This is a genomic window from Streptomyces sp. NPDC014727, from assembly GCF_043083485.1.
GTDB lineage: Bacteria > Actinomycetota > Actinomycetes > Streptomycetales > Streptomycetaceae > Streptomyces.
In genome coordinates this window covers 111,997-226,263 of sequence record NZ_JBIBYR010000010.1, presented here as the reverse complement: position 1 = coordinate 226,263, position 114,267 = coordinate 111,997, and the positions used below count along the sequence as shown (strand labels likewise).

The window sequence follows — 114,267 nt, the reverse complement described above, 5'->3', positions numbered from 1 at the left end:
CGGACCGCGCCCCGGGCGACGAGCTCTTCGCCCTTGCCCGGGGAACGGTTCCAGACGGTGGTGCGGTGACCGGCGTCCAGGAAGGCGCCGGCGAGGGCCCGGCCCATGGCGCCGAGGCCGATGACGGTGACGGTGACGGGTGTGGACGGGGTGTTCGTATGCGTAGTCATACGCGCCATGGTCATCGCGGTGGATGCACCCGCCAAGAACCCACTTGTTTCTCAGATACCCACCAAAAGGAAAGCATCCAGGTCAGGCCGCCGGGCTCGGGAATCGGGGCTTTCAGGGTAACGGCCTGGTGCGGAGGCTCCGTGCAGACGCAGACCTGACGTCGAGCCGATGTGATGTGATCGATGGCGTCTCCCGGACGTGCCGCTCCTCCACCCGAGATCCGGGCTTCGAGGGTCGAGGGGCGAGCTCCGGGACCGGCTGATTCACTCTTTCGTGGGCATGAAGGGGAAGCTGGGCCCGACGCTTGAGCTTCGGGATCCGGGCGTCGGGATCCGGGCTCCGGGATTCGAGCGCCTTTGGTCAACCGGTGGGTGAGAGATGGGGGTTGAGGAAACCTCCCCGCCCCCTCCGACCCGTCACGGCCAGCAAGTACGACTAATCCTGACCGGCTTGCGGCGCGCGATCGCGGCTGCTTACGGTGCCCCCAACGAAACGACCCCGACACGGTGTGAGAAGCACCGGGCCGGGGTCTCACCCCAAGATCGAATCGAGCGATCTCGTGGCTACCGAGAACCTTAGCCCTGCCCCATGTGCGCCCGCACCCTCCCGACCGTACGCGAAGGCCGGCCCCGGCTACGGCAAGCGGTCCGCACCGGACCAACGCCCGGCGCGCGCCGACGACTTCATGCTGCTCCCCGAGCGGGAGCGCTACATCGCCGGATACGTCGACCATCTGCCCGACGGCGCGGCCATGGACATCAAGTCGCTGGCCAAGAGCATCCCCCTGTACGGACAGATGGCCGTCGGCAGCGCCCTCAGAGCCCTGGCAGTGGCGGGTCACCTGCGGCACGCCCAGTGCCGGGTCGAGGAGCGCGGCCAAGTCCGCTGGGTCACCCGGACCTTCTGGTCACGGACCGCTCGCGACAACGCATGGTGGAACGCCTTCCTGGACAGCGAGAACGACCGGGCCGCCCAAGAGGCGATCCCTCCCCGAGCCGGGACGGAATCTCAGGCCCCGGCCCCCGTGACTCCGGCCGAGCCCGCAGCACAGCCCGCCGCGCCCGTACCCGTGCCCGCGCCCCTCGTACCGCAGCAGCGAACCCCCGAACCCGCCCCGGCGCACCCCTCGCCCGCGTACCTCGCCCTGGCTCGACTGGGCCGAATCGAACCGCGCCTGGCCCTGTCCGCCGCCGACTGCACCGTCCTGGAACCCCTGGCCGCCCGGTGGTTCACCCGAGGCGTGGACACCGACTACCTCACCCACGCCCTCACCTCCGGCCTCCCCGCCCGGGTCGGCTCCCCCATCGGCTTCGTACGCCGCCGCCTCACCGACAAGATCCCACCCCACCTCCCCACCACGCCGGCACCGCCCACACCGGGCACTCCCGTCCGCCGCCTGATGGTGGAATGCGCCGAATGCGCCACGCCCGGCCCTCCCGAAGCACTCCCCGACGGCCTCTGCCGCTCCTGCCGCACACCCGACCCGGACACCACGAGCGAGCAGGCCGTGGGAGCCCACGCGGAAGAGGACGTCCACGGTCTTGTCGCCGAACTGCGGGGCCTGCTCAAACGCCCCTGACACGTGCCCGAGCCCGGGCATCGGCCTACGATGCCCAGCACCGCGGAGACCCCTCGATCAAGGATCACGACAATGACACTTCTGCGTGCGAGCAGCAGCGGCGACACCGAATCAGTGCGGAAACTCGTTCAGACCCAGTCCGACGTCGAGGTGCGTGACCGGGGAACGGGGAGAACTCCCCTTCTTGAGGCGGTCATAAGCGGTCACCTCGATACGGTCGCTGTCCTCTTGGCAGCGTCTGCAGATATCGAGGCACGTGACACCGCCGTCGGTTTCACGCCATTGGGCTGGGCCGCAGCACGAGGGAACACGCACCTCGTGCGGGTGCTCCTTGCGCACGGCGGCGATGTTGACAGCGCCAATGGCGACTTCGATCGCACTCCTCTCATGCTCGCGTCCCAACAGGGCCACGCGGACGCCGTGCGAATCCTGCTTGAGCACACCGCGCGTGTCGCCCTGACGGACAGCTCCGGCGAGAATGCGCTCTCCCTGAGCTGTGAATCGAGCGGCACCGAGGGGGGAGCCCACGTCCATCGGTTGCTCAGCGAAGCCGGCGCCGTTCTCCCGCCACCCGTCGCAGAGCCGCCCGCTCTCTCCTGGCCGTCTGTGGACCCCGCCCGAGTGGACTACGACGACCCTGTCGCAGTCGTACGCGGCTTCATCCTCCGGATGGCGAAGTGGGAACGGGACGCCCTCGCCGATCGGGCCCGGGACCGGAACCGGGACCTCAGCGCACAGTGTGCGGAGCGAGACGTACTCGCGTCGGCCTATCTCAGCGTCCGCCCGCGCACCTACCGTCCGCACAGCATCGGGACACCGACAGAAGTGGATGAACGCGAAACACTCCACTCCGTCCACCGTCCCAAGCCCAACAGATGCGAACTCCTCGTCCGTGATCCACTCGGCCACCCGTTTCGTTCCGAACGGCTCTACACCGCAGTCAAGAAGCACGGCGAGTGGCGCCTCGACACGCTGAAGACCCGCAGGCTGGGCACCGCCGACTGGAGCCGGGCGCTGCTCTGATCCCCGGTTGAGGTCCGCCGTTCCCGACAGGGCCCGAGTGGAGGGGCTCGGACGTGTGCCCCGTCTCACGCCGTCGCGAACACGTCCTCCAACTCCTGGAGCAGCTTGCGCTTGGGCCGGGCGCCCACCATCGACTTCACGGGTTCGCCGGAGCGGAACACCATCAGGGTCGGCGTCGCCAGCACCGCGTACCTGCTCGCGATCCCGGGGCTGGTGTCGACGTCGATCTGGACGATCTTGATGCGACCGGCCTCCTCGGCGGCGACGGCACCGAGGACGGGGGCGAGCTGGCGGCACGGGCCGCACCAGTCGGCGGTGAATTGGACCAGGACGGGGAGGTCGGCCCCGAGCACCTCCGCGTCGAAGGTCGCGTCGGTGACCTCGGCCACACCCTCTGCCGCATGAATCATCTGTCATCCTCCCAGTTCACAACGTGGTTCCGGGCCGCCCGGAAGTTCTGCCGCGGCCTCCAGCTCGGCTCTCGCGAGCTGTGCGCCCACCTGGGCGCGTACCGCCCGGAGCTGCTCGATGAGCGAGTCGAGCTCGCCGAGCTTGCGCCGGTAGACGGCGAGCGAGGCGGGGCAGGCGTCGCCGGCCGGGTGGCCGGCACGCAGGCACTCGACGAACGGCCGGGTCTCCTCCAGTTCGAACCCGAAGTCCTGCAGGGTCCGGATCTGCTGGACGAGGCGCAGATCGTCCTCGTCGTACGCGCGGTACCCGTTGTCGGCCCGCCGCGCGGGCAGCAGTCCACGTGACTCGTAGTACCGCAAGGTCCGCGTCGTCGTCCCGGCCCGTTCGGCCAGCTCCCCGATTCGCATGTCTTCGACCGTAGACCTTGACGCTGACGTCAAGGCAAGGAGGAAGCGCGGCAGAAGACGGCACAGGGCCGTCGCGAAGGATTCCGCGACGGCCCTGTGTCCGTGTGGTGGTCGGGGCCCGGTGTCTAGCCCTTCGCCGCGGCCGGCTCCCGGTCGCCGTCGCGCGGCTCGGGAACGCTGTCCGTGCCGTCGCCGTGCCCGGCGTCCTGGTTGAGCATCTCGTCGTTCCACGGGAGCGCACCGGAGAGGACCCGGTCCACCCGCTCCTTGTCGATCTCCTTGGTCCAGGTACCGACGAGGACGGTGGCCACCGCGTTGCCCGCGAAGTTCGTCATGGCGCGGGCCTCGCTCATGAAGCGGTCGATGCCGACGATCAGGCCGACGCCGTCGACCAGGCCGGGGCGGTGCGACTGGAGGCCGCCCGCGAGGGTGGCGAGGCCCGCGCCGGTGACTCCGGCCGCGCCCTTCGAGGCGACGATCATGAAGAGCAGCAGCGAGATCTGCTCACTCGCGCTCAGCGGGTCACCCATCGCGTTGGCGATGAAGAGCGAGGACATCGTGAGGTAGATCGCGGTGCCGTCGAGGTTGAAGGAGTAGCCGGTCGGCACGGTGATGCCGACGACGGGCCTGCTGACCCCGAGGTGCTCCATCTTCGCGATGAGTCGCGGCAGGGCGGACTCCGACGAGGAGGTGGAGAGGATCAGCAGGAACTCGCGGCCCAGGTACTTCAGCAGAGAGATCAGGTTGACCCCGGCGACCAGCCGCAGGATGGTGCCGAGCACCACGAAGACGAAGATCGCGCAGGTGACGTAGAAGCCGACCATGATGATCGCGAGGGACTTCAGCGCGTCGACGCCGGTTTCACCCACCACTGCCGCCATCGCGCCGAACGCGCCGACCGGAGCCGCCCACATGATCATGGCGAGAATCCGGAACACCAGGCGCTGGATGTGGCCGATGCCGCGCAGGACCGGCTCGCCCGCCGACCCCATGGCCTGGAGCGCGAAGCCCGCGAGGAGGGCGATGAGCAGGGTCTGCAGCACCTCGCCCCCGGTGAAGGCGGAGACCATCGTCGTCGGGATGATGCCGAGCAGGAAGTCGACGGTGGACTCGCTCGCACCCGCCGCCTGCTTCTCACCGGCGGCGCGCACCGCTTCGGTGAGGTGGAGGCCCTGGCCGGGCTCCAGGAGGTTGCCGACGAGCAGACCGATGGCGAGTGCGACGGTCGACATCACCAGGAAGTAGCCCAGGGCGAGGCCGCCGACCGCGCCGACCTTGGCGGCCTTGCGCACCGAACCGACGCCCAGCACGATCGTGCAGAAGATGATGGGCGAGATCATCATCTTGATCAGGTTCACGAAGCCGGTGCCGATCGGCTTGAGTTCGACGGCGACGTCCGGGGCCGCGAAGCCCACGAGGATGCCGAGGCCCACAGCCGCGATCACGGCGAGATACAGATAATGCGTACGGTCCCGCTTGGCGGCTGCCACTCCCACGGGGTTCTCCTCGGCTCGTCAGGGTCGCTCCCCCGTCCCTGGGGGGCTTGGCGACTATCCCGCCTCGCTGTGACGCCGGTCACGGTTACGTACATTTCGTTCATATGTTTTCGGCCAGGCACACTGTGGCCATGCGCTTCCCCCGTCCCCGTACCCGCCCGCGCAGCCTGGCCGGTCAGCTCTTCGCCATGCAGGTGGTGCTGCTCACCGCCGTGGTGGTCGGGTGTGCGTTCTTCACCTACGTCTCCGGCCGTGAGCAGGCGAAGCAGACCGCGACCCGGCAGGTCAGGGCCGCCGCCCTGGCGATCGCCGACTCGCCGTCCGTACGGGAGGCCATCCGCACCCCGGACCCGTCCGCCGTGCTGCAGCCGTACGCGGAGAAGGTGCGCGCGGACACCGGGATCGCCTTCGTCACGATCATGTCCCCGGACCGGGTCCGCTGGACGCATCCGGACGCCGACCGGATCGGGGAGAGGTTCCTCGGGCACACCGCGCGGGCGCTGCGCGGCGAGACGTTCTCGGAGACGTACACCGGCACGCTCGGCCCCTCGATCCGGGTCGTCACCCCGATCCGGGACGGCGGCCGGATCACCGGCCTGGTGAGCGCGGGCATCACGGTCGACCGGGTCTCCTCGCAGGTGCGGGCGCAGCTCGGGGCGCTGGGGATGGCGGCGGGCGGGGCGCTCGCGCTCGGCGGCCTCGGGACGTATGTGATCAACGCCCGGCTCCGGCGGCACACGCACGGGATGAACGCGTCCGAGCTGAGCCGGATGCACGACTACCACCAGGCCACGCTGCACGCGGTGCGCGAGGGGCTGTTGATGCTCGACGGGCGGCGCCGGATCGCGTTGATCAACGACGCGGGCCGGGAGCTGCTCGGACTCGGACCGGAGGCGGTCGGGCACAGGATCACTGAGCTGAATCTGCCGGCCTCGCTGACCGGTGCGCTGCTCGCCTCCGAGAAGCGGGTCGACGAGCTGCATCTGACGGCGGACCGGGTGATCGTGGTCAACACCCGCCCGGTGGTGGGCGGGGAGCAGCGCGGCACGGTGGTGACGCTGCGCGATCACACGGAACTCCAGGCACTGTCCGGCGAGTTGGACTCCGAGCGGGGGTTCACCCAGGCGCTGCGCTCGCAGGCGCACGAGGCGGCGAACCGGCTGCACACCGTCGTCTCGCTGATCGAACTGGGGCGGGCCGAGGAGGCGGTGGGTTTCGCCACCGCGGAACTGGAGCTGGCCCAGGCCCTCACCGACCGGGTGGTGGACGCGGTCGCCGAGCCGGTGCTGGCGGCGCTGCTGCTCGGCAAGGCGGCGCAGGCGAACGAGCGGGGGGTGGAGCTGGTGCTGGCGGACGACAGCCTGATCGACGACGGCGCCCTGCCCGCGACGCTGCCGCACCGGGATCTGGTGACGGTCCTCGGCAATCTGATCGACAACGCGGTGGACGCGGCGTCGGAGGCGGTGGCCGGTGCGCCCGGTCCGGAATCCGTGCCTGCCCCGCGGGCGGCCGGGCCGGGCCGGGCCGCCCGTGCGCGGGTCACCGTCACCGCGCTCGCGGACGAGGGCGAGCTGCTGCTGCGGGTCGCCGACTCCGGGGCCGGGATCGATCCGGACGACGCCGCCGAGGTGTTCGACCGGGGCTGGTCGACGCACGGCGCGGGCCGGGGCATCGGCCTGGCCCTCGTCCGGCAGGCGGTGCACCGCAACGGCGGGACGGTGACGCTGGGCCGCGGCCCCGACGGCGGTGCGGAGTTCACGGTGCGATTGCCGCTGGCCGGCGGCGACCGCACGACCCACACCACGAAGGAGGCCCATGCATGATCCAGGTGCTGGTCGTCGAGGACGATCCCGTCGCGGCGGACGCCCATCGGCTGTACGTGGGCCGGGTGCCCGGATTCACGGTGGCCGCGGTCGCGCACTCGCGCGCCGAGGCGGTGCGGGCGCTGGACCGCGTGCCGGTCGATCTGCTGCTGCTGGATCTCTATCTGCCCGACGGACACGGTCTGCAGTTGCTGCGCTCGCTGCGCGCGGCCGGGCACTCGGCCGATGTCATCGCGGTGACGTCGGCACGCGATCTCGCGGTGGTCCGGGAAGGGGTGTCGCTCGGTGTCGTCCAGTACGTGCTGAAGCCGTTCACCTTCGCGACCCTGCGCGACCGGCTGGTCCGCTACGCCGAGTTCCGCGCGGCGGCCGGTGAGGCGAGCGGCCAGGACGAGGTGGACCGGGCGCTCGGCGCGCTGCGCGCTCCGCAGCCGTCCCGGCTGCCGAAGGGGCTGAGCGGCCCGACGCTGGAGGCCGTCACCCGCGTCCTGCGGGCCGCTCCGGACGGCGTGACCTCGGGTGCGGCCGGGGCGGAGCTGGGCATCTCGCGGATCACCGCGCGACGATATCTGGAGCACCTGGTGACGGTGGGGCGCGCGGTGCGCAGCCCGCAGTACGGCCAGATCGGGCGTCCGGAGCTGTACTACCGGTGGGTGGCCCAGGGGCGCTGAGCCGGTGCGGCGCCGGACACCTGTCGGCTCCACATCCGCCGGCCGCGAGCTCTCACCGAGCCGGGCCGTGTGGCGGGGCGGGGAGCGAGCCCGCGAACTGCCCGAAGCGACGTCCGACCTCGATGCCATGAAGATCTCCACGCCCGGCGGGGGCACGCTCGAACTGCCGAACTGTCCGCCGCCGCCCGGACGGACGCGTTCGTGGTGATGCACCGCGGCTCCCTCGTCCACGAGCGATACCTCCACGGCTTTGAGCCGCACACCCCGCACGGGCCGTCGTCCGGCCGGCTAGGACGTTCCTACGAGCCGTGATCTCGGTGGAACACACCGTAGTCAGGCCACCTGCTGACTCCTACGGTGGGGCCGTGCACCCCTCCCCGCCCTTCAACGCTCCCGCCGCGCGCCGACTCCGCGAGGCCCTGGGGATGCTTCCCGGCCATGTCGCGTACGGCCTCGGGGCCCAGTACGGACTCCGGGTCAGCACGCAGACGGTGGTCGCCTGGGAGCGGGGGCTCACCGTCCCGAGCGAGTACGAACTCACGGCCCTGGCCGGGGTGCTGTGGTGCTCGCCGGGCGAGCTGCTCACCGCCGCGCGCACTCTGCGGGAGCACCGGGTGGCCCGGGAGCTGGCCGCGGAGGAACTGGCGCGTCTGCTGGGGCTGAGCACCTCCGCGTATCTGCGGATGGAGGAGTCGGGCCGCTGGCGCGGCAATGAACGCCAGTCCGCGGTGCTCAGCGAGGTGCTGGGGCTGACGGCCGCCGGGTTCGTGGCCGTGTCCGGCCGGGAGGAGGATCTGGCGGAGCTGTTGCGCGGCGCGGTGACGACGCGCTGGCAGGCGCATGTCCGGTCGGTGGCCAGGCTGGTTCCGCTGGAGCGCGGATTTCTGCAGGACGTGATGGAGCAGCTGCACACCGACTACCAGGCGCTGATGGTGTCGACGCTCAGCTGGAGCAGCACCGGCACGGAACGCGCCGGGGCGACGGGCGACGCGGGGCGGGAGTTCCTGGCGCAGATCGTGGAACGGTTCTGGCGGACGGCGGGGGTGGAGGGGGCGAGCGCCTGAGCCGTGCGGCTCCCGGTGACCGTGCCGTTCTCAGCCGTCGGCCACGTGCGGGCCTCTTGGTCGCAGCCCATCCGCACCGCCTCGGTGGCCGCGGGCCGCAGGACGGCGAGCGGCCCCGACCGTCCACGGGAGGGACAGTCGGGGTTGTCGGCCGCCGTCTGCGACGCCGCCTCGGGCGTACGGGGTCAGAAGACCGATTCGGCCTCGTCCATCCGGTCCGCGGGCACCGTCTTGAGCCGGGTGATGGCGTCGGCGAGCGGAACCATCTCGATGTCGTTGCCGCGCAGGGCCGTCATCCGGCCGAAGTCGCCCCGGTGCGCGGCCTCCACCGCGTGCCAGCCGAAGCGGGTGGCGAGCACCCGGTCGTACGCGGTCGGCGTGCCGCCGCGCTGCACATGGCCGAGAATGACGGGCCGGGCCTCCTTGCCGAGCCGGGTCTCCAGCTCGATGGCCAGGCGGTTGCCGATGCCCTGGAAGCGCTCGTGACCGTACTGGTCGATCTCGCCCTTGGCGTACGGCATGGAACCCTCGGCCGGGTGCGCGCCCTCGGCGACGCAGATGACCGCGAACTTCTTGCCGCGCGCGAAGCGCTCCTCGACCATCTTGACCAGGTCCTCGACCTGGAAGCGGCGCTCGGGGAGGCAGATGCCGTGCGCACCGCCCGCCATTCCGGACTCCAGCGCGATCCAGCCGGCGTGCCGGCCCATCACCTCGACGACCATGACCCGCTGGTGCGATTCGGCGGTGGTCTTGAGGCGGTCTATGGCGTCGGTGGCGACGCCCACCGCTGTGTCGAAGCCGAACGTGCGGTCGGTGGCGGAGATGTCGTTGTCGATGGTCTTGGGAACACCGACGACGGGCATTCCGGCGTCCGACAGCATCCGCGCCGCGGTCAGCGTGCCTTCGCCGCCGATCGGGATCAGCGCGTCCATGCCGTAACGGCGGCTCAGCTCGGCGCAGTTCTCCGCGGCCTCGCGCAGCCGGTCGCGCTCCAGCCGGGCCGAACCGAGGATGGTCCCGCCACGGGCCAGGATGCCGCTGACCGCGTTGAGGTCGAGGGGGCGGAAGTGACCGTCGAGGAGTCCCTTGAACCCGTCCTCGAAACCGATGACTTCATCGCCGTGACCCACCACGGCTCGGTGCACGACCGACCGGATCACTGCGTTCAGGCCTGGGCAGTCGCCACCTGCGGTGAGAACTCCGATGCGCATCGTGCTGTATCTCCTGCTCGCTAGTGTCGTGCATTTCGGGGGCGACTACAGAATCCCCCGTACCGTGAGCCACCACGATTGTCCCACGTCAGGTCTGGACCTCGCGCTCCCGGCCGACGCGGGGTGCCCCGCCGGACACGGCAGTGGATCCGACGGCGGTCCGACCGGACGGACGGAGGGGGCCCGCACCCCCGCGCTCACGGCCTCTCGCCCGGCGGGCGGCGCCTCGGGCCCCACAGGTATCGTCAACATGGCAATACCATCCCAAACCACAGAATTGGACGGGAGAGCACGCGTGACGCGCAGCGTGTACGTGACCGGTATCGACCGGGGAGACGGCCGTCAGGTCGTCGATCTGGGAGTCATGGAGCTCCTGACGCGTCAGGTGGACCGGGTCGGGGTGTTCCGGCCGCTCGTCCACGACGGACCCGACCGGCTGTTCGAACTGCTGCGGGCCCGCTACCGGCTCCCCCAGGACCCCGCTTCGGCCTACGGTCTGGACTATCACGAGGCATCCGCGCTCCAGGCGGAACAGGGTACGGACGAGCTGGTCTCCCAGCTCGTCGAACGCTTCCACCAGGTGGCCCGGAAGTACGAGGTGGTGCTGGTCCTCGGCACGGACTTCGCCGCCACCCAGCTGCCCGACGAACTGGCGCTCAACGCCCGTCTCGCCAATGAGTTCGGTGCCTCCGTGATCACGGTGGTCGGCGGGAAGGACCAGACCGCGGAGTCCGTACGGGCCGAGGCCCGCAACGCCTACCGCGCGTACGCAGGTCTGGGCTGCGACGTCCTCGCGATGGTCGTGAACCGGGTGGCGGCCAAGGACCGCGATGCCATCGCCGAGCGGCTGGCGGCCCAGCTCCCCGTCCTCTGTTCCGTACTGCCGGACGATGCCGCGCTCTCCGCGCCGACCGTCGCCCAGATCACCGCGGCGCTCGGCGGCACGGTGCTGCTCGGCGACGACTCCGGGCTGGCCAGGGACGCGCTGGACTTCGTCTTCGGCGGCGCGATGCTGCCGAACATGCTGAACGCGCTGACCCCGGGCTGTCTGGTGGTCACGCCCGGGGACCGGGCGGACCTGGTGATCGGCTCACTGGCCGCGCACAGCGCCGGGACCCCGCCGATCGCGGGTGTGCTGCTGACCCTGGACGAGCGCCCCGGCGAGGAGATACTCAAGCTGGCCGCGCGACTCGCACCGGGCACCCCGGTCGTCTCGGTGGCCGGCGGCTCCTTCCCCACCGCGGGGCAACTCTTCGCGATGGAAGGCAAGTTGAACGCGGCGACGCCCCGAAAGGCGGAGACCGCGCTCGGCCTCTTCGAGCGCCATGTGGACACCGGCGCCCTGCTGGACCGGATCTCGGTGGCCCGCAGCGGCCGTGTCACCCCGATGATGTTCGAGCACGAACTGCTGGAACAGGCCCGCGCCGACCGGCGCCGGGTCGTCCTGCCGGAAGGCACCGAGGAACGGGTGCTGCGCGCCGCCGACGTGCTGATGCGCCGCGACGTCTGCGACCTCACGCTCCTCGGTGACCCCGACGTCATCCGCAAGAAGGCCGCCGACCTCGGCATCGACCTCGCCGCCACCCAGCTCATCGACCCGCACTCCTCCGAACTGCGCCAGGCGTTCGCCGAGCGGTACGCACAACTGCGCGCGCATCGCGGGGTCACCCTGGAGCTGGCGTACGACGTCGTCGCGGACGTCAACTACTTCGGCACGCTGATGGTCCGGGAGGGGCTCGCGGACGGCATGGTCTCCGGGGCCGTGCACTCCACCGCGGCGACGATCCGCCCCGCTTTCGAGATCATCAGGACCAAGGGGGCCGCGCGGAGCGCGTCGGGCGGGGCGGCGGGAGACGGGAAGGCCCCGGCGGACGCCTCGATCGTCTCCTCCGTCTTCTTCATGTGCCTCGCCGACAAGGTCCTGGTGTACGGCGACTGCGCGGTCAACCCCGACCCGGACGCGGCACAGCTCGCGGACATCGCGATCCAGTCGGCCGCCACCGCCGCGCGCTTCGGTGTGGAGCCGCGGATCGCCATGCTGTCGTACTCGACGGGCACCTCGGGATCGGGCGCCGACGTCGACAAGGTGCGCGAGGCGACGAACCGGGTCCGCGAGAGCCGGCCGGACCTCAGGATCGAGGGCCCCATCCAGTACGACGCCGCGGTGGAGCCGAGCGTGGCCGCGACGAAGCTGCCGGGCTCCGAGGTGGCGGGCCAGGCGACGGTGCTGATCTTCCCGGACCTGAACACCGGCAACAACACCTACAAGGCCGTGCAGCGCTCGGCGGGCGCGGTGGCCGTGGGTCCGGTGCTCCAGGGCCTCCGCAAGCCCGTCAACGATCTGTCCCGGGGCGCCCTGGTCCAGGACATCGTCAATACCGTGGCCATCACGGCGATCCAGGCGCAGAGCGAGGAGCGAACCGCATGACCACCCCGACCGCAGACGGTCCTTCCACCGCGGCCGCGCGTCGCGTCCTCGTTCTCAACTCCGGTTCGTCGTCGGTGAAGTACCAGCTCCTGGACATGAGCGACCACTCCCGCCTCGCGGCCGGACTGGTCGAGCGGATCGGCGAGGAGACCTCCCGGCTGGTGCACACCCCGCTGGTCGGCAAAGGCGCCGAGCCGCGTGAGCGGATCGGCCCGATCGCCGACCACGAGTCCGCGCTGAAGGCCGCGGCCGAGGAGCTGGCCGCCGACGGGCTGGGCCTGGACTCCCCCGCACTGGCGGCGATCGGGCACCGGGTGGTGCACGGCGGGCTGCGCTTCACCGAGCCGGTGGTCGTCGACGACGAGGTGCTGAAGGAGATCGAGCGCCTGATCCCGGTGGCCCCGCTGCACAATCCGGCGAACATCGTCGGCATCCGTACCGCGCGGGCCCTGCGCCCGGACCTTCCACAGTTGGCGGTCTTCGACACGGCGTTCCACACCACGATGCCGGAGTACGCGGCGCGGTACGCGATCGACACCGAGACCGCCGACGCGCACCGGATCCGGCGCTACGGATTCCACGGCACCTCGCACGCGTATGTCTCCCGCAAGGCCGCCGAGCTCCTGGGGCGTACCCCCGAGGAGGTCAATGTCATCGTGCTGCACCTGGGCAACGGCGCCTCGGCCTCGGCGGTGGCGGGCGGCCGTTGCGTGGAGACCTCGATGGGGCTGACCCCGCTGGAGGGGCTGGTGATGGGGACGCGTTCCGGCGACATCGATCCGGCCGTCACCTTCCATCTCAAGCGGGTGGCGGGGATGTCGACGGACGAGATCGACGAACTGCTCAACAAGAGGAGCGGCCTGATCGGGCTCTGCGGTGACAACGACATGCGGGAGATCCGGCGCCGGATCGACGCGGGCGACGAGCGCGCGGCGCTGGCGTTCGACATCTACGTGCACCGGCTGAAGAAGTACATCGGCGCCTATTCGGCGGTCCTCGGGCGGGTGGATGCCGTGGTGTTCACGGCGGGGGTCGGGGAGAACTCGGCACCGGTACGGGAGGCTGCGATCGCCGGTCTCGAGGAGCTCGGTCTGGCGGTGGACGCGGATCTGAACGCCGTACGGTCCGGCGCATCGCGGCTGATCTCGCCGGACCACGCACGGGTCGCGGTCGCCGTGGTACCGACGGACGAGGAGCTGGAGATCGCCGTCCAGACCTTCGCGCTCGTCGGACAGGACCACAACTGAGCACCCCCGCGCCCCTTTGTACCTTCCACCAGACGGAATATTCCGCAGCGAAACAAACCGATAGGATCCGCCTCATGCGCCGTTCCAAAATCGTCTGCACACTCGGTCCCGCCGTCGACTCCCATGAGCAGCTCGTCGCTCTGATCGAGGCCGGCATGAGCGTGGCACGCTTCAACTTCAGTCACGGCAGCCACGAGGAGCACCAGGGTCGTTACGACCGGGTCCGCAAGGCCGCCGCCGAGACCGGCCGTGCGGTCGGTGTCCTCGCCGACCTCCAGGGTCCGAAGATCCGCCTGGCCAAGTTCGCCGAGGGCCCCGTCGAGCTGGTCCGCGGGGACGAGTTCACCATCACCTCGGAGGACGTCCCCGGCGACAAGTCGATCTGCGGCACGACCTACAAGGGCCTGCCCGGCGACGTCGCCAAGGGCGACCCGATCCTGATCAACGACGGCAACGTCGAGCTGAAGGTCGTCGCGGTCGACGGTCCCCGGGTCAGGACCATCGTCATCGAGGGCGGCGTCGTCTCCGACCACAAGGGAATCAACCTGCCCGGCGCGGCGGTCAATGTCCCGGCCCTGTCCGAGAAGGACGTCGAGGACCTGCGGTTCGCCCTGCGGATGGGCTGCGACCTGGTGGCGCTCTCCTTCGTACGGGACGCCAACGACGTCAAGGACGTCCACAAGGTGATGGACGAGGAGGGCCGCCGGGTCCCCGTCATCGCCAAGGTCGAGAAGCCGCAGGCCGTCGAGCACATGGAGGGCGTCGTCATGGCGTTCGACGGTGTGATGGTCGCCCGTGGCGACCTGGCCGTCGAGTACCCGCTGGAGAAGGTCCCGATGGTGCAGAAGCGCCTGGTGGAGCTCTGCCGGCGGAACGCCAAGCCGGTGATCGTGGCGACCCAGATGATGGAGTCGATGATCACCAACTCGCGGCCGACCCGCGCCGAGGCGTCCGACGTCGCCAACGCGATCCTGGACGGCGCGGACGCGGTCATGCTCTCGGCCGAGTCCAGCGTGGGCGCGTACCCGATCGAGACGGTCAAGACGATGTCGAAGATCGTCGTCGCCGCCGAGCAGGAGCTGCTCTCCAAGGGCCTCCAGCCGCTGGTGCCGGGCAAGAAGCCCCGCACCCAGGGCGGTTCGGTGGCCCGTGCCGCCTGCGAGATCGCGGACTTCCTGAACGGCAAGGCGCTGGTCGCCTTCACCAAGTCCGGCGACACGGCCCGCCGGCTCTCCCGCTACCGCGCCGCGCAGCCCATCCTCGCCTTCACCACGGACGAGTCCACCCGCAACCAGCTCGCCCTGAGCTGGGGCGTCGAGGCCCACGTCGTCCCGCACGTGGACAACACGGACGCGATGGTCGACCTGGTCGACGCGGAACTCCTCAAGCTGGACCGCTACAACGAGGGCGACACGATGGTCATCACGGCCGGCTCGCCCCCCGGCATCCCGGGCACGACGAACATGGTGCGGGTGCACCACGTGGGAGGCGGGGCGCGCGACTGACGCGACCTGTACCCCTGCGGAAAGGCCTGTGGGCCGCGCTCCTTCCGGAGTGCGGCCCACAGGCCTTTTCGTGCGGCTCCCGAACGGGTCGGTGCCGGCCAGGGCCTCTCGTTCGGATCATGCAAGGCTCGCGTGCCCCGCTCGCCGATCCGGCCTGATCCGGACGGACCCCCCTAGCTGTTGCCGCCGGTGAAGTAGTTGTGCAGTCCGGGCACCGTGAGCGAGCCGCCGAACTGGCCTGCCTGGGTCACCTTGACCTTGGTGAAGAAGGCGAAGGGCACGTTCAGCGGCGGCGGTGTCTGCGGGCTGAACGTGACCGGGATGAGGCCGAAGAGATTGCCCTTCAGCTCCTCCGTGTACATCGTCACGGTGCCGTTGCGGATGGTGGACGTGGAGCCCTTACGTGCCTGGACGTGGGCCGTGGTCCCGTTCGGACCGACCGTCAGCTGGTGGAGGTCCTTGATGTCGATGGAGCTCGCGGTGAACTTCAGCACCTTCTTGATGGCGCCGTCCTGCGTCTTCACCTCGACGATGCCCTTGTAGTCGAGCCCGTTGAGAGTGAGCAGCGAGCTGTCCAGGATCCACGGGTCGGTCGGGAGCAGCGGGACGCCGGTCTCCAGGTCGGCGGCGGCCAGCGCCTCGGGGTCGGCCGTCGGACACGGGAAGCGCTCCTTGGCGCCGTCCGGGATGTCCTCGTCCTTCTTGGCGTCGAGTCCCTTGACGCTGTCGTCGAGCTCCTTGACCGGCTTGCCGGCCTTGTCCGCGGCGTCACGGATGGCGGCGGCGGTCTTGTCGGCGGTCTCCTTCGCGGCGCCCGCGGCCTTCTCCGTGGCCTTCTCCGCCGGCTTGGCGGTGTCGCTCTGCGACGGCTTCGGGGACGCGGTGCTCGCGCTCGGGGACGGGCTCGCCGTGGCCTTGTCCGGTCCGTCGAAGAGGTCCTTCAGCGCGTCGCCGACGCCCAGCGGGTCGAGCGGGTTCGTCGACTTCGTGGGGGTGGGCGAGGCGCTCGGCGCAGCGGCGGCGGGCGCGTCGGCGGCCTTCGCCTCCGGCTTCGCCGCGTCGCTCGCCGACGCGGTCGCCGAGGGGGTCGCCGAGGGCTTCGGCGTCGCCGTGTCGCGCTTGCCGACGGAATCGGTGGCGGACGGGGACGGCGACTTCGTCTCCGACGCGGACGGGGACGGGGACGGGGACTCGCTCGGCTCGTCGGAGCGGGTCACGCAGGGGCCGGGCGCGAAGGGAATGTCCGTGCTGTCGTCGGCCAGCGCGAGCTTGGGGGTGAGCCCCATGCCCACGAAGACGGCCGTGGGCATCGCGGCGAGCGCGAAGGCCTTGCCCGCAGGTATGTGCAGCTTCGTCAGCAACGACTTCCGGGGGGCCGCGTGGCGCGGCCCGCTTCTCGTCCGGAGGTCCTCCCCGGTCGAGTTCAGCTGCGTCTCGTCACCCCGCACGATGCCTCCCGCCGTCGACCTCAACTGTCGTGTCGTGCTGCTCCGGCTGCTGCTGGGGCACCGCCGCCGTGCTGTGGAACTCGGGTTCGGGCTCCTGTGTCCCGGGACCGGCGTCCTCGGTCGTCGGCCCCTGGGCACCGGCGTCCATGGGGTCGGGCTTCGGTTCGCCCGGGGCCCAGGAGACGGAGAGCGCTCCACCGAGCAGGGCGAACAGGAAGCCGACCAGGAACCCGCCGATGTTGGCGACCGGTATGGAGATCAGCGCCAGCAGGATCGCGGCGACTCCGGCGAACACTCTGACGATGTGGTGGAACCACATCGTCAGGCCCAGCGTGATCAGCAGGACCCCGATGATCAGCGATCCGGCACCGGCGGTCGTGGACATCGCCAGCGTGACGTTGCCGAGGTGCATGTTGGCGTACGGGAAGTACGCGATGGGTAGACCACCCACCATGGTGAACAGGCCCGCCCAGAACGGCCGGTTACCCCGCCAGGTGCGGAATCTCCGCCGGAGGACGCGGAGGTAGTGCTCGTTCTGCCCTGTGGACTCGGGGCTCATGGAAAACAGCTCCCTGGAACCGGTACTGCTGTGAGAAGAGAATGGGTGGGCAGCCGGAGGCCCGTTGCGGGCACCCCGGCCGCCCGGGCGAGCGCTTAGTAGCACTCCTTGACGCCCGACTTCAGCCGCAGGCTCAGGTTGCTGAGCTTGAAGGTGCCTGCGGTGGTCGCCCACGCCGTCTGCTTCACGCCGGTCAGCTTCGCCACCTCGGCGCGCTGCGCGAAGCCGTTCGGGTTGACGGCCTTCTCGGTTCCGGACTGGATGCCGGGCTTGCCGACGGAGCCGGCAGCCACACCGATGTCGATGTTCGTGAACTCGGCGTCCGCGTCGAGCTCGGCGACGTCCAGGTACAGATTGGTCGCCTCGACCGGCTTCTTCGGGTTCGTACCCGCGTGCAGCTGCAGCGTGACGTTACCGAGGCCGAACGGAAGGTTCGGAGTGACCACCGACTGGCACATGTTGGTGATCGTGGCGTCGCTGAAGCCGGACACGGCCACGGCGTGAGCCTCGTCCTTGCCCTCAAGGCTCTTGCCCGTGGCCACGGAGCCGTACTGCACGAAGTTGTGGCCGACGAGACTGTCCGCGCGCACCTTGAAGCTCTGGCCGGACACGCTGAAGGACGCCGCGAGGGCGCCCTGTGCGAGACCGACACCCACTGCGGCGGTCGCGACGACGCTCGGCACCATGACCAGAGCGAAACGCTTCCATCTGGTGCCGCCACGAACCTGGGAACTCATAAATTTTCCTCCTTCTCGGACGTACATCTCCGGTCCGGGCCTCGGCCCGTCCTGGGATGGGAGAAGTGCTACGTCCTCGGAAAGAGAGCGCCGCGCACGGAGGCAGGAACCGCGTCCGAATCACCGGCGATCACCCCCGAGCGACAACCACTGGCCGCGCGAACGCGCAACCTGTTCGGACAGGCCCTGCCGGACGGCAGGAACCCCCCTGTCCGGAGTCGGCGCCACTGCCGCCGACCCACTCGGTGGGGACCCAACAGGGCCGCCGCGCCGACTGGCAGCCGGGCTGGCGTTATTGGACCGAGCGTGGCCGATCGTGGTGCATTCCCGCCCGTGGCACAAGGGGGTTCGTTACTCGCTAGTAACGGCCCGATAACCGATGCGCGACCGGGTGGCATCGCCCGGCCACACAGGGTGGCGCCGAGCGGAAGGACGAAAGGGAGGATCGAACCCCTAATGCGGACAGATCCCGAGGGGTGATTTACTGCGAGTAACAGGCCGTACTTTTATCAAGATTTGGTAAAGCAGCGGCGTCTCTTATCGCCCGCTCGCGAAAACGGCCGTGACACCCAGGGGGTGCCACGGCCTCGTTGTCACATCAGAACAAGACCCGCGCCAGCGCCGTGCGCGCGGCGCCGACCCGCGGATCGTCGGGGCCGATCACCTCGAACAGCTCCAGCAGCCGCAGCCGCGCCGTGTCCCGGTCGTCGCCGAAGTGACGGCGCACCGTCTCGACGAGCCGGCCGAAGGCGTCCTCGACGTGCCCGCCGACGAGGTCCAGGTCGGCGGCCGCGAGCTGTGCCGCGACATCGGCGGGGTTGTCCGCGGCGTCCTTGCGGACCTGCTGCGGGTCCATGTCCTTGACCCGGGCGAGGAGTTCGGCCTGGGCGAGACCGAGCTTGGCCTCCGTGTTGGCCGGGTCGTCGGACAGGATGTTCCGGTACGCCTGGATGGCACCGGCGAAGTCACTGGCGTCCAGGGCCTGTACGGCCGCTTCGAGCAGGGCGTCGTACGGCCCCGCGGGCGCCTCGGCCGGAGCCTGGTCGGCTCCCTCGGCGGCGGCGTCCTGGTCGACCACGATCCCGGTGAGCCCGAACCGCTCCTCGCCGACCTGGATCAACTGGTCGAGCGTCTGCCGGATCTGGGCCTCGGGGGCCGCGCCCTGGAAGAGCGGGAGGGCCTGCCCGGCGACGACGGCGAAGACCGCCGGGATGCCCTGGATGCCGAACTGCTGCATCAGCATCTGGTTGGCGTCGACATCGACCTTGGCCAGCACGAAGCGGCCGCTGTACTCACGGGCCAGACGCTCCAGGAGCGGACCCAGCTGCTTGCACGGTTCGCACCACTCGGCCCAGAAGTCGATGACGACCGGGACCTCGGCGGAGCGCTGCAGGACATCGCTCTCGAAGCCCGCTTCATCGACGTCGATCACCAGGGCGGACGGCGACACCGCACCGCCACCCCCCTGCCGGGCGGCCTCGGCACGGGCCTGCTCCGCCTTCACCTTGGCCTCGCCGGCCGCCTTCACCGCGGCGAGGTCGACGACGCCGCTCATGGACATGTTCCTAGGCTGCATACGTACATCCTCCCCCCTCGGCGCACCGATACGGAAAGCGATCCGGGAACCGCACCCGTCCGCGGGTCCCCACCGGAGTGCGGGGCGCACGGACAGACACGGCCCGAGGGCCCCTGAATGGCCCGTTCCGGCGCCGGGTCCCCACCCGGTGCCTGTGGCTGTCGTTCGGTCGTGGCGTCACGACGGCACGACCGTCGTCCTTACGCTACGACCCGTAGCGTAACTGCCGGGCACCCCTCGCGCACAAGTGTGTTCGGTGATCTGTCTCACGGTGAACGAGGCCGGTCGGTTCTCCTTACTGACCGGTATGGTCGCGGCATGCTGAGCCACAGCCACCCCAAACCCGTTCGAACGGGGCGTCCGCGCAGCGCCGCGGCCGATGAAGCGATCCTGGAGGCGACCAGAGCCTCCCTGGTGGACCTCGGCTGGTCGAAGCTGACGATGGGCGACGTGGCGACGCGGGCCGGAGTCGCCAAGACGACTCTGTACCGGCGGTGGGCAGGCAAGAACGAGCTGGTCGTGGACGCCGTCGCGGTCCTTTTCGACGAGTTGGAGCTGCCCGACCTGGGCAGCCTGTCGGCCGACGTGCAGGCGGTGGTTCTGCAGTTCGCCGCGCTGCTGGACCGGCCGGAGACCCGGACGGCGCTGATGGCGGTGGTCGCGGAGTCGACCCGTGACGAGGCCCTGCGGGCCCGGATCCGCGACTCGATCGTGGACCGGCAGAAGCGGCTGGTGCTTCAGGGGCGCCAACGGGCCCAGGAACGCGGGGAGTTGCCCGTCGAACAGGACGAGGCCGTGGCGGCGACGACCGCCGATCTGATCTTCGATGTGATCGCCGGCGCGGTCGTGCACCGGACCCTGGTGAGCGCCGAGCCCGTCGACGCGGACTGGGCCCGGCGCTTCACCGTGCTGCTGCTCGCGGGGCTGGGCGCGGCGGCCTCGGCGTGAACCGGGCGCGCCGCGACGGCCGGGCACGGTGACGCTCCCGGTGCGCCTTTGGAGGCGGTACGGGCCTCGCGACCGCACTCGCCCGCCCGAAGGCGACACCGATCGCCGCCGCCCGCCCGTCAGAAGCCGGGCGGCTCCGTGTAGGTGCCCCACTCCTCGCGCAGGACCCCGCAGATCTCACCGAGCGTCGCCTCGGCCCGTACCGCGTCGAGCATCGGCGCGATCATGTTGGAGCCGTCACGGGCGGCGGCCAGCATCGCGTCCAGCGCCGACTTGACCCGGGCGTCGTCGCGGGCGTCCTTTCGGCCGCCGAGCACCCGGACCTGCTCGCGCTCGACCTCGTGGCTGACCCGCAGGATCTCCAGGTCTCCGGTGACCGAGCCGTGATGGACGTTGACGCCGACGACGCGCTTGTCGCCCTTCTCCAGCGACTGCTGGTACCGGAAGGCGGACTCGGCGATCTCGCCGGTGAACCAGCCGTCCTCGATGCCGCGCAGGATGCCGGAGGTGATGGGCCCGATGGGGTGCTGCCCGTCCGGGTGGGCCCGGGTGCCGCGCTCCTTGATCTGGTCGAAGATCTTCTCGGCGTCGGCCTCGATCCGGTCGGTGAGCTGCTCCACGTACCAGGAACCGCCCAGCGGGTCGGCCACGTTGGCGACGCCGGTCTCCTCCATCAGCACCTGCTGGGTGCGCAGCGCGATCTCGGCGGCCTGCTCGGAGGGGAGCGCGAGCGTCTCGTCGAGGGCGTTGGTGTGCAGCGAGTTGGTACCGCCCAGGACCGCGGAGAGCGCCTCGACCGCCGTCCGCACGACGTTGTTGTACGGCTGCTGGGCGGTGAGCGAGACACCGGCGGTCTGGGTGTGGAAGCGGAGCCACTGCGCCTTGTCGGTCTCGGCGCCGTACGTCTCCTTCATCCAGCGGGCCCAGATCCGGCGGGCCGCGCGGAACTTGGCGATCTCCTCGAAGAAGTCGAGGTGCGCGTCGAAGAAGAAGGAGAGACCGGGCGCGAAGGTGTCGACGTCCAGCCCGCGGGAAAGGCCGAGCTCCACGTAACCGAAGCCGTCGGCGAGGGTGTACGCGAGCTCCTGCGCGGCCGTCGCCCCGGCCTCCCGGATGTGGTAGCCGGAGACGGAGAGCGGCTTGTAGGCGGGGATGTCGCGGGCGCAGTGCTCCATCAGGTCGCCGATGAGGCGCAGATGGGGCTCGGGCTGGAAGAGCCACTCCTTCTGCGCGATGTACTCCTTGAAGATGTCCGTCTGGAGCGTGCCGTTGAGGACGCCCGGGTCGACGCCCTGGCGCTCGGCGGCGACCAGATACATGCAGAAGACGGGGACGGCGGGCCCGCTGATCGTCATGGACGTCGTGACGTCGCCGAGCGGGATGTCCTTGAAGAGGATCTCCATGTCGGCGGCGGAGTCGATGGCCACGCCGCAGTGCCCGACCTCGCCGAGCGAGCGGGGGTCGTCGGAGTCGCGGCCCATCAGGGTCGGCATGTCGAAGGCGACACTGAGCCCGCCGCCGCCCGCGGCGAGGATCATCTTGTAGCGCTCGTTGGTCTGCTCGGCGTTGCCGAAGCCGGCGAACTGGCGGATGGTCCAGGTCCGGCCCCGGTAGCCGGTCGGGTGGAGCCCCCGGGTGAAGGGGTACTCGCCGGGCCAGCCGATCCGCTCGAAGCCCTCGTACGCGTCCCCCGGACGGGGGCCGTACACGGGCTCCACGGGGTCTCCGGAGAGCGTGGTGAAGTCCGCGTCACGCTTGCGGGCCTTGTCGTAACGGGCCTGCCAGCGGCGGCGGCCCTCCTCGATCGCGTCAGCGTCCATACCATCGAATTTACTAGGACGTCCTAGTAAATGTCGATGGCAAACCGCCCGGTGCTTCGCACGGGGCGGTTCGGGTGGTGCGGGTGGTGCGGTGCGGCCGGGAGCCCGGCCCGCGGTTCAGGCCTTGACGGTCACGGGGGAAGCGTCGGCGACCAGCGGCTCGATCTCGCGGACGACCTTGCGCTCGACGAAGAACGCGGCCGTCGGGATGGTGCCGGAGATCAGCACCCAGAGCAGCTTGCCCACCGGCATCTTCGCCTTGGAGCCCAGATCGAAGGCGAAGATCAGGTAGATGATGTAGAGCACGCCATGGATCTGGGAGACGACGAGCGTCAGATCCTTGCCCATGTCGAAGCCGTACTTGAAGACCATGCAGGTGCAGAGCACCAGCAACATGACTGCGGTGACGTAGGCCATCACCCGGTACCGGGTCAGCACACTGCGTTTCATGGAATCGAGCGTAACCGGACGCCCTGGGCGATCTTGCAGCGGGCCGGGCCTCGAAATGTTGTCCTACGGCTCCTTGAAATCCTGGGCCGCGATCCGCAGCGGCCGCAGCATGGCGAAGATCTCCGCGCACTCCTCGGCGTCGTACACCCCGAGGCCGAACTCCATGCCGACCAGGTCCTTGGTCGCCGCCTCGACGACCTCGCGGCCCTTGTCGGTGATGGAGGCGAGGGTTCCGCGGCCGTCGTTCGGGTTGGGGCGCTTGGCGACCAGGCCGGAGCGCACCAGCCGGTCCACGGTGTTCGTGACGGAGGTGGGGTGGACCATGAGCCGCTCACCGATCTTGGACATCGGCAGCTCGCCCGCCTTGGAGAAGGTGAGCAGCACCAGCGCCTCGTACCGCGCGAAAGTCAGTCCGTACGGCTTGACGACCGCGTCGACCTCGGCGAGCAGGATCTGCTGCGCGCGCATGATCGAGGTGATGGCCCCCATCGAGGGCACCGGGCCCCAACGCTGCTGCCAGAGTTCGTCGGCGCGGGCGATGGGATCGAAGGGGAGACTGAGCGGCTTCGGCACGGCATCGACCTTACCCACTGGTCATATGCTGGTCAGCCCCGTCTCGAACTTCGGTCCGAGGACCGTGCACGGGCTCCGTGCTCCTGACCTCGCGGACGAGGACGAGCGTGCACACCGTACCGATCACAGCGGCCCCGGCGACCACCTGATGTACGGGGACGAATTCGGCGGCAAGCCCGGCGAGTGCCATGCCGATGCCCTGGACCGTCATGAGCCCGGCGGTGAGCAGGGTCATGGCCCGGCCCCGCAGTTCCTCCGGAACGGCGTCGACGAACCACTGGTCGAGACCGATGATGTACGCCGCCCCCACCCCGGCCAGCGCGAGCGCGACGACACTCAGGACCACGCCGGGACGGAACCCGTACAGCACGAGGGGCAGCAGCCCGGTGGCGGCGACCGGCAGCACGATTCTGGAGCGCAGGCGCGGGGCGAGCACGGTGCCCGCGTACAGCTCGGCGCCGATGTGGCCGACCGGCATCGCGCACATGAGGAGTCCGAGCGCAACCGGACCGACACCGATCTCGTCCGCGTACGGCGCGGCAAGCGCCTCCGGTGCCACGACGAACATCGCCGGCAGCCAGAAGAGCAGCATCAGGGCGCGGATCCTGCGGTCGGCGAGGACGGTACGGGCTCCGGCGAGCGAGTCCTTGAGCAGGGCACCACCTCCGTCGCCGCTGCGCGCAGGCCGGTCCCGGGTCCCGAAGCGGAGCAGCGCCGCCGAGCAGAGGAAGGTCCCGACGGTGATCATGATCGCCCCGCGCGCGGACACCGCGGCGAGCAGCACACCGCCCACGCCGAAGCCGATCAGCAGGGCGCTCTGCGAGACGATCCGCAGCAGCGAGCGGCCCAGTACATAGAGGTCACCCTCGCCGAGGATGTCGGTGAGCGCGGCCGTACGCGTCCCGGTGAAGACGGGCGACACGGAGGCGACGACACAGCGCAGCGCGAGAAGTCCGCCGACGGGGGTTCCGGGCAGCGCCATCACGGCGACACAGCCCGCGCAGATCAGATCGCAGGTGACCAGGACCCGGCGGGCGGGGTAGCGGTCGGCGACCCCGGCGAAGAGGGTGCCGCCGACGAGGTACGGGAGGAAGCCGAGCGCGAAGGTGAGAGCGCTGAGCAGGGGCGAGCCGGTGAGGTCGTAGACGAGGACGGTGAGCGCGAGCTCGCTGACGACGACGCCGAGGAGGGAGAGCAGGTGTGCGGCGAAGACGGCACGGAACTCCCGTACGCCGAAGACGGCGCGGTAGCCGCGGGGTGTGCCGGTGTCCGGGACGGAAGCCGGAGCCCGGAGCGCGGGCGACGGGCTCGGGTCGATGGCGTCGGCGCGCTCCGGGGACGGGGCCGGGGACGGCGCCGCTCCCGTGGGGTCGGCCTTCGCTGTGCGGCATGCGGCTGACGATGCCTGGGGTGATGGGCCCGTCGGGCCGCTCGGGGGGTCCACCGCATCGAGGGGGCCGCCCGCAGGGGCGGGGCTGTTGCTCGGCATGGACGCAGCGTGGAGGAGCACGGTCGCACTCCATAAACTTTCGGCTGACACCGAATCTTCGCGAGGTGCGCCGATGCCGTTCCATCTGCATTTCGACGAGAGCGATCTGCTGCGCTGCAGATTCGCCCTCTCCCCGCTCTGGGAGACGCAACAGGCGGTCCGCACCCTCCTGCGCCCCGGGAACCACGGCTACCACGAGCCGTGGCTGCGGCGCATCCGGAGCGCCGCAGCCGGGCTCGACCTCGGACCGCTGTGGTCGCTGATGCCGGAGAGCGGACACAATCCGGACTTTCTCTGCCCGCCGCCGATCGGGCCCTACGCGTCGTTCGAGGAGGAGATCGCCGGTGTACGCGCCATCGATCCGCTGCTCATCCATGAGGATCTGGCGCTGACGCTCGCCGACCAGCCAGGGGCGCTGGACTCCCCCGCCGGACGGGCGATGCTCGACGATCCCGCCCGCGCGCAGCGGGAGCTGTCCGCGCTTCTGGAACAGGCGTGGCGGGTCCTGGTCGAGCCGGACTGGCCGCGGCTGCGCGCGTTGCTGGAGGCGGACATCGCGTACCACTCGCGTCGGCTCGCCGCAGTCGGCTTCGCGCGGCTGCTCGGTGAGTTGAGTCCCCAGCTGAGCTGGGCGGACTCGACGCTCACGCTCGTCGGCATGCGGGGCCGGCACTCCCGGGTGCTCGGCGGGCAGGGTCTCGTCCTGATGCCGAGCGTCTTCGCCTGGCCGGATGTGGTCAGCGGGTACGAGCCGCCCTACCAGCCCGCGGTGATCTATCCGGCCCGCGGGATCGGTGGTCTGTGGACGGAACCCGCCGACCGTACGCCTCAGACGCTCGCGCGGCTGCTCGGGCGGGCGCGGGCCGACGTCCTGTGCATGCTCGACGAACCGGCGGGGACGAGCGCCCTCGCCCACCGGCTCGGCCTCGCGCCGTCCTCCGTGTCGGAGCATCTGTCCGTGCTGCGGGCGGCCGGGCTGCTGACCTCGCGGCGGTACGGGCACCAGGTGCTGTACGAGCGGACGCCGCTCGGGATCGCGCTGGCGGTGAAGCCCGAAAAAACGCACCCCGGATGACGAAGCCCCCCTCGCCGTGCGGCGAGAGGGGTCTCCGGGGTGCGCAGGTGCGTCAGTCCGCGAGGTACCGCTCGACGGTCTCGACCTTGGACGTCAGGCCGTCGGTGACACCGGGCCTGATGTCGGCCTTCAGTACGAGGGAGACGCGTCCGGCACGGGCCTCGACGGCGGCGACGGCCCGCTTGACGACGTCCATGACCTCGTCCCACTCGTACATGTGATTGCCCCCGGCCTACGGGGCGCGCCTCACGTCACCCGGGGGCACCAGCCACTCAGCGCCCCCGCCCACGGGCCACAGGAACGCCGTAGGGCGCTTACGGCGCAGCCCCGGTGACTCGGCCGGATCTTCGAAATCCGGGATCACGTCCCGCAGGATGCCGACACGGCCCGCAGCGTCCTCCACCCGAGCGCCGATATCCGCCCGCGCGATCACCCGTGACCCTCCGGGTGCCGCTTCATGTAGACGTTGCAGTCGGACACCGTGGTCATGTCTCCGCCGGTACGCGCACGGTCCCGCACGTTCGCGAGTTCGACACAGCCCGGACACCCCTCCATCGGGGTCGGCTCCAACTCCATACGCAACGGCAGTTCCAACGGGTCCGTCTGATACCTCGTGGGTTCGCTCATTGCGCAATCGTGGCGCGCCCTCATGGACGTATCCACTCCGAACGAACGACAGTTGGGCCGTTCTTCGCTACGGTCACGGAAAGGCCCAAACGTCTACGGGGGACCTCTTGAACTCTGCCCTACGATCGGCTATGGCGGATGCCGGTGTCAGCACGCGTCAGCTTGCCGGGCATATTGGTGTGACTGGCAAGACGATCGAGCGATGGCTAGCGGATGCCGAGCTGACGCCCCACGCACGGAACCGCGATGACGCCTCTCGGGCGTTGGGAGTGGACGAGGAAATGATCTGGCCGCAAGTAGTCAAGGACCGCATCAAGAGCGGCCACGACCGCGAACTAGTCCACAGCTACCCGTACCGTTCCGCGTGCCCGTCAACGGTGTGGAGCGAGTTGATCAGCGATGCCACCACAGACCTGTTCTTCGCCGGATACACCAACTACTTCCTGTGGACCCAGGTTCCCGCGTTCCCTGACACGCTGCGCCGGAAGGTCGCTTCTGGGTGTCGCGTCCGCTTCCTGCTGGGCGACCCCGACGGCGACGTGACCCGTCAGCGGGAAAGCATCGAGGACGTGGCCTTGACTGTCTCCACACGCATCCGCATCACTCTGGAGCACCTTGACCGTCTCGGCCCCCTGGAGGGTCTTGAGACACGCTTCAGCACCCCAGAAGACGCGATCAACCATGTGAGCCTGTCGGTGTTCCGCTTCGATGCCGACGCGCTCGTGACTCCCCACCTCGCCCGACTGGTCGGCCACGATTCCCCGCTCCTCCACCTCCACAAGCGGGGCGACGGTGGCATGTTCGACCGGTTCACCGAGCATGGCGAGGAACTCTGGAACGGTGCGGCACCCAAGCGTCCGTAACGTCAGCGCCCGGACACGAGAGAGACCGCCCACCCATCGGTGAACGGTCTCTCGGGTCGGTGTCGGATCACTCCGTGTCGGCAAGCGCCCGGTACAACGTCGCCCGGGACACACCCACTGCCTTAGCAACCGCTGTAACGCTCTCCCCCTTCGCCCGGCGCGCCTTGGCAGCAGCGAGCTTGTCAGCGTTCATGACCGCCGGACGTCCACCCGTGCGCCCCTGCGCCTTGGCAGCGTCGAGACCCGCGCGCGTCCGCTCCCGAATCAACGACCGCTCGAACTCCGCCATCGCGCCCACGACTTGGAGCATGAGGCGACCGTCCGGGGTGTTCGGGTCGATGCTCGCCAGCGCCCCCGTGAGCACCTTGAACCCGACGCCCCGCGCGGCAAGAGCGTCCACCATGTTCACCAGGTCGATCAGCGAGCGCGCGAACCGGTCCAGCTTCCACACGCACAGGATGTCCCCGGGGCGGACGTAGTCGAGAACGGCCGTCAGCTCCGGGCGCTCCGTGTTCTTTCCGCTCGCCTTGTCGGTGAAGACCCGGGAGCAACCCGCTTCCTTGAGCGCGTCAAGCTGCAACTGCGCCTCCTGGTCGTCGCCTGAGGCTCGCGCGTACCCGATGAGGTGTCCCGTGTTCGTGTCCATGGCGAGACAGTCTCATAACTCATCTCAGAACAACAGAGGCTTGCGGCAGGTTTTGAGACGGGTTTTGAGCGCCCATCCGGCCCCCTGGCAGCGTTCGGCGGACCGTCTCGCAAACCATCGTTTGATAGACGCTTCACTGGTCGTCACGCTGCGCCACAACCGCGCACGCGCCCTCTCGAGCGCCAGACCCGTACCGGCCGAGAGGAGCAGACACCTAACAGTCACTCGGGTCGCCTCAACGGGGTCACCCGCCTCCCCCTCTCGCCCGCACGTGTGCAAACTGACAAACTAACCCCCCGTTTCCCTTTCTTCTAACGCGCGTTAGAGAGAGATGGGAATTTAGAGAGAGATGGGAATAGGGGGTCAGTTTGGCATTTTGGACCGTCACGGTTACGCACGGTGACGGATTGGGAGGGTTCGCTACCCGACGTAGCGACTACTCCTCCCCCGCAAAAAGCCCCCAGTTGCCATGCGAGAGTTTTCCCTCCCTGCCGGTCAGGATTGGGGCGGGGCAGGGGTCCCCGCCTGGGTACACCCCGGCCGGTCGACCGTCCCATCGTCGCCGCAACCACCCATCCGAGGGTGACAGTGAGGCCGTCACGATGACGAGATGACGGAACAGACCCACAATCTGTTTTTCTCTAAGTTTTCTATGCGCAACCAAAAAAGGAGGGCGAACTGTCATTCTGTCATCGCTCCGCCGCTGAAGGACAGCGAGCCAGCAACGCCCCCAGGAAGCACGAACGGCCCGCCACTGGAGGGAATCCAGCAACGGGCCGCGAACGGCGCTCAGGCAGGCTTACAAGCCTTCCTGTGCAGCGATGTCGTCCAAGAGGTCCTGCCGAATCTCCTCAGGATCGGCCGGACCCCACGTGATTTCAAGGCGCTCTGCCCATTGCTTCGGGTACAGCGTCACCGTGAGGTGCATTGCTTCAAGCAGCCGGCTCTTACCTGCATCATCCAGCACTGCCCATGCTTCGCCCATGGTGCGACCAGTCGGTGTGGCCACTTCGCGAACTTCGGGGTCATGTGCGGCCACGAGTGCGGCATAGGCGGCTTCGAGCTTGGCGCCCATCTCTTCGTACGTGCCCATCATCAGCGGTCCGGCCGTCGCCATCTGGGCACCGATGCGCGCCGCTTGCTCCTGGGCTTCGATCATCTCCGCCGAAAGGTCATTGCCGCCTTCAAGGTGAACGTTGACTTCATTGAAGCGTCCCCACACCTTGAGAAATTCGGCCTCAACCCGTTGGTCAAGGGTCTCTGCGTAGATGGTGACGTGACCAGCCTTGCATCTGTAGAGCCGCACCCCCTTGTCGCTGGTGCCTCCGTTCAACCGACCGTCACAGCGGTGACAGAACGCCATTCCAGCGCATAGGGGCGCTGCCTGACGAGGAGCACGGTCAGCCCCGGTCGCAAGGTCGAGCATCCGTTGGCGGACAGCCATCAGTTCAGCGGCAGACAGGATCGGTTCGGCGAACGCGACCGGAGTCACCCCGTCAGCGGCCACGACCAACTTTCCCTTATGGGCGCGCTGTCCCCGGAACGTCGGCGCCTTGAGCATCCGTCGCCACTGGGGTTCACTCAAGCCAGTCGTGCGCGCTGTCCCGGCGACGGTGCCCCCGTCGATCAATTCCCTCACCGCTGTGCGAACTTGAGCAGCTTGGGCGTCGTCGATCTCAAGGTATGCGGCACCGTCCCGGCGGACCGTCTTGTACCCGAACGGTGCACGTCCGGCCCCCCAGCGCCCCAAGCTGCGCCGGGTTTCGTGCCCTTCGCTGATTCGGGCGGAGATCATCCCCCGTTCCCACTCAGCGAGCGAAGCAAGAACGGTGGCGACCATGCGACCGGTCGGCGTCAGCGTGTTCACCGTGTTGTCTGTCGTGGCAAGCCGTATGCCCGCCGCCTCAGCCCACGCCACGAGCCGAAGGAACTCCGCGACCGACCGGGCGAAGCGATCCAGCTTCCACGTGATCACCACGTCAGGGCGGGCCGCCATGAGCGCACGGAGCCCGGGGCGTTCTTCAATGGGCTTCGCGCCGCTGACGTTGTTGTCCACGTACTCGACGGCGTCAGCGGGGTCATGATCGTTGGCGGTCAGCCATCGGTGGCAGGCAGCGCGCTGGGTGTCGAGTGAGGCGCTGTCGTCGGCCTCACGGGACAACCGTAGGTAGATCGCTACTGAGGTCATGTACTCAAAGGTACGCGCGATCGCCCTCGACGGAGGTGAACATGGCGTCCGTACGGTTGGGCAGCCCGGACTCCCGCACGACCCGGAGGGCGTCGGCGACGTACTCGCCGACATCCTCACCGACGCCCATCGGGCTGACCGAGAACGCGACGATCATGCGCCGACCACGCCTTCCCGGCGGGCGCGGGCGGCGATGACGCCGTCGGCCTCGTAGCGCTTGAGCACCTTGTCGCCGTACAGGCCGCCGAACGGCAGCAGCGCGAGGAGGAAGAAGAACGCGATGCGCTTCAGCGGCCACTTGGTCTTGGACCAGACGTCGAGGAGCAGGACGGCGTAGATCACGAAGAGCACGCCGTGCAGGATGCCGAGCGGCATCATCAGGAAGTCGATGTCGGAGACCCGGCTGAGGATCGAGCCGAAGATGATCAGCGCGGGGAAGGAGAGCGCCTCGGGAATCGAGATGAGGCGCAGCCGGTGCAGGGCGGTAGCGGTCTTGATGTCCACGAGGGCACCTTCGGTGGGAGGGTCGTGACAGCTTGTGAATGGAGGCACAAGCGCGACCCATTGTGGCATCGACACGGGCGGAACTCGGCGCCGGGGGCCGTATGTCTCCGGTCACGTTCCGCCGTCGCGTCCGGACGAGGGGCCGCCGTCGTGTCCGGACGAGGGGCCGCCGTCGCTCCCCGTCGCTCATCGCCGGGCCGCGTCCCGATCCGTCGTCGCTCCGTACGGGGTACGTCCCGATCACGTCCGGGTCCCGTACCGGATGCGTATCAGGGGCGGTTCAGGGTGCCGGTTCCGCCCTGCGGCCCTGTCCCGGCCGGGGCCGGGCCGCTACCGTCGGCACCGTGGCAATGTTCCGACTCCAAGGCAGCAGAACGCTCGCCGTCGACCTGACCGGCGACGCCGTCAAGGCGAAGAACGGTTCGATGGTCGCGTACGACGGCCGGATGACGTTCAAGAAGATGACCGGCGGCGGCGACGGCCTGCGCGGCATGGTGACCCGCCGGCTGACCGGCGAACAGATGTCCGTGATGGAGGTGAAGGGTCAGGGCACCTGCTACTTCGCCGACCGCGCGAGCGAGATCAGCCTCGTCTCGCTGCGCGGCGACAAGCTCTACGTCGAGGCGAGCAATCTGCTGTGCACCGAGGTCGGGCTGCGCACCGGCACCACCTTCACCGGCCTGCGCGGCGGAGCGACGGGCAACGGCCTGTTCACCACGACCGTCGAGGGCACCGGCCAGGTGGCGATCATGTCGGACGGCTCGGCGGTGGCACTGCGGGTCTCGGCCCAGTACCCGCTGTTCGTCGACCCCGGCGCCTACATCGCCCACCAGGGCAGCCTCCAGCAGCACTTCCAGTCGGGGGTGAACTTCCGGACGCTGATCGGCGAGGGCTCGGGAGAGTCCTTCCAGATCCGGTTCGAGGGCGAGGGTGTCGTCTACGTCCAGCCGAGCGAGCGGAACACCATCGGGGGCGATGTCTGATGCCGTTCCGTGAGATCAACTCGAAGATGGTCGAGGCGACCGTGCTTCCCGGCCAGAAGATGTACAGCCAGCGCGGAGCGATGCTGGCCTGTCGCGGCGAGGTCTCGTTCACGCCGAACATCCAGGGCGGCCAGGGCGGCGTGATGTCGATGATCGGCCGCCGGGTGGCCAACGAGGCGACCCCGCTGATGACGGTGGAGGGCAACGGCACGGTGATGTTCGGCCACGGCGGCCACCACATCCAGGTGATCAACCTGTCCGGCGACACCCTCTATGTGGAGGCCGACCGGCTGCTCGCCTTCGACGGAACACTCCGGCAGGGCACGATGTTCATGGGTTCGCAGGGCGGGGTGATGGGCATGGTGCGCGGCCAGGTGACCGGGCAGGGGCTGTTCACCACCACTCTCCAGGGTCATGGCGCGGTCGCCGTGATGGCACACGGCGGGGTGATCGAGCTGCCGATCACCCCGGGCCGCGAGGTGCACGTGGACCCGCAGGCGTATGTCGCGCACCACGGCGACGTGCGCAACAAGCTCTCCACCGCGCTCGGTTGGCGCGACATGGTGGGGCGCGGCTCCGGCGAGGCGTTCCAGCTGGAGCTGAGCGGCAATGGCGCGGTGTACGTCCAGGCCTCGGAGGAGAAGCTGTGAGCACGCCCGTGGTCTTCGACCCGATGACACTGCCGTCGGACGACAACGTCAACGCGTACACCTTCTGCGTGGAGCTCAAGGGGAGCCAGTGGTTCCTGCAGAAGGGCAAGATGATCGCCTACTACGGGCACATCGAGTTCGACGGCATCGGCCATGGCCGCTTCGAGCGGCTGCTCCGTACGAGCTTCCACTCGCCGCTGCACGCGAGCGACTGGGTGGTGGCCGAGGGCAGCGGCAAGATGCTGCTCGCGGACCGCGCCTTCGACGTGAACTCGTACGACCTGGACGACGGAAACCTGACGATCCGGTCCGGCAACCTGCTGGCGTACCAGCCGACGCTGGCTCTCAAGCAGTCGATCGTGCCGGGCTTTCTGACCCTGATCGGCACCGGGAAGTTCGTGGCGGCCTCCAACGGCCCGGTGGTCTTCATGGAGCCGCCGCTGCGGGTCGACCCGCAGGCCCTGGTGGGCTGGGCGGACTGCCCCTCGCCGTGCCACCACTACGACCACGGCTACATGACGGGCGTGCTGGGCGGGCTGCGGTCGATGACGGGGTTCGGCGGCACCTCCGGCGAGGAGCATCAGTTCGAGTTCGTCGGCGCGGGTACGGTGCTGCTCCAGTCGACCGAGGCGCTGATGCCCGAGCGGCCGGCGGGGGCGACACCGGCACAGGCCAGGGTGCCCGGCCTTCCGGGTCAACCTGGCTCCTCACACCGTCCGACCGGTCAGCTCGGGGACCTCCAGCGTCGCTTCGGTTGGTGAACGGTAGTCTGCGGAGTGTGACGTCGAACGTCTGCACCTCGCACCCGAGCCCGGCTCCGAGCGGGTGCCGGGCGTCACACTTCCCCACTTCGTCCGGCTTTCAACTTCTTAGGTAGAATCCATATATGGAGACCGAGACGGCCACCCGCTGGCTGAACGATGCGGAGCAGTGCGCCTGGCGCACCCACCTGGACGTCAGCAGGCTGCTGATGCACCAGCTGGAGAAGGATCTCCAGCCGTTCGGCCTGACCAACAACGACTACGAGATCCTGGTCAACCTCTCGGAGTCGGACGACCAGCGCATGCGGATGAGCGACCTCGCCGCCGCGACGCTGCAGTCCAAGAGCAGGCTCTCGCACCAGATCACCCGTATGGAGAACGCCGGCCTGGTCCGCAGGGAGAACTGCGAGTCCGACCGGCGCGGTCTGTACGCGGTCCTCACCGAGGACGGCGCCGAGACGATGCGGAAGGTGGCTCCGCACCACGTGGCGTCGGTACGCAAACACTTCATGGATCTCTTGACGCCGGAGTCGCTGGCGAACCTGCACGCGGCGCTGACACCGGTCGCCGATCATCTGCGGGGGCGACGCGGCAAGGTGTGACGCACGGCGGGACGGCGGTCTCGCACGGCTCGGAACGAGACGGCGACGAGGCGGCCCCGCACTGCCCGCAAGGTGACCCGCGGCGAAATGGCGGCCGTACGCCGCTCAGGACGTGAACCGCCGCGAGACGGCGTTCAGTCGGCGCTCGGCAGCCACAGCTCGAACCGTGCACCGCCTTCTCGCGCCGACTGCCCACGGGAGCCGGTCACTTCGAACCCACCGATTCGGGCACCGACACCGCCGCCGGAATCCGGTCGCCGGTGCGCTGGGAGTCGTCAGGGCGCGTACCCGGAGAGGACGGTGCCCTGGTCCATGCCCACGAACACCACGTCTCCCTTCACCAGAAGGGAGACGGCCCCGGGGTCGGCCTCGGGGGCGGGGTGTTCCGGCCAGCCGTCATATCGCTTGGTGTTGGCCGGGCCGCCCTGCCCCTCGGGGGCCAAGTCGTAGGACTCCAGATAGCCGTCGGGGGTGACGAGGCAGGCGCGGTCGCCGACGACGACCGGCGCGCCCGAGTGGTCGACCGCATCGGGTGTCGCCCAGATCTGCCGTCCGTCGGCGAGCCCGAACGCGTACACCCGGTGCCGGGTGCTCACCACGACCGTGCCGTCCCGGGTGACGGCGGGCCGGTAGGCGACGTCGAGACCATCGGCGATCGTCCGGCGGTCGTGCGGGGCCGTCACCTCGACGACCGTCAGCCCGTCCGGGCCCGAGCAGAGCAGCTCCGCCCCTTTCAGAACCGGCATGCGGCAGGTCACGTCGCCTGCCGCGACAGCCCCCAGCCCGGCGCCGTCCGCGCCCTTCAGGACGGTGATGCCGTCGCCGGCCACGACCAGCCGGCCGTCGGCGAAGACCAGTTCCGCTTCGCCGGCCGGGTCGTCCCACGGCTTCTCCCACAGCCGGGCGTGCTTGCCGGTGAGCCGATGGGCGATGATCCGGCCGCTACCGGTGCCCGCGGACTTCGCGGCGTAGTAGAGGACGCCGCCGGACTGGACGGAGTCGGCCACCCGTGCGTCGCCGGCCGACGAGTCCCGCCACTTCTCGGCGCCGTCGGCGAGGTCCAGCGCCACCAGGGCGCCGTCCTCGAAGGCGTACACGGTGCTGCCGATCACCGCGGCCACCGAGGCGGGCCCGCTGCCCGCCCTCCCGGGCCGGGTCTGCCAGCGCCGCTTGCCGTTCGCGGCGTGCAGCACGGTGATGCGCTCCGGGCCGCCGCAGACCAGGGAGGTGTCCGCGAGTACGCACCGCACCCGGCCGGCCGCGATCCTGACGTGCCAGGGCTGCCAGCCCGCGGGCCTGGTGGAGGCGTCGGCGGCGGCTGTCCCGAAATCGCCGGTGTGACCCGCGTCCGCGCCGGGAACGACAGCGGGCCCCGCCGCGGTCCGCGCCGCCTCGGAGGCGGAGACGGTCGGCCGCGCGCCTGAACCGTCGGTTCCGCCCGCGCCGTCGCCGCCACCGCCGCCGAAGAGACCCGGCAGCAGTACCGTCCCCAGCACCGCGCACACCGCCGTGGCCGCTGCCGCGAGCCCGATCCACAGCCCCCTGTTCCCCCGTCCGTCACCCGGTACCGCCGCGGGCACGACGGGCGTCGGTGCCAGCGCGGGCCCGACGGGGTCCGGGGAGTGGAACGGCACCGCCGGTGCGGCGGCCGACGGCGAGTCCGCCTCCGCGCAGGCACGGGCCCCGGCCGCGTGCGCGGCGAGCTGACCCCGTACCGCTTCCGTCCAGGGGAACGTTCCGGCCACCGGGCCGCCCGGCTGCTCCTGCGGCAGCAGCAGGCCGACGAGCTGCCGAGGGGTCGGCCTGGCCTCGGCGTCCGTACGCAGGCATGCCTCGATCACCGCTCGCAACCGCGGTGGCACGCCGGACAGTTCGGATTCTCCTCGGGAGATCCGGAAGATCACGGCCGCCATGTCGAAGTCGTCGAAGGGCCCCCGGCCGGTCGCCGCGAAGGCGAGCACCGCGCCGAGGCAGAACACGTCGGAGGCCGGTACGAGCGCGCGTGAGCCGTTGACATGCTCGGGTGAGATGTAGCCGGGGCTGCCCACCACGACACCCGTCCGGGTCAGCTGGGTGGCGTCGAAGGCCTGGGCGATCCCGAAGTCGATCACCTTCGGACCGTCGGCGCCGAGCAGCACGTTCCCCGGCTTGAGGTCGCGGTGCAGGACGCGTACGGCGTGCATGTCGGCGAGCGCGCGGGAGAGACCCGCGCCCACCTCGCGCACCAGCTGCTCGGGCAGCGGTCCGCCACGGGTCACCGCCTCGGCGAGCGAGGGGCCCGGGACGTACTCCGTCGCCAGCCAGGGCAGCCGGCCGCTCGCGTCGCCGCCGACGAGAGCCGCGGTGTGCGGACTGCGGACGGCGCCCGCCGCGTCGATCTCGCGGCGGAAGCGGATCCGGAAGCCGTCGTCCAGATCGAGATCCGGGCGTACGGTCTTCAGCGCGACCAGCCCGCCGAGCGGGTCCCGCGCACCGGCCGGCCGGGCCAGGTACACCTCGCCCATGCCGCCCGCGCCCAGCAGACCGAGAAGCTGGTACGGGCCGATCAGCCGGGCCCGGCCGGGTGGAAGCGGCTCGATCACCGCGCGGCTCCTGCGCAGATCGTCGGACGGTTCACTCGGGCAGCGGTACGGAGACGGTGGTCCCGTCGTCGTACACGACATGGACGACGCCGCCGACCGGCAGCACCTGTGGGTCGAGCAGTTCCCGCTCCAGGTCGACGCCCTCGGTGACGGAGTCGTACGTCGGTGTCCGGCTCGGGCCGGGGGCGCCCGGAATCCGGGTCCGCGCCGGGGACCCCAGCGTGCCGTCCCGGCGGATCGGGACCGTGTACAAGGCCGTGCTGTCGGCCCAGACCAGCGTGTTCTCGACGATCAACGGGTCGGACACCGGGTTGCTCATGCCTCGCGCCTGTTTCCCGCCGAGCGGGAACCTGCCGAGGGTCCGGCCCCCGTCACGGCTCACGACGACGAGCTCGTCGGGCACCCCTTCGCCACTCCTGCGGAATGTGATCACCCGGTCGTCGAGCGCGGTGAGCGTCGCCTCGGCGACGAGCGCGGGGTCCACCGGGACCCGGCCCAGCGTCTTGAGGGTTCCCGCCGAGAACCGCAGCAGGTGCATGTCGTCGCCGGAGCCCGAAGGATCGTCGCTGGAGACGTACGTCGCGCAGAAGGCGGATCCGTCACGTACCCGCAGGCCCCCGCAGCCCGTGTTGCGCTCGACAGCCTCCTGCACGGCCTCGCCGCCGGCGGTGCCCAGCAGCGTGCCGTCCTTCGGCCGGAACGCCTTCGGCGCGTCCTCACCGACCGCGTACACCACCTCGCCATCGGTGGCGACCGGCCAGAAGTTGCCCTGCTGGGCGTGGGAGACGGCCTGAGGGGCCAGCGGCTTGCGCCATTTCTCGGCGCCGGTCCTCAGGTCGTACGCGGCGAGGGCCGCACCCTCGGGCGTCGGTGTGGTGGAGGCGAAGACCATGTCGCCGACGACGAGTGGCGCGCTGTCCAGGTCGTGCGCCCCGCCGGACCGGGCTGTCCAGCGGACCGTCCCGGTACGGGCGTCCAGCGACTGCAGCCGGTCGCCCGCGGCGAGCAGGACGGTGTCGTCGTACACCGTGGGGCGGGTGGACCCGGCCGGCATGAAGAACTGGCCCCGGGGCCCCCAGCCCGCCGAGCGGGTGGTCTCCCCCGCGTCCAGCGTCCACAGCCGGTGACCGTCCGCCGCCGACAGCGCCTCGTACGTGCCGTCCGTCTTCCGGCAGACCACGACGTCGCGACCCGCGGAGCAGCCGACCGGGGATCCGCTGAACCTGCCCTTCCACGGCTTCGACCACCCCGTCGGGCGGACACCTCGGCCGTAGGGGACCGTGCCCGAGCCGTCCGGGCCGCCGTTCTCGTCCACGCCCGCCACGATCCGGGCGGGCGTGGACGAACCGCCTCGGGGGGAAGCCGCGTCGGGGGCGCGGTGGTCGTTGCGCCAGGCCAGAATGCCCCCGGTGGCCGCCCCCAGCAGGATCAGCGCGGCGAGGGCCGCCCCCAGGGCGCGCCGGGAGCGGCGCGGGGGCCGGGTGAGGCCGGGGCCCCGGGTGGGGGCGATGTGCAGGCCCGGAGTGAAGTCGGTGCCCTGAGTGGGCAGTTGATGGGGCTCGACGTGACGCCCGGCGGCCACCTCGGTCGGTGTGTAGCCCGGCAGCAGCGGGCCGTCCAGCGCGACGACCCGGTCCAGTTCGCGCTCGTGCTCGGCGATGTGCCGCGCCACCTCCTTCGGCCACCGCCCGGCCGCGCCGGGGGCGAGCCGCCGGGCGAGTTCCGCGGCGGTGGGGCGGGCGGCGGGGTCGGCGGTCAGACACTCCGCCAGCACGGCACGCAGCGCCTCGGGCACCCCGTCCAGATCGGCCTCGACGTACTTGACCCGGTAGAGCACGGCCGCCACCGGGCCGTCCCCGAAGGGGTCGCGTCCGGTGACGGCGTAGCAGAGCACGGAGGCGAGAGAGAACACGTCGGACGCGGGGACGACGCGTCCGCTGCCCGCCACGTGCTCCGGGGACATGAAGGCCGGGCTGCCGACCATGCGGCCGGTGGTGGTGAGCGGGGTGGCACCGGCGTCGCGGGCGATCCCGAAGTCGATGAGGCGCGGCCCGTCCGCGGCGAGCATCACGTTGCCGGGCTTCACATCGCGGTGGACGATCCCGGCCGCGTGGACGGCCGTCAGCGCGCGGGCGAGTCCGGCGCCGAGCATCCGCACCTCGGCCTCGTCCATCGCGCCCGCCCCGCGCACGGCGGCGGACAGGGTCGGTCCGGCCACGTATCCGGTGGCGAGCCAGGGCACCTCGGCGTCCGCGTCCCCGTCGAGCAGCGGGGCCAGATGGGGGCCGTCGACGGACCGGGCGACGGTGATCTCGCGGCGGAAGCGGTCGCGGAAGCCGGGGTCCTTGGCCACGTCACGGCGGACCGTCTTGACGGCGACCGCGTCGCCGCCGCCCTCCGGGGAGCCGAGGAAGACCTCCCCCATGCCGCCCGCGCCGAGCCGGGCCCGTATCGCGTAGGGCCCGATCCGTCCGGGCGAGTCCTCCCGCAGCGGACCCAGCATGCGCCACTCCCCCCGTCGGTACGCACGGAACGCTGACACCCCGCGCGCGCATCCGGCCGCAATCCTGCCACGGACACGTCATGAGCCGCAGCGCCGGACATGACGGAACGCGCACGCCGGGACCACACCTGCCGATACGTCGGTGACGGCGGGCGGGGAGGAGTGACGCTCTGGTTCCGCGGCACCGGGCGCATGCGTCCGGGCGGTCCGGGAGCCGGCCCGCACGCCGCCCCCGAAACCGCCCGGTCGGCGCCGTCAGGCCTCGGTGAGCCCCGCGACCAGTTCGTCCGCCGCCGCGTACGGGTCGAGGCTCCCCGCCACGATGCGTTCGGCGAGCGCGCCGATGTGGCGGTCGCCGTGCAGATCACCGATCCGCTCGCGCAGACGGGTGACGGCGATCGTCTCGACCTCGCGGGCCGCACGCGCCGTGCGCCGCTCGGCGAGCACCCCGTGCTCCTCCATCCACGCCCGGTGCTTCTCCAGGGCCTCGACGACCTCGTCGATGCCCTCGCCCCGGGCGGCGACCGTCTTCACGATCGGCGGCCGCCAGTCGCCGGGCCCCCGGGACTCACCGAGGCCCAGCATGTGGTTGAGCTCGCGCGCGGTGGCGTCCGCGCCGTCCCGGTCGGCCTTGTTGACGACGTACACGTCGCCGATCTCCAGGATTCCGGCCTTCGCCGCCTGGATGCCGTCACCCATGCCGGGCGCCAGCAGGACGACGGAGGTGTCGGCCTGCGAGGCGATCTCCACCTCCGACTGACCGACACCGACCGTCTCCACCAGGATGACCTCGCAGCCCGCCGCGTCCAGTACCCGGATCGCCTGCGGTGCCGACCAGGCCAGGCCGCCCAGATGCCCGCGCGTCGCCATCGAGCGGATGTAGACGCCGGGGTCGGAGGCGTGCTCCGACATCCGGACCCGGTCACCGAGGAGCGCCCCGCCGGAGAACGGGGAGGACGGGTCGACGGCCAGGACGCCGACCCGCTTGCCCGCCCTCCGGTAGGCGGAGACCAGAGCCGACGTCGATGTCGACTTGCCGACACCGGGTGAACCGGTGAGGCCGACGACATAGGCGTTGCCCGTCAGCGGCGCCAGGGCCGCCATCACCTCGCGCAGCTGCGGCGACGCCCCCTCCACCAGGGAGATGAGCCGGGCCACGGCCCGCGGCCTGCCCGCACGGGCCTGCTCGACCAGGGTGGGGACGTCCACCATCACCGCTCCGTTCGCTCGCTGCGTGTTCCACGTGCACTACGTACTACGTACGGCCTGCCGCCGCCGTTCCTGCCTACTTGGGGACGCGGATGATCAGTGCGTCGCCCTGCCCGCCGCCGCCGCACAGCGCCGCCGCACCGGTGCCGCCGCCACGCCGCTTCAGCTCCAGCGCCAGGTGCAGCACCACCCGGGCACCGGACATGCCGATCGGGTGACCCAGCGCGATGGCACCACCGTTGACGTTCACCTTGTCCGGGGTGACGCCGAGGTCCTTCATCGACTGGACGGCGACCGCCGCGAACGCCTCGTTGATCTCGATGAGGTCGAGGTCCGCCACCTCCAGCCCGTCCTTCTTCAGGGCGTGCTCGATGGCGTTGGACGGCTGCGACTGGAGCGAGTTGTCCGGGCCCGCCACATTGCCGTGGGCGCCGATCTCGGCGATCCACTCCAGGCCCAGTTCCTCGGCCTTGGCCTTGCTCATGACGACGACCGCGGCGGCTCCGTCCGAGATCTGCGAGGAGGTGCCCGCGGTGATCGTGCCGTCCTTGGTGAAGGCCGGGCGCAGCTTGCCGAGGGACTCCGCGGTCGTCTCCGGGCGGATGCCCTCGTCCTTGGAGAAGAGGACCGGGTCGCCCTTGCGCTGCGGGATCTCGACCGGGGTGATCTCGGCCTCGAAGAGCCCGTTCTTCTGGGCGGCGGCGGCGCGCTGGTGGGAGAGGGCGCCGATCTCGTCCTGATCGGCGCGGGACAGGCCCAGGCGGGTGTTGTGCTTCTCGGTGGACTCGCCCATCGGGATGTTCTCGTAGGCGTCGGTCAGACCGTCGTACGCCATGGAGTCGAGCATCTCGATCGCGCCGTACTTGTAGCCCTCGCGGGACTTCGGGAGCAGGTGCGGGGCGTTCGTCATGGACTCCTGGCCGCCGGCGACGACGACGTCGAACTCACCCGCACGGATCAACTGGTCGGCGAGCGCGATCGCGTCGAGCCCGGACAGACACACCTTGTTGACGGTGAGCGCGGGGACGTTCATCGGAATGCCCGCCTTGACCGCGGCCTGGCGGGCCGGGATCTGGCCCGCGCCGGCCTGCAGCACCTGGCCCATGATCACGTACTCGACCTGGTCGCCGCCGATACCGGCCCGGTCCAGCGCGGCCTTGATGGCGATACCGCCGAGGTCGGCCCCGGAGAAGCTCTTCAGCGAGCCGAGGAGGCGGCCCATGGGCGTACGCGCGCCCGCGACGATCACTGAGGTGGTACCTGTCGTTCCTGACATGAGGGGCAGCCCCTTGGGATGAGGAGTGAACGAGGGTTTACATGAATGTACTGAGCGGTACCTCACCCGTCATCCGGCAGCGGGTGTGATCGCGCGCACGTTGCGTAACCATCGGCTGAGCGCTGCACTGGTTGCATGCTGACGCGAATCGACCACATCGGGATCGCCTGTTACGACCTCGACGCGACCGTCGAGTTCTACCGCTCGACCTACGGGTTCGAGGTGTTCCATTCCGAGATCAACGAGGAGCAGGGCGTGCGGGAGGCCATGCTCAAGATCAACGATACGTCCGACGGCGGCGCTTCCTACCTCCAGCTCCTGGAGCCGACGCGGGAGGACTCGGCCGTGGGCAAGTGGCTGACGAAGAACGGGGAGGGCGTCCATCACATCGCCTTCGGCACCGCGGACGTCGACGCCGACGCGGCGGACATCCGGGAGAAGGGGGTCAGGGTGCTCTACGACGAGCCCCGGACCGGGTCCATGGGGTCACGCATCACCTTTCTGCACCCCAAGGACTGCCACGGCGTCCTCACCGAACTGGTCACGTCCGCAGCTGAGCACTGACCTCCGGATACCCGGCCCGGTAGAGTGGGCCGTTCCGGGCCGGGGCCGGGTCGGGGCCGCGCCGCGTCCCCAGCCGTTGATCTGTCACCATTCCCCGGGGGACCGTTCGTCGGCGAACGGTACTCGTTGGAGAGTTGCGACCAGGGTTGGGGTCTCCCCTGCTCGAACGAAGTTGAGAGCTCGGGGAAGGATGGGACCGCGCAGTGCGGGGCTACGAACGCCAGGAGAGCCACCGAGCTGGCGACGACCATCTCTCGCGGTTCGAGGCCGAGATGGACCGGCTGAAGACCGACCGGGAGAAGGCCGTCCAGCACGCCGAGGACCTCGGTTACCAGGTCGAGGTCTTGCGCGCCAAGCTGCACGAGGCTCGGCGCAATCTCGCGACCCGTCCCGCCTACGACAGCGCGGACATCGGCTACCAGGCCGAACAGCTGCTCCGTAATGCCCAGATCCAGGCCGAGCAGTTGCGGACCGACGCCGAGCGGGAGCTCCGCGACGCCCGTGCGCAGACGCAGCGGATCCTGCAGGAGCACGCCGAGCACCAGGCGCGGCTCCAGGCCGAGCTGCACAACGAGGCCGTGCAGCGGCGCCAGCAGCTCGACCAGGAGCTGGCCGAGCGCCGCCAGACCGTCGAGTCCCACGTCAACGAGAACGTCGCCTGGGCCGAGCAGCTCAGGGCCCGGACGGAGTCCCAGGCGCGCCGGCTGCTGGAGGAGTCCAGGGCCGAGGCCGAACAGTCCCTGGCGGCCGCCCGCGCCGAGGCGGGCCGGCTGGCCGAGGAGACCCGGCAGCGGCTCGGTTCCGAGGCGGAGTCGGCCCGTGCCGAGGCCGAGTCGATCCTGCTGCGGGCCCGCAAGGACGCCGAGCGGCTGCTGAGCGCCGCCTCCAGCCAGGCCCAGGAGGCCACCAGCCACGCCGAGCGGCTGCGTTCGTCGACGACGGCCGAGACCGAGCAGACCCGGCAGCAGACCGCCGAGTTGAACCGGGCCGCCGAGCAGCGCATGCAGGAGGCCGAGACCCGGCTGCGGGAGGCCCGGCTGGAGGCCGAGAAGGTCACCGCCGAGGCGAAGGAGGCGGCCGTCAAGCGGCTGGCCGCCGCCGAGTCGCAGAACGAGCAGCGCACCCGTACCGCCAAGTCGGAGATCGCCCGGCTGGTCGGCGAGGCCACCAAGGACACCGAGAACCTCAAGGCGGAGGCCGAGCAGGCGCTCGCCGATGCCCGCGCCGAGGCGGACCGGCTGAAGTCCGAGGCGGCCGAGAAGGCCCGCACGGCTGCCGCCGAGGACGCCGCGGCCCAGCTCGCCAAGGCCGCCAGGGCCGCCGAGGAGGTGCTGACCAAGGCGTCCGAGGACGCGAAGTCCACCACCCGCGCGGCGAGCGAGGAGGCCGACCGGATCCGCCGTGAGGCGGAGGCCGAGGCGGACCGGCTGCGCGGCGAGGCCGCCGAGCAGGCCGATCAGCTCAAGGGCGCGGCCAAGGACGACACCAAGGAGTACCGGGCCAAGACGGTCGAGCTGCAGGAGGAGGCGCGCAGGCTGCGCGGCGAGGCCGAGCAGCTGCGCTCCGAGGCCGTCGCCGAGGGCGAGCGGATCCGCGGCGAGGCCCGTCGCGAGGCCGTGCAGCAGATCGAGGAGGGCGCGAAGTCCGCCGAGGAGCTGCTGTCCAAGGCGAAGACGGACGCGGAGGAGCTGCGCGGCGCCGCGTCCACCGAGAGCGAGCGGGTCCGTAACGAGGCGGCCGAGCGGGCGGGCGCGCTGCGCAAGCAGGCCGAGGAGGCGCTGGAACGCGCACGCGCCGAGGCCGAGCAGCTGCGCAGCGAGTCCGAGGAGCAGGCCCGGTCCACCACCGCCGGGGCCGAACAGGCCGCGCAGGAGCTGCGCGAGGAGACCGAGCGTGCGGTCGCGGCCCGGAAGGCGGAGGCGGCCGAGGAGCTGGCCCGGCTGCACTCCGAGGCCGAGACCAGGGTCACCACCGCCGAGCAGACGCTCACCGACGCGCGCGCCGAGGCGGAGCGCATCCGGCGTGAGACGAACGAGGAGTCCGAGCGGCTGCGCGCGGAGGCCGCAGAGCGGCTGCGGGCGCTGCGGGAGCAGGCCGAGACCGAGGCGGAGCGGCTGCGCGACGAGGCCGCGGCGGACGCGTCGCGATCGCGGGCGGAGGGCGAGTCGACCGCCGTGCGGCTGCGCGGCGAGGCGGCCGCCGAGGCGGAACGGCTCAAGTCCGAGGCGCAGGAGAGCGCCGACCGGGTGCGGTCCGAGGCCGCCGCGGCCGCGGAGCGCGTGGGCGCGGAGGCCGCCGAGGCACTGGCCGCCGCTCAGGAGGAGGCCAACCGCCGCCGCCGGGAGGCCGAGGAGACCCTCGACGGAGCACGCACCGAGGCGAACCAGGAGCGCGAGCGCGCCCGCGAACAGAGCGAGGAGCTCCTCGCCTCCGCCCGCAAGCGGGTCGAGGAGGCGCAGGCCGAGGCGCAGCGCCTGGTCGAGGAGGCGGACAGCCGGGCGACGGAGCTGGTCTCCACGGCCGAGCAGACCGCCCAGCAGGTACGGGATTCGGTCAGCGGGCTGCAGGAGCAGGCCGAGGAGGAGATCGCCGGGCTGCGCTCCACCGCCGAGCACGTCGCGGAGCGGACGAAGTCCGAGGCGCAGGAGGAGGCGGACCGGGTCCGCGCCGACGCGCACGCGGAGCGGGAGCGGGCCGGCGAGGACGCGGCCCGGGTCCGCCGGGAGGCGCAGGAGGAGTCCGAGGCCGCGAAGGCGATGGCCGAGCGGACCGTCGCCGAGGCGATCAGCGAGTCGGAGCGGCTGCGCGCGGACACCGCGGAGTACAGCCAGCGGATGCGCACCGAGGCGTCCGACGCACTGGCCTCGGCCGAGCAGGACGCGGCGCGCAGCCGGGCCGAGGCCCGCGAGGACGCCAACCGGATGCGTTCCGACGCGGCGGCCCAGGCCGACCGGCTGGTGGGCGAGGCGACGAGCGAGGCCGAGCGGATCCGTACGGAGTCGACGCAGCAGGCCGGCCGGCTCGTCGAGGAGGCGACGCAGCAGGCGGCCCGGGTGGCGGACGAGGCCGCGGACGAGGCCGAGCGGATGCGCGCGGAGGCGGCGGCCACCGTCGCTTCGGCGCAGGAGCACGCGGCCCGTACCCGCGAGGAGTCGGAACGGGTGCGTGCCGAGGCGGAGGCGGCGGCCGAGCAGATGCGGGCCGAGGCCCGTCAGGAGGCGGACCGGCTGCTGGACGAGGCGCGGGAGGCCGCGGCGAAGCGCCGTGCCGATGCGGCCGAGCAGGCCGACCAGCTCGTCAACAAGGCCCAGGAGGAGGCGCTGCGCGCTGCCACCGAGGCCGAGGAGCAGGCCGACACGATGGTCGGCGCGGCCCGCAAGGAGGCCGTGCGGATCACCTCGGAGGCGACCGTCGAGGGCAACTCCCTGGTGGAGCGCGCCCGTACGGACGCGGACGAGCTGTTGGTCGGCGCGCGCCGGGACTCCACGGCCATCCGGGAACGGGCCGAGGAGCTCAGGACCCGGATCGAGGGCGAGATCGAGGAGCTGCACGACCGGGCCCGGCGGGAGACCTCCGAGCAGATGAAGACGGCGGGCGAGCGCGTCGACAACCTGATGAAGGCGGCGACGGAGCAGCGCGACGAGGCGGCGGCCAAGGCCAAGGAGCTGCTGGCGGAAGCGAATTCGGAGGCGAGCAAGGTCCGGATCGCGGCGGTGAAGCGGGCCGAGTCGCTGCTGAAGGAGGCCGAGCAGAAGAAGGCCACGCTGGTCCGCGAGGCCGAGAAGCTGCGGGCCGACGCCGAGGCGGAGGCGAAGCGCATGGTCGACGAGGGCAAGCGCGAGCTCGATCTGCTGGTGCGTCGGCGCGAGGACATCAACACCGAGATCTCCCGAGTCCAGGACGTACTGGAGGCGTTGGAGTCGTTCGAGACGCCGACGGGCGGCAAGGGCTCGGGCAGCGGCGCCGCAGGCGGCGTCAAAGCCGGGGCCGCGGCCGGTACTCGTTCGAGTGGCAAGTCGTCAGAGGGGTAGCCGTCCTGTCATCTCCCGTGCTTCGTCAAGGACGTTCAACCCTCAAAGTGGCAAGAGTTGCGGGGGTCAGCCACTCAAAAGGGGTGTCATTCTCCAGATCAAACGGGCATCCACTCGATGACACGCCGTCCGGGCCCCTAGGATTCCCCCTAACACCTCACCGGTCTCATTCGACAGGAACCTCATGAGCGACCCTTCCTCCCCCTTCGGCTTCGAGCTCGTGCGACGTGGATACGACCGCGGTCAGGTGGATGACCGCATTACCAAGCTCGTCGCCGATCGTGATAGTGCTCTCGCCCGCATCACGTCTCTGGAAAAGCGCATCGAGGAGCTCCACCTCGAGACGCAGAACGCCCAGGCGCAGGTGAACGACGCGGAGCCGTCGTACGCCGGCCTCGGCGCACGCGTGGAGAAGATTCTCCGCCTGGCCGAGGAGGAGGCGAAGGACCTGCGCGAGGAGGCCCGTCGCGCCGCCGAGCAGCACCGTGAGCTCGCCGAGTCGGCCGCCCAGCAGGTGCGCAACGACGCCGAGTCGTTCGCAGCCGAGCGCAAGGCGAAGGCCGAGGACGAGGGCGTGCGCATCGTCGAGAAGGCCAAGGGTGAGGCCGGCGCGCTGCGTACGGAGGCCCAGAAGGACGCCGCGCAGAAGCGCGAGGAGGCGGACGCCCTCTTCGAGGAGACCCGTGCCAAGGCCGCTCAGGCCGCCGCGGACTTCGAGACCAACCTGGCCAAGCGCCGCGACCAGTCGGAGCGCGACCTCGCGTCCCGTCAGGCCAAGGCCGAGAAGCGCCTCGCCGAGATCGAGCACCGCGCCGAGCAGCTCCGCCTGGAGGCCGAGAAGCTCCGTACGGACGCCGAGCGCCGGGCCCGTCAGACGGTGGAGACCGCGCAGCGCCAGTCCGAGGACATCGTGGCGGACGCGAACGCGAAGGCCGACCGGATCCGCAGCGAGTCGGAGCGCGAGCTGGCGGCGCTCACCAACCGCCGCGACTCGATCAACGCCCAGCTGACCAACGTCCGCGAGATGCTGGCGACGCTGACCGGTGCGGCGGTGGCCGCCGCCGGCGCCCCGGCCGACGACGAGCCGGCCACCCGCGGCGTCCCGGCTCAGCAGACCCGCTGAGCTACCCGGCACGGACTCGCTGACCACTCAGCAGTCCGGCCGACTCCGCAGTACCGCACTGGTACTCCTTGCGCGCCCGGTTCCGCCCTTGTGGTGGCGCCGGGCGCGCGGCCGTTCTAGCGTGAACGCATGATCGAGCTCGATGGTCTCACCAAGCGCTTCGGCAACAAGGTCGCCGTCGACCGGCTCTCGTGCCGGGTCGGGCCAGGAATGGTGACGGGCTTTCTGGGCCCCAACGGGGCGGGCAAATCCACGACGATGCGGATGATGCTCGATCTCGACAACCCGACCAGTGGTTCGGTGCGCATCGACGGCAAGCACTACCGCGACCTGACGGAACCCCTCAAGTACATCGGTGCGCTGCTGGACGCCAAGTCGATGCACGGCGGGCGCAGCGCGTACAACAATCTGCTCTGCCTCGCGCAGAGCAACCGCATCCCGGAGAGCCGGGTCGCGGAGGTGCTGGACACCGTGGGTCTGAGCGCGGTGGCGAAGAAGAAGTCCAAGGGCTTCTCCCTCGGCATGGGCCAGCGGCTCGGCATCGCGGCGGCGCTGCTCGGCGACCCTCAGGTGCTGCTCTTCGACGAGCCCGTCAACGGCCTCGACCCCGAGGGCATCCACTGGATCCGCAATCTGATGAAGGCGCTCGCCGCGGAGGGCCGGACGATCTTCGTCTCCTCGCATCTGATGAGCGAAATGGCACTCACCGCGGACCACTTGATCGTGATCGGCCAGGGACGGCTGCTCGCCGACACCTCGATGGCCGATTTCATCCACCAGAACTCGCGCAGTTACGTACGGCTGCGCTCCCCGCAGCAGGAGCGGCTGCGCGATGTGCTGCACGAGGAGGGCATGGTCGTGGTCGAGACGGGCGGCGGCACGTTGGAGATCGACGGCGCCACCACCGAGGCGCTGGGCGAGCTCGCCGCCCGGCATCAGATCGTGCTCCACGAGCTGAGCTCCCAGCGGGCGTCGCTGGAGGAAGCGTTCATGCAGATGACGGCGGATTCCGTGGAGTACCACGCGCACTCGGACCTCGGCGAGGCACCGCCCGTGGGCCCGCACTGGGGCGATCAGTACGACCGGCGGACACCCATCGGGGGTGCCGGGCACGTCGCGCCGGGCTCACGCGGCACCTCCGACATCTCCGGCATCTCCGGCACCGGCAAGGGGGTGTGACGACGATGGCATCGGTACCCGCGGTCCTCACCTCCGAATGGACCAAGATCCGCACGGTCTCCTCGACCGTCTGGACCCTGATCTCCGCGTTCGTCGTCACCGTCGCGATGAGTGCGGCGCTCTGTGCCCTGATGAACGCACAGTTCAAGGACCTTCCCCCGATGGAGAGGGCCACCTTCGACCCGACGCTCATCAGCTCCTCCGGGATGGTCCTCGGCCAGCTGGCCATGGTCGTCTTCGGCGTGCTGGTGGTCGGTACGGAGTACAGCTCGGGCATGATCCGTACCTCGCTGGCCGCCGTGCCCCAACGCGGGTCGTTCCTCTTCAGCAAGGTCGCCGTGGCCGGGGTGCTGGCCCTGGTGGTCGGCATCGTCACCAGCTTCGTCTCGTTCTTTCTCGGGCAGGCGCTCCTCGGCGATCACCGCACGGACATCGGTGCGGAACACGTGTTGCGCGCGGTCGTCGGCGGTGGCCTCTACATGGGCCTGATCGGGATCTTCTCCATGGGCGTGGCGACGATGCTCCGCAGCTCCATGCTGTCGCTCGGCATTCTGATGCCGTTCTTCTTCCTGGTCTCCCAGATCCTGTCGGCGGTACCGGGCGCGAAGAAGGTCGCCCGCTACTTCCCCGACCAGGCCGGGTCCAAGATCATGCAGGTGGTGCCCGACGCCATGAACAGCAATCCGGCCCCGTACGGACCGTGGGGCGGGTTCGGCATTCTGCTCGCCTGGGTGGCGGCCGCACTGGTCGGCGGCTACCTCGTGCTGAAGACGCGGGACGCGTGAGGGGTGCGGGCGGGACGCGCCGCCGGTGAGCGCCCCGCACGCCCCGGCCGGAAGCGTCCCGTCCGCTCCGACGCGGAGCGATGCGCTCCTGTAACGACTTGGCCGGAACCGTCAAGGCCTGGATATCCTCCTAACTCTTACGGGGGGCATGCGGCCGGACGGCCTCGGCCCCGACGACGGACAAGAGTCGATGGGGCTGAAGCATGATCGAGGCAGTCGGCCTGACCAAGCGCTATGGCGCGAAGACGGCCGTGTACAACCTTTCCTTCCAGGTGCGGCCGGGTGCCGTCACCGGATTCCTCGGTCCCAACGGGTCGGGCAAGTCCACCACCATGCGCATGATGCTGGGCCTGGACCAACCGACGGCCGGCCACGTCACGATCGGTGGCCATCCCTTCCGCAGTCTGCCGAACGCCCCGCGCCAGGTGGGTGCGCTGCTGGACGCGAAGGCGGTGCACGGCGGCCGCAGCGCCCGTAACCACCTCCTCTCGCTCGCCCAGCTCGCCGGCATCCCGGCCGCACGGGTCGACGAGGTGCTCGGTGTCGTCGGTCTGCACGAGGTCGCGCGGAAGCGCTCCAAGGGCTTCTCGCTCGGCATGGGCCAGCGGCTCGGCATCGCGGCGGCGCTGCTCGGCGACCCGCAGGTGCTGCTCTTCGACGAGCCCGTCAACGGCCTCGACCCCGAGGGCATCCTCTGGGTCCGCAACCTGATGAAGACGCTGGCGTCCGAGGGCCGTACGGTCTTCGTCTCCAGCCATCTGATGAGCGAGATGGCGCTCACCGCCGACCATCTGATCGTGATCGGCCGCGGACAGCTGCTCGCCGACATGAGCGTCAAGGACTTCATTTCCGCCAATTCCGCGGACTTCGCCCGGGTGCGGGTCGCGGACGGTGTTCCGGAGCAGCGGGAGAAGCTGACCGCCTCGCTCACCGAGGCGGGTGGCCAGGTCATGCCGGAGCCGGACGGGGCGCTGCGGATCACGGGGCTCGCCCTGCCGCGGATCAGCGATCTGGCCCACGAGTCGGACGTCCGGCTGTGGGAGCTCTCGCCGCACCAGGCCTCGCTGGAGGAGGCGTACATGCGGATGACGCAGGGGGCTGTGGACTACCGCTCGACGGAGGACCAGAAGGCCGGGCTGCAGCAGCCGGTGCACGGCGGCTACGGACCGCAGCCCGGTTACGGGGCGCCGGCCCAGCAGCCGGTCCCGGAGATGCCGCAGCAGGGCTGGTACGCCCCGCCGCCGCCCGGACAGAACCCGTACGCGGGGGCCCCGGCGGCGCCCGTCGCCCCGACCCCGTCCGAGACCGCCCCTGCCTCCCCCGAGGCCGCCGCGGCCCCGGCAGACCTGACCAAGAGCGAGACCAGCGAGGACGCCCGATGACCACACCGCCGACCCCGCGGGCGCCGTACCAGCAGCCCCCCGCCCCGCAGCAGAACACGCACGGGCTCTACGCGTCCCCGATCCCGGTGCGCGCCGCCACCCTCGGCGACGCGCTCGCCTCCGAGTGGACCAAGATCCGTTCCGTGCGCTCGACGATGTGGACGCTCGGCGTCCTGGTCGTGCTGCTCCTCGGTTTCGGCATCATGGCGTCGGTCCTGCTGAGCATGACCGACGCGGTCATCGGCGATGTCCCGGAGCTCAGTTTCGGCTTCTTCGGCGTGCTCCTGGGCTCGATCTGTGTGATCACGCTCGGCGTGCTGACCATCGCCTCGGAGTACAGCACGGGCCTGATCCGCACGACGCTGACGGCCTGCCCCAGCCGGAGCCGGGTGCTCACCGCCAAGGCGATCGTCTTCTTCCTGCTCACCTTCACCATCACGACCGTGGTGACCGCCGTGGTCGGTGCGGTACAGGTGGCCATGCTGGACGGCAAGGAGCCCAGCGGCGACGACTGGCTGCGCGCCACGGTCGGTGTCGGCCTCTACATCGCGCTGCTGGGCCTGCTCTCGCTGGCGATCGGTGCGCTCATCCGGCATTCCGCGGGCGCGATCACGATCATGATCGGGGTGGTGCTGCTGCCGCTCGTGCTGGCCATGTTCATGTTCTCGGACTCGCTGGCCGATCTGCGCCAGGCACTCTTCGAGTACTCGATCCCCAGCCAGCTCAGCGCCTTCTACGACACTTCGGTCACCGGGTCGGGGCCGTCCGGCTGGGACCCGCTGTGGATCATGCTCGGCCTGACGGCCGTGGCCATGGTCGCCGCCTACGCGACGCTGGACCAGCGCGACGTGTGACCGGTCGCCGGTCGGCCGGGCCGGCCACCGGACCTCAGTAGCGAGGCGCGTTCCTGGACCGCTGCACCTGTGTGGTGCGGCGGTCCTTCGCGTTCCAGCAGGCCTTGTGCCAGTGCCTGCGGTCGTCGATCCCGCCGTACTCGGACCAGGCCACCAGATGCGGGACGCCGGACGGGATCTCCTGGTCGCAGCCGGGACAGCGATAGCGCTTTCCGGCCGTGCTCGCGCCACTCACCGGGCGGACCGACCACTCCTCGCCCTGCCACTCCTCCGTCCGCCCGCCTCCCCCGTACCGGGCGCCCGGCTCCACTGCGCTGTCGTGGGGACTCTCGCCGCCTCGGGGGCGGTTGCGGCGCGGGGACACGTGACACCTCACACGGGGCGGGCTGGGCAGTTCCCGTCCAGCGTAGGGCCATTTGGCCGATGCGGGCGTCCCGTTCCGTCCGGGGCGGCTTCCCGACGGGAGTGGGTTACCGGAAAATCGCAACAACCTGCCACCGGACCGTGCCTTTGGCACGTGTCAGCCGTTGTTGCCAGTAGGGAGAGCCGCGTCGGCCGTAAGGAGGCAATTGGCCATGCGTGTGGGAACGTTCGTACTGGCAGCCCAGTTTCCGGGGCAGGGACCGGGAGAAGCGCTGCATCGCGCGATCCGGTCCACCGAGGTCGCGGAGGAATCCGGCCTCGACTCGGTCTGGCTGGCAGAACATCATTTCGTGCCGTACGGGGTCTGTCCGTCCGCCGTCACACTGGCCGCGCTGCTGCTCGGCCGCACCCGGAGGATCCGGGTGGGCACGGCGGTGAGCGTGCTGCCGACCCAGCACCCGGTCGCGCTGGGCGAACAGGCCGCGCTGCTCCATCTCACCAGCGGCGGCAGATTCACGCTCGGCGTCGGACGGGGCGGCCCCTGGGTGGACCTGGAGGTGTTCGGAGGAGGCCTGGAGGCGTACGAGAAGGGCTTCCCGGAGGCCCTGGAGCTGTTGCTGGACTGGCTGAGCGAAGCACGGGTCGCGGGCAACGGCGAGCGCTACGGCTTCCGCGAGGTGGCGGTGGTCCCCCGGGCCGACGAACTGCTCGATCGGGACGGCGGCGAAAGCCCCGGCGGCCCCGAGGTCGTCGTCGCGTGCACCTCCCCGAAGACGGTACGGCTCGCCGCGGAGAACGGTCTGCCGATGCTGCTCGGGATGCACTGCGGTGACGAGGAGAAGGCCGAGATGGTCGCTCTGTGGCGCTCCGCGGCTCTCGCCGCGGGCCGTTCGCCCGAGAGCGTCCGCGAGGCCGGACATGTGTCCGCGGGGGTGGCCCAGATCGCCGACCGTTCCGAGGACGCCGTGGAGACGCTCGTGAAGGCGATGCCCGGCTGGCTGCGGCAGGGTCTGGACGCCCATGTGACGGTCGACGGCCGGCACCGGGTGATGCGGGACCCGGTCGCCTATACGGAGTTGCTCTGCGGCCTTCATCCGGTGGGCCCGCCCCGGCTGGCGGCCGACCGGCTCGCCGCCACGGCCGAGCGGACGGGCATCACCCGCTTCGCGCTCCTGACGGAGGGTTCGGGAGATCTGGCGGCCACGGAGGAGAACGTAGCGCGGCTGGGCACCGAAGTACTGCCACTGCTCACATGAGAACTCGTCAGGGGTACGGGGGGGGGCTGCCGCCCCGGAGCCGCTCGCACCTCCGACGGCCCAAAACAGCGGCAGAAGCGTTCAGCGCGTGTCCGGCGGCTCACGGCCGGGGGCGCGACGCCCGGCACGGCATCTCGCGGCGCTGCCGGAACATCCGAACGGCACCCTGCCCGAACTCACGACCTCGTTCGAGCAGGGGTGGGTCCGTCCGGGACGTTCCGGCATCGCGCGGGGCATCGCGCGGGACGCCGCGCCCTGTCCGACCCTGATCCGCCGGACAGGCGCGGGAACGCCCCCTAGGACGACACGGCCTAGCAGTCCCGAAGTTCGGGCGACTGGTTGAGCAACTGGCCCCTCACCGAGGTGAAACGGGCCAGACGCTCGTCGACCGAGGCGTCCAGCGGGAACACCGCGACGCGGTGGCAGTTCTGGAATGCCAGGCGCACCCCGAAGTGCCGCTGCAGCGCGCCGCGTATCGCATCACTCGCGAGCGCGCGCAGCAGCTGACCACGTGCCTGCTCGTCCGGCGGCGGCGTCTGGTTGTCGGCGAACTCTCCGCCGTCGACCTTCAGCTGAGCCACCAGAGAGCTGATCATCTCCCATGCGTAGGGCAGGGAGGTCCGGACGCAGTCGACGAAGTCGGCTTCGTCGACCTCGCCTCGCTCGGCCTGTTCCAACAGCGCCGGTGAGACGTCGAGCGACATGGGTTCTCCTCTCGCGACCCCGACGGTGGGCCGGGGCCTTACGGGCAGGGAAGGAGGACGGCGACGCAGCGTGCACGCACGGCGACCTCCCGCTTACACGGTAAGGGCGCAGTCCTGGCCGCACCAGGAGATTGGGAACACAACCGGCCAATAACGAAGGGGAGCAAAGAGGGGCAAGCCCGGAACGCCCCGGTCCGGTGGCGGTGGCGGGCGACGGAGGAAGAATCGCGTGGAGCCCCCGTCGTCGAGTAGCGTTGCCGACCATGCGTCTCGTCATCGCCCGCTGCTCCGTGGACTACGCCGGCCGGCTCACGGCCCACCTGCCCTCCGCTCCCCGTCTGATCCTGGTGAAGGCGGACGGGAGCGTTTCGATCCACGCCGACGACAGGGCGTACAAACCGCTCAACTGGATGTCACCGCCCTGCACGCTCAAGGAGGGCGCGGACGACACCGCCGGTGTGTGGACCGTGGTGAACAAGGCGGGCGAGAAACTGATCATCACGATGGAGGAGATCCTCCATGACTCGTCCCATGAGCTGGGCGTCGACCCGGGTCTGATCAAGGACGGGGTCGAGGCGCATCTGCAGGAACTCCTCGCTGACCGGATCGAGACACTCGGCGAGGGCTACACCCTGATCCGCCGCGAGTACTTCACCGCCATCGGACCGGTCGACATCCTGTGCCGGGACTCCGACGGGCAGACCGTGGCCGTGGAACTGAAGCGGCGCGGCGACATCGACGGCGTGGAGCAGCTGACCCGCTATCTGGAACTGCTCAACCGCGATCCCCATCTCGCCCCTGTGAAGGGCATCTTCGCGGCGCAGGAGATCAAGCCGCAGGCCCGGGTGCTGGCGACGGATCGCGGGATCGGCTGTGTGGTGCTCGACTACGACGCGTTGCGCGGCATCGAGGACGACAAGCTGCGCCTGTTCTGACCTTCCGGCCCCTGTCGACGCCGGACGGGCGTGGCCCGTCCGGCGTCCGGCGTTTCCGGGGGCGGTTCAGGCCGCCGTCGGACCGCTGTCCGTGCCCGCCGCCGGGGACGAGGCGGCGGGCCCGCTCGCCGAGTCGGAGGTGTCCGGCGAAGTCGGCGGGGGCTCGCTGACCGATTCCGTCGGATCCGGGGAGTCGGGGTCCGACGGGCTCGGGCTGGGGTTGCCCGGCTTCGTCGGCGTGGGCGACTTCGTCGGGCCGGACGACCTGGTCGGCTTGCCCGACGACGGCTTGCCGCTGGACGGAGTGGACGAGGACGGGGTCTCGTCCGGCCCCGTCGGTTCCGTGGACGGCGTGGCGCTCCCGCTCGGTGTGGTCCGACCCTCCGAGGGGCCCGGCGTCCCCACGCTGTCACCGGTCGCCGCGTCCGCGGGGGCCGGGCCGTCCGTGGAGCTGTCGGCCGGGGCTTCGTTCCCCGTGTCGTCCCGGCCCACCGATTCCTCGGTCGTGACACGGGGATTCCCCGGGGTGTCACGGTCGCCCGTCATCCCCAGCGCCACCACCGTGCCGAGCACACCGACGAGGAGCACGCCCGCGCCCGCCGCGGCCAGATTGCGTCGGGCCCCGCGCAGCGCCGCGAACCGTCCGCGCCGCGCGCCCCCGGGGGCCGCAGGGGCGCTCTGCCGGGACATCACCGTGGTGACGTCCTCGTACGGCCGTGACAACGCCTGGGTCACGGCCGTCGCGGGACCGGCGACGGGCGGCACGGTCACTTCGTACGGCGCGACCGGTGTGTCCTCGACGCCCGGGGTACGGCCGCCGGGCAGCGGGCCGCCTGAGAGGTCGGCGACCAGCGCGAGCGCGCGTCGTCCGGCCACCGCGCCCGACTTGTCGGCGAGCACCCCGCGCATGCTGATCGATGTCTCCAGCTCCGCCCTGGCCCGGTCCGGGTTGCCGTCGCAGAGCGCCAGGACACCCAACTCGTGGTGGAAGTACGCCTCTTCGGCGACCTCACCGGCGATCCTGGCCGCCTCCTGACCGATCCTCAGCGCCCTCTCCCAGGCGCCCCAGTGCAGTCCTGCCGCGAAGGCCGGGGACGCGCTGCGGGCCAGCAGCACGGCCGCGCTGGTCTGTCCCGTCCCGTCGCCGGGGACGAGCCGCGTCATGGCCGCGATGACGGCGTCGGCCTCGGCGGTCGCCCGTGCGGGGGTGACCGAGGGGTGGCCGGCCCACCAGGCGTAATGCTGGGCCGCCGTCCGCGCCCGGTCGGTGCTGTCCGCTCCGTATCCGGCGGCCTCCAGCTGGGCGACGACTCCGGCGGCCAGCCGGTAGCGCGGGCCGGCCGGGGAGAGCAGCCCGCAGCCGGCCAGTTCGCCGAGCGCGGCGTCGGCGTGGGTGTCCCCCACGAGCGCCGGCAGATGTGCCTGGTGCGGCACCTCGCCACCGAGTGCGACCGCGAAGCGCAGGGTGTCGCGGGCGGGGCCGCTCAGCCGTGAGGCGAGCAGCGCGGCGGGAGCCGCGCCCTCGCCGAGGCCGGGCAGCGGGATGTGGACGCCGTCGACGGCCTCGTCGTGCCCGAAGGGCACGTCGGTGCTCCGGCCGTCAAGACCCTCGTACGCCTCCGGGTCGGTGCGCAGCATGTCGCGCTGGCGCAGCAGGGCGCCGGCCTGGACGAAGCGCAGCGGCAGCCCCTCGGACTCGAACCAGAGGTCTCCCGCCCAGTTCGCCTCCTCGTCGGTGAGCGGACGCTCGACGACCCGTTCCAGCAGCTCGATCGAGGAGCCGCGGCCCAGGCCCGCGAGGAAGACCTCTTCGAGGTACGAGTCGGCGGTGGGAGCGGCGACATCCGGATCCGTCGCGAACAGGAACGCGCACTCCGGTGTGGCGTCGAGCAGCTCTTCCAGGGCGGCTCCGCCGACCTCCAGGTCGTCGAGTACGACGACGGCGCCGATGCGCCGGACCCCTTCGAGGAGACCGGCGCGGTCGGGCCGGTGCAGCGGTGCGTCATGGACGGCTTCGTAGAGCCCGTAGAGCAGGTCGGTGACGGTCCGCTTGTAGCCGGAGAGCCGTACGACTCCGTCGGGCGCGAGGTCCGCGCAGTCGTCGGCGACGGCGTTCAGCAGCGTCGTACGGCCGGATCCGGCCGGTCCGGTGAGCCGTACCGAGCGGCCGCGGGCCAGCAGGCGCACGAGCCGTTCGCGTTCCTCGGCGCGTTCGAGGAGCGGCAGTCGGGGGGCGGGCGGCCCCGGCGGCACGGGCGGTGCGGTGGCGCGTTCGCGCTCGGCGCGCTGGGCAGCGGTGCGCCGGGCCGGGGGCTCGGGCTCCTCCCCCGGCGGGCACAGCTCGACCTCGCTGCCGTCGACCGGGTTGACGGTGAGGAGGTGGGCACCCGATATGAGCCGGACGACCCGTGCCTGTTGCGGCGTCTGCTGACCGAAATCCGGACTCATGGGGCCTCCCCTGCTCGGTCGGAGCGGAGAGCTCGGGGAAGGATCGCCGGACGGTCGTCGCCGGTCGGCCTCCTTGCCGAGGCCGTCGTTGTCCCGGCCGTACTCTTCCGGCCCCCGATGTGTCGGGTCCATCACCAAAGCCCCCAGACGCGTCGCGCACGATTGCCCCTTCCGGCCTCGCACGCCCCGCTGTCGCCTCCGGTCCGGTGTCCGCCCGGTGGGTTCCCGTCAATCGGCGGACGGCCGAACCCTAGACGGTCGTACCGTCTCCGCGCACAGTCGGGGGGCCATGCCGCCCGAAGCGCACTTTCTCGTGCGGAATGTGCACCTTCGGCCGACCGTACGGCCGGGGCCGGTCCGCCGGGCCGGGTCGGGCAGTGCCTCAGACGCGCGGCAGGCAGTCCGCCGCGATTCCGCCCTCGATCGCCAGGATGCGGTGCAGCCGGGTCGCCACGAGCAGGCGCTGCATCTGCGGCGGGACACCGCGGAGCACCAGTCGCCGCCCGGCCCGTCCGGCCCGGCGGTGCGCGCCCATGATGACGCCGAGCCCGGTGGCGTCCCAGGAATCCAGCTCGGTCAGGTCGAGCACCAGGTCGCCGACTCCGTCGTCGAGGGCCGAGTGCAGGGCCGTACGGGCGTCCGCCGCGCTTCGGACGTCGAGGCGGCCCCCGACGACCAGCTCGACGTGGTCGCCCCTGATGTGCATATGCGCTCCCCGGGAATACTCCGTAGAAAGGTTCGTCCGTCTGTTCTGTCTCTCCCACAACTGACTGTGATGGAGACAGGGAAGTTGCCGTCTGTAAGCGAACCGATACCGAATTCACTCCGTGGAGTGACCAAGACCGGCAAGGACCCGAACGGGCCCGCCGAATCCGAAAGACGCCCCCCGGACCTCCGGGCCCGACCGACGGCGGATCGGGCAACCGGAGGACCGAAAACGATCAGTACGTGTAGAAGCCCTGCCCGCTCTTGCGGCCGATGTCACCTGCGTCCACCATCCGGCGCATCAGCTCCGGGGCGGCGAACTTCTCGTCCTGCGACTCGGTGTAGATGTTGCTCGTGGCGTGCAGCAGGATGTCGACGCCGGTCAGGTCCGCCGTGGCGAGGGGCCCCATGGCGTGGCCGAAGCCCAGCTTGCACGCGATGTCGATGTCCTCGGCCGAGGCGACGCCCGACTCGTACAGCTTGGCGGCCTCGACGACGAGCGCCGAGATCAGCCGGGTGGTGACGAAGCCGGCCACGTCGCGGTTGACGACGATGCAGGTCTTGCCGACGGACTCGGCGAACTCCCGTGCGGTGGCGAGGGTTTCGTCGCTGGTCTTGTAGCCGCGGACGAGTTCGCAGAGCTGCATCATCGGGACCGGCGAGAAGAAGTGCACACCGACGACGCGCTCGGGACGCTCCGTCACGGCCGCGATCTTGGTGATCGGGATGGCGGAGGTGTTGGACGCGAGGACGGTGTCGTCCCGGACGATCTTGTCGAGGGCCCGGAAGATGTCGTGCTTCACCTCCAGCTTCTCGAAGACGGCCTCGACGACGACATCCGCGTCGGCGACCGCGTCGAGGTCGGTGGTGGTGGTGATGCGGGCCAGCGCGGCGTCGGCGTCGGCCGCCTCCAACTTCCCCTTGGAGACGAACTTGTCGTACGAGGTCTTGATGCCGTCACGACCACGGGTCAGGGCCTCGTCGGTGACGTCCCGCAGCACGACGTCCCAGCCCGCCTGGGCGGAGACCTGCGCGATGCCGGATCCCATGAGTCCGGCTCCGATGACGGCGAGCTTCCTGGCCACGTGTGCACCTCTTGGTTTCTGTTCGCCCCTGCAGCTGGTCCCTGCACGGCCCGGTCCTGATGGTTGTTCGCATCCTCTCCGGCGGAGATTAGTACCCATGAGCGGCCCTGTGGTCGTGAAGAGATGCGCGTCACGTCTCACATGACGGACATCACACCGGCATGCGTCATCCGGCGGCGCGCCGGGCGTAGTTGAGGACCTTCTCGCCGAGGAGGTCCTCGATCTCGTCGAGCAGGACGAGCGCGTCGCGGGACACCTCGGCGGCTCGGCGGCCCGCGGCCATCTCACGGCCGATGTACCCCATGAGCGTGCTCTGCACCCAGGAGAGCTGACCGGCCACCAGGATCGGGGCCGGGTCGTCGGCCTCGGCTCCGGATTCCTCCTGGAGCGTCGTCTCCAGATGCAGCAGGGCCTCCTGCTGCACGTGCCAGAGGCGGGCCTTGAGACCGTCGGCACCCTCGACGACCCGCGCGAAGTGTGCGTACCCCTCCATCAGACCGACGGTGGGCGACACGCCCTCCACCTGGATGCGCAGTTCGCGCAGGACGGCGTCGGCCGCGGACTCGCCCTTGTCGCGGCCCCGGACGTAGCGGGAGAGGCGGTCGACGATGCCGCGACTGCGGTCCAGGAAGAGGTCCTCCTTGGTCGGGAAGTAGTTGTAGACCGTGTTCACCGAGACGTCGGCGGCGCGGGCGATCTCGGCGATCGTGACCGCATCGAAGCCCCGCTCCAGGAAGAGTCCGGTCGCCACGTCCGAGAGGTGCTGCCTGGTCTGGCGTTTCTTGCGCTCCCTGAGTCCCTCAGCCATGGGCCCATCGTAGGGCTCTCATGGGGTCCATGAATATTTGGAGTTATTGCCTTTTTTCAGTGACTCTGTTTTTGTAGTCGCTATGCCAATCATCAGCACGGCCGGCCTCGCCCGGACCTTCGACACCAGGAGCGGCCCGGTGACGGCCGTACGCTCCATCGATCTGAAGGTCGCGAGTGGCGAGATCGTCGGCCTCCTCGGTCCCAACGGAGCGGGCAAGACCACCACCCTGCGCATGCTCACCACGCTGCTCGCCCCCACCGGCGGCGCGGCCACCGTCGCCGGCTGCGACCTGCTCACGGATCCGGCGGGCGTACGGGAGAAGTGCGGCTACGTCGCCCAGTCCGGCGGCGTCGATCCCCACGTCAGCGTGCGGGAGGAGCTGGTCAGCCAGGGCCGGATGTACCGGCTCGGCAAGTCCGCCGCGGTGGCCCGCGCGGGAGAACTCGCCGACGGCCTGGGCCTGACGGAGCTGCTCGACCGGAAGACGGCCTCGCTCTCCGGGGGCCAGCGGCGGCGGCTCGACATCGCGATGGGCCTCACCCACCACCCCGCCGTGCTCTTCCTCGACGAGCCGACCACCGGACTCGACCCGGGCAGCCGCGCCGATCTGTGGGCGCTGGTCCGCCGACTGCGCGACGAATCCGGCACGACCGTCGTGCTCACCACCCACTACCTCGACGAGGCGGACGCACTCGCCGACCGGCTGGTCGTGGTCGACGACGGCCAAGTGGCCGCGGAGGGCACACCCGCCGCCCTGAAGACCCGGTACGCGGGCTCGGCCGACGCCTCGCTCCAGGACGCCTTCCTCGCGATCACAGGGCGCTCGGCCGTGCCCGCCGATGCCGCTCCCGTCGCCGTCTAGAACGGCCGTTCCGGAGGAATCCGATGCTTCTCCACGACACCGCGCTCGTCTTCGGCCGATACGCCCGGCAGACCCTGCGCTCCAGGTTCCAGATCCTCTTCGGCATCCTCATGCCTCTGCTGTACCTGCTCTTCTTCGGCCCGCTGCTCACCGGACTGCCGCTCGGTCCGGCCGGTGACTCCTGGCAGATCCTGGTCCCCGGACTGCTGCTCCAACTAGGCCTGTTCGGCGCGTCGTTCGCCGGGTTCGCCGTCATCATCGACAACTCGAACGGGGTTGTGGAGCGGATGCGGGTGACCCCGCTCAGCCGGACCGCTCTGCTGCTGGGCCGGGTCCTGCGGGATACGCTGCTGTTCATGTTCCAGGCGGTGCTGCTGGTCCTCGCCGCCCTGGTCATGGGGTTGCGCGCCCCGCTGTGGGGGGTGCTGATCGGCTTCGCGTTCGTCGGACTGCTGACGGTCTCGCTGGCCTCTCTGTCGTACGCCCTGGCCATGAAGGTCCGTACGCCGCAGGAGTTCGGACCGGTGATCAACTCGGTCACCATGCCGGCCATGCTGCTCTCCGGTCTGATGCTGCCGATGACGCTGGGCCCCGGCTGGCTGGACGTGCTCTCCCACCTCACCCCATTCCGCTACCTCGTGGACGCGGTACGGGACGCGTACGTGGGCTCGTACGCCACCGCGCACATGCTGTACGGCGTCCTGGTGGCGCTCGGCTTCGCGGCACTCGCCGTCACGGTCGGCACACGCGTCTTCCGCCGCGCCGGGGTGTGACCAGGCCTCTCGTTCGGATCACGCCGGGCTCGATCCGAACGAGAGAGCCTAGGCTGGTCGCATGGTCAACCTGACACGTATCTACACCCGCACCGGCGATCAGGGCACCACCGCCCTCGGCGACATGAGCCGGACCGCCAAGACCGATCTGCGGATCTCGGCGTACGCCGACACCAACGAGGCCAACGCCGTCATCGGTACGGCGATCGCGCTCGGGCAACTCCCCGAGGACGTCGTGAAGGTCCTCGTCCGTGTGCAGAACGACCTGTTCGACGTGGGCGCCGATCTGTCGACCCCGGTCGTCGAGAACCCCCAGTACCCGCCGCTGCGGGTCGAGCAGAGTTACGTCGACAAGCTGGAGGCGGACTGCGACCACTTCCTGGAGGAGCTGGAGAAGCTGCGCAGCTTCATCCTGCCGGGCGGTACGCCGGGGGCGGCACTGTTGCACCAGGCGTGCACCGTGGTCCGGCGCGCGGAGCGGTCCACCTGGGCGGCGCTGGAGGTGCACGGCGAGGTGATGAACGCGCTGACGGCGACGTACCTCAACCGGCTCTCCGACCTGCTGTTCATCCTCGCGAGGACGGCGAACAAGGAGGTCGGCGACGTGCTGTGGGTACCGGGCGGCGAGCGGTAGCCATGCGTGCAGAAGACGCCGGACGGGCCTGGTCCACAGAGCCCGTCCGGCCGTTCAGCGACGCGCGCCCTCCCGTTTCGGGAACAGCGTGTAGCTCCCCGCGATCACCACATTGAGCCCGATCACAAACAGCATCTTCTGCTGCCACGCCTGAAGCGACGACACGTCCCCGTCCCCGCCCACGTACCAGATCGCCGCCTGCAGCAGCGCCAGCGCCACCACCGCCGCGACCGTCCAGCGCGCCGCGGTCCGCCACTCGTGCGCCGCCCGCTCCATCCCGTACTTCGGCGGCTTCACCGGCGGCGGACCGCCCGCGAAGCGGTGGGCGACCCGGGCGTCGACCCAGCGGATCGTGGAGTGGCCGAGCCCTACCGTGAAGCCGATGTAGACCGCGGCGAGTCCGTGCTTCCAGTCGGGCTCCGCCCCGTTCTTCAGGTCGATGGCCGTCACCACCAGCAGCACGACCTCCAGCAGCGGCTCGCACAGCAGCACGGCCGCGCCCAGTCGCGGTTTCCTCGCCGGGTACCGCAGCGCGAGCCCCACGGCCAGCAACACCCAGAAGCCGACTTCACAGAGCACGATCAGCGTGACGATCACGGCACTTCTCCTTCCCGTCCCCTCCAGCCTTCCGGCCGGGGCGCCCGGAATCGTCGTCACCAGTGACGAACCGCGACTGCATCCTTCGATGTACTCACACCTCACCCCCCATAGGGAGGTCCGGGGCCGGGCCGCCGTGTTGGATGGGAGGGTGCTCTCCCTCGCCCGCCCGCACCGCCACGACGTGCTCATCGCCGCCATCGGTCTGTTCGGTGGCCTGTTCCTGTGGCTGCTCGGGCTGCACACGCAGGGCGACCGGGCCTTCGTCGCGCCCTGGGTCTCCCTGCTGCCGCTCGCCGTCGTCTCGGGCCTCGAACTGGTACGCAGAACCGCTCCGCAGGCGGCACTGGTCGTCGGTACGCTCGCACTGGTCGCGGACCAGTTCACGATCGGGAACCTGGCGACGGTGATGATGTTCACCGACCTCATGTACGCGGCCGTGCTGTACGGGACTCCGTCCGCCGCACGCCGTATTCCGGTGACCACGATCCTGATCACGGTCGCGGTCACCATCGGATTCCTGGCGTGGTTCCGCGATCCCCAGGCACTGCTCATCGGGGTCGTCACCGGCATGGTCTCGTTCCTGCCCGCCATCACCGGGGTCAGCGTCCGCAACCACCGGGACGCCGCCGAGGCCGCCCGGTTGCGCGCCGACCAGACCGCGCTGCTGGCCGAGATGGACCGCACCCAGGCGGTGACCGCCGAACGCGCCCGGATGGCCCGCGAATTGCACGACATGGTGGCCAACCATCTCTCCGCCATCGCCATCCACTCCACCGCCGCGCTCTCCATCGACGAGCCGGAGACCTCGCGCGAAGCGCTCGGGGTGATCCGGGAGAACAGCGTCGACGGGCTCGCCGAGATGCGCCGGCTGATCGGACTGCTGCGCACCGGTGGCGCGGCCGGCGAACCGAGCGCCTCGCCGACGCTCGCCTCGCTGGACGCACTGGTCGAGCAGACCCGCACGAACGCCGCGTCGAGCGGACTGACCTGCACCTTCGAGGACACCCGTGGCGAGCGGGGACCGCTGCCCGCGCCGGTCGAGCTGGCGGCGTACCGGATCGTCCAGGAGTCCCTGACCAACGCGCTCAAGCACGCCGCGCCCGGCCCGGTCGTGGTGCGTCTGGGCCGGGACGGGGCGCTGCTCACCGTGGAGGTCAGCAGCGTGCTCGGGGACCGCACCGGGCCGCGCGCACCCGGATCGGGGGCCGGCCTGGTGGGGATGCGGGAGCGGGTGGCGCTGCTGGGCGGCGCGATCGAGGCGGGTCCGGCAGGCCCCGGCGGCGGCACGGAGACCTGGCGGGTGCGGGCCGAACTGCCTGCGGAGGAAGGGATGTTGGAAACATGACGATTCGGGTCGTGGTCGCCGAGGACCAGTCGGCCGTCCGGGCCGGGCTGGTGCTCATTCTGCGCAGCGCATCGGACATCGACGTCGTCGGCGAGGCCGGGGACGGCGAGGAGGCGGTGCGTCTGGCCCGCGAACTGCGCCCGGACGTGGTGCTGATGGATGTGTCGATGCCGCGCCTGGACGGGGTGGCGGCGACCGGGCAGGTGGTGGCGGAGCAACTCGCGGACGTGCTGGTGCTGACGACGTTCGATCTGGACGAGTACGTCTTCGGGGCGCTGCGGGCGGGGGCGGCGGGCTTCCTGCTGAAGGACACCGAAGCGCGCGATCTGCTCGAAGCGGTACGCACCGTGGCGCGCGGCGAGGGGCTGATCGCCCCGGCCGTGACACGCCGTCTGATCGCGGAGTTCGCCGGGACCACCCCCGTACGGGTGGCGAACGCACCCGATCCGGCGGCCCTCGACGCCCTCACCCGGCGGGAGCGGGAGGTGCTCGGCTGTCTCGGCGCGGGACTGTCGAATGCCGAGATCGCGGTCCGGCTCTCGATGGCCGAGGCGACGGTGAAGACGCATGTCAGCCGACTGCTGGGCAAGCTGGAGCTGCGCAGCCGGGTCCAGGCGGCCGTACTGGCCCAGGAGTTGGGCATCTGAGTTCCGAGGGGTGCGGCAATGCCGGAGACGGTGTCGCGGGGTCGGACCGCCCCCCTCTGACCACGATCTTTGGTCTGGACCTCTTGACGATTGGTCCAGACCTTCCTAATCTCACCGAGCACACTGCGGTGAGTGCGCCATGACAAGGCGTGCTCAGGGCGGCGCAGGGTTTGCAGTCCACGGACCACCCCCGTTTGTCCGGACCTCACCCGAGGAGCACCGTTGAGCACTGAAACCCCCCTACGCCGGACCCGATTCAGACTCGGGACCGGAAGAGCCACCAGAGCCAGAGCGGTCGCGGGACTCACCGCGCTGCTTCTTCCGCTCGCCGCGATGGTCGGCCTGGCCTCCCCCGCCGAAGCCGCCACCTCGGCAACCGCCACGTACCTCAAGAAGTCCGACTGGGGCACTGGCTTCGAGGGACAGTGGACGGTGAAGAACACCGGCACCACCGCCCTCTCCTCCTGGACCATCGAGTGGGACTTCCCCTCGGGCACCGCGGTGGGCTCCGCCTGGGACGCCACCGTCACCAGCTCCGGAACCCACTGGACCGCCAAGAACGTCGGCTGGAACGGCTCGGTCGCGCCGGGCGCCAGCGTCTCGTTCGGCTTCAACGGCACCGGCTCCGGCGCCCCCACCGGCTGCAAGCTGAACGGCGCCTCCTGCGACGGCGGCAGCGTCCCCGGTGACAACGCCCCCTCGGCGCCCGGCACCCCCACCGCGAGCGCCGTCACCGACACCTCGGTGAAGCTCGGCTGGACCGCCGCGACCGACGACAACGGCATCAAGAACTACGACGTCCTGCGCGACGGCGCCGTCGTCTCGACGGTCACCGGTACGACGTACACCGACTCCGGCCTCAAGGCCGGAACCGACTACTCATACACCGTGCAGGCCCGTGACACCGCCGGCCAGACCGGTCCGGTCAGCGGCGCGGTCAAGGTCCACACCACCGGTGGCGGCGGCAACCCCGACCCCGGCACCGGCGGCAAGGTCAACCTCGGTTACTTCACCGACTGGGGCGTCTACGGCCGGAACTACCACGTCAAGAACCTGGACACCTCGGGTTCCGCCGCGAAGATCACGCACATCAACTACGCCTTCGGCAACGTGACCGGCGGCAAGTGCGCGATCGGTGACTCCTACGCCGACTACGACATGGCGTACACCGCCGACAAGTCCGTCGACGGCGTCGCCGATACCTGGGACCAGCCGCTCCGCGGCAGCTTCAACCAGCTGCGCAAGCTCAAGGCGAAGTACCCGAACATCAAGGTCCTGTGGTCCTTCGGCGGCTGGACCTGGTCCGGCGGCTTCGGCGAGGCGGCGAAGAACCCGGCCGCCTTCGCCGAGTCCTGCTACAACCTGGTGGAGGACCCCCGCTGGGCCGATGTCTTCGACGGCATCGACATCGACTGGGAGTACCCCAACGCCTGCGGTCTGACCTGCGACACCAGCGGCCCGGCAGCGCTGAAGGGCATCACCTCGGCCCTGCGCGCGAAGTTCGGAACCAAGAACCTGGTGACGGCCGCCATCACCGCCGACGCCTCCACCGGCGGCAAGATCGACGCCGCCGACTACGCGGGCGCCGCCCAGTCGCTGGACTGGTACAACGTGATGACGTACGACTTCTTCGGCGCCTGGGAGGCGAAGGGCCCGACCGCCCCGCACTCCCCGCTCACCTCCTACAACGGCATCCCGCAGGCCGGCTTCAACTCCGCCGACGCCATCGCCAAGCTGAAGGCCCAGGGCGTCCCCGCCTCGAAGCTGCTGCTCGGCATCGGCTTCTACGGCCGCGGCTGGACCGGGGTCACCCAGGACGCGCCCGGCGGCACCGCGACCGGCGCCGCACCGGGTACGTACGAGGCGGGCATCGAGGACTACAAGGTCCTGAAGACCAGCTGCCCCGCCACCGGCACGATCGCCGGTACGGCGTACGCGCACTGCGGCACCAACTGGTGGAGCTACGACACCCCGGCCACCATCGCGTCCAAGATGACCTGGGCGAAGGGCCAGGGCCTGGGAGGCGCGTTCTTCTGGGAGTTCAGCGGTGACACCAGCAACGGTGAACTCGTCGGCGCGATCAACAACGGTCTGAAGTAGATCCCGCGCGGTTGCGCGCACCACCCCGGAAAACGACCGGGGAGACGGGTCCGCCCCCCGTCTCCCCGGTTCTTCGTGCGTTGACGTACGAGACCTCGTGGGCCGGCGCCGTACGGGGCCCGTCAGGGCGCGCACGCCCTCCCCGGACCTCGTCCTCGTCCGGGAGGTGAGGTGCTGCCTTCCGGCGACCCTCTGGCTATGCCACGTTGACCCGCTGGCCGGGCGGAGCCGCCTCCAGCCAGGCGAGGAATCCGGTCAGCGCGTCCTCGCTCATGGCCAGCTCCAGGCGGGTCTCACGGTGGAGACAGCCGAGCACCACGGCGTCGGACAGGAGCGCCAGCTCCTCCTCGCCCTCGGGCAGCCGACGGGCGATCACCTCGATCGCGGAACGCTCCAGGACCCGGCGCGGGCGGAGAGCGTACGAGAAGACCCGGAACCAGTTGATCCGGTCGCCGCTGTACCGGGCGACCCCGTACACCCAGCCCTTGCCCGAGTAATCGGGCTCCTCCGGCACATTCCATCGCAGGCTGCAGTCGAAGGTCCCGCCGGAGCGCTGAATCAGCCGCCGGCGCAGACCGAAGACGAAGAGACCAACCGCGACCAGTGCGACGACCAGCCCGCCCACCCACAGCGCGAGGAACATCTCCACCGACCTCCTCGCGTCGTCGAGTAACGGATACCGCCAGAACCGCACCTGCACCTGCATCGCCTCAGCCGCGGCACGGTCTGGAGTGGTCTCCAGCTCGGGCCGCGGCTGAGGTTAAAGCTACGTTGTCGCGGAGCGCTAGCGCACCGCCACCGCGCGCAGTCGCACGTCGGCGCGCCGCTCGGAAGCGGCGTCCGTGTCCGACTTCGCACGCTCCAGCGCACGCTCGGCGCGCTTGACATCGATCTCGTCCGCCAGCTCCGCGATCTCCGCGAGCATCGAGAGCTTGTCGTCCGCGAACGAGATGAAACCGCCGTGCACAGCGGCGATCACGGTCGCGCCGTCGCTCGTACGGATCGTCACCGGGCCCGATTCCAGCACACCCAGAAGCGGCTGGTGACCGGGCATGACGCCGATGTCGCCGGACGTGGTGCGCGCGACGACCAGGTTGGCCTCGCCGGACCAGACACTGCGGTCCGCGGCGACCAGCTCGACGTGCAGCTCAGCAGCCAAGGGTGGCTCCTCGGGTCACCACCCGGCCCTTCGAGCCGGGTGTTGGGTCAATTCTACGGGGCGTGGTGAGGGGGACGGGACGCACCCGCCCCCCTCGGTGAGCCATGGGCTCAGGAGACGCCGAGCTCCTTGGCGTTGGCCTTGAGGTCCTCGATGCCACCGCACATGAAGAACGCCTGCTCCGGGAAGTGGTCGTACTCACCGTCGGCGATCGCGTTGAACGCTGCGATCGACTCGTCGAGCGGAACGTCCGAACCGTCCACGCCGGTGAACTGCTTGGCGACGTGGGTGTTCTGGGACAGGAAGCGCTCGATGCGACGGGCGCGGAAGACCGTGAGCTTGTCCTCCTCGCCGAGCTCGTCCATACCGAGAATGGCGATGATGTCCTGGAGGTCCTTGTACTTCTGCAGGATTCCCTTGACCCGCATGGCGGTGTCGTAGTGGTCCTGCGCGATGTAACGGGGGTCCAGGATCCGGGACGTGGAGTCCAGCGGGTCCACGGCCGGGTAGATGCCCTTCTCGGAGATCGGACGGGAGAGAACCGTCGTCGCGTCGAGGTGGGCGAAGGTGGTGGCCGGGGCCGGGTCGGTCAGGTCGTCCGCGGGGACGTAGATCGCCTGCATCGAGGTGATCGAGTGACCACGGGTCGACGTGATGCGCTCCTGCAGCAGACCCATCTCGTCGGCCAGGTTCGGCTGGTAACCCACCGCGGACGGCATACGGCCGAGCAGGGTGGACACCTCGGAGCCGGCCTGGGTGTACCGGAAGATGTTGTCGATGAAGAAGAGCACGTCCTGCTTCTGCACATCGCGGAAGTACTCCGCCATGGTCAGACCGGCCAGCGCCACACGAAGACGCGTGCCCGGCGGCTCGTCCATCTGACCGAAGACGAGCGCCGTCTTGTCGATGACGCCCGAGTCGGCCATCTCCTCGATGAGGTCGTTGCCCTCACGGGTACGCTCACCGACGCCCGCGAACACCGACACACCGTCGTGGTTGTTGGCGACGCGGTAGATCATTTCCTGGATCAGAACGGTCTTGCCGACACCGGCACCACCGAACAGACCGATCTTTCCACCCTTGACGTACGGGGTGAGCAGGTCGATGACCTTGACACCGGTCTCGAACATCTCGGTCTTGGACTCGAGCTGGTCGAAGCTGGGCGCCTTGCGGTGGATCGGCCAGCGCTCGGTGACCTCGGCCTCGGCCTCGGGCTTGTTCAGGATCTGGCCAAGGGTGTTGAACACCTTGCCCTTGGTGATGTCGCCGACCGGGACCGTGATGCCGGTGCCCGTGTCGGTCACCGGGGCCTGGCGGACCAGGCCGTCGGTGGGCTGCATCGAGATCGCGCGGATCACGCCGTCGCCGAGGTGCTGGGCGACCTCGAGCGTCAGCGTCTTGAGCTTGCCGTCCTCGGCCGGGTCGGCCACCTCGACGGTCAGCGCGTTGTAGATGTCCGGCATCGCGTCGACGGGGAACTCCACGTCGACGACCGGGCCGATGACCCGGGCGACGCGGCCCGTGGCAACGGCCGTCTCAACTGTCGTCGTCATTACTTGTCACTCCCCGCGGTCGCGTCGGCCAGCGCACTGGCACCGCCGACGATCTCGCTGATTTCCTGGGTGATTTCGGCCTGGCGGGCCGCATTGGCAAGCCGGGAGAGGCTCTTGATGAGCTCACCGGCGTTGTCGGTGGCCGACTTCATCGCGCGGCGGCGGGCGGCGTGCTCGGAAGCAGCGGCCTGCAGCAGCGCGTTGTAGATCCGGCTCTCGACGTAGCGCGGAAGCAGGGCGTCGAGGACGTCCTCCGCCGACGGCTCGAAGTCGAAGAGCGGCAGGATCTCGCCCTTGCCGTCCTCCTCCTTCGCGGCTTCGAGACTGAGCGGCAGCATCCGGTTGTCCACCGGGTTCTGCGTCATCATCGACACGAACTCCGTGAAGACGATGTGCAGCTCGTCCACGCCGCCCTCGGCGGTCTCCTTGGTGACCGCTTCGATCAGCGGAGCCGCGGCCCGCTTCGCATCCGCGTACGTCGGGCTGTCGGTGAAGCCCGTCCACGATTCCTCGATCTTGCGCTCGCGGAATCCGTAGTAGGCGACACCCTTGCGGCCGATCACATACGTGACGACCTCCTTGCCCTCACCGCGCAGCCGCTCGGTCAGTCGCTCCGCGGCCTTGATGGCGTTGGAGGAGTAACCGCCGGCCAGACCGCGGTCGCTCGTGATGAGCAGGACCGCGGCCCGCGCCGGAGCGTCGGCCTCGGTGGTCAGCGGGTGCTTGGTGGTGGAGCCGGTCGCGACCGCGGTCACCGCGCGGGTGAGCTCGGTCGCGTACGGCGTCGACGCCGCCACCTGGCGCTGCGCCTTGACGATGCGCGAAGCGGCGATCATCTCCATCGCCTTGGTGATCTTCTTCGTGGCGGTGACGGAGCGAATGCGGCGCTTGTAAACGCGAAGCTGAGCGCCCATCGATCAGCCCTCGCCCAGGAGCTTGCCGTCCGAGGTCTCGAACTGCTGCTTGAAGGCGGCGACCGCGTCGGCAATCGCCTGCAGCGTGTCATCGGACATCTTGGCGCCCTCGGCGATGCTGGTCAGGAGCTCCTTGCGCTCACGGCGCAGGTACTCCAGCAGCTCGCTCTCGAAGCGACGGATGTCCTCGACCGGGACGTCGTCCATCTTGCCGTTGGTGCCGGCCCAGATGGAGACGACCTGCTCCTCGACCGGGAACGGCTGGTACTGCGGCTGCTTCAGCAGCTCGACCATGCGCTTACCGCGCTCCAGCGACGCCTTCGAAGCCGCGTCCAGGTCGGAACCGAAGGCGGCGAACGCCTCCAGCTCGCGGTACTGGGCGAGGTCGACACGGAGTCGGCCGGAGACCTGGCGCATGGCCTTGTGCTGGGCGGAGCCACCGACACGGGAGACCGAGATACCGACGTTCAGGGCCGGACGCTGGCCGGCGTTGAACAGGTCGGACTCCAGGAAGCACTGGCCGTCGGTGATGGAGATGACGTTGGTCGGAATGAACGCCGACACGTCGTTCGCCTTGGTCTCGACGATCGGGAGACCCGTCATCGAACCGGCGCCCATCTCGTCGGAGAGCTTCGCGCAGCGCTCCAGCAGACGCGAGTGGAGGTAGAAGACGTCGCCCGGGTAGGCCTCGCGGCCCGGCGGACGGCGCAGCAGAAGCGACACGGCGCGGTAGGCGTCGGCCTGCTTCGAGAGGTCGTCGAAGATGATCAGGACGTGCTTGCCCTGGTACATCCAGTGCTGACCGATGGCCGAACCGGTGTACGGCGCCAGGTACTTGAAGCCGGCCGGGTCGGACGCCGGGGCGGCGACGATGGTCGTGTACTCGAGCGCGCCGGCCTCTTCCAGGGCACCACGCACGGAGGCGATGGTGGAACCCTTCTGACCGATGGCGACGTAGATGCAGCGCACCTGCTTGTTCACGTCACCCGAGCGCCAGTTGTCGCGCTGGTTGATGATCGTGTCGACGGCCAGAGCGGTCTTACCCGTCTGACGGTCACCAATGATCAGCTGACGCTGGCCGCGGCCGATCGGCACCATGGCGTCGACTGCCTTGTAGCCGGTCTGCATCGGCTCGTGCACCGACTTACGGACCATGACGCCAGGGGCCTGCAGCTCGAGGGCGCGGCGGCTGTCGGTCGCGATCTCGCCGAGACCGTCGATCGGGTTGCCGAGCGGGTCGACGACGCGGCCGAGGTAGCCCTCGCCGACGCCGACGGAGAGCACCTCACCGGTGCGCTGCACCGGCTGGCCCTCTTCGATGCCGCTGAACTCGCCGAGGACGATCGCACCGATCTCGCGCTCCTCGAGGTTGAGGGCGAGACCGAGGGTGCCGTCCTCGAACTTCAGCAGCTCGTTCGCCATGGCCGAGGGAAGACCCTCGACCTTCGCGATGCCGTCGCCGGCAACGCTGACCGTACCGACCTCCTCGCGCGAGGCCGCGTCCGGCTTGTACGCCTGGACAAAGTTCTCCAGCGCGTCCCGGATCTCCTCCGGCCGGATCGTGAGCTCCGCCATCTGGGTTCCCTGCTCTCCTTGTTGGGCCCGAAGTTTCTTAAGGGGGTCTGGGGGCCGACCCCCAGGAATCTTCTGCAATTTCTGCACGGCCCAACCGGGCCGCTGGTCTTGCTCTGTTCTGTTGCTGCGCTGTGCTCGTCAGCCGGCCATGCGACGGGTCGCCTCGTCGAGGCGCTCCGCGATGGTGCCGTTGATGACCTCGTCACCGACCCGCACCGCGATCCCGCCGAGGACCATGGGGTCCACATCGAGATTCAGGTGCATCGGACGGCCGTAGATCTTCGCCAGTGCGGCGCCGAGACGCTGCTTCTGCTGATCGCTCAGCGGCACTGCCGAAGTGACCACCGCGACCATCCGGTCCCGGCGCTCCGCGGCAAGCTTGGAGAGGGACTCGAGTCCCGCTTCAAGGCTACGTCCACGCGGCTGGGTGACAAGCCGCACGACGACGCGCTCGGTGGCGGGCCGCGCCTTGCCGCCGAGCAGGCTGCGCAGCAGCTCGCCCTTGGCGGCGGAGGAAGCGGACCGGCTGGTGAGCGCGGCGCGCAGCTCCTTGTCGGAAGCCACGATCCGGCCGAACCGGAACAGCTCGTCCTCGACGTCGTCGAGGTCTCCGCTGCGCTGGGCGGCGGTGAGGTCCGCGGTGTTCGCCAGTTCCTCGACCGAGTCGACCAGGTCACGCGACTGCGACCAGCGGGAGCGGACCATGCCGGAGATCAGGTCGACGGTCTCGCCGCCCACCTGGCCGCGCAGCAGTCGTCCGGCCAGCTCGGCCTTGGCCTCGCCGGGCTGCGACGGGTCGGTCAGGACCCGTCGCAGGGAGACCTCGCGCTGGAGCAGCGCCGTGACGGCGGCCAGCTCCTCGGCGAGCTTCGCCGCGTCGACCGACGTGTGGTCGGTCAGCGCGTCGAGACGCTCACGTGCGGCAGCCAGTGCCTCGCGGCTCGCGCCGTTCATCGGACAGCCTCGGCCTTCGCCTCGAGCTCGTCGAGGAAACGGTCGACGGTGCCGCTCTGCCGGGCGTGGTCCTCGAGGGACTCGCCGACGAGCTTGCCGGCCAGGTCGGTGGCGAGCTTGCCCACGTCCTGACGCAGCGCGGAGGCGGCGGCCTTGCGGTCGGCCTCGATCTGGGCGTGGCCGGCAGCGATGATCTCCTCGCGCTGCCGCTGGCCTTCCGCCCGCATCTCCTGCAGGATCACGGCGCCCTGCTCCTGCGCCTCCTGGCGCAGGCGCGCGGCCTCGTGACGAGCCTCGGCGAGCTGAGCCTTGTACTGCTCAAGAACGCTCTGGGCCTCGGTCTGGGCCGCATCGGCCTTCTCGATACCGCCTTCGATGGCCTCGCGGCGCTCTTCCAGAACCTTGTTGATGTTCGGGAGGAGCTTCTTGGCGAGGAAGCCGAAGACGATGACGAAGGCGATCAGACCGATGACGAGCTCAGGGATCGGCGGAAAGAGCGGATTCTCCGCGCCTTCGGCCGCGAGCTGAACCACGGGGTTCACATCAGTGCCTTTCGTCGGAACGGACTAGTCGCGGTTCGTCAGCTGTAGACGAACGGCATGACCAGACCGATCAGGGCGAGCGCCTCACAGAAGGCGAAGCCGAGGATCTGGTTGGCGCGGATCAGACCGGCAGCCTCGGGCTGACGGGCGAGAGCCTGCGTGCCGTTACCGAAGATGATGCCGACGCCGACGCCCGGGCCGATGGCGGACAGGCCATAACCGATGGAGCTGAGGGAACCGGTGACGGCGGCAAGGGTCTGGGACATGCCAGTTCTTCCTTCTCTTTCACGGACCGGCGGGGGTTGGCCACCGGACGACTGGGGGTAGGGGAGGCGCGATCAGTGGTGCTCGGCGACAGCGCCCTGGATGAAGCTGCACGCCAGGAGCACGAAGACGTACGCCTGAACAGCCTGGATGAAGAGCTCGAAGGCCGTCATCACGATGACCATCACGAACGAGACACCCGCGTAGGCGATACCGATGCCGTTGAGCAGGTACCAGCTGGCGATGGTGAAGAGCAGGAGCAGCGTGTGACCCGCGAACATGTTCGCGAAGAGTCGGACCGCGTGCGTGAAGGGGCGGACCAGGACGTTCGAGAAGAACTCGATGACCATGACCAGCGGCAGGACCGGGCCGAGCGACTTGTCGTAGCCCGTCAGGTTCTTGAAGCCGCCGACGAAGCCGTGCCGCTTGAAGGTGATGCTCATCCAGAGGACGTAGACGATCAGCGCCAGGCCGGCCGGGTACGCGATGACCGACGTCACCGGGAACTGGGCGAGCGGGATGATCGACCAGAGGTTCATCATCCACACGAAGAAGAAGATCGAGACCATCAGCGGGACGTACTTCTCGCCCTCGCGCTTGCCGAGCGTCTCGTAGACGATGCCTCGGCGGACGAAGTCGTATCCGGCCTCGGCGACCATCTGCAGCTTGCCCGGAACGACCTTCGGCTTACGGAAGGCGGCCCAGAAGAAGCCGACGATGATGACCGTACCGAGGAGCGCCAGCAGCATCGTCTTGTTGAAGTAGATGTTGCTGTCCGCGTCACCGAAGATCGGCTCGAACAGGAAAGAGTGCAAGCCAGGACCCGGGAAACCACAACCGGAGAAGATGTGGCAATCGGTCTCGAAGGCGAGCACCTGTGTCGGGTCAGCACTCACCGCGGGCTCCTTCAGCGTGGCGCATAGGTACGGCAACCTCGTTGTGTCGGCGCGGCGCGCAGCCGCGGTTCGGCACTGGACTGGTGTTACGGATGTGTGAGCGGCAGTCAGGCATTGAGCCTCGCGATCGAGCAGGCGTCAGCTCACATGCCCGCGCCCGCAGTGCCGCAGTTGGAACCGGACGATAGCAGGGTCCCGGACTTGCACTTATTCCGCCCCTACCCTTCACGTCTCGGACCCGGTGTTCTTGGGCTTGTCACCCTTGTCCTTGCCGGATTCGGGTTCGACGTAAAGGATCTTGGCCTTCATGTGCGCACGCGTCTGCGCGCCGATCCACACGAGGGTCGTCGCGACCAGCGTGATCGCGAAGGCCTTCGGGTTGAACATCGTGGTGTTCTTGAATGCGGCGACGAAAATGAACAACAGGAGAAGCTGAGCCGTGTACAGCATCAGCCCCATCGCCTGGAACAGGTGGGGGAGGGACCGCGCGGTCCGCTGCAGGACCATGAGTCCGATCCCCATGAAGAGGATCACCACGATCGCCGCAACGGCCGCGCCCAGGGCTCCCTTGCCGCCTGCGACGCCACCGCTGACGGCGGCGGCAACAGCGCCGGCGACAGCGGTGGGTACGGCGGCTTGGAGGAGAGTCCGGACGTCGTTGGACGGCATGGCGGCAGCTCCGCTTGCTGGGGGTGGGCAGTGTGTCGTCATGGACGAGCGTAGGCCCGGTTCGAGTCGATACCTCAGGCCGATGGACCGTGGTACTCAGGTCCTTCAACTCCGTCACCGGGCTTCGTGAACGGTATCACAAACTATTTGATGAGGTCTTTACCAAGAAAGTGTGCTTGCTGTCACACGTGAGAGTGAACGTGCGCGTGTGAGCAAGACAACGCAATATCTTGCCTGGTATTGCCCCCCGATGACCGAATCGTCAGTGCGTGGAATCAGCCTTATCTCTGTCCGAAAAACGCGAACGGGGGCCAATGGCGGTCGCCCCGTTGACGCCGGAGACTCCCACGACGACCGGTGTGCGCTCCTGCCCCTCGTCCCCCTCCTTCCCCATCTGCGTGTCCAGGGGCCGCTGTTGGGCCCCGTCCACCGATGAGCGCACCGCCTCGGGCACCCCGCCCCGGCCGCGGTGACGACGATAGCGCGGCGGTACGAAGCGTTCCGCCCAGTACGGCGCGTGCGGGGTGAAACGCGGCATCAGCAGCAGTACGAGGCCGAGCGCGCTCAACCCCATGATCACCAGCACGATCCACAGGGAAGCCGAGTGCACGGAGTAGCCGACCGCGCCGAAGGCGATCAGGGCCGACCAGAAGTACATGATCAGCACGGACCGGCTGTGCGAATGGCCGATCTCCAGCAACCGGTGGTGCAGATGCCCGCGGTCCGCGGCGAACGGCGACTGACCGTTCCAGGTGCGTCGCACGATCGCCAGCAGCAGGTCGGCTGCCGGGATCGCGATGATGGTCAGCGGCAGCATCAGCGGGATGAAGACCGGCAGCATCGCGTGGGTGGCCTCGCGCTCGCTGCCCGCGAAGAGCTTCATCGTGTCCGGGTCGACCTGCCCGGTGACCGAGATCGCCCCGGCCGCCAGCACCAGGCCGATCAGCATCGAGCCCGAGTCGCCCATGAAGATCCGGGCCGGATGCATGTTGTGCGGCAGGAAGCCCAGGCACATGCCCATCAGGATGGCCGTGAAGAGTGTCGCCGGAGCCGCCGCCTCGATCATGTGCCCGTACCAGAGCCGGTACGTGTACAGGAAGAACGCCGCGGACGCGATGCAGACCATGCCCGCCGCGAGACCGTCCAGACCGTCGACGAAGTTGACCGCGTTGATGGTGATGACGACCAGGGCGACCGTGAGCAGCGTGCCCTGCCACTGGGTGAGCGCGACGGTGCCGACGCCGGGGATCGGCAGCCACAGGATCGTCAGGCCCTGGATCACCATGACCGCGGCGGCGATCATCTGCCCGCCGAGCTTGATCAGCGCGTCGATCTCGAACTTGTCGTCCAGAACGCCGATCAGCCAGATCAGCGCGGCGCCGGAGAGCAGCGCCCGCGGCTCGTTGGAGAGTTTGAAGACCCAGTCGAGGTTGTACAGATGGGCCGCGACGATCAGTCCGGCGCACAGCCCGCCGAACATGGCGATGCCACCGAGCCTCGGTGTCGGTTCTCGGTGGACGTCGCGCGCACGGATCGCGGGCATCGCCCCGACCGCGATGGCGAACTTGCGCACCGGGCCGGTCAGCAGATAGGTCACCGCGGCCGTGACACAGAGCGTCAGCAGGTAATCACGCACGGGCTGCCCCACAGAATTCGCCGGCCATCTCAGCCCCTCACCTTAACTACGTCGGACTCATGGTCGAGGACACTGCGGCAGGGCCGTTGGTTGCATGGGACACGTCTACCCCGGATAGGGCGGATATTTCCGGGCCAGTTCCCGGACCTCGGCGCGGATGTCGCCCTCCTCACGCACAGCCGCCCCGAAGAGCACCGCCAGCCGCGCCATGTCGGCGTCACCCATGCCCTGGGTGGTCACGGCCGCGGTGCCGAGCCTGATGCCCCGGGCGTCCCCGTACGGAAGCGCGCAGGTGTCCAGCACCAGGCCGGCCGCCACCAGCCGGGCACGGGCGACGGGGCCGTCGACGCCCAACGGGGCCGGGTCCGCGACGATCAGATGCGTGTCCGTGCCGCCCGTGGTGATGTCGAAGCCCTCGGCCTCCAGACCGGCGGCCAGCACCCGGGCATGGGCCACCACCCGATGGGCGTATGCCGTGAACGCCCCGGTGGCCGCCTCCCCGAAGGCGACGGCCTTCGCGGCCACCGTGTGCATCTGCGCGCCGCCCTGGGTGAAGGGGAACACCGCCCGGTCGATCCGCTCGGCCAGCTCCGCGCCGCACAGGATCATCCCGCCGCGCGGACCGCGCAGCACCTTGTGCGTGGTCGCGCAGACCACGTCGGCGTACGGGACGGGGCTCGGCGCCGCTCCCCCGGCGATCAGTCCCATCGGGTGCGCGGCATCGGCGATCAAGTACGCGCCCACCTCGTCGGCGATCTCCCGGAACAGCTCGTAGTCGGGGTGGCGGGGGTACGAGATCGAGCCGCTGACGATCGCCTTCGGGCGGTGCGCCCGCGCCAGGGTGCGCACCTGTTCGTAGTCGATCAGGCCGCTCTCGGAGTCCACCCCGTAGCCGATGAACTCGAACCAGCGGCCGGAGAAATTGGCGGGCGAGCCATGGGTGAGATGTCCGCCGTACGGGAGTCCCATCGCCAGCACCGTGTCACCGGGGCGCAGCAGAGCCGCGTAGGCGGCGAGGACGGCGGAGGAACCGGAGTGCGCCTGGACGTTGGCGTGTTCGGCGCCGAAGAGCGCGGTGGCCCTTCGGCAGGCGATGCGTTCGGCGGCGTCGGCCTGGTCGCAGCCGCCGTGGTGGCGGGCGCCGGGGTAGCCCTCGGCGTATTTGTTGGCGAGCGGCGAGCCGAGTGCGGCGAGGACCGCGGGCGAGGTGAAGTTCTCGGCGGCGATCAGCTGCAGGGTGCTGGACTGCCGGTGCAGCTCCTCCAGCAGCACGGCGGCGATCTCCGGGTCCTCCCGGAGCAGGGCACCGAAGTCCTGCGGCAGGGCGGCCCCGGCGGCGGAGGGGGGTGCGGCGGGAGTGGTGACCGGCATCGATGAACTCCGGGCCTGGGGAGGGTGCGCTGGCGTCAGCTCCAATGTAGGCCCGTGACGGGCCTCCTGCCCGCTGTGCGGCGACGTCGTCCACCCGTTGGGCCCTGGGTACCCGGCCGACGTGTACGGCCGTCGGAGTGGCGCCCGTCAGTGCGGGGCCGGCACCCCGGTCAGCGCGGTGACGACCGGGTCGAGGGCCTGGTTGATCTCGTCGCCGATGGACCGGAAGAACGTGATCGGGGCGCCGTACGGGTCGTACACCTCGTCGGCCTCGGCGGTGGGGGCCAGCAGCCAGCCGCGCAGCGCGGCCGCGGCGCGGACCAGTGCGCGGGCGCGCTCGACCACGCCCTCGTCGCGCGGGTCGGGCAGCGTGGCGGGGTCTATGGCCCGGACCAGCCGGGTGAATTCCTTGAGGGTGAAGGTCCGCAGCCCGGCCGAGTGACCCATCGAGATCACCTGTGCCCGGTGGTCGCGGGTGGCGGTGAGCACCAGGTCGGCGCGGATCACATGTTCGTCGAGCAGTTCCCGGCCGACGAAGCCGGTGGTGTCGGCGCCGAAGTCGGCGAGGACGATCTCCGCGTTGGCCTCCATGGGGGCGCCTTCGTGGCCCCAGGTGCCCGCGCTCTCCACGATCAGCCCGCCCTGACGCGGATCGCCGAGGCGGTCCACCAGGGCGTGCCGGGTGAGCCGCTCGGTGATCGGTGAGCGGCAGACGTTGCCGGTGCTGACGTGGAGGATGCGGAAGGTGTCGGACTGCCCCGCTATGCCACGCCCCTCAGGGGCGGTCAATTGGCCACCTCAAGGTCGGGTACCACCTTGCGGAGCTCCTCCACGGAGAGCGCGCCGGCGCGCAGCAGCACGGGGATCCTGCCGGTCACGTCGACGATGGACGACGGCACGATGCCGGGCGTCGGGCCGCCGTCGAGGTAGACGGAGACGGAGTCGCCGAGCATCTCCTGGGCCGCGTCGCAGTCCTCGGGGGCCGGGTGTCCGGTGAGGTTGGCGCTGGAGACGGCCATCGGGCCGACCTCGGTGAGCAGCTCGATGGCGACCGGGTGCAGCGGCATCCGGATGGCGACGGTGCCGCGGGTGTCGCCGAGGTCCCACTGCAGCGACGGCTGGTGCTTGGCGACGAGCGTGAGGGCGCCGGGCCAGAAGGCGTCGACGAGCTCCCAGGCCTGTTCGGAGAAGTCGGTGACCAGCCCGTGCAGCGTGTTCGGGGAGCCGATCAGGACTGGCGTGGGCATGTTGCGGCCGCGCCCCTTGGCCTCCAGCAGGTCGGCGACGCCCTCGGAACTGAAGGCGTCCGCGCCGATCCCGTACACGGTGTCGGTGGGCAGCACGACCAGTTCGCCGCGGCGGACGGCCGACGCGGCCTCACGCAGACCCGTCGTACGGTCGGTCGCGTCGTTGCAGTCGTATCGCCGTGCCATCAGCCGGCCTCCTCAAGCGTGTACAGGTATGGCGGGTACGGGTCGTGCGGGTGGTGGCCGCCGGTCACGGCATGGCCTTGCGGGCCGTGGCGAACCGCGGCCGGTTGTTCAGGTCGGGGTGGTCGGCCGCGTCGGCCCAGCCACGTTCCTCGGTGAAGATCCACGGCACCTGGCCGCCCTGGGTGTCGGCGTGCTCGATGACGACGAGGCCACCGGGGCGCAGCAGACGGTGTGCGGTGCGTTCGATGCCGCGGATGGTGTCGAGGCCGTCCTCGCCGGAGAACAGGGCCATCTCCGGGTCGTGGTCGCGGGCCTCGGGTGCCACGTACTCCCATTCGGTGAGCGGGATGTACGGCGGGTTGGAGATGACCAGGTCGACCTGGCCGTCGAGCTCGGGAAGGGCCGTGAGCGCGTCTCCGTGGTGGACGGTGACCCTGGACCCCTCGGCGTTCTTCCTGGTCCACCTGAGGGCGTCGTCGGAGAGCTCCACGGCGTGCACGCGGGAGCGCGGCACCTCCTGGGCCATGGCCAGGGCGATGGCGCCCGATCCACTGCAGAGGTCGACGACGACCGGCTCGACGACGTCCATCGCGCGCACCGCGTCTATCGCCCAGCCGACGACCGATTCGGTCTCCGGCCGGGGCACGAAGACGCCGGGACCCACCTGGAGCTCCAGGTAGCGGAAGAAGGCGCGTCCGGTGATGTGCTGCAGCGGTTCGCGGGCCTCGCGGCGGGCGATGGCCTCCCAGTACCGGGCGTCGAAGTCCGAGTCCGGCACACGGTGCAGCTCGCCCCGCTTGACGCCGTGCACGAACGCGGCGAGTTCCTCCGCGTCGAATCGCGGTGAAGGCACACCGGCGTCGGCCAGCCGCTGGGTGGCCTGGGCCACCTCGGCGAGCAGCAGGTTCATCGCGGTTCTCCGTACGGGGTTACGGGCGGGGCGGGTCTTGCACTTATGCGGCGGCGAGCTTGGCGGCGGAGTCGGCGTCGACACAGGCCTGGATCACGGAATCCAGGTCGCCGTCGAGCACCTGGTCCAAGTTGTACGCCTTGAAGCCGACGCGGTGGTCCGAGATCCGGTTTTCCGGGAAGTTGTACGTACGGATCTTCTCGGAACGGTCGACCGTACGCACCTGACTGCGCCGTACGTCCGAAGCTTCCTGCTCGGCGGCCTCCTGCGCGGCCGCGAGCAGACGCGAACGCAGGATGCGCATGGCCTGCTCCTTGTTCTGGAGCTGGCTCTTCTCGTTCTGGCAGGAGGCGACGACTCCGGTCGGCAGGTGGGTGATGCGGACCGCCGAGTCCGTGGTGTTGACGGACTGGCCGCCGGGGCCCGAGGAGCGGTAGACGTCGATACGGAGATCGTTGGCGTGGATCTCGACGTCGACCTCCTCGGCCTCGGGCGTGACGAGCACACCGGCGGCGGAGGTGTGGATGCGGCCCTGGGACTCGGTGGACGGCACCCGCTGCACGCGGTGCACCCCGCCCTCGTACTTCAGCCGGGCCCACACACCCTGGCCGGGCTCGGTGGCGCCGTTGCCGCCCTTGGTCTTCACGGCGACCTGGACGTCCTTGTAGCCGCCGAGCTCCGACTCGGTGGAGTCGATGATCTCGGTCTTCCAGCCGACGCGCTCGGCGTAGCGCAGATACATCCGCAGCAGGTCACCGGCGAACAGGGCGGACTCGTCGCCGCCCGCGCCCGCCTTGATCTCCAGGAGCACGTCCTTGTCGTCGCTGGGGTCGCGCGGGACCAGGAGGAGGCGGAGCTTCTCGGTGAGCTCTTCGCGCTGCTTCTCCAGATCCTTCACCTCGGCGGCGAAGTCGGGGTCGTCGGCGGCGAGTTCACGGGCCGTCTCGATGTCGTCCCCGGCCTGCTTCCAGGAGCGGTACGTGCCGACGATCGGGGTCAGCTCGGCGTAGCGCTTGTTGAGCCTGCGCGCGTTGGCCTGGTCGGCGTGGACCGCCGGGTCCGCGAGCTTCTTCTCGAGATCGGCCTGTTCACCGATCAGTTCCTCGACCGCCTCGAACATCTTCGGGCTCCTGGTTTCTTCACTCAAACGTGCCTGCTGGACGATGCCGGCCGGGCGGGGATACGGGCCGCGCACCCCCGGCCGGAAAAAACGCCGGTTCCGACGCCCCCGGGAAGAGGGCGCCGAGAACCGGCGCAGTGGCTCGCTACTTGCTGGCGGAGCCGGCAGCCTTGCCGAAGCGGGCCTCGAAGCGGGCCACGCGGCCACCGGTGTCGAGGATCTTCTGCTTGCCCGTGTAGAACGGGTGGCACTCGGAGCAGACGTCGGCGCGGATGGTGCCGCCGTCGATGGTGCTCCGGGTCGTGAACGACGCGCCACAGGTGCAGCTGACCTGCGTCTCGACGTACTCGGGGTGGATGTCGCGCTTCAAGGGTTTCTCCTAGGTTCGGGAGGGCACCGGGTCGTCCGCGCGGATTGCGCGTCCGTGAACCGGGGCCGACGTACCAGTCTGCCAGGACCGGCCGTATCTCCCAAAACCGGGGGCGGGCCGCAACTATTCCCGGCCCGCCCGGTCACCGCACGACGCTGCCCGCGACGCCCTTGTCGCCCGCCGACTTCTCGGTGGCGGAGGCGGGGATCGCCTTGTCCTGCTTCAGCGCCGTCCAGACCTGCTGCGCGGACTCCTCCAGCGGTACGACGCGGTTCGGGTCGGCCGGGTCGTACTGCACGGGCAGGGTGACCATGTGGACGTTCTTCGCGCCGAGCCCCTTGAGGCCGTTGGCGAAGCCGGTGAGCTGCTGGACCGAGCCCAGGTCGGAGTCGGTGGTGATGGCCTTGGTCGCCGTGTCCGCGAGGTCGAAGAGGGTCTTCGGATTCGAGAACACCCCGACGCTCCTGACCTGTTCCATGAGCGCCTTGATGAATGCCTGCTGGAGCTGGATGCGGCCGAGGTCGCTGCCGTCGCCGACGCTCTTGCGGGTACGGACGAGCCCCAGCGACTGCTCGCCGTCGAGGGTGTGGGTGCCGGGCTCCAGGTCGAGATGGCTCTTGGAGTCGTGGATCGCCCGGGTGGTGGTGATCTTCACACCGCCCAGCTGGTCGATGAGCTTCTTGAAGCCGGTGAAGTCGACTTCGAGGTAGTGGTCCATGCGGATACCGGACATGGACTCGACGGTCTTGACCGCGCAGGCCGGTCCGCCGACCTCGTACGCCGTGTTGAACATCGCGCGCTGCTGGCCCGCGACGGGCTTCCCCGTCGTGTCACCGGTGCATTCCGGCCGGGTGACGAGGGTGTCGCGCGGGATGGAGACGACCGAGGCCGTCCTGTGGCCCTTGTTGACGTGCACGACCATCGCGGTGTCGGAGCGGGCCGTGCCCTCGTCGGCGCCGTACTCGGAGTTCGCGCCGGAGCGGGAATCGGAGCCGAGCACGAGGATGTCCTCGGAGCCGTTGTCGACGTTGTCGGGGCGGTCCTTGCCGAGCGCCGCGTTGATGTCGACGGCCTTGAGATTGCCGTTGAGCTTGAAGTAGGCGTATCCGAGCCCGCCGCCGCCGACGATCACGGCGGCTGCCAGGGTCCAGATCGCCGCCACCTTGGCCCGGTGGCGTCGGGACGGCTTCCTCCGGCGTTTGCCGGTGGGGCGTATTCGGCCGCCGCTCCCGCTCTGCTCGGTCATCCGTCTCCTTCGGTCGTCAGCTTCTCCCGGCTACCCCCTGCAGCGGTGTTCGGGCAGCGAGTCGTCACCTTGGGCGACTTGTCGTCACTTCGTACGACGTCGCGGTACGCAGAAGGGTTGCACAGCGACCTGTCACTTCCGCGTGAGGACAAAAGGGACGCGGAGCCTTGACGAACAGCTGGTGATCCCGCGCTCACCTGCGGTTTCTTGTTCTGTACAGACATCATGGCGGCAGCCGTGGTCGCGACCGTCATGTGGCGAAGGTCTCGGATCGGCCGAAAAGGCCGGATCGGTTGCGTCACATGCGTGGACGTCACGACACAGGGCCGCCCCCGTCACCGGAGTGACGGGGGCGGCCCTGTTGTTCGGCCCTGCTGTCCGGCCTCTGTCGTTCGGCCGGTCCGGGTGCGACGTCAGTCGTTGCCGTTGCCCGGGGCCGGCGTCGTCTTCTGGATCTGGAGCAGGAACTCCGCGTTGGACTGGGTCTTCTTCATCCGGTCCAGGAGGAGCTCGATCGCCTGCTGCTGGTCGAGCGCGTGCAGCACCCGGCGCAGCTTCCAGACGATCGCCAACTCGTCGCTGCCGAGCAGGATTTCTTCCTTGCGGGTGCTGGACGCGTCGACGTCCACCGCCGGGAAGATGCGCTTGTCCGAGAGCTTCCGGTCGAGCTTGAGCTCCATGTTGCCGGTGCCCTTGAACTCCTCGAAGATCACCTCGTCCATCCGCGAACCGGTCTCGACCAGCGCGGTGGCCAGGATGGTCAGCGAACCGCCGTCCTCGATGTTGCGCGCGGCACCGAAGAAGCGCTTCGGCGGGTAGAGCGCGGTCGAGTCGACACCACCGGACAGGATGCGTCCGGAGGCGGGGGCCGCGAGGTTGTACGCACGGCCCAGACGGGTGATGGAGTCCAGCAGGACGACCACGTCGTGACCCAGCTCGACGAGACGCTTGGCGCGCTCGATGGCCAGCTCGGCGACGGTGGTGTGGTCCTCGGCGGGACGGTCGAAGGTCGAGGAGATGACCTCGCCCTTCACCGACCGCTGCATGTCGGTGACCTCTTCCGGACGCTCGTCGACCAGGACGACCATCAGGTGGCACTCGGGGCTGTTGACCGTGATGGCGTTGGCGATCGCCTGCAGGATCATGGTCTTGCCGGTCTTCGGCGGGGCCACGATCAGGCCTCGCTGGCCCTTGCCGATCGGTGCGACCAGGTCGATGATCCGCGTCGTCAGGACGTTGGAGTCGGTCTCCAGGCGGAGCCGGTCCTGCGGGTAGAGCGGGGTCAGCTTCTGGAACTCCGGGCGGCCGCGTCCGGTTTCGGGCGCCATGCCGTTGACCGAGTCGAGGCGGACCAGGGCGTTGAACTTCTCGCGCCGCTCGCCGTCCTTGGGCTGGCGCACCGCACCGGTGACGTGGTCACCCTTGCGCAGGCCGTTCTTGCGGACCTGGGCGAGCGAGACGTACACGTCGTTCGGGCCCGGCAGGTAGCCGGAGGTCCGGATGAACGCGTAGTTGTCGAGGATGTCCAGGATGCCCGCGACGGGGATCAGGACGTCGTCGTCGGAGACGGGGACCTCGTTGGCGAATTCCTCGCGGCCACGACGGCCACGACGGTCGCGGTAGCGGCCACGGCGACCGCGGCGGCCGCCCGCCTCGTCGTCGTAACCGTCGTCCTGCGGTCCGCCGCCCTGCTGGCCCTGGCGCTGCTGGCGCTGGCCGCCCTGCTGGCCCTGCTCGTCACCCTTGCCACGGCGGTCGCGCTGGCGGTCGCGGCGCTCCCCGCGCTCACCGCGCTCCTGACGGTCGCCCCGGTCGCCGCGCTGTCCGCGGTCCTGGCGGTCGCCACGGCGGCCCTCGGCCGTGTCCGCGGCGGCTTCGGCCTTCGCGTCGGCGCGCTCGTCGCTCTTCGGCTCGGCCTGCGCCTCCGCCTTGGCCTCGGTGGCCGGCTTGCTCTCCGCCTTGCCCTCCGGGCTGCCCGCCTGAGCGGTCGCACGGCGCCGACGGCGCTCGCCCGTGGGCTGGTCGTCGCTGGCCGGCTGGCCGGGGATGTCGATCTGCTGCTGGGCCGCGGCCTTCTCGGCGGGCGCGGCGGCCGCGGGCTCGGCCCCGGTGCGCGCCTTGGAGGTGGCACGGCGCTTCGGCTTGGTCTCGGCATCCGCGGCGGGCGCGGCGGCCTTGGGCGCGGCGGTGCTACCGGCCTGCGCCTCCTTGATGACCTCGATCAGCTGGCCCTTGCGCATCCGCGCAGTGCCCTTGATGCCGAGGCCGGACGCGACCTGCTGCAGCTCGGCCAGGACCATGCCGTCAAGGCCGGTGCCGGAGCGGCGGCGCCGTGCGGTGGTGCCAGTGGCAGCACCTTCGGCGGGCGCAGCGCTGTCGACACTCTTGTCGGCAGTCACGCCCATCAGATCGGTGGTGTCGCTCACGAAGGGTCCTTCCCTGGAGCGGACGTCGGCCTTCTGGCTCGGCGACCGGTTGTGCTGTCCGACTGCGGTCTTTTTCTTGCGGACCGTGCCGGGGCGGTGGTCCGCCGGGTACGGCGGAGAAATGAAGGTGTGCATGGGTCCGGCGCGAGCATCCCCCTGCTCGGCCCACTCCTGGACAAGCGAGGGGTGTCGTGCCGGTTCCGGAGCGTGCACGAAACTGCTCAGGCAGGCTGCTCAGGCAGTTGGGGAGGCTCCCGGAAGAAATGTGGTCCCGGAAAGGGACACGAAGCAACGCGCCACATAGACGTCGGTTGCAGACTTGAGGTTAACACTACCGGCTCCAACAAACATTCCCCCTCTCACTCACCGGCAATCACTTCTCGGCTACGGGGCGAGCGGCAGCACGCTCGCACCCGGGGCGTCGAGCGTGAGCCGATTGGCCGCCCATCCCTCGCCCGCCAGCCGTGCGACCTTGTCGGCCGCACCGTCCTCGGCCAGTGCGAGCACGGTCGGCCCGGCACCGGAGATGACCGCGGGCACGCCGTCGGCACGCAGTCGGTTCACGAGTTCCACGCTCTGCGGCATCGCCGGCGCGCGGTACTCCTGGTGCAGCCGGTCCTCCGTGGCGGTGAGCAGCAGTTCGGGGCGCCTGGTCACGGCCTCGACGAGAAGCGCGGCGCGGCCGGCGTTGAAGGCGGCGTCGACGTGCGGGACCGAGCGCGGCAGCAGCCCGCGGGCGGTCTCGGTCAGGACCGGCTTGCCGGGGACGAAAACCACCGGAACGATGGAATCTGCGGGATCCATCCTGATCGCGTGGGCCGATCCGCCGTCCATCCAAGCCAGTGTGAAGCCGCCGAGCAGGCAGGCCGCGACATTGTCGGGGTGACCCTCGATCTCGGTGGCGAGTTCCAGCAGCGCGGCGTCGTCGAGCCGGGCGTCACCACCGGTCGTCACGGCTCGGGCGGCGACGATGCCGGCACAGATGGCGGCGGAGGAGGATCCCAGGCCGCGCCCGTGGGGGATGCGGTTGGCGCAGACGATCTCCAGGCCGCGGGGCTGCCCGCCGAGCAGGTCGAAGGCGGTGCGCAGGGAGCGTACGAGGAGGTGGCTCTCGTCGCGGGGCAGCGTGTCCGCGCCCTCACCGGCGATATCGATGTGCAGTCCGGAGTCGGCTACGCGGACGACGACGTCGTCGTACAGCCCCAGCGAGAGGCCGAAGGCGTCGAAACCGGGGCCCAGGTTGGCGCTGGTCGCGGGGACGCGCACCCGGACGGCGGCGGCTCGGAAGGCGGGACCGGCCATCGGTTGGACGACTCTCCTTGTGAGGCAGCGGGGGTGGTGGAGCGATTTCTCGACAGTGGCGGTGGTCGTGGCGACGGGGAGTGGGATTCCGGGGAAACCGGCGGCCACAACGGCCCTTGCACCGCGGCAGATGCGGCGGGGCGGGTTGGGTACAGCTTATCGAAGGAAGGTTCTGTGGCGACATAGGGCGCACAGGAGGCGCACGATGCGTGTCGCCCGCCTCCTATGCGCTCTCCGCCCCGAAAAAGGACGGTTGAGCTGGGTTCTTACCGGGATCCCCGCCGGCGGTGAGCCGGGCGTCCGACGGGGCGGGCCGGGCTCCCGCCGGCAGCTGAACCGGGTTGCGCCGTGGGGGCCCGGAACTGTGAGCTCCTCTTACGCGAGACCCAGCTTCTCGGCGGCGGTGGCCGCGTCGACCGGGACCGTGACCGGCTGCGGAGCGCCCGCGACGGCCCAGTCGGGGTCCTTGAGCCCATTGCCGGTGACCGTGCACACGATCTTCTGGCCGGGGTCGACCTTGCCCTCTTCGGCGGCCTTCAGCAGACCGGCGACGGACGCGGCCGAGGCGGGCTCGACGAAGACACCCTCCTGGGAGGCCAACAGGCGGTAGGCGGCGAGAATCTGGCGGTCCGTCACCTCATCGATGAAACCGCCCGATTCGTCCCGGGCGTTCAGCGCGTACTGCCAGGAGGCCGGGTTGCCGATCCTGATCGCGGTGGCGATGGTCGACGGGTCCTTGACGATCTCGCCGCGGACGATGGGCGCGGAGCCGGAGGCCTGGAAGCCCCACATGCGCGGAGTGTGCGTGGACATGCCGTCCCCCGCGTACTCCCTGTAGCCCTTCCAGTACGCGGTGATGTTACCCGCGTTGCCGACCGGGAGGACGTGGATGTCCGGTGCGTCGCCGAGCGCGTCGACGATCTCGAACGAGGCGGTCTTCTGGCCCTCGATACGGACCGGGTTGACCGAATTGACCAGCGCCACCGGGTAGTTGTCCGAGAGCGAGCGGGCCAGCGTCAGACAGTCGTCGAAATTGCCGTCGACCTGGAGGATCTTGGCGCCGTGCACGAGCGCCTGGCCCATCTTGCCGAGCGCGATCTTGCCCTGCGGCACGAGGACGGCGCACACCATGCCGGCCCGCACCGCGTACGCGGCGGCGGAGGCGGAGGTGTTGCCGGTGGAGGCGCAGATGACGGCCTGCGCGCCCTCCTCCTTGGCCCGGGTGATCGCCATCGTCATACCGCGGTCCTTGAAGGAGCCGGTGGGGTTGGCGCCCTCGACCTTGAGGTGCACCTCGCAGCCCGTGCGCTCGGAGAGGACCTGAGCGGGGACGAGCGGCGTACCGCCCTCACGGAGCGTGACGACAGGCGTCGTGCTCGTGACCGGAAGGCGGTCCCGGTACTCCTCGATGATGCCGCGCCACTGGTGGGTGCCCTTGCTGGTCATGGGTCCTTACTCCCCTTCAACACGCATGATGCTGGCGACACCGCGCACGGTGTCGAGCTTGCGCAGCGCCTCGACGGTCGCCGAGAGGGCGGCGTCGGGCGCGCGGTGGGTGACGACGACGAGAGACGCCTCGCCGCCTCCGTCCGCCCATCGCCCGCCGCCGCCCTGCTCGATGGCGACTTCGTCGCCGCTGCTTGAATTTCTGCCTTGCTGGCGGACGGTGTCGATCGATACGCCCTGTTCGGCGAAGACCGTCGCGACCTGGGCGAGCACGCCGGGCTTGTCGGCCACGTCGAGGCTGATGTGGTACCGCGTGACGACCTCGCCCATGGGGCTGACCGGCAGGCGCGTGTACGCGGACTCGCCGGGGCCGGTGGCCTCGTTGAGTTTGTTGCGGCAGACCGCGACCAGGTCGCCGAGGACCGCGGACGCGGTCGGCGAGCCACCGGCGCCGGGGCCGTAGAACATCAGCTGTCCGGCCGCCTCGGCCTCGACGAAGACCGCGTTGTACGCCTCGCGGACCGAGGCCAGGGGGTGGCTCAGCGGAATCATCGCGGGGTGCACGCGCGCGGTGACGGACTGCCCGTCGGCGGCCCGCTCGCAGATGGCGAGAAGCTTGACGGTGCAGCCCATGCGGCGGGCCGAGACGATGTCGGCGGCGGTGACCTCGGTGATGCCCTCGCGGTGCACATCACCGATCCTGACCCGGGTGTGGAAGGCGATCCCGGCGAGGATCGCGGCCTTGGCGGCGGCGTCGAAGCCCTCGACGTCGGCGGTCGGGTCGGCCTCGGCGTATCCGAGGGCGGTGGCCTCGTCGAGCGCCTCGGAGTATCCGGCTCCGCTCGTGTCCATCCGGTCGAGGATGAAGTTGGTGGTGCCGTTCACGATGCCGAGGACCCGGTCGACCTTGTCACCGGCGAGGGACTCGCGCAGCGGCCGTACCAGCGGGATGGCACCGGCCACGGCGGCCTCGTAGTAGAGGTCCCGGCCGTGCTGCTCGGCGGCGCCGTGCAGTGCGGCGCCGTCCTCGGCCAGCAGCGCCTTGTTGGCGGAGACGACGCTCGCGCCGTGCTCGAAGGCGGTGGTGATGAGCGTGCGGGCGGGCTCGATGCCCCCGATGACCTCGATGACGACGTCGATGTCGCCCCGTTTGACCAGGGCTGTCGCATCGGTGGTGATCAGTGCGGGATCGATGCCCTCGCGCACTTTGGACGGTCGGCGCACGGCGACACCGGCGAGCTCTACCGGCGCGCCGATGCGCGCGGCGAGGTCGGCGGCCTGCGTCGTCATGATGCGCGCCACCTCTGAGCCGACCACTCCACAGCCCAGCAGCGCCACCTTCAGCGGACGCGTACGCATCATCCGACCTCGTTTCCTTTACATCTGTTGTATGGACCAGTCTCACTCACCGGACGAGCGTTCCTGCCGTCCGTCCGGATCCTGAGACATCTACGGGGGTCCGGGGGTGTACCCCGGGAAAATCGACATCAGCCGACATCGAGACGCAGGAGATCTTCCTCCGTCTCGCGCCTGACGATGACACGCGCCTCTCCGTCGCGCACGGCGACGACGGGCGGGCGCAGGGCGTGGTTGTAGTTGCTCGCCATCGAGCGGCAGTAGGCACCGGTGGCGGGGACGGCGATCAGGTCACCGGGGGCCAGGTCGGACGGCAGGAAGGCGTCCTTGACCACGATGTCGCCGCTCTCGCAGTGCTTGCCGACGACGCGGGCGAGCATCGGCTCGGCGTCGGAGGCGCGCGAGACGAGCGCGACGCTGTACTCGGCGTCGTACAGCGCGGTGCGGATGTTGTCCGACATGCCGCCGTCGACGCTGACGTACGTACGCAGCCCCTCCAGGGGCTTGATCGTGCCGACCTCGTACAGCGTGAACGCGGTCGGGCCGACGATGGCGCGGCCCGGCTCGACGGAGATCCGCGGGGTGGCGAGCCCGGCCGCCTCGCATTCGCGGGTCACGATGTCGCCGAGCGCCTTGGCGATCTCGTGCGGCTCGCGCGGGTCGTCCTCGGAGGTGTAGGCGATCCCCAGTCCGCCGCCCAGGTCGATCTCGGGCAGCTCGACCCCGTGCTCGTCACGCACCTCGGCGAGCAACTGCACCACGCGCCGGGCGGAGACCTCGAAACCGGCCATGTCGAAGATCTGCGAGCCGATGTGCGAGTGGATGCCGATCAGATCGAGCCCGTCCAGGGTGAGCGCCCGGCGCACCGCCTCGGCGGCCTGGCCGTCGGCCAGCGCGATCCCGAACTTCTGGTCCTCGTGCGCGGTGGCGATGAACTCGTGGGTGTGCGCCTCGACACCGACGGTCACCCGGATCTGTACGCGCTGCCGCTTGCCGAGCCGCTGCGCGACGTGCGCGACCCGGGCGATCTCCTGGAAGGAGTCGAGCACGATCCGCCCGACGCCGACGGTGACCGCCCGCTCGATCTCCTCGACGGTCTTGTTGTTGCCGTGGAAGGCGATGCGCTCGGCGGGCATCCCGGCGTCCAGCGCACAGGTCAGCTCTCCTCCGGAGCAGACGTCGAGGTTGAGCCCCTCCTCCTTGAGCCAGCGCACGACGGCCCGCGACAGGAACGCCTTTCCGGCGTAGAACACATCGGCGTCCCGTCCGAAGGCGTCGGCCCAGGCCCGGCAGCGGGCCCGGAAGTCGCTCTCGTCGAGGAAGTAGGCCGGAGTGCCGAACTCCTCGGCCAGTCGCGTCACTTCGATCCCGCCGACGGTGACCGTGCCGTGCTCGTCACGGGCGACCGTACGGGCCCAGACCTTCTCGTCCAGGACATTGAGATCGGCGGGCGGGGCCGTGTAGTGCCCTTCCGTCATGACATCGGCGTGGCGGGGCCCGGCGGGGTGTGCGGATCGGCTCATCGTGTTGCTCTGTTCTCTCGGGTCTCTCAGAGGACTTCGGGTGCGCTGATGCCGAGCAGGGACAGGCCGCCTGCCAGCACCGTCCCGACGGCTTCGGCGAGGGCGAGCCGGGAACGGTGGGCGGCCGAGGGTTTCTCGTCACCGACGGGCAGCGGCCGGGCGTGGTCGTGGAAGTCGAAGAAGGCCTGCGCGACCGCTTCCAGCTGCCGGGCGACCCGGTCGGGCTCGCGGTGGCGGGCGGCTGCGGCGAGCACACCGGGATGGTCGGCGAGGAGCGCCCCGAGCACGGGCGCGTCTACGCCCTCCTCGTAGGCGGCACGGAAACCGAGCTGCTCGGCGTTCCGGCTCAGGGCGCGGGTCCGGGCGTGGGCGTATCGCACCCGGAACAGCGGACTGCTCTCCCCCTGCACAAGGAGATCGTCGCTCCCCGTGCACCGGGGCCGGTCGTGCGGGGCGGCCCGCAGCAGTGCCCAGCGCGCGGCATCGTTCCCGAGCCGCTCGAAGAGATCGCGGTCGGAGGCGGGCACGGCCACCACATGCAGCGCCTCGCCGTCGGCCGTACGCTCCCCGACCTGCGCGCCCTGGGCCCGGAGCAGCCGCTCCACGGTCTCGGTGACGACACGGGCGCGCTGCTCGTCGACGGGTGCGAAGGAGACGGTGGCACCGACGAGGTCGCCCCCGTGCCCGTACTCCGCGCCGCGCTCGTCGACGGCCCGGACGAGCGCGCCCAGCCGGTCGGCGCAGTCGAGCAGGGTGAAGTTCAGGAACCCGGGTCCGGTGACCTCGACGCCGCCGATCCCCGGCGCCCCCTGCACCCGCGCCCGGAGGATCTCGGCCACTTCCCTGGCCGGCAGCGCGGCGGGCCGGGCCAGCTGGAGGGCGACGGCACAGGCGTAGTCCCCACGCCCGCCGGGCCGGGTCCGCTCCACCCGCACGCGCGCGGGCACGGGCGCACGCAAGGCGTCCTCGTCGACCGCGCGGCGCACGGCGTGCAGCACGGTCCTGGAGAGATCGGCGGGGGTCACAGGACAAGCGTATGGGAGGAAGGGGGGCATCCCGCGACCCGGTTTCGGCATGCGGTCACCCTGCGGTGCTCTCCGCCTTCCCGGCGCCGTGTCTGCCGTCGAGCGGCGACGGGTCCTCCCGGTCCATCAACCGCCGTACGAGCCGCACGAGCTCGCTCGGCTCGAAGGGCTTCGCCAGGAAGTCGTCGACCCCTGCGGCGACCGCGCTGTTCGCCTCGAAGGGAGTGCAGGCACTGATGATCGCCACGGGCAGATGTCTGGTCTGCGGATCGGAGCGCAATCTGGTGGCGGTCTGCAGACCGTCCAGCCTGGGCATGACGACATCGAGCGTGATCACATCGGGGCGGACCCGATGAACCAGATCCAGACACTCGACACCATCGGCCGCGGTCACGACCTCGAAGCCCTCAAGCTCGAGATTGACCCTGATCAACTGCCGGATGACCTCGTTGTCGTCGACAACAAGCACGCGGCCACACGCCCCTGACACACTCCGAGAGTAGGCGCGACGTAGGGGCTGCGTCCGGGTTTTGCCTATTTCCGACCCCGGACGAGTGGTGCGAGCGGTGGCCGGATGCGTCCCACCCGCACCGCACGCCCCTTCCGCGGGGCCCGCGCCGCCACCTCCGACAGCCCGGAAATACCTGTTCACGGACACCCCGCCGAAGCTGGTAGTGTTTCACCCGTCGCCGAGCAGCACAGCGATACGCCCTCGTAGCTCAGGGGATAGAGCATCGGCCTCCGGAGCCGTGTGCGCAGGTTCGAATCCTGCCGAGGGCACTTCCGGACAGACCTTCTGATCAGTGGAAACACTGAACAGGAGGTCTTTTTCATAGGGGTGAGATCTCCGTGCGCTCACCGCAGGTGCCGGACCGGTAGTGGTTGACGGCGTCTGCGGCGTCGCCGTCAACCACCGCGAACGGCGAGAGCAGGAACGGCGGGGCGAGGAAGCCCGGCCGCGCACGGTCGACGGGACCGTGTCGACGGACGTGACCGGCCGGTTCAGCAGGTCGTATTCGGTTCCGTTCCCGGCAGCTCGATGTCGAGAAGCGCGACGTCCGGTTCGGAGCGCTTCGCGGTGTCCGGGGCCGCCCTCGCGTCCGGCGCCTGGCCCACGACCTCGATGCCGGACTCGCCGTCGGGGAGTGCGACCAGGCCGACCCTGACGACCTGCATGTCCTCCACGACGAGCACCCTGTTCACGGGCCCTCGTCCTCCGGGCCGCCGGAACCGATCTGTTCGGCCCGCAGCGCCAGGTCCTGCAGCACATCGGCGGAGGACACGTCCGTCTGCCCGGAGTCGTGCACCTGGGCCAGCATCGCGAAGGCCAGGGTGAATGCGCCGACCAACTGCTCCACCGCGCCCCCGACCTCCCGGCCGACGACCGCCGCGACCTCTTCGATCGAGGCGTCCTCGGGGATCGTGATCCGGGGCATCGTCTCGTTCAGGAGTGCGGTCACCACGCTCGAATCGGTCTGCACGTCGTCGCGGTCGGCGTTCTCTTCGAGGAGCCGGCGGATCTCGCCCGCCTCCGTGAGGATGCCCACCACGCGCTTCACCACTTCGCTCTGCTCCATGCCGTGAGCATAGGCCTGGGAGCCGTGCGGGCGGTGATCAGTCGGCGTTTCCCGGCGCCGTCCGTTCGGGCGGACCATGCCCTCTGCCTGCGCCTGTGGGTGTGCCTTGGCACCCATCTCCTCGGCCACGCCCACGAAGGGCAACGGATCCCCCTCGCCCGTCAGCCCACCGGCAGCCCCGGCGCCGGGTACCCGTCCATCAGGGCCTTCACCTCCGTGCGCACCTTCTCGACCGTGGCCTCGTCGTCGGTGCGCGCCGCCTCCACCACGCGGCTGATCCACTCCGCGACCGTGGCCATCTCCGAGGCCGGGACGCCTCGGGAGGTCAGGGCCGGGGTGCCGATGCGGATGCCGGAGGGGTCGAAGGGCTTGCGGGGGTCATAGGGGACGGTGTTGTGGTTGACGACGATGCCGGCCCGGTCCAGGGCCTTGGCGGCGATCTTGCCGGGGACGCCGCGGGAGGTCAGGTCGATCAGCAGGAGGTGGTTGTCCGTGCCGCCGGAGACCAGGTCGAAGCCTCGGGACACCAACTCCTCGCCCAGGCTTCGGGCGTTGGCGACCACCCGGTGGGCGTACGCGCTGAACTCGGGGCGGGCGGCCTCCTTCAGCGCTACCGCGATCGCCGCCGTCGTCTGGTTGTGGGGGCCGCCCTGGAGGCCGGGGAAGACGGCGCGGTCGATGGCGCGTACGTGTTCCGCCCTGCTCAGCAGCATCGCGCCGCGCGGGCCGCGCAGGGTCTTGTGGGTGGTGGTGGAGACCACGTCGGCGTACGGGGCGGGCGAGGGGTGCGCGCCTCCCGCGATCAGGCCGGCGATGTGGGCGACATCGGCGACCAGGACGGCACCGACCTCCCGGGCGATCTCGGAGAAGCCCTCGAAGTCGATCGTGCGGGGCACGGCCGTACCGCCGCAGAAGATCACCTTCGGGCGTTCGGCCAGGGCCAGGTCGCGTACCTCGTCCAGGTCGATGCGGCCGGTGTCGCGGCGTACGCCGTACTGCACCCCGCGGAACCAGGTACCGGTGGCCGAGACACCCCAGCCGTGCGTGAGATGGCCGCCCATCGGCAGTGACATGCCGAGCACGGTGTCGCCGGGCTTCAGGAACGCCAGGTACACGGCGAGGTTGGCGGGTGAGCCGGAGTAGGGCTGCACATTGGCGTGGTCCATCCCGAAGAGCGCCTCGGCCCGTTCGGCGGCGAGCGTCTCGACCTGGTCGATGTTCTGCTGGCCCTCGTAGTACCGCTTGCCCGGGTAGCCCTCGGAGTACTTGTTCTGGAGCACGGTGCCGGACGCTTCGAGCACGGCGGCGGAGACGTAGTTCTCACTGGGGATCAGGCGCAGGGTGTCGGCCTGGAGCTGTTCCTCGGCCGCCACCAGTGCGGCGAGTTCCGGATCGGCTGCCGCCAGGGCGGGGTGGCGGGGGTGCGCGGGTACGGATGCGGTCATGGTGTCCTCCCGGGTCGGTCGCATGGCTGCGGTGGACCCGGATGCCCAGGCGGACGGCTCTCCGGCGATGACGCCCCCGGGCGGGCCCGGGGTGTGCCGCTCCCTCGTGGTCGGTTCCACGGAGCCCCCCTGTTGGGGTGCGCGCCAGTCGCGGCACTGGGCACTGTACCGGGCGCCGCGTCGGGGCGCTTCGATATGGGCCGATTCGTCGACCCTCGGCCGGGCGGCCGGCCGGTCCGGATTGACACCGTTCAGGGCGTCGTGGAAGGTAATCCGACCGGGTGCGGTTCGAGCCCCGTATCGCTCAACGGTTGGGGGGCCGACGTGAGTTGGGATGGTCAGCATTTCGGGGCAGGGGCGAGTCCTTCGCCGCCGTCCGACTCGCCTCCCGCACCCCCTCCCCCGAGCCGGCCTCCCACCGTCGGGCCGCCGCCACCGGGAGGCGTTCTCCGCTCCGTGGCCGTGGGGCTGCTCAACCTGAGCGGGTTCGGGATCGGCTATGCGCTGATGCGGTGCTGGTTCAGGACGGTGCTGTGCTGGGCGGCGACCGGTGCGCTGCTGCTGGTCGCCCTCCCCGCCGATCCCGACGGGGTCGCCGGAGGGCTGGTCGTCGCGTATCTCGTCGTGCTGGCCGTGGCGGCCGCGGACGGGGCGCGGACCGCCCGGCGTCGCACCGTCGGCGGGTCGTGGCGACCGCTGGTGGCGGCCGGGGCCGGCCTGGTGCTGCTGGCGGTGCCTGCGGGGGGCGTGGTGTTCTACGGCTCCGCGCAGGACGAGGCCGTCGAGCAGATGCTGCTGGACCGGCTGGACCGGGGCGACCGGAGCGTCGCCGCGGCCTCGGGCAAGTCCTTCGCCGACGCGCGCGACGACTACCGATCGGCGCTCGCCGTCTACCGCGACCTCGGTGAGAAGCACGCGGGGTCGCGGGCCGGGAAGCTCGTGCCGAAACGGCTCGACGCGTACTACCGGGCGGTCTCGGCGCCGTACCGGCAGAAGAAGCACTGCGAGGCGATCGAGCCGCTGACCTATCTGCGCACCGTGCCGGAGGCGATCGACCGGAAGCTGCTGGGCGATCTGGCCGACTACCCCGACGAGCCGCTCGCCACCGCACTGTACGAGTGCGGGATGGGGAAGCTGGGCACCGTGAGGACCGACAAGGACGGCCGGGAACTGTCCGAGCTGCTGCGCACGTTCCCCGGCTCGGCACAGGCCGGGAAGGTGGGAGCGGCGGTCTCGGGGAAGATCTCCGCGCAGAGCCGGGCCGTGCGTGGGAGCTCGCCCTGCGCAGCCGAGGAGATGCTGCGCCGCATCCGTGCGACGACCTCGTCACTGCCGGACAAGAAGGTCTCGGCACTGGCCGGGAAGGCCGACCCCGGTATCGAGGACGGCGCCTATGCCTGCGGGGTCGCACAGTTCGAGGACAAGCAGTTCGACCTGGCACGACTGTCACTGACGGAGTTCGCCGCCACGTACAAGAAGGACAAGCGCCGGGCTCGGGCCCGGGACATCGCCATCGCCGCCGAGATCGCCGATACGCGGGCCGCCGCCGGAAAGCACCTGCCGCCCTCGGGCCCGCCGGGCGGGGGCCGGATGGAGCTCGTCATCAGCAACGACGCCCCCGACGGGGTCGAGATCCTGTACACCGGGCCGGTGACGGGAAGGACCAGCATCAAGGGGTGCGGCAGTTGCACGTCGTACTCCTGGGTGAGCGGGGCCACCGCGGCGTGCAAGGCCAGAGGGAAGAGCTATCCGAAGGTGACGCTCTGGCTGCCCGCGGGTGAGTACCACTTCCTGTACAAGCACCGGGGGGCCTCGTCCGGCGCGGGCGTGACGAGCTACTCGGACGGTTCGAAGATCCAGCCCGGATACCGGTACACCGGCTGTACGTACGTGAGCAGGTCACCCGGGCTCGGCTACGAGCCGAAGCACACCTGAGGCGGGCGGGCGAACTGCCTGCCCGCCCCCTGGCGGGCAGGCGCAATTCCGCATGTTCTCCACGAACTGCCCTGCGCATACGCTCACTTGGTCGATTCTTGGTGAATGCATGCCCCTTACATGAGGCGTTCCTCGCCAGAGTGGCGCATTACATGTGCACATCATCCGGCACATGCTCCACACGCGAAGACCCACATCGCAGGGGGTTATATGAGAACCAGCCGCGCGAGAAGTCGCGCCGCGCTGAGCATGGCGGCGACACTCCCGCTGCTTGCCGGCGCGCTCGCCCTCGGGATACCGAACGCCAGCGCGGACTCCGCGCCGAGCGGGCGGGACGCACTGCAGGGCTCCAAGCCCGCCTGGGCGACCGCCGCGGCCGACCGAGGGGCCACGGCCGACAGCGGCAAGGTCAGCGTCCGGGTGCATCTGGCCGGACGGGACGCGAAGGGGCTGGCCGCCTACGCCGCCGCCGTGTCCGACCCGCGGTCCGCCTCGTACGGGAAGTACCTGAGCGCCGAGCGGGCACAGGCCCGGTTCGGGGCCGGTCAGAAGCAGATCGACCAGGTCAGCCAGTGGCTGAGGTCGAGCGGGCTGACCGTCACCGGCACCAACCGGCACTACGTCTCGGCCACCGGTGATGTCGCCACCGCCGAGAAGACGTTCGGCACCCAGCTGCGCAACTACCGCAAGGGCAACCGGACCTACCGCGCCCCGGCCTCCACCGCCTCCGTGCCCGCCGGGCTGAGCGATGCCGTCCTCGCCGTGTCCGGCCTGGACAACGCGCCGCACAAGTCGAGCCACGACGAGACGCTGCCGCCGCCGGACGCCGTGTTCCGCAACTCCGGCCCCTTCTCCTCGTACTACGGCTCGAAGACCGCGTCGTCGCTGCCGAGCGCCTACGGGTCCAAGGTGCCGTACGCCGTCAAGGGGTACACGGGCAAGCAGCTGCGCGCCGCGTACGGTGCGGGTGACTGGACCGGCAAGGGCGTCACCGTCGCGATCACCGACGCGTACGCCTCGCCGACCATCGCGAAGGACGCCGCCGAGTACGCCGAGCGCAACGGCGACGCCCCGTACCGTCGCGGGCAGCTCAGCCAGGTACTGCCGGCCGACTACACGAAGACCGAGGAGTGCGGGGCCTCCGGCTGGTACGGCGAGGAGACCCTCGACGTCGAGGCCGTGCACGCGGTCGCGCCCGCCGCCGACATCGTGTACGTGGGCGGTGCCTCCTGCTACGACGCCGATCTGCTGGACTCGCTGAACAAGGTCGTCGACCACCGGCTCGCGGACATCGTCTCCAACTCCTGGGGCGACATCGAGGCCAATGAGACCCCGGACGTCGCGGCCGCGTACGACCAGGTCTTCAAGATGGGCGCGGTCGAGGGCATCGGCTTCTACTTCTCCTCCGGCGACGACGGCGACAACGTCGCGTCCACGGGCACGAAGCAGATCGACGTCCCGTCCAACTCCGCCTGGGTGACCTCGGTCGGCGGTACCGCGCTGGCCGTCGGCAAGAACGACACGTACCAGTGGGAGACCGGCTGGGGCACGCTGAAGGCGGGCCTCTCCGACGACGGCAGGAGCTGGACCGGCTTCCCGGGCGCGTACACCTCCGGCGCGGGCGGCGGCACCAGCTCGTCCGTGAAGCAGCCGTTCTACCAGCGGGGCATCGTCCCGGACTCGCTCGCGCGGGCGAACGGCAAGCAGCGGATGCGCACGGCCCCGGACATCGCGGCCGTCGCCGACCCGAACACCGGCTTCCTGGTCGGCCAGACCCAGACGCTGCCCGACGGCTCGCTCGGCTACGACGAGTACCGCATCGGCGGTACGTCACTGGCCGCGCCGGTCATCGCCGGTGTGCAGGCGCTCGCGCAGCAGGCCCGGCACGGTCTGCCGATCGGCTTCGCCAACCCGGCGATCTACGCCCGGTACGGCTCGAAGGCGTACCACGACGTCACCGACCACCCGCTGGGCCCGAACCGCGATCTCGCGGTGGCCCGGGTCGACTTCGCCAACAGCGTCGACGCGGCGGACGGCGTACTGACCTCGTTGCGCAGCCTCGGCAAGGACGCCTCCCTCAAGGCGGTCAGGGGATACGACGACGTGACGGGGGTCGGGACTCCGGCGACCGGTTACGTGGACTCGTACCGCCGGCACTGAGGTTCGGGCCACGGCACACCGGCACGATGTGAGGACCGCCCCGGGGGCTGCCGCTCCGGGGCGGTCTCGTGTGTACGGCCCGCCGGACTCCCCCGCGCCCACGGGGATCGCGAGGGCTGCCGGGCGCCCGTGGGAGACGGGCAGCCGAAAGACGGCACCCATTCACGCCGGAGAATCAACGATCGCCACCCGCATGGAAATCACATCGCAATCTCCGGAGCATTTACAGAATTCCGCGGCTGCCCAGCAGTACGTCGACACCGTCGCGCCCTTCGCCGCCGAGCAGGGCGAGCCGCGGCAGACTTCTTCACGCCGGACGGCCTTGCCGCCATGCTGTCCGACTGCGGCTTCGACGTCATGGAGAGCGTCCGCCAGTACGAGATGCTCGACGCCGCCCTGCGGGACCGCCAGGACGCACTCACGCCGAACGGCCTGTCCCGTGTCGTCCATGCGCGGGTACGTGGACAGCGCTCGGAGCACCGCACCGGGCCCCGCTCGAACCCGCAGGGGCCGGGCACCCGAGCAGGGCCCAAAAAAAATCCCGGACGAAATTGACGTCCGGGCACTCTTGTCCGCGTATATTGAATATTTATATGGCTTGCAAAATGAGCCCAAAAACATATTCAACATCCGCATGATATCGGGTCTGGAGTGCAATTGTCAAGCGAAGAAATGATGCGGGAACAGGAATTCATCACCCTGCTCCACGAGCGTGTCGACGTACTCCGGGAACGGGCCGAAGGAGCCGTCCGGACCTCATTGGGTCAGGCCGCCGAAGGACGACAGGCCCGGCTGGAGCGGGATATCGCGGTCGCGGAGCAGTCCGGTCGCCTCGCCGCGCTGAACGCCGTGGAGAACGGGCTCTGCTTCGGCAGGATCGATCTGCGGAACGGCGAACACCATCACATCGGCCGTCTGGGCATCAGCGACGAGGAGCACACGCCGCTGCTCATCGACTGGCGCGCACCGGTGGCCCGCCCGTTCTATCTCGCGACCGGCCACACACCGATGGGCCTCCGCCGCCGCAGGCACCTGACCACGCGCGGGCGCCGGGTCAGCGCTCTGCACGACGAGATCCTGGATCTCCACGAGACCGAGCCCGGCCTCCGCACCGGTTTCGAGGACCCCAACGACGACGCCGTCCTGCTCGCCGCCGTGAACGCGACCCGCACCGGGCGCATGAGCGACATCGTGCGCACCATTCAGGCCGAGCAGGACCACATCATTCGCGCACCGCACCGAGGCGTCCTCGTCGTCGAGGGCGGTCCCGGCACCGGCAAGACAGCGGTCGCCCTGCACCGTGCCGCGTACCTCCTGTACGCCCACCGCGACCAGCTGGCCCGTCGCGCGGTGCTGATCGTCGGCCCCAACCCCGCTTTCCTCGGCTACATCGGCAATGTGCTGCCCTCCCTCGGTGAGACGGGCGTACTGCTGGCGACCATGGGCGAGCTCTTTCCCGGCGTGCAGGCCACCGGCACGGACAGCCCGGAGGCCGCCGCCGTCAAGGGTGACGTCCGGATGGCCGGCATCCTGCGCACGGCGGTGGCCGACCGGCAGCAACTGCCGGGTCCCGCCATCGAGATCAGGCACGGCCAGGAGAACCTGGTCCTCGACCGCGCGACGGCGGCCCGCGCCCGGGCCGGTGCCCGCGACACCGGGCTGCCCCACAACCTCGCCCACCGCCACTTCGCCGCCCGGATCATCGACGCGCTGACGGAGCAGCTCACCGACCGCATCGGCGCCGACCCGCTCGGCGGCCCCAACCTGCTCGACGCCTCCGACATCGAGCAGCTCCACAAGGAGGTGGCCGCCAACCACGAGGTGCACGCCGCGATCGACAGCCTGTGGCCTCGGCTCACCCCTCAGGGACTGGTGGCCGGCTTCCTCGCCCGGCCCACGCATCTGCCGCCCGCGGAGGCCGCGTTGATCCGCCGCCCCGGCGTCGACCCCACCGGCCTGACGGACCGTACCGAGTGGACGGCCGCCGACGTGCCGTTGCTCGACGAGGCCGCCGAGTTGCTGGGCGTGGACGACAGCGCTCTGCGCGCCGCCGAGGAGGCCGAGCGCCGGGAGCGGATCGCCTACGCCCAGGGCGTCCTCGACCTCTCCCTCGGCTCGCGCAGCACCGACTTCGACGACGAGGACGCCGCGGAAGTGCTCTTCGCCCACGACATCATCGACGCCGAACGCTTCGCCGAACGTCAGGAGGAGACGGACCACCGCAGCGCCGCCGAGCGGGCCGCCGCCGACCGGACCTGGGCCTTCGGCCACATCGTCGTCGACGAGGCGCAGGAACTCTCCGCGATGTCCTGGCGGCTGCTGATGCGCCGCTGTCCCACGCGCTCCATGACGCTGGTCGGCGACCCGGCGCAGACCGGCTCCGCCGCCGGCGCCGACTCGTGGGAGCAGATCCTCGGCCCGTACGTCGGCGACCGCTGGCAGCACGCCCGTCTCGGTGTCAACTACCGCACCCCGGCGGAGATCATGGAGGCCGCCGCCGAGGTCCGCAGGGAGGCCGATCCCGCCTTCGAGCCGCCCCGGTCGGTGCGCTCGACCGGTATCGGGCCGTGGACCATGGCGGTGGAGCCGGAACAGCTGGTGCATGCCACGTCCGAAGCCGTCGCCAAGGAGTGCTGCGCCGAGGGGAAGGTCGCGGTGATCGCACCGCCGGAACTGCACGCCGCGCTCGCCGACGCGATGCCGGAGGCGTCGCACGGCCCGAAGCCGGACCTGACCGGCCCTGTCGTCCTGCTTGACGCGCGGCAGTCCAAGGGGCTGGAGTTCGACTCGGTGATCGTCGTGGCGCCGGAGCGGATCAGGACCGGCTCGCCGCGCGGCGTCAACGACCTGTACGTGGCACTGACCCGCGCCACCCAGCGGCTCGGGCTGATCGGCTTCGCACCGGCACCGGCCGAGAAGAAGGACGAGTAGCCGCGGGCACTGCTGCGCGACAGGCACCCGGCAGGAGGAGTAGCCGCGGGCGTCACCGCGTGGCGGGCACCCGTCAGGACGAATGGCGCGGGCATCACCACACGACAGGCATCCGTCAGGCGGAGGCCCGCTTGCGCGGGGCCGCCTTCTTCGCCGTCGACTTCGTGTCCGACTTCGCGGTGGTCTTCTTCGCCGTGGACTTGGTGGCCGCCTTCTTCGCCGTCGACCGCGCCGCGGTCTTCTTGGCGGGTGCCCTGCTCGGCGTGGCCTTCTTCGCGGCCGTCTTCTCGGCGGACGAGGGTGCCTTCTTCTTCGTCTTCTTCGTCCCGGTTCCGCCGGACTTCTTGCGGTCGGCGAGCGAGGTGACCTCGGCCCTGGGGCGGTCCGGCTCCTCTTTGGTCTCCGGCTTCTCGCCCCGGGCCTCCTTCGCCGCCCGGACGCTGTTCTTCAGGGCCGAGATCAGGTCGATGACCTTGCCGCCGCCGGACTCGTCCGCCTCCACCGGCTCCAGGGCGCGGCCTTCCGCCTTCGCCGCGACGAGTTCCTCGACCGCCTCGCGGTAGTCGTCGTGGAGCGAGTCCATGTCGACCTCGCCGAGGGTGGCCATCAACGCGTCCGCCAGGTCGAGTTCGGCCTTGCGGACCGTGACCCCTGCCTCCGGCGCGACGCCCTCGGGGCTGCGGACCTCGTCCGGCCAGAGCAGGCCGTGCATGGCGATCACGTCGTCGACCACGCGCAGCATGCCGAGCCGTTCCCGGCCGCGCAGGGCGTACTTCGCCACCGCGACCTTCTGGCTCCGCTTCAGCGCCTCGCGCAGCAGGGTGTACGGCTTGGCCGCCGGGACCCCGTTGGCGGAGAGGTAGTACGCCGCGTCCATCTGGAGCGGGTCGATCGAGGCGGCCGGCACGAAGGCGACGATCTCGATCGTCTTGGCGGTGGGAAGCGGGAGGGAGCCGAGGTCCTCGTCGGTGATCGGGATCATCGAGCCGTCGGCGTCCTCGTACGCCTTGCCGGTCTCGGCAGCGGCGACCTCCTGCTCGTCGATCTCGCAGACCTTCCGGTAGCGGATCCGGCCGCCGTCGTTGAGATGGATCTGCCGGAAGGAGATCGAGTGGTTCTCGGTGGCGTTGACCAGCTTGATCGGGATGCTGACCAGCCCGAAGGAGATGGCACCGTTCCAGATGGACCTCACCGTTCACCCCTTGTGTCCGTATAGATGCCTATAGATCCGGAATACATGTGATTCTTATCGTATGACGCCGATCACGGAGGTGGAGGGGCGGCGGCTGGCGCTCAGCAATCTCGACAAGGTGCTGTATCCGGCCACCGGGACCACCAAGGGCGAGGTGCTCCACTACTACGCGGCCACCGCCGCCCAGGCCCTGCTGACCCATCTGCGCGACCGGCCGGTGTCCTTCCTGCGCTATCCGGACGGGCCGGACGGCCAGCGCTTCTTCACCAAGAACCCGCCACCGGGCACGCCGCCCTGGGTACGGACCACCCCGGTGCCGCGCAGCGAGGACAAGTCGGCCCGCCAGGTGGTCGTACAGGATCTGGCCTCACTGATGTGGGCGGCCAACCTGGTGGTGGAGTTTCACACCCCGCAGTGGCGGACCGATGCGCCCGGGGAGGCCGACCGGATGGTGTTCGACCTGGACCCCGGAGCGCCCGCGACCGTGGTGGAGTGCTGCGCGGTGGCCGTGTGGCTGCGCGAGCGGCTGGCGGCGGACGGACTGTCCGCGTACGCGAAGACCTCCGGGTCGAAGGGGTTGCATCTGCTCGTACCGCTGGAGCCGGCCCCCGCCGATCGGGTGTCGGCCTACGCCAAGGGGCTGGCCGTCGAGGCGGAGCAGGAGCTTCCCGAGCTGGTCGTGCACCGGATGACGCGGGCGCTGCGACCGGGGAAGGTCTTCGTCGACTTCAGCCAGAACGCGGCGTCGAAGACGACGGCCACCCCCTACACGCTGCGCGCCCGCGCCGAACCGACCGTCTCCGCGCCCGTCACCTGGACGGAGATCGAGGAGTGCCGGGCGCCACGGGGACTGACCTTCCTGGCCCATGACATGGGGGCACGCCTGGAGCGGTACGGGGACCTGCTCGGGCCGCTCGTCGATCCTGACCGGGCGCGGCCCCTGCCGGTCGCGCGCTAGACCCTCCTGCCCGCGGGCCGGGCCCACTTCCCCGGAAGGAAGGGTACGGACCGCCGGGCGGACGCCCTCCCGCCCCCCTTCGGCGACTCCTTATAGAGCAAAGCAATGTGCCTACAATCTTTAGCCACTTGCTTATTTGATTCTGCCGAAAGAAGGGGCGGGCGTGGTACGCGTAGGGCTGAGCACGGAACGTCTGGTCCGGGCGGGCGCGGAACTGGCGGACGAGGTCGGCTTCGACCAGGTGACCGTCTCGGCGCTCGCCAGGCAGTTCGATGTCAAGGTGGCGAGTCTCTACTCGCACGTGAAGAACTCCCAGGACCTCAAGACCGGGATCGCCCTGCTCGCGCTGGAGGAGCTCGCCGACCGCGGCGCCGCCGCGCTGGCCGGGCGGGCCGGCAAGGACGCCTTGGTCGCCTTCGCCAACGTCTACCGCGACTACGCCCGGGAGCACCCCGGCCGCTACGCCGCGGCGCAGCTGAGGCTCGACCCGGCGGCGGCCGCCGCCAGTGCGGGCGGCAGGCACGCGCAGATGACGCGGGCGATCCTGCGGGGATACGACCTGACGGAGCCGGAGCAGACGCACGCGGTCCGACTGCTGGGCAGCGTCTTTCACGGCTACGTCAGCCTGGAACTGGCGGGCGGGTTCAGCCACAGCGCTCCGGACTCGCAGGAAAGCTGGTCGAGGACCCTGGACGCGCTCGACGCCCTGCTGCGGAACTGGCCCGCGCCATGACCGCGGCCCGCGCCGGCCGGAGGCCGTGACCTCCTCCGCCTCCGCGGCGGTGAACGGTTCGCCGATCCGGTCTTCGCTGCCGACGGCGCCTTCCCGGCCCACGCCCGATGCTGATCCGTCCGTCGCCGTCATCGTCGCCTCGCCGTCGCCGTCGCCGTCGCCGTCGCCGTCGCCGTCGGAAGAGGATGTTCCGGCTCGGCCCGCCGATAGCGCATGACGGGGATCTTTGTCATGTCCGTAAGGAAATGACCGCATGTGGAGGGCGGTCGTCCGAGCGGTGGTGCAGACTCCTCGCAGACACTGCTTCGTGGAAGTGCGTGGGGAGGCGATGGCGTGTTCGCAGGAATCGACGAGGTCGACTGGGCCTCTATGGAGCATGCCTACGGGCCTGCCGATGATGTGCCGACGATGCTGCGGGGTCTGGCGTCCGCCGATCCGGCGGAGCGCGAGGTGGCTCTGGACGGCATGTACGGGGCCGTTCACCACCAGGGTGATGTGTATGCCTGCACACTGGCCTGCATTCCTTTTCTCTTCGAGCTGGCCGTGGACCCGGGGATTCCGGACCGGGGCAGCATCGTCGAGCTGCTCACCAGCATCGGTGGCATCGATCTGGACGAGGACGACGAGGACGATCTGGACGAGGAGGAGATCGAGGGCGCGGCCAACTACGCGATGGCGGCGACCGCCGTCGCCGCGGGCTCCGGGGTGTTCTGTGAGCTGATGGCCGACGAGGACCCAGGGGTACGGCTCGCCGCGCCTCTGGCACTCGCCGCGCTCCACAGCCACCCGGCGCGGGTGCTTGCGCTGCTGCGGGAGCGGCTCCCGGTGGAGCCGGCCGAGGAGGTGCGGCTCGCGCTGGTCGAGGCGGCCGGGCGGGTCGCGCTGCGCCATCGCGGGCTGGCGGGACAGGCGGCCGACTGGCTGACCCGGCTGGCCGGTGAGGGCTTCCCGCCGGGACTGCGGCTCGCCGCGCTGGCGCAGCTGGCCCGGTGTGCGCCGGACGCGCTGCCGGGCGATGTCGTACGGGTGGTGACGGGGCTGCTGCGTCAGCTGCGCTCCGCGCCCCGGCGCCGCTCCGCACCGGCCCCCGGGACCGATGCGCAGGCCGGTCCGGCCGAAGCGGTCGCGGCCGTCGACGCGCTCACCGAGGCGTGCGGGGCCGGTGAGCCGCCCGGCGAGGAGCGAGCCGTGCCGGTGACCATGGTGGGACAGTTGCGGGCACTGTCCGACGAGGAGACCTCCGGGCGCACCGCCCCCTGGACGGCGGATCTGCTGCGGACCCTGCACGTCGGGCTCGACGACCGGATCGCCGAGCGGACGGCGCTGCTGACCGATCAGCTGCGCAGCCCCGACCACCGGCAGCGGATCGACGCCCTCCGGATGAGCAGCGGGCTGATCAGGGCCTGGCGCGGCTCGTACGAGGAGCTGGTCCGGCTGGTCGGTGAGCAGCTCGCCACCCCTGAGCCACGGCTGGCCGAGGCCGCCGCGCATGTGCTGGAGGAGCTGTTCGGGCTCGCCGCGCCCGCCGCCGAGGCGCTGGCGGCGCGGGTTGCGGCCGACCCCGGTGCCTGGGTGCAGGACTGGCCGAGCGGGCCTCCGGGGCTCGGCAGCGCCGTGAAGGCGCTGGCCCGGCTGGGCGACGCCCGTGCCGTGCCCGCGCTGGCCGCGGCGCTGGAGCGGCCCGAGGTGCCGCACGACGTGGGCTCCGCCATCGGCCGGATGGGAGCGGCGGCCGTCCCGTTGACCGCCGTGCTGCGCCGCAGGCTCGGGGAGGTCCGGCTCGACGAGCGGGCGTACGACCGGGCCGGTCCGCTGCTCGCGGGGCTGACCGCGCTGCGGGCACACGAGGCGGTGCCCGAGGTACTGCGGGTGCTGCGCGGCGCGCCGGACCACCGGGGCGGGTGGCTGCGTACGGCGGCGCTGCGGGCGCTCGCTTCGTTCGGGCCCGCGGCGCACGCCGCGGCACCGGAACTGCGCGCACTGCTGCACCGACCGGGAGCCGCCTCGGCGACGGAGGCGGCCCAGGCCCTGTGGGCGGTCGACGGCGACGCCGACGCCGTGCTGCCGGTGCTGATCGAGGGCCTGCAGGCGGAGCGCGACCACGAGCGGCGCTCCGCGCTGAACGCGCTGGGCGGGCTCGGGGCGCGGGCGGCGGTGACGGCGCCCCGGCTGCGCGCACTGCTTCGGCACGAGGAGCCGTGGCTCCGGGTGGACGCGGCGATCGCGCTGTGGGACGTGTCGGGGCGGGCCGCGGAGTCCGTGCCGGTGCTCCTGACGGCCTGGGAGCACCATCGCCATGTCCGGGTCCGGGTGGCGGAATGTCTGGCGCGGAAGGGTGTCGCTGGTGCAGGGTCGGACGCGGCACACGCGCTGCGGGCCGAGCTCGCCTCCGTACGCCGTCACAACGCGATGGACGGCGGATACGGCAGTCACGACACGTACGAGGACGAAAGGCTGCTGGCGCTCTGCCGTCAGGCACTCCTGGGGAAGACGGGGAAGGAATCCACCATATGATCATTTTCGGTACGCGGGGTTATCTGTACCAGCTGGCCATAATGACGCTGGTCTGCGGCTGGTGCGGCAATCCGGCCGCGCACACGCTGCGCAAGCGGGTCACCAAGTTCACGCTGTTCTTCGTGCCGCTGTTCCCGTTCTCGACGAAGTTCGCGACGCAGTGCACGTTCTGCGGCGGGGAGCAGCAGATCGCGAAGGAGCAGGCCGAGCAGTTGCTGGCGCAGCACGCCGCCTCGCTGGACGGCAATCCGTTCGGGCAGGCGCAGGCTCAGGGGCAGGGGCAGCCGGGATACGCACCGGGCGGGCAGAGCCAGAACCCCTACCAGCGCTGAGCCGTCGCTTCGCGCCGACGCCGCGGACAGCCGTTGTCGATGTCGTGCACCGGTCGGGCAGCCGCTCCCGGCACCGGTCGGACAGCCGCTCCCGACAGCCTCCCAGCACTAAATAGGCATAAAGGACTTCCTTCCGAATAAGGTCTACGAGGTATGGACCACGGGAAGGGAGGGTGTCATGCGTCGGGAGCGCCGGGTGCAAAGCCGCGCGGCGGCGGCCGTCGGGGTCGTCGTCGGCGCGGCGCTGCTGGCCGGTTGCGGTGTCGGCGGCGGGCTGCAGAGCGCCGGGCGGGCTCCGGCCGCCGTCGGGCCCGCCCTGCTCTGGCCCGAGCTGCCGCCCGCCTCCGCCGCGCCGTACGACTACGGCGAGGGCGAGACCGCGCGCATCCCCGGGATCAAGGTGCCGGACGACAATGTGCATCGCCTGGATCCGGTGGCGGTGGTGCAGGCCGGCCTGAAGGCCCGGCCCGACCGCTCCAGCGGCACCGCCGACCTGCCCGCCGAAACGGTCCGCCTCATCGGCGCATGCCGTTCCGATCCGGCTTCCTGTCCTGTGCTGCGGCCCTATTTCCGTGATCTGACGGGCGACGGCAAGGACGAGATGGTGGTCGGCATCCGGCTGCCGGACCACCAGCTCTCCGTACGGGTCTACATGCCGGAGGGGGGCGGCCTGACCCGGATCCTGTCCACCTCGGACGCCGTGATCAGCGTCCAGCTGGCCGGGCGGGATCTGATCATGCGGGCCCCGTCGGCCATCACCGGCTACGAGTACCGCACCGCCTGGTCCTGGGACAGCCGGCAGCGCGCGATGCTGCCCACCCGGGACGAGATCCTGCGGACGCCTCCGTCCCCGGCCCCGCGTCCGCACACCACGACCACCCCGCCGACCGCCAAGCCGTCCGCCGGCGTTTCCGCGGAGCGCCGGTGAGCCGCCACAGGACGGCGCGGCGCGGGCCGCGCATGCCTTCCTGGACCGCGACGCTCACCTGGAAGTCAGCCGTCTTCATCACCGTGATGTGCTGCGCGCTCGCCGCACTGCTGAGCGTGCTGGTCCACGGCGAGGTGACGCATCAGACCGTCAGCCAGGCCCGCGAGAAGGCGCTGTCGCGACTGACGGACGTCACCGTCGCGTACGAGACGGGCGAGGCGCTCCCCCCGGGTTCCGGCATCGATCCCCCGGGGCTGCCCGACTCCCTGCGCGCACTGGCCGCGGGCGGTCGACGCGGCACGCTCGTCGGGTATCACGACGGGCGTCCGGCCATGTGGGCGGCGGCTCCGGCCGACGGCCGCGCGCTGGCCACGGCGGTGGACTACAGCCAGAGCGCCCGCACGATCAACGATCTCGACGGGGCGATCGTCGGTTCCTCCCTGCTGGCCACCGGCGCCACGCTGCTGGTCGGCGCGTTCGCCGTCACCCGGGTCACCCGAAGGCTGCACCAGACGGCCCGGGTGGCCGGCCGGATCAGCGCGGGCGACCTCGACGCCCGCGTCGACGACCCGCGCACGGCGGACCCCTCGCGCCCCCAGGACGAGGTGGCGGTCGTCGCGGGCGCGCTGGACACGATGGCGTCCACGCTCCAGCGCAAGCTGCAGACGGAGCAGCGGTTCACCGCCGACGTGGCGCACGAGCTCCGCACTCCGCTGACCGGCCTCTCGGCCGCCGCCGAACTGCTGCCGCCGGGGCGGCCGTCGGAGCTGGTGCGGGACCGGGTCCGGGCGATGCGGGCACTGACGGAGGACCTGCTGGAGATCTCCCGGCTCGACGCCCGTACGGAACAGGTCGATCTCGACGTGCACGAACTGGCACCGCTCGTCGAGCGCGTGGTGCGCGCTTCCGGGACGAAGACCACGATCCGTTCCGTGGAGGGCGGCCGGGAAGGCCCGCACGCGCCCGTGCGGGTCGAGACCGACAAGCGCCGCCTGGAGCGGGTGCTGGGCAATCTGATCACCAACGCGCACAAGCACGGCCGGCCCCCGGTGGTACTGACGGTGGACGGGCCGACGGTGGCCGTACGCGATCATGGGCCGGGCTTTCCGGACTACCTGCTGGAGGACGGTCCGCAGCGGTTCCGTACCGAGGGCGGCAGCGGACACGGTCTCGGGCTGACCATCGCCGTCGGGCAGGCGGCGGCGATCGGCGCCGGTCTCGACTTCTCCAACGCCCCGGACGGCGGAGCGGTGGCGCGGCTGACGCTCCCCGAGTACGTACCGCTCGACGACGGGGGCGACCGGAACCGCGACGATCCGGGTTCCTCTCCGCGTGACGAGCAGTGACGGCGCTTCGGCGCCGCACTACGCCGATACCGGACGCCGGGCGCGCTTTTACGGATATCAGGACATACTCGCTATGACATAAGGGAAATAGACACCACCTCTTGCTACGTTGCGGGACATGACCGCAACGACGGCGGACGCACCCCCGCCCGACCCACGCCTGCCCAAGCGGCGCGGGGTCGAGCTCCTGCTCCTCATCGGGGCCGTCCTCGTCCCCGTCTACGGCTACGCCGCCGTCGGCCTGGCCAGGAACGGCGCGGTCCCGCCCGATGTGGCCGGATACGGCGCGGGCCTGGGGCTGCTCGCCCTCCTGGCCCATCTCGCGGTCCGCTTCCGGGCCCCGTACGCCGATCCGCTGCTGCTGCCCATCGCCGTACTGCTCAACGGCCTCGGTCTGGTGCTGATCTACCGGCTCGACCTGGAGACCCCGAAGGACCAGGCGGCCCCCACCCAGCTGGTCTGGTCCACGCTCGGGGTGGCGCTCTTCATCGTGGTGGTCGTCTTCCTCCGCGACCACCGGGTGCTCCAGCGGTACGCCTATCTCTCGGTCGCCGCCGCCCTGGTCCTGATGATCGTGCCGATCTTCTTCCCCGCGGTGAACGGTGCCAAGATCTGGATCCGGGTCGGCGGATTCTCCTTCCAGCCGGGCGAGTTCGCCAAGATCCTGCTCGCCGTGTTCTTCGCCGCGTATCTCGCCGCGAACCGCAACGCCCTCGCCTACACCGGCCGCAGGATCTGGAAGCTCCAGCTCCCCACCGGGCGGGTGCTCGGCCCGATCGTGGCGATCTGGCTGCTCAGCGTCGGTGTGCTGGTTCTGGAGCGCGATCTGGGCACGTCGCTGCTGTTCTTCGGCCTCTTCGTGATCATGCTGTACGTGGCGACCGGCCGGACCGGCTGGATCGCGGTCGGCCTGCTGCTCGCCGCCGTCGGCGCGTTCGTGGTCGGCTCCCTCGAACCGCATGTGCACAGCCGGGTCCAGGACTGGCTCGACCCGTTCGCCACCATCAAGGCGGGCCAGGGCCCCAGTCAGCTGGCCCAGTCGCTGTTCGCGTTCGCCGCGGGCGGGATGCTCGGCACCGGGCTCGGGCTCGGGCACTCCATCCTCATCGGCTTCGCCGCCAAGTCCGACTTCATTCTGGCGACCGCGGGCGAGGAGCTCGGGCTGACCGGGCTGACCGCGATCTTCCTGCTGTACGCGCTGCTCGTCGCCCGCGGCTACCGGGCCGGCCTCGCCCTGCGCGACCCCTTCGGGCGACTGCTCTCGATCGGTCTCGCCTCGATCCTGGCCCTCCAGGTGTTCGTGATCGCGGGCGGGGTGATGGGGCTGATCCCGCTGACCGGCATGGCGATGCCGTTCCTCGCCCAGGGCGGTTCGTCCGTCGTCACCAACTGGATCATCGTGGCGCTGCTGATCCGGGTCAGCGACCAGGCCCGCAGACCGCACCCCGAACATGTGGAGACCGGGATCGTCGCACCGATGGGGGAGGACGAGCCGTGACCCCGTACCCGCGAGCGGTGCGCACGCAGCAGCAGACGGTGCCGCCGTACCCGCGAGCCGCGACCCCCCATCCGCCGCCGGCCCCGGAGGTCAGACCGTGATCCGCTACATCCGCCGGGCCGCCGCGCTTCTTCTGCTGCTGCTCGTCGCACTGCTGCTGAACGCCGCGCGCATCCAGGTCTTCGAGGCCGACAGCCTGGACGACAATCCGGCCAACCGCCGTCTCACGATCGCCCGTTACCACCAGCCGCGCGGCAACATCCTGGTCGGCGGCAAGTCCGTGACCGGTTCCGAGAACACCGGTGAGCAGCTCGCCTACGAGCGCACGTACAAGGACGGCCCGCTGTACGCGCCGGTGACCGGCTACGCCTCGCAGACGTACGGCACGACCCTGATCGAGCACGCCGAGGACGAAATCCTCTCCGGCACGGACCCGATGCTCGCCCCACTCCCGCTGTGGAACGAGATCACCCGCGGACGGCAGCCCGGCGGCGATGTCGTCACGACCGTCAAGGGCGCGGTGCAGCGCGCCGCCTACGACGGGCTCGGCGGACGGCGGGGCGCGGTCGCCGCCGTCGAACCGTCGACCGGCCGGATCCTGGCACTGGTCTCGTCCCCCTCGTTCGATCCCGGGCTGCTCTCCGGCACCGGTTCCTCCGTGACCGACGCCTGGCGGCGGTTGAACGCGGACAGGAGCCAGCCCATGCTGAACCGGGCGATCCGGCAGACCTATCCGCCAGGCTCCACCTTCAAGATCGTGACTGCGGCGGCGGCGCTCGACGCGGGCGTCGTCACCGATCCCGACGCCGAGACCGACACCCCTTCCCCCTATGTGCTGCCGGGCACGACGACCACGCTGCCCAACGAGGCGGAAGGCTGCGAGAACGCCCCGCTCGCCGAGGCGATCCGGGTCTCCTGCAACACGGTGATGGCGGAACTGGGGGTGCGGGTCGGGCTGAAGGGCATGGTGGACGCGGTGCGGAAGTTCGGCTTCAACGACACCGGGCTGAAGATCCCGTCGGGGGTGGCGAAGAGCAACTTCGACACACGCATGTCGGACGACCAGCTGGCGCTGTCGTCGATCGGCCAGTTCGACACGACGGCGACACCGCTCCAGATGGCGATGGTGGCCTCGGCCGTGGCGAACGGCGGCGACCTCAAGTACCCGTATCTGGTGGACCGTACGACCACGAGAGGCGGCTCGACCGTCCATCGCGAAGGCTCGCACACCTACCACCGGGCCATGGACCCGCGGACGGCCTCGCAGCTGCGGAGGATGATGGTCGACGTCGTGGAGCAGGGCACCGGGTCCAACGCCGCCATCGACGGGGTGACGGTCGGCGGCAAGACCGGCACCGCGCAGCACGGCATCGACAACTCGGGCAGGCCGTACGCCTGGTTCATCTCCTGGGCGCAGGCGCCGGATTCGGGGCAGCCGGCCGTCGCGGTCGCCGTGGTGGTCGAGGACGCCGCCGCCGACCGGGCCGACATCAGCGGCGGTGGCAGCGCGGCCCCGATCGCCCGTTCCGTCATGCGGGCGGCTCTGGGAGGCTGAGCGCGTGACGGATGCGGGTGGGGCGGCCTCGGCGCTGGAGCGGATCGAGAGGGAGGATCCGCGCCTGTGCGCGTTCATCGAGGTGTGGCACGAGAGGGTGGCCGCCGGGGCCGAATCCGCGCGCCGGCTCCCGCTGGGCGGAATGCCGTTCGCCGTCAAGGGCCCCGTCGGCATCCGCTCGTACACGGCCCGGCGGCTGATCGCCGCCGGTGGCCTCCCGGTCGGCGCGACCTCGGTGCCCGGCCCCGGCACGCCCTGGCAGACGTGGGGGCTGGGCGCGCACGGCCGTACGGTCAACCCATGGCGCCCCGACCGCACCCCGGGCGGCTCCTCGGCCGGTTCGGCGGTGGCGGTCGCGGCGGATCTGGTGGACCTGGCGACCGGCAGCGACGGGGCGGGGTCGGTCCGGATTCCGGCGGCGTGGTGCGGGGTGTTCGGCCTGAAGACGACGAACGGCCTGCTGCCGTCGCCCGACCGGTCCGGGCTCGCGTCCGCCGGAGTGCTGGCCCGTTCGGCGGTGCACGCCCAGACGTTCCTGCGCTGTGTGCTGGACGGCTACGAACCGGCGACCGCGGCTCTTCCCGTCCCTGCCGTGTTCAGTCCCGACCTGGGGTACGCGCAGGTCGACCCGGAGGTCGGGGCCGTCGTCCGGCGGGCGGTGCGGCGGCTCGTGACGGCCGAAGTGGTGCGGCTCGTGGACCGTACGTGCGGGCTGCTCGATCCGCGAGAGGCGTGGCAGGCGGTCCGCAGCGGGAAGCCGACCCCGGCCGCCTCGGAGCTCCGACGCGAGAACGACCTGCGGCTCGACGCCCTGTTCGCCCGTACGCCCCTGCTGCTCACCCCGGCCACCCCCAACCGCCCGCATGGGCACGACGGTCCGGGCGAGCTCTACTCGACCGCGCTGACCTGGACGTTCAACCTCAGCGGGCACCCCGCCGCGAGCGTGCCCGCGGGATTCACGGCGGACGGCTGCCCGGTCGGGCTCCAATTGGTCGCGGAGCGCGGGGCGGACGTCTCGCTGCTCGGAATGGCCCGTGCGGTGGAGAGCGCGCTGCTCACCGTCCGGCCATGACCTTCAGCGACCGCCGGACCGGCACCGGCCATGAACGGGCCCAGGTGAACACAGCCCGCCTCGGATTCCCTCTGGACTCCCCCGAACTGAAGGTCTTCGTCGACGCCCTC

Annotated in this window: 100 protein-coding genes, 1 tRNA gene and 3 pseudogenes (2 of these 104 cut by a window edge); 44 read left to right on the top strand and 60 right to left on the bottom strand. The window is 70.4% G+C overall.

What is annotated here, in order from left to right:
* On the bottom strand, positions 1-170 hold the start of the coding sequence (locus ACF1B9_RS18420) for an NAD(P)-dependent oxidoreductase (RefSeq protein WP_391741889.1). The gene continues 721 nt to the left of window position 1, outside the view; only the first 170 of its 891 coding nucleotides appear in the window; its start codon is at positions 168-170; its stop codon lies off the left edge, out of view.
* A gap of 560 nt (positions 171-730) precedes the next feature.
* Between ACF1B9_RS18420 and ACF1B9_RS18415 the strand changes: the two genes are divergently transcribed.
* Together ACF1B9_RS18415 and ACF1B9_RS18410 are read left to right on the top strand one after the other, a co-directional pair.
* On the top strand, positions 731-1,750 hold the full coding sequence (locus ACF1B9_RS18415; RefSeq protein WP_391741887.1) for a MarR family transcriptional regulator: 1,020 nt from the start codon (positions 731-733) through the stop codon (positions 1,748-1,750).
* Positions 1,751-1,780: 30 nt separating this feature from the next.
* The gene (locus ACF1B9_RS18410; RefSeq protein ID WP_391741885.1) at positions 1,781-2,773 is read left to right on the top strand and encodes an ankyrin repeat domain-containing protein; all 993 of its coding nucleotides are present in this window, start codon (positions 1,781-1,783) and stop codon (positions 2,771-2,773) included.
* Between the two features lie 65 nt (positions 2,774-2,838).
* Here the strand turns inward: ACF1B9_RS18410 and trxA are convergent, their stop codons facing one another.
* The 3 genes from trxA to ACF1B9_RS18395 all read right to left on the bottom strand — a co-directional run bounded on the left by trxA (position 2,839) and on the right by ACF1B9_RS18395 (position 5,087).
* On the bottom strand, positions 2,839-3,183 hold the full coding sequence (gene trxA, locus ACF1B9_RS18405; protein WP_391741884.1) for a thioredoxin: 345 nt from the start codon (positions 3,181-3,183) through the stop codon (positions 2,839-2,841).
* 3 nt (positions 3,184-3,186) lie between these two features.
* On the bottom strand, positions 3,187-3,591 hold the full coding sequence (locus ACF1B9_RS18400) for a MerR family transcriptional regulator (RefSeq protein WP_361440562.1): 405 nt from the start codon (positions 3,589-3,591) through the stop codon (positions 3,187-3,189).
* A gap of 125 nt (positions 3,592-3,716) precedes the next feature.
* Entirely contained in the window at positions 3,717-5,087 is a 1,371-nt protein-coding gene (locus tag ACF1B9_RS18395; RefSeq protein WP_391741883.1) for a cation:dicarboxylate symporter family transporter, read from the bottom strand.
* A gap of 131 nt (positions 5,088-5,218) precedes the next feature.
* Here ACF1B9_RS18395 and ACF1B9_RS18390 point away from each other — a divergent pair, with 131 nt between their 5' ends.
* From ACF1B9_RS18390 to ACF1B9_RS18380, 3 genes are all read left to right on the top strand, one after another.
* Entirely contained in the window at positions 5,219-6,910 is a 1,692-nt protein-coding gene (locus tag ACF1B9_RS18390; protein ID WP_391741881.1) for an ATP-binding protein, read from the top strand.
* Entirely contained in the window at positions 6,907-7,581 is a 675-nt protein-coding gene (locus tag ACF1B9_RS18385) for a response regulator (RefSeq protein ID WP_376222543.1), read from the top strand. Before ACF1B9_RS18390 ends, ACF1B9_RS18385 begins: the two co-directional genes overlap by 4 nt.
* Before the next feature lie 425 nt (positions 7,582-8,006).
* Positions 8,007-8,645: an XRE family transcriptional regulator gene (locus tag ACF1B9_RS18380; protein WP_391741916.1), complete on the top strand. Its 639-nt coding sequence runs from the start codon at positions 8,007-8,009 to the stop codon at positions 8,643-8,645.
* A gap of 185 nt (positions 8,646-8,830) precedes the next feature.
* Here the strand turns inward: ACF1B9_RS18380 and ACF1B9_RS18375 are convergent, their stop codons facing one another.
* On the bottom strand, positions 8,831-9,856 hold the full coding sequence (locus ACF1B9_RS18375; RefSeq protein ID WP_351074711.1) for an ATP-dependent 6-phosphofructokinase: 1,026 nt from the start codon (positions 9,854-9,856) through the stop codon (positions 8,831-8,833).
* Between the two features lie 295 nt (positions 9,857-10,151).
* Here ACF1B9_RS18375 and pta point away from each other — a divergent pair, with 295 nt between their 5' ends.
* The 3 genes from pta to pyk all read left to right on the top strand — a co-directional run bounded on the left by pta (position 10,152) and on the right by pyk (position 15,036).
* On the top strand, positions 10,152-12,284 hold the full coding sequence (gene pta, locus ACF1B9_RS18370) for a phosphate acetyltransferase (protein ID WP_391741880.1): 2,133 nt from the start codon (positions 10,152-10,154) through the stop codon (positions 12,282-12,284).
* Entirely contained in the window at positions 12,281-13,531 is a 1,251-nt protein-coding gene (locus tag ACF1B9_RS18365) for an acetate kinase (RefSeq protein ID WP_391741878.1), read from the top strand. Before pta ends, ACF1B9_RS18365 begins: the two co-directional genes overlap by 4 nt.
* Before the next feature lie 74 nt (positions 13,532-13,605).
* Positions 13,606-15,036 (top strand): pyruvate kinase, encoded by a 1,431-nt coding sequence (gene pyk / locus ACF1B9_RS18360; protein ID WP_351074715.1) that lies wholly within the window; start codon positions 13,606-13,608, stop codon positions 15,034-15,036.
* 173 nt (positions 15,037-15,209) lie between these two features.
* Here pyk and ACF1B9_RS18355 read toward each other — a convergent pair whose 3' ends face one another.
* The 4 genes from ACF1B9_RS18355 to ACF1B9_RS18340 all read right to left on the bottom strand — a co-directional run bounded on the left by ACF1B9_RS18355 (position 15,210) and on the right by ACF1B9_RS18340 (position 19,356).
* Positions 15,210-16,484 (bottom strand): hypothetical protein, encoded by a 1,275-nt coding sequence (locus ACF1B9_RS18355; RefSeq protein ID WP_391741876.1) that lies wholly within the window; start codon positions 16,482-16,484, stop codon positions 15,210-15,212.
* A complete protein-coding gene (locus ACF1B9_RS18350; protein ID WP_391741875.1) occupies positions 16,474-17,043 on the bottom strand; it encodes a DUF6114 domain-containing protein in 570 nt (189 codons plus the stop codon). The genes ACF1B9_RS18355 and ACF1B9_RS18350 overlap by 11 nt, the downstream gene beginning before the upstream one ends.
* A gap of 95 nt (positions 17,044-17,138) precedes the next feature.
* Positions 17,139-17,780: a DUF6230 family protein gene (locus ACF1B9_RS18345; RefSeq protein WP_391741874.1), complete on the bottom strand. Its 642-nt coding sequence runs from the start codon at positions 17,778-17,780 to the stop codon at positions 17,139-17,141.
* 598 nt (positions 17,781-18,378) lie between these two features.
* A complete protein-coding gene (locus ACF1B9_RS18340; protein WP_391741873.1) occupies positions 18,379-19,356 on the bottom strand; it encodes a tetratricopeptide repeat protein in 978 nt (325 codons plus the stop codon).
* Positions 19,357-19,674: 318 nt separating this feature from the next.
* Here ACF1B9_RS18340 and ACF1B9_RS18335 point away from each other — a divergent pair, with 318 nt between their 5' ends.
* Positions 19,675-20,304, top strand: coding sequence for a TetR/AcrR family transcriptional regulator (locus tag ACF1B9_RS18335; RefSeq protein ID WP_391741872.1), 630 nt, complete (start codon positions 19,675-19,677; stop codon positions 20,302-20,304).
* A gap of 119 nt (positions 20,305-20,423) precedes the next feature.
* Here ACF1B9_RS18335 and ACF1B9_RS18330 read toward each other — a convergent pair whose 3' ends face one another.
* The 4 genes from ACF1B9_RS18330 to ACF1B9_RS18315 all read right to left on the bottom strand — a co-directional run bounded on the left by ACF1B9_RS18330 (position 20,424) and on the right by ACF1B9_RS18315 (position 24,636).
* Positions 20,424-22,124, bottom strand: coding sequence for a methylmalonyl-CoA mutase (locus ACF1B9_RS18330; RefSeq protein ID WP_391741871.1), 1,701 nt, complete (start codon positions 22,122-22,124; stop codon positions 20,424-20,426).
* Between the two features lie 117 nt (positions 22,125-22,241).
* Positions 22,242-22,574, bottom strand: coding sequence for a DUF3817 domain-containing protein (locus ACF1B9_RS18325; protein ID WP_351084929.1), 333 nt, complete (start codon positions 22,572-22,574; stop codon positions 22,242-22,244).
* A 63-nt stretch (positions 22,575-22,637) separates the two neighbouring features.
* Positions 22,638-23,147, bottom strand: a complete 510-nt coding sequence (locus ACF1B9_RS18320; protein WP_391741915.1) for a MarR family winged helix-turn-helix transcriptional regulator — start codon at positions 23,145-23,147, stop codon at positions 22,638-22,640.
* Between the two features lie 10 nt (positions 23,148-23,157).
* On the bottom strand, positions 23,158-24,636 hold the full coding sequence (locus tag ACF1B9_RS18315) for an MFS transporter (RefSeq protein ID WP_391741870.1): 1,479 nt from the start codon (positions 24,634-24,636) through the stop codon (positions 23,158-23,160).
* Between the two features lie 73 nt (positions 24,637-24,709).
* Between ACF1B9_RS18315 and ACF1B9_RS18310 the strand changes: the two genes are divergently transcribed.
* Entirely contained in the window at positions 24,710-25,711 is a 1,002-nt protein-coding gene (locus ACF1B9_RS18310; RefSeq protein WP_391741869.1) for a DUF5937 family protein, read from the top strand.
* A gap of 52 nt (positions 25,712-25,763) precedes the next feature.
* Here the strand turns inward: ACF1B9_RS18310 and ACF1B9_RS18305 are convergent.
* Together ACF1B9_RS18305 and ACF1B9_RS18300 are read right to left on the bottom strand one after the other, a co-directional pair.
* A pseudogene (locus ACF1B9_RS18305) lies at positions 25,764-25,922 on the bottom strand (thiamine-binding protein); the annotation flags it as partial.
* 218 nt (positions 25,923-26,140) lie between these two features.
* Positions 26,141-26,338, bottom strand: a complete 198-nt coding sequence (locus ACF1B9_RS18300; protein WP_391741867.1) for a hypothetical protein — start codon at positions 26,336-26,338, stop codon at positions 26,141-26,143.
* 131 nt (positions 26,339-26,469) lie between these two features.
* On the opposite strand from ACF1B9_RS18300, the gene ACF1B9_RS18295 reads away from it, so the two are divergent.
* Positions 26,470-27,201, top strand: a complete 732-nt coding sequence (locus tag ACF1B9_RS18295) for an XRE family transcriptional regulator (RefSeq protein WP_391741865.1) — start codon at positions 26,470-26,472, stop codon at positions 27,199-27,201.
* A gap of 67 nt (positions 27,202-27,268) precedes the next feature.
* On the opposite strand, the gene ACF1B9_RS18290 is transcribed toward ACF1B9_RS18295, so the two are convergent.
* From ACF1B9_RS18290 to ACF1B9_RS18275, 4 genes and pseudogenes are all read right to left on the bottom strand, one after another.
* Positions 27,269-27,847, bottom strand: a complete 579-nt coding sequence (locus tag ACF1B9_RS18290) for a recombinase family protein (protein WP_391741863.1) — start codon at positions 27,845-27,847, stop codon at positions 27,269-27,271.
* Between the two features lie 799 nt (positions 27,848-28,646).
* Positions 28,647-30,035 carry a recombinase family protein gene (locus ACF1B9_RS18285; RefSeq protein WP_391741862.1) on the bottom strand — a complete coding sequence of 463 codons (1,389 nt, stop codon included), beginning with the start codon at positions 30,033-30,035 and terminating at the stop codon, positions 28,647-28,649.
* Between the two features lie 19 nt (positions 30,036-30,054).
* Positions 30,055-30,192, bottom strand: a pseudogene (locus ACF1B9_RS18280) (MTH1187 family thiamine-binding protein); the annotation flags it as partial.
* Positions 30,189-30,539, bottom strand: a complete 351-nt coding sequence (locus ACF1B9_RS18275) for a DUF3817 domain-containing protein (protein WP_391741861.1) — start codon at positions 30,537-30,539, stop codon at positions 30,189-30,191. The pseudogene ACF1B9_RS18280 and the gene ACF1B9_RS18275, both read right to left, overlap by 4 nt.
* A 350-nt stretch (positions 30,540-30,889) precedes the next feature.
* Between ACF1B9_RS18275 and ACF1B9_RS18270 the strand changes: the two genes are divergently transcribed.
* The 4 genes from ACF1B9_RS18270 (at position 30,890) to ACF1B9_RS18255 (ending at position 33,535) form a co-directional block, all read left to right on the top strand.
* Positions 30,890-31,522 carry an AIM24 family protein gene (locus ACF1B9_RS18270; RefSeq protein WP_391741914.1) on the top strand — a complete coding sequence of 211 codons (633 nt, stop codon included), beginning with the start codon at positions 30,890-30,892 and terminating at the stop codon, positions 31,520-31,522.
* Complete coding sequence (locus ACF1B9_RS18265) at positions 31,522-32,172, top strand: AIM24 family protein (protein ID WP_391741860.1); 651 nt, start codon at positions 31,522-31,524, stop codon at positions 32,170-32,172. The genes ACF1B9_RS18270 and ACF1B9_RS18265 overlap by 1 nt, the downstream gene beginning before the upstream one ends.
* A complete protein-coding gene (locus ACF1B9_RS18260) occupies positions 32,169-32,933 on the top strand; it encodes an AIM24 family protein (protein WP_391741859.1) in 765 nt (254 codons plus the stop codon). Before ACF1B9_RS18265 ends, ACF1B9_RS18260 begins: the two co-directional genes overlap by 4 nt.
* Before the next feature lie 125 nt (positions 32,934-33,058).
* Complete coding sequence (locus tag ACF1B9_RS18255) at positions 33,059-33,535, top strand: MarR family transcriptional regulator (RefSeq protein WP_351084943.1); 477 nt, start codon at positions 33,059-33,061, stop codon at positions 33,533-33,535.
* Between the two features lie 275 nt (positions 33,536-33,810).
* On the opposite strand, the gene ACF1B9_RS18250 is transcribed toward ACF1B9_RS18255, so the two are convergent.
* The 4 genes from ACF1B9_RS18250 to ACF1B9_RS18235 all read right to left on the bottom strand — a co-directional run bounded on the left by ACF1B9_RS18250 (position 33,811) and on the right by ACF1B9_RS18235 (position 41,105).
* The gene (locus ACF1B9_RS18250) at positions 33,811-36,117 is read right to left on the bottom strand and encodes a protein kinase (RefSeq protein WP_391741858.1); all 2,307 of its coding nucleotides are present in this window, start codon (positions 36,115-36,117) and stop codon (positions 33,811-33,813) included.
* A gap of 31 nt (positions 36,118-36,148) precedes the next feature.
* Positions 36,149-38,620, bottom strand: coding sequence for a protein kinase (locus ACF1B9_RS18245; protein WP_391741857.1), 2,472 nt, complete (start codon positions 38,618-38,620; stop codon positions 36,149-36,151).
* 255 nt (positions 38,621-38,875) lie between these two features.
* Positions 38,876-39,832 (bottom strand): methylmalonyl Co-A mutase-associated GTPase MeaB, encoded by a 957-nt coding sequence (gene meaB / locus ACF1B9_RS18240; RefSeq protein ID WP_376213694.1) that lies wholly within the window; start codon positions 39,830-39,832, stop codon positions 38,876-38,878.
* Between the two features lie 73 nt (positions 39,833-39,905).
* Positions 39,906-41,105 carry an acetyl-CoA C-acetyltransferase gene (locus ACF1B9_RS18235; RefSeq protein WP_391741856.1) on the bottom strand — a complete coding sequence of 400 codons (1,200 nt, stop codon included), beginning with the start codon at positions 41,103-41,105 and terminating at the stop codon, positions 39,906-39,908.
* Between the two features lie 135 nt (positions 41,106-41,240).
* Here ACF1B9_RS18235 and mce point away from each other — a divergent pair, with 135 nt between their 5' ends.
* The 7 genes from mce to ACF1B9_RS18200 all read left to right on the top strand — a co-directional run bounded on the left by mce (position 41,241) and on the right by ACF1B9_RS18200 (position 51,023).
* A complete protein-coding gene (gene mce, locus ACF1B9_RS18230) occupies positions 41,241-41,669 on the top strand; it encodes a methylmalonyl-CoA epimerase (RefSeq protein ID WP_391741855.1) in 429 nt (142 codons plus the stop codon).
* 203 nt (positions 41,670-41,872) lie between these two features.
* Positions 41,873-45,700 carry a polarized growth protein Scy gene (gene scy / locus ACF1B9_RS18225; protein ID WP_391741854.1) on the top strand — a complete coding sequence of 1,276 codons (3,828 nt, stop codon included), beginning with the start codon at positions 41,873-41,875 and terminating at the stop codon, positions 45,698-45,700.
* Between the two features lie 184 nt (positions 45,701-45,884).
* Positions 45,885-46,823 (top strand): cellulose-binding protein, encoded by a 939-nt coding sequence (locus tag ACF1B9_RS18220; protein ID WP_391741853.1) that lies wholly within the window; start codon positions 45,885-45,887, stop codon positions 46,821-46,823.
* Positions 46,824-46,952: 129 nt separating this feature from the next.
* Entirely contained in the window at positions 46,953-48,002 is a 1,050-nt protein-coding gene (locus ACF1B9_RS18215; RefSeq protein ID WP_391741852.1) for an ABC transporter ATP-binding protein, read from the top strand.
* A gap of 5 nt (positions 48,003-48,007) precedes the next feature.
* Positions 48,008-48,787 carry an ABC transporter permease subunit gene (locus ACF1B9_RS18210; RefSeq protein ID WP_391741851.1) on the top strand — a complete coding sequence of 260 codons (780 nt, stop codon included), beginning with the start codon at positions 48,008-48,010 and terminating at the stop codon, positions 48,785-48,787.
* Positions 48,788-48,990: 203 nt separating this feature from the next.
* On the top strand, positions 48,991-50,169 hold the full coding sequence (locus ACF1B9_RS18205; RefSeq protein WP_391741849.1) for an ABC transporter ATP-binding protein: 1,179 nt from the start codon (positions 48,991-48,993) through the stop codon (positions 50,167-50,169).
* Complete coding sequence (locus ACF1B9_RS18200) at positions 50,166-51,023, top strand: ABC transporter permease subunit (protein WP_391741847.1); 858 nt, start codon at positions 50,166-50,168, stop codon at positions 51,021-51,023. The genes ACF1B9_RS18205 and ACF1B9_RS18200 overlap by 4 nt, the downstream gene beginning before the upstream one ends.
* A 34-nt stretch (positions 51,024-51,057) precedes the next feature.
* Here ACF1B9_RS18200 and ACF1B9_RS18195 read toward each other — a convergent pair whose 3' ends face one another.
* Positions 51,058-51,387: an ATP/GTP-binding protein gene (locus tag ACF1B9_RS18195; RefSeq protein ID WP_391741846.1), complete on the bottom strand. Its 330-nt coding sequence runs from the start codon at positions 51,385-51,387 to the stop codon at positions 51,058-51,060.
* A 211-nt stretch (positions 51,388-51,598) separates the two neighbouring features.
* Between ACF1B9_RS18195 and ACF1B9_RS18190 the strand changes: the two genes are divergently transcribed.
* Positions 51,599-52,642, top strand: a complete 1,044-nt coding sequence (locus ACF1B9_RS18190; protein ID WP_391741844.1) for an LLM class flavin-dependent oxidoreductase — start codon at positions 51,599-51,601, stop codon at positions 52,640-52,642.
* A gap of 311 nt (positions 52,643-52,953) precedes the next feature.
* On the opposite strand, the gene ACF1B9_RS18185 is transcribed toward ACF1B9_RS18190, so the two are convergent.
* A complete protein-coding gene (locus tag ACF1B9_RS18185) occupies positions 52,954-53,346 on the bottom strand; it encodes an SCO5389 family protein (protein WP_030971516.1) in 393 nt (130 codons plus the stop codon).
* 263 nt (positions 53,347-53,609) lie between these two features.
* Here ACF1B9_RS18185 and nucS point away from each other — a divergent pair, with 263 nt between their 5' ends.
* Complete coding sequence (nucS, locus tag ACF1B9_RS18180; RefSeq protein WP_391741843.1) at positions 53,610-54,281, top strand: endonuclease NucS; 672 nt, start codon at positions 53,610-53,612, stop codon at positions 54,279-54,281.
* 66 nt (positions 54,282-54,347) lie between these two features.
* On the opposite strand, the gene ACF1B9_RS18175 is transcribed toward nucS, so the two are convergent.
* From ACF1B9_RS18175 to ACF1B9_RS18160, 4 genes are all read right to left on the bottom strand, one after another.
* The gene (locus ACF1B9_RS18175) at positions 54,348-56,861 is read right to left on the bottom strand and encodes an ATP-binding protein (RefSeq protein WP_391741841.1); all 2,514 of its coding nucleotides are present in this window, start codon (positions 56,859-56,861) and stop codon (positions 54,348-54,350) included.
* Positions 56,862-57,111: 250 nt separating this feature from the next.
* Positions 57,112-57,435, bottom strand: coding sequence for an STAS domain-containing protein (locus ACF1B9_RS18170; protein ID WP_391741840.1), 324 nt, complete (start codon positions 57,433-57,435; stop codon positions 57,112-57,114).
* 235 nt (positions 57,436-57,670) lie between these two features.
* On the bottom strand, positions 57,671-58,519 hold the full coding sequence (locus ACF1B9_RS18165; RefSeq protein ID WP_391741839.1) for a 3-hydroxyacyl-CoA dehydrogenase family protein: 849 nt from the start codon (positions 58,517-58,519) through the stop codon (positions 57,671-57,673).
* 166 nt (positions 58,520-58,685) lie between these two features.
* On the bottom strand, positions 58,686-59,327 hold the full coding sequence (locus ACF1B9_RS18160) for a TetR/AcrR family transcriptional regulator (protein ID WP_391741837.1): 642 nt from the start codon (positions 59,325-59,327) through the stop codon (positions 58,686-58,688).
* Positions 59,328-59,409: 82 nt separating this feature from the next.
* Between ACF1B9_RS18160 and ACF1B9_RS18155 the strand changes: the two genes are divergently transcribed.
* The 3 genes from ACF1B9_RS18155 (at position 59,410) to ACF1B9_RS18145 (ending at position 61,599) form a co-directional block, all read left to right on the top strand.
* Complete coding sequence (locus ACF1B9_RS18155) at positions 59,410-60,192, top strand: ABC transporter ATP-binding protein (protein WP_391741836.1); 783 nt, start codon at positions 59,410-59,412, stop codon at positions 60,190-60,192.
* Positions 60,193-60,215: 23 nt separating this feature from the next.
* Complete coding sequence (locus ACF1B9_RS18150; protein ID WP_391741834.1) at positions 60,216-60,965, top strand: ABC transporter permease; 750 nt, start codon at positions 60,216-60,218, stop codon at positions 60,963-60,965.
* 61 nt (positions 60,966-61,026) lie between these two features.
* Entirely contained in the window at positions 61,027-61,599 is a 573-nt protein-coding gene (locus ACF1B9_RS18145; RefSeq protein WP_351077747.1) for a cob(I)yrinic acid a,c-diamide adenosyltransferase, read from the top strand.
* A gap of 54 nt (positions 61,600-61,653) precedes the next feature.
* On the opposite strand, the gene ACF1B9_RS18140 is transcribed toward ACF1B9_RS18145, so the two are convergent.
* A complete protein-coding gene (locus ACF1B9_RS18140; protein WP_351077749.1) occupies positions 61,654-62,196 on the bottom strand; it encodes a hypothetical protein in 543 nt (180 codons plus the stop codon).
* A gap of 151 nt (positions 62,197-62,347) precedes the next feature.
* Here ACF1B9_RS18140 and ACF1B9_RS18135 point away from each other — a divergent pair, with 151 nt between their 5' ends.
* The 3 genes from ACF1B9_RS18135 to ACF1B9_RS18125 all read left to right on the top strand — a co-directional run bounded on the left by ACF1B9_RS18135 (position 62,348) and on the right by ACF1B9_RS18125 (position 66,291).
* Positions 62,348-63,544, top strand: a complete 1,197-nt coding sequence (locus ACF1B9_RS18135) for a sensor histidine kinase (RefSeq protein ID WP_391741913.1) — start codon at positions 62,348-62,350, stop codon at positions 63,542-63,544.
* On the top strand, positions 63,541-64,191 hold the full coding sequence (locus ACF1B9_RS18130) for a response regulator (protein ID WP_391741832.1): 651 nt from the start codon (positions 63,541-63,543) through the stop codon (positions 64,189-64,191). Before ACF1B9_RS18135 ends, ACF1B9_RS18130 begins: the two co-directional genes overlap by 4 nt.
* Before the next feature lie 222 nt (positions 64,192-64,413).
* The gene (locus tag ACF1B9_RS18125; RefSeq protein ID WP_391741830.1) at positions 64,414-66,291 is read left to right on the top strand and encodes a glycosyl hydrolase family 18 protein; all 1,878 of its coding nucleotides are present in this window, start codon (positions 64,414-64,416) and stop codon (positions 66,289-66,291) included.
* Positions 66,292-66,487: 196 nt separating this feature from the next.
* On the opposite strand, the gene ACF1B9_RS18120 is transcribed toward ACF1B9_RS18125, so the two are convergent.
* The 25 genes from ACF1B9_RS18120 to ACF1B9_RS18000 all read right to left on the bottom strand — a co-directional run bounded on the left by ACF1B9_RS18120 (position 66,488) and on the right by ACF1B9_RS18000 (position 92,471).
* Positions 66,488-66,934 carry a DUF2550 domain-containing protein gene (locus ACF1B9_RS18120; RefSeq protein ID WP_351077908.1) on the bottom strand — a complete coding sequence of 149 codons (447 nt, stop codon included), beginning with the start codon at positions 66,932-66,934 and terminating at the stop codon, positions 66,488-66,490.
* Between the two features lie 141 nt (positions 66,935-67,075).
* On the bottom strand, positions 67,076-67,450 hold the full coding sequence (locus tag ACF1B9_RS18115) for a F0F1 ATP synthase subunit epsilon (protein ID WP_391741829.1): 375 nt from the start codon (positions 67,448-67,450) through the stop codon (positions 67,076-67,078).
* A gap of 110 nt (positions 67,451-67,560) precedes the next feature.
* Complete coding sequence (gene atpD / locus ACF1B9_RS18110; RefSeq protein ID WP_391741828.1) at positions 67,561-69,003, bottom strand: F0F1 ATP synthase subunit beta; 1,443 nt, start codon at positions 69,001-69,003, stop codon at positions 67,561-67,563.
* Complete coding sequence (locus ACF1B9_RS18105) at positions 69,003-69,917, bottom strand: F0F1 ATP synthase subunit gamma (RefSeq protein ID WP_391741827.1); 915 nt, start codon at positions 69,915-69,917, stop codon at positions 69,003-69,005. Before ACF1B9_RS18105 ends, atpD begins: the two co-directional genes overlap by 1 nt.
* Positions 69,918-69,920: 3 nt before the next feature.
* Positions 69,921-71,492 (bottom strand): F0F1 ATP synthase subunit alpha, encoded by a 1,572-nt coding sequence (gene atpA / locus ACF1B9_RS18100; protein ID WP_391741826.1) that lies wholly within the window; start codon positions 71,490-71,492, stop codon positions 69,921-69,923.
* A gap of 138 nt (positions 71,493-71,630) precedes the next feature.
* Complete coding sequence (locus ACF1B9_RS18095; protein ID WP_391741825.1) at positions 71,631-72,446, bottom strand: F0F1 ATP synthase subunit delta; 816 nt, start codon at positions 72,444-72,446, stop codon at positions 71,631-71,633.
* Entirely contained in the window at positions 72,443-72,988 is a 546-nt protein-coding gene (locus tag ACF1B9_RS18090; protein ID WP_391741823.1) for a F0F1 ATP synthase subunit B, read from the bottom strand. The genes ACF1B9_RS18095 and ACF1B9_RS18090 overlap by 4 nt, the downstream gene beginning before the upstream one ends.
* A 38-nt stretch (positions 72,989-73,026) precedes the next feature.
* Positions 73,027-73,254: a F0F1 ATP synthase subunit C gene (locus ACF1B9_RS18085; protein ID WP_351077768.1), complete on the bottom strand. Its 228-nt coding sequence runs from the start codon at positions 73,252-73,254 to the stop codon at positions 73,027-73,029.
* 72 nt (positions 73,255-73,326) lie between these two features.
* Positions 73,327-74,163, bottom strand: coding sequence for a F0F1 ATP synthase subunit A (atpB, locus tag ACF1B9_RS18080; protein WP_376213743.1), 837 nt, complete (start codon positions 74,161-74,163; stop codon positions 73,327-73,329).
* 210 nt (positions 74,164-74,373) lie between these two features.
* Positions 74,374-74,817 (bottom strand): hypothetical protein, encoded by a 444-nt coding sequence (locus ACF1B9_RS18075; protein WP_391741821.1) that lies wholly within the window; start codon positions 74,815-74,817, stop codon positions 74,374-74,376.
* A gap of 262 nt (positions 74,818-75,079) precedes the next feature.
* Complete coding sequence (locus ACF1B9_RS18070; protein ID WP_391741820.1) at positions 75,080-76,465, bottom strand: MraY family glycosyltransferase; 1,386 nt, start codon at positions 76,463-76,465, stop codon at positions 75,080-75,082.
* Between the two features lie 93 nt (positions 76,466-76,558).
* On the bottom strand, positions 76,559-77,824 hold the full coding sequence (glyA, locus tag ACF1B9_RS18065; protein WP_391741818.1) for a serine hydroxymethyltransferase: 1,266 nt from the start codon (positions 77,822-77,824) through the stop codon (positions 76,559-76,561).
* A 147-nt stretch (positions 77,825-77,971) separates the two neighbouring features.
* A complete protein-coding gene (locus ACF1B9_RS18060) occupies positions 77,972-78,613 on the bottom strand; it encodes a protein-tyrosine-phosphatase (protein ID WP_351077777.1) in 642 nt (213 codons plus the stop codon).
* Entirely contained in the window at positions 78,610-79,257 is a 648-nt protein-coding gene (locus ACF1B9_RS18055; RefSeq protein WP_351077780.1) for an L-threonylcarbamoyladenylate synthase, read from the bottom strand. The genes ACF1B9_RS18060 and ACF1B9_RS18055 overlap by 4 nt, the downstream gene beginning before the upstream one ends.
* Before the next feature lie 64 nt (positions 79,258-79,321).
* On the bottom strand, positions 79,322-80,167 hold the full coding sequence (gene prmC / locus ACF1B9_RS18050) for a peptide chain release factor N(5)-glutamine methyltransferase (protein ID WP_365690095.1): 846 nt from the start codon (positions 80,165-80,167) through the stop codon (positions 79,322-79,324).
* Between the two features lie 43 nt (positions 80,168-80,210).
* Positions 80,211-81,287, bottom strand: coding sequence for a peptide chain release factor 1 (gene prfA, locus ACF1B9_RS18045; RefSeq protein ID WP_093894461.1), 1,077 nt, complete (start codon positions 81,285-81,287; stop codon positions 80,211-80,213).
* 145 nt (positions 81,288-81,432) lie between these two features.
* On the bottom strand, positions 81,433-81,657 hold the full coding sequence (gene rpmE, locus ACF1B9_RS18040; RefSeq protein ID WP_019764351.1) for a 50S ribosomal protein L31: 225 nt from the start codon (positions 81,655-81,657) through the stop codon (positions 81,433-81,435).
* 142 nt (positions 81,658-81,799) lie between these two features.
* Positions 81,800-82,903: an LCP family protein gene (locus ACF1B9_RS18035; RefSeq protein ID WP_391741816.1), complete on the bottom strand. Its 1,104-nt coding sequence runs from the start codon at positions 82,901-82,903 to the stop codon at positions 81,800-81,802.
* A gap of 413 nt (positions 82,904-83,316) precedes the next feature.
* A complete protein-coding gene (gene rho / locus ACF1B9_RS18030) occupies positions 83,317-85,329 on the bottom strand; it encodes a transcription termination factor Rho (RefSeq protein WP_391741815.1) in 2,013 nt (670 codons plus the stop codon).
* 384 nt (positions 85,330-85,713) lie between these two features.
* Positions 85,714-86,631, bottom strand: coding sequence for a homoserine kinase (gene thrB / locus ACF1B9_RS18025; protein ID WP_391741813.1), 918 nt, complete (start codon positions 86,629-86,631; stop codon positions 85,714-85,716).
* Between the two features lie 375 nt (positions 86,632-87,006).
* On the bottom strand, positions 87,007-88,077 hold the full coding sequence (gene thrC / locus ACF1B9_RS18020) for a threonine synthase (protein WP_391741812.1): 1,071 nt from the start codon (positions 88,075-88,077) through the stop codon (positions 87,007-87,009).
* Positions 88,078-88,083: 6 nt separating this feature from the next.
* On the bottom strand, positions 88,084-89,439 hold the full coding sequence (locus ACF1B9_RS18015; protein ID WP_391741811.1) for a homoserine dehydrogenase: 1,356 nt from the start codon (positions 89,437-89,439) through the stop codon (positions 88,084-88,086).
* 125 nt (positions 89,440-89,564) lie between these two features.
* Positions 89,565-90,956, bottom strand: coding sequence for a diaminopimelate decarboxylase (gene lysA / locus ACF1B9_RS18010; RefSeq protein WP_391741809.1), 1,392 nt, complete (start codon positions 90,954-90,956; stop codon positions 89,565-89,567).
* Positions 90,957-90,982: 26 nt separating this feature from the next.
* Positions 90,983-91,981: an ArgS-related anticodon-binding protein NrtL gene (nrtL, locus tag ACF1B9_RS18005; protein ID WP_391741808.1), complete on the bottom strand. Its 999-nt coding sequence runs from the start codon at positions 91,979-91,981 to the stop codon at positions 90,983-90,985.
* A gap of 55 nt (positions 91,982-92,036) precedes the next feature.
* The gene (locus tag ACF1B9_RS18000) at positions 92,037-92,471 is read right to left on the bottom strand and encodes a response regulator (protein ID WP_391741807.1); all 435 of its coding nucleotides are present in this window, start codon (positions 92,469-92,471) and stop codon (positions 92,037-92,039) included.
* A 218-nt stretch (positions 92,472-92,689) separates the two neighbouring features.
* On the opposite strand from ACF1B9_RS18000, the gene ACF1B9_RS17995 reads away from it, so the two are divergent.
* Positions 92,690-92,761: transfer RNA gene (locus tag ACF1B9_RS17995), tRNA-Arg, on the top strand.
* Positions 92,762-92,983: 222 nt separating this feature from the next.
* Here the strand turns inward: ACF1B9_RS17995 and ACF1B9_RS17990 are convergent.
* The 3 genes from ACF1B9_RS17990 to glyA (ACF1B9_RS17980) form a co-directional block, all read right to left on the bottom strand.
* On the bottom strand, positions 92,984-93,184 hold the full coding sequence (locus ACF1B9_RS17990; RefSeq protein ID WP_391741806.1) for a response regulator transcription factor: 201 nt from the start codon (positions 93,182-93,184) through the stop codon (positions 92,984-92,986).
* On the bottom strand, positions 93,181-93,558 hold the full coding sequence (locus ACF1B9_RS17985) for a hypothetical protein (RefSeq protein ID WP_391741805.1): 378 nt from the start codon (positions 93,556-93,558) through the stop codon (positions 93,181-93,183). Before ACF1B9_RS17985 ends, ACF1B9_RS17990 begins: the two co-directional genes overlap by 4 nt.
* A gap of 161 nt (positions 93,559-93,719) precedes the next feature.
* Positions 93,720-95,003: a serine hydroxymethyltransferase gene (gene glyA, locus ACF1B9_RS17980; protein ID WP_391741803.1), complete on the bottom strand. Its 1,284-nt coding sequence runs from the start codon at positions 95,001-95,003 to the stop codon at positions 93,720-93,722.
* A gap of 462 nt (positions 95,004-95,465) precedes the next feature.
* On the opposite strand from glyA (ACF1B9_RS17980), the gene ACF1B9_RS17975 reads away from it, so the two are divergent.
* Both ACF1B9_RS17975 and ACF1B9_RS17970 read left to right on the top strand, forming a co-directional pair.
* On the top strand, positions 95,466-96,938 hold the full coding sequence (locus ACF1B9_RS17975; protein WP_391741801.1) for a hypothetical protein: 1,473 nt from the start codon (positions 95,466-95,468) through the stop codon (positions 96,936-96,938).
* A gap of 210 nt (positions 96,939-97,148) precedes the next feature.
* Entirely contained in the window at positions 97,149-99,098 is a 1,950-nt protein-coding gene (locus tag ACF1B9_RS17970; RefSeq protein WP_391741799.1) for a protease pro-enzyme activation domain-containing protein, read from the top strand.
* Positions 99,099-99,260: 162 nt separating this feature from the next.
* Here the strand turns inward: ACF1B9_RS17970 and ACF1B9_RS17965 are convergent, their stop codons facing one another.
* Positions 99,261-99,548, bottom strand: coding sequence for a hypothetical protein (locus ACF1B9_RS17965; protein ID WP_391741797.1), 288 nt, complete (start codon positions 99,546-99,548; stop codon positions 99,261-99,263).
* A gap of 222 nt (positions 99,549-99,770) precedes the next feature.
* On the opposite strand from ACF1B9_RS17965, the gene ACF1B9_RS17960 reads away from it, so the two are divergent.
* On the top strand, positions 99,771-102,029 hold the full coding sequence (locus tag ACF1B9_RS17960; RefSeq protein WP_391741912.1) for a HelD family protein: 2,259 nt from the start codon (positions 99,771-99,773) through the stop codon (positions 102,027-102,029).
* A gap of 115 nt (positions 102,030-102,144) precedes the next feature.
* Here the strand turns inward: ACF1B9_RS17960 and ACF1B9_RS17955 are convergent, their stop codons facing one another.
* A complete protein-coding gene (locus ACF1B9_RS17955; RefSeq protein ID WP_391741796.1) occupies positions 102,145-103,221 on the bottom strand; it encodes a Ku protein in 1,077 nt (358 codons plus the stop codon).
* A gap of 61 nt (positions 103,222-103,282) precedes the next feature.
* Here ACF1B9_RS17955 and ligD point away from each other — a divergent pair, with 61 nt between their 5' ends.
* The 10 genes and pseudogenes from ligD to ACF1B9_RS17905 form a co-directional block, all read left to right on the top strand.
* Positions 103,283-104,179 (top strand): non-homologous end-joining DNA ligase, encoded by an 897-nt coding sequence (gene ligD / locus ACF1B9_RS17950; protein ID WP_391741794.1) that lies wholly within the window; start codon positions 103,283-103,285, stop codon positions 104,177-104,179.
* Positions 104,180-104,342: 163 nt separating this feature from the next.
* Positions 104,343-104,912: a TetR/AcrR family transcriptional regulator gene (locus tag ACF1B9_RS17945; protein WP_391741792.1), complete on the top strand. Its 570-nt coding sequence runs from the start codon at positions 104,343-104,345 to the stop codon at positions 104,910-104,912.
* 333 nt (positions 104,913-105,245) lie between these two features.
* Positions 105,246-107,426, top strand: coding sequence for a PBS lyase (locus tag ACF1B9_RS17940; protein ID WP_391741790.1), 2,181 nt, complete (start codon positions 105,246-105,248; stop codon positions 107,424-107,426).
* A complete protein-coding gene (locus tag ACF1B9_RS17935; protein WP_391741789.1) occupies positions 107,423-107,758 on the top strand; it encodes a zinc-ribbon domain-containing protein in 336 nt (111 codons plus the stop codon). Before ACF1B9_RS17940 ends, ACF1B9_RS17935 begins: the two co-directional genes overlap by 4 nt.
* Before the next feature lie 178 nt (positions 107,759-107,936).
* Positions 107,937-108,686: a hypothetical protein gene (locus ACF1B9_RS17930; protein WP_391741787.1), complete on the top strand. Its 750-nt coding sequence runs from the start codon at positions 107,937-107,939 to the stop codon at positions 108,684-108,686.
* A 32-nt stretch (positions 108,687-108,718) separates the two neighbouring features.
* Positions 108,719-110,032, top strand: coding sequence for an ATP-binding protein (locus ACF1B9_RS17925; RefSeq protein WP_391741910.1), 1,314 nt, complete (start codon positions 108,719-108,721; stop codon positions 110,030-110,032).
* Positions 110,033-110,150: 118 nt separating this feature from the next.
* Positions 110,151-111,530: an FtsW/RodA/SpoVE family cell cycle protein gene (locus ACF1B9_RS17920; RefSeq protein WP_391741786.1), complete on the top strand. Its 1,380-nt coding sequence runs from the start codon at positions 110,151-110,153 to the stop codon at positions 111,528-111,530.
* Positions 111,531-111,627: 97 nt separating this feature from the next.
* Positions 111,628-113,085: a peptidoglycan D,D-transpeptidase FtsI family protein gene (locus ACF1B9_RS17915; RefSeq protein ID WP_391741784.1), complete on the top strand. Its 1,458-nt coding sequence runs from the start codon at positions 111,628-111,630 to the stop codon at positions 113,083-113,085.
* A 4-nt stretch (positions 113,086-113,089) separates the two neighbouring features.
* A complete protein-coding gene (locus tag ACF1B9_RS17910; RefSeq protein ID WP_391741782.1) occupies positions 113,090-114,157 on the top strand; it encodes an amidase family protein in 1,068 nt (355 codons plus the stop codon).
* Positions 114,154-114,267: pseudogene (locus tag ACF1B9_RS17905) on the top strand (DUF3291 domain-containing protein); its annotated part runs 150 nt beyond the window's last position; the annotation flags it as partial. The gene ACF1B9_RS17910 and the pseudogene ACF1B9_RS17905, both read left to right, overlap by 4 nt.

What these genes read in the sequence shown, in the direction of transcription:
- ACF1B9_RS18365 (WP_391741878.1), top strand. Translation starts at nt 12,281, where the DNA reads ATGACCACCCCGACCGCAGACGGTCCTTCCACCGCGGCCGCGCGTCGC.
- ACF1B9_RS17985 (WP_391741805.1), bottom strand. Translation starts at nt 93,558, where the DNA reads ATGGAGCAGAGCGAAGTGGTGAAGCGCGTGGTGGGCATCCTCACGGAG.
- ACF1B9_RS17960 (WP_391741912.1), top strand. Translation starts at nt 99,771, where the DNA reads ATGATGCGGGAACAGGAATTCATCACCCTGCTCCACGAGCGTGTCGAC.
- ACF1B9_RS18220 (WP_391741853.1), top strand. Translation starts at nt 45,885, where the DNA reads ATGAGCGACCCTTCCTCCCCCTTCGGCTTCGAGCTCGTGCGACGTGGA.
- thrB (WP_391741813.1), bottom strand. Translation starts at nt 86,631, where the DNA reads ATGGCCGGTCCCGCCTTCCGAGCCGCCGCCGTCCGGGTGCGCGTCCCC.
- ACF1B9_RS18055 (WP_351077780.1), bottom strand. Translation starts at nt 79,257, where the DNA reads ATGGCACGGCGATACGACTGCAACGACGCGACCGACCGTACGACGGGT.
- ACF1B9_RS18095 (WP_391741825.1), bottom strand. Translation starts at nt 72,446, where the DNA reads ATGAACGGCGCGAGCCGCGAGGCACTGGCTGCCGCACGTGAGCGTCTC.
- atpD (WP_391741828.1), bottom strand. Translation starts at nt 69,003, where the DNA reads ATGACGACGACAGTTGAGACGGCCGTTGCCACGGGCCGCGTCGCCCGG.
- pyk (WP_351074715.1), top strand. Translation starts at nt 13,606, where the DNA reads ATGCGCCGTTCCAAAATCGTCTGCACACTCGGTCCCGCCGTCGACTCC.
- ACF1B9_RS18390 (WP_391741881.1), top strand. Translation starts at nt 5,219, where the DNA reads ATGCGCTTCCCCCGTCCCCGTACCCGCCCGCGCAGCCTGGCCGGTCAG.
- thrC (WP_391741812.1), bottom strand. Translation starts at nt 88,077, where the DNA reads ATGACCAGCAAGGGCACCCACCAGTGGCGCGGCATCATCGAGGAGTAC.
- ACF1B9_RS18315 (WP_391741870.1), bottom strand. Translation starts at nt 24,636, where the DNA reads ATGCCGAGCAACAGCCCCGCCCCTGCGGGCGGCCCCCTCGATGCGGTG.
- trxA (WP_391741884.1), bottom strand. Translation starts at nt 3,183, where the DNA reads ATGATTCATGCGGCAGAGGGTGTGGCCGAGGTCACCGACGCGACCTTC.
- ACF1B9_RS18285 (WP_391741862.1), bottom strand. Translation starts at nt 30,035, where the DNA reads ATGACCTCAGTAGCGATCTACCTACGGTTGTCCCGTGAGGCCGACGAC.
- ACF1B9_RS18130 (WP_391741832.1), top strand. Translation starts at nt 63,541, where the DNA reads ATGACGATTCGGGTCGTGGTCGCCGAGGACCAGTCGGCCGTCCGGGCC.
- atpA (WP_391741826.1), bottom strand. Translation starts at nt 71,492, where the DNA reads ATGGCGGAGCTCACGATCCGGCCGGAGGAGATCCGGGACGCGCTGGAG.
- ACF1B9_RS18150 (WP_391741834.1), top strand. Translation starts at nt 60,216, where the DNA reads ATGCTTCTCCACGACACCGCGCTCGTCTTCGGCCGATACGCCCGGCAG.
- ACF1B9_RS18255 (WP_351084943.1), top strand. Translation starts at nt 33,059, where the DNA reads ATGGAGACCGAGACGGCCACCCGCTGGCTGAACGATGCGGAGCAGTGC.
- ACF1B9_RS18350 (WP_391741875.1), bottom strand. Translation starts at nt 17,043, where the DNA reads ATGAGCCCCGAGTCCACAGGGCAGAACGAGCACTACCTCCGCGTCCTC.
- lysA (WP_391741809.1), bottom strand. Translation starts at nt 90,956, where the DNA reads ATGAGCCGATCCGCACACCCCGCCGGGCCCCGCCACGCCGATGTCATG.
- ACF1B9_RS17930 (WP_391741787.1), top strand. Translation starts at nt 107,937, where the DNA reads ATGCGTCGGGAGCGCCGGGTGCAAAGCCGCGCGGCGGCGGCCGTCGGG.
- ACF1B9_RS18330 (WP_391741871.1), bottom strand. Translation starts at nt 22,124, where the DNA reads ATGGACGCTGACGCGATCGAGGAGGGCCGCCGCCGCTGGCAGGCCCGT.
- ACF1B9_RS17970 (WP_391741799.1), top strand. Translation starts at nt 97,149, where the DNA reads ATGAGAACCAGCCGCGCGAGAAGTCGCGCCGCGCTGAGCATGGCGGCG.
- ACF1B9_RS17925 (WP_391741910.1), top strand. Translation starts at nt 108,719, where the DNA reads ATGCCTTCCTGGACCGCGACGCTCACCTGGAAGTCAGCCGTCTTCATC.
- glyA (WP_391741818.1), bottom strand. Translation starts at nt 77,824, where the DNA reads ATGCCGGTCACCACTCCCGCCGCACCCCCCTCCGCCGCCGGGGCCGCC.
- ACF1B9_RS18075 (WP_391741821.1), bottom strand. Translation starts at nt 74,817, where the DNA reads ATGCCGTCCAACGACGTCCGGACTCTCCTCCAAGCCGCCGTACCCACC.
- meaB (WP_376213694.1), bottom strand. Translation starts at nt 39,832, where the DNA reads ATGGTGGACGTCCCCACCCTGGTCGAGCAGGCCCGTGCGGGCAGGCCG.
- ACF1B9_RS18385 (WP_376222543.1), top strand. Translation starts at nt 6,907, where the DNA reads ATGATCCAGGTGCTGGTCGTCGAGGACGATCCCGTCGCGGCGGACGCC.
- ACF1B9_RS18310 (WP_391741869.1), top strand. Translation starts at nt 24,710, where the DNA reads ATGCCGTTCCATCTGCATTTCGACGAGAGCGATCTGCTGCGCTGCAGA.
- ACF1B9_RS18035 (WP_391741816.1), bottom strand. Translation starts at nt 82,903, where the DNA reads ATGACCGAGCAGAGCGGGAGCGGCGGCCGAATACGCCCCACCGGCAAA.
- ACF1B9_RS18160 (WP_391741837.1), bottom strand. Translation starts at nt 59,327, where the DNA reads ATGGCTGAGGGACTCAGGGAGCGCAAGAAACGCCAGACCAGGCAGCAC.
- ACF1B9_RS18085 (WP_351077768.1), bottom strand. Translation starts at nt 73,254, where the DNA reads ATGTCCCAGACCCTTGCCGCCGTCACCGGTTCCCTCAGCTCCATCGGT.
- prfA (WP_093894461.1), bottom strand. Translation starts at nt 81,287, where the DNA reads ATGTTCGAGGCGGTCGAGGAACTGATCGGTGAACAGGCCGATCTCGAG.
- ACF1B9_RS18215 (WP_391741852.1), top strand. Translation starts at nt 46,953, where the DNA reads ATGATCGAGCTCGATGGTCTCACCAAGCGCTTCGGCAACAAGGTCGCC.
- ACF1B9_RS17920 (WP_391741786.1), top strand. Translation starts at nt 110,151, where the DNA reads ATGACCGCAACGACGGCGGACGCACCCCCGCCCGACCCACGCCTGCCC.
- ACF1B9_RS18380 (WP_391741916.1), top strand. Translation starts at nt 8,007, where the DNA reads ATGCTTCCCGGCCATGTCGCGTACGGCCTCGGGGCCCAGTACGGACTC.
- ACF1B9_RS18105 (WP_391741827.1), bottom strand. Translation starts at nt 69,917, where the DNA reads ATGGGCGCTCAGCTTCGCGTTTACAAGCGCCGCATTCGCTCCGTCACC.
- ligD (WP_391741794.1), top strand. Translation starts at nt 103,283, where the DNA reads ATGACGCCGATCACGGAGGTGGAGGGGCGGCGGCTGGCGCTCAGCAAT.
- ACF1B9_RS17935 (WP_391741789.1), top strand. Translation starts at nt 107,423, where the DNA reads ATGATCATTTTCGGTACGCGGGGTTATCTGTACCAGCTGGCCATAATG.
- ACF1B9_RS18015 (WP_391741811.1), bottom strand. Translation starts at nt 89,439, where the DNA reads ATGATGCGTACGCGTCCGCTGAAGGTGGCGCTGCTGGGCTGTGGAGTG.
- ACF1B9_RS18200 (WP_391741847.1), top strand. Translation starts at nt 50,166, where the DNA reads ATGACCACACCGCCGACCCCGCGGGCGCCGTACCAGCAGCCCCCCGCC.
- ACF1B9_RS18295 (WP_391741865.1), top strand. Translation starts at nt 26,470, where the DNA reads ATGGCGGATGCCGGTGTCAGCACGCGTCAGCTTGCCGGGCATATTGGT.
- ACF1B9_RS18345 (WP_391741874.1), bottom strand. Translation starts at nt 17,780, where the DNA reads ATGAGTTCCCAGGTTCGTGGCGGCACCAGATGGAAGCGTTTCGCTCTG.
- nucS (WP_391741843.1), top strand. Translation starts at nt 53,610, where the DNA reads ATGCGTCTCGTCATCGCCCGCTGCTCCGTGGACTACGCCGGCCGGCTC.
- ACF1B9_RS18235 (WP_391741856.1), bottom strand. Translation starts at nt 41,105, where the DNA reads ATGTCAGGAACGACAGGTACCACCTCAGTGATCGTCGCGGGCGCGCGT.
- ACF1B9_RS18270 (WP_391741914.1), top strand. Translation starts at nt 30,890, where the DNA reads ATGTTCCGACTCCAAGGCAGCAGAACGCTCGCCGTCGACCTGACCGGC.
- ACF1B9_RS17965 (WP_391741797.1), bottom strand. Translation starts at nt 99,548, where the DNA reads ATGGACGACACGGGACAGGCCGTTCGGCGTGAGTGCGTCCTGGCGGTC.
- glyA (WP_391741803.1), bottom strand. Translation starts at nt 95,003, where the DNA reads ATGACCGCATCCGTACCCGCGCACCCCCGCCACCCCGCCCTGGCGGCA.
- ACF1B9_RS18340 (WP_391741873.1), bottom strand. Translation starts at nt 19,356, where the DNA reads ATGCAGCCTAGGAACATGTCCATGAGCGGCGTCGTCGACCTCGCCGCG.
- ACF1B9_RS18205 (WP_391741849.1), top strand. Translation starts at nt 48,991, where the DNA reads ATGATCGAGGCAGTCGGCCTGACCAAGCGCTATGGCGCGAAGACGGCC.
- ACF1B9_RS18190 (WP_391741844.1), top strand. Translation starts at nt 51,599, where the DNA reads ATGCGTGTGGGAACGTTCGTACTGGCAGCCCAGTTTCCGGGGCAGGGA.
- ACF1B9_RS18335 (WP_391741872.1), top strand. Translation starts at nt 19,675, where the DNA reads ATGCTGAGCCACAGCCACCCCAAACCCGTTCGAACGGGGCGTCCGCGC.
- ACF1B9_RS18300 (WP_391741867.1), bottom strand. Translation starts at nt 26,338, where the DNA reads ATGAGCGAACCCACGAGGTATCAGACGGACCCGTTGGAACTGCCGTTG.
- ACF1B9_RS18290 (WP_391741863.1), bottom strand. Translation starts at nt 27,847, where the DNA reads ATGGACACGAACACGGGACACCTCATCGGGTACGCGCGAGCCTCAGGC.
- ACF1B9_RS18120 (WP_351077908.1), bottom strand. Translation starts at nt 66,934, where the DNA reads ATGTTCCTCGCGCTGTGGGTGGGCGGGCTGGTCGTCGCACTGGTCGCG.
- ACF1B9_RS18170 (WP_391741840.1), bottom strand. Translation starts at nt 57,435, where the DNA reads ATGCACATCAGGGGCGACCACGTCGAGCTGGTCGTCGGGGGCCGCCTC.
- ACF1B9_RS18410 (WP_391741885.1), top strand. Translation starts at nt 1,781, where the DNA reads ATGCCCAGCACCGCGGAGACCCCTCGATCAAGGATCACGACAATGACA.
- ACF1B9_RS18325 (WP_351084929.1), bottom strand. Translation starts at nt 22,574, where the DNA reads ATGAAACGCAGTGTGCTGACCCGGTACCGGGTGATGGCCTACGTCACC.
- ACF1B9_RS18185 (WP_030971516.1), bottom strand. Translation starts at nt 53,346, where the DNA reads ATGTCGCTCGACGTCTCACCGGCGCTGTTGGAACAGGCCGAGCGAGGC.
- ACF1B9_RS18265 (WP_391741860.1), top strand. Translation starts at nt 31,522, where the DNA reads ATGCCGTTCCGTGAGATCAACTCGAAGATGGTCGAGGCGACCGTGCTT.
- ACF1B9_RS18375 (WP_351074711.1), bottom strand. Translation starts at nt 9,856, where the DNA reads ATGCGCATCGGAGTTCTCACCGCAGGTGGCGACTGCCCAGGCCTGAAC.
- ACF1B9_RS18210 (WP_391741851.1), top strand. Translation starts at nt 48,008, where the DNA reads ATGGCATCGGTACCCGCGGTCCTCACCTCCGAATGGACCAAGATCCGC.
- ACF1B9_RS18175 (WP_391741841.1), bottom strand. Translation starts at nt 56,861, where the DNA reads ATGGACCCGACACATCGGGGGCCGGAAGAGTACGGCCGGGACAACGAC.
- ACF1B9_RS18145 (WP_351077747.1), top strand. Translation starts at nt 61,027, where the DNA reads ATGGTCAACCTGACACGTATCTACACCCGCACCGGCGATCAGGGCACC.
- prmC (WP_365690095.1), bottom strand. Translation starts at nt 80,167, where the DNA reads ATGAACCTGCTGCTCGCCGAGGTGGCCCAGGCCACCCAGCGGCTGGCC.
- ACF1B9_RS18155 (WP_391741836.1), top strand. Translation starts at nt 59,410, where the DNA reads ATGCCAATCATCAGCACGGCCGGCCTCGCCCGGACCTTCGACACCAGG.
- mce (WP_391741855.1), top strand. Translation starts at nt 41,241, where the DNA reads ATGCTGACGCGAATCGACCACATCGGGATCGCCTGTTACGACCTCGAC.
- ACF1B9_RS18400 (WP_361440562.1), bottom strand. Translation starts at nt 3,591, where the DNA reads ATGCGAATCGGGGAGCTGGCCGAACGGGCCGGGACGACGACGCGGACC.
- ACF1B9_RS18245 (WP_391741857.1), bottom strand. Translation starts at nt 38,620, where the DNA reads ATGCTGGGTCCGCTGCGGGAGGACTCGCCCGGACGGATCGGGCCCTAC.